The organism is Hymenobacter swuensis DY53 (assembly GCF_000576555.1).
GTDB lineage: Bacteria > Bacteroidota > Bacteroidia > Cytophagales > Hymenobacteraceae > Hymenobacter > Hymenobacter swuensis.
The window spans coordinates 3,099,541-3,214,883 of the sequence record NZ_CP007145.1; the positions used below are offsets into that span (position 1 = coordinate 3,099,541).

At 60.0% G+C, this 115,343-nt stretch carries 85 protein-coding genes and 1 tRNA gene (2 of these 86 only partly in view); 44 read left to right on the forward strand and 42 right to left on the reverse strand.

The annotated features are described in order from the left end of the window. The 4 genes from gldG to HSW_RS14635 form a co-directional block, all read right to left on the reverse strand. Nucleotides 1–91, reverse strand: partial view of a gliding motility-associated ABC transporter substrate-binding protein GldG gene (gene gldG, locus HSW_RS14620; RefSeq protein WP_052346478.1) — the start only. Its footprint begins 1,646 nt before the window's first position; the window shows 91 of its 1,737 coding nt (coding positions 1–91); it begins with the start codon at nt 89–91; the stop codon falls past the left edge of the window. A gap of 111 nt (nt 92–202) precedes the next feature. Further along, entirely contained in the window at nt 203–928 is a 726-nt protein-coding gene (gene gldF, locus HSW_RS14625) for a gliding motility-associated ABC transporter permease subunit GldF (RefSeq protein WP_044002530.1), read from the reverse strand. Between the two features lie 126 nt (nt 929–1,054). Beyond that, nucleotides 1,055–1,963, reverse strand: a complete 909-nt coding sequence (gene gldA / locus HSW_RS14630) for a gliding motility-associated ABC transporter ATP-binding subunit GldA (protein WP_044002531.1) — start codon at nt 1,961–1,963, stop codon at nt 1,055–1,057. A gap of 163 nt (nt 1,964–2,126) precedes the next feature. Continuing rightward, nucleotides 2,127–2,819, reverse strand: a complete 693-nt coding sequence (locus HSW_RS14635; RefSeq protein ID WP_044002532.1) for an SDR family oxidoreductase — start codon at nt 2,817–2,819, stop codon at nt 2,127–2,129. A gap of 13 nt (nt 2,820–2,832) precedes the next feature. Here HSW_RS14635 and HSW_RS14640 point away from each other — a divergent pair, with 13 nt between their 5' ends. Next, complete coding sequence (locus HSW_RS14640; RefSeq protein WP_044002533.1) at nt 2,833–3,606, forward strand: head GIN domain-containing protein; 774 nt, start codon at nt 2,833–2,835, stop codon at nt 3,604–3,606. A gap of 90 nt (nt 3,607–3,696) precedes the next feature. Here the strand turns inward: HSW_RS14640 and HSW_RS14645 are convergent, their stop codons facing one another. Then, nucleotides 3,697–4,407, reverse strand: coding sequence for an SDR family oxidoreductase (locus HSW_RS14645; protein ID WP_044002534.1), 711 nt, complete (start codon nt 4,405–4,407; stop codon nt 3,697–3,699). 116 nt (nt 4,408–4,523) lie between these two features. On the opposite strand from HSW_RS14645, the gene HSW_RS14650 reads away from it, so the two are divergent. Both HSW_RS14650 and HSW_RS14655 read left to right on the forward strand, forming a co-directional pair. Further along, nucleotides 4,524–5,255, forward strand: a complete 732-nt coding sequence (locus HSW_RS14650) for an MlaE family ABC transporter permease (protein WP_044002535.1) — start codon at nt 4,524–4,526, stop codon at nt 5,253–5,255. Between the two features lie 86 nt (nt 5,256–5,341). After that, nucleotides 5,342–6,151 carry an ABC transporter ATP-binding protein gene (locus HSW_RS14655; RefSeq protein WP_052346479.1) on the forward strand — a complete coding sequence of 270 codons (810 nt, stop codon included), beginning with the start codon at nt 5,342–5,344 and terminating at the stop codon, nt 6,149–6,151. 80 nt (nt 6,152–6,231) lie between these two features. Here HSW_RS14655 and HSW_RS14660 read toward each other — a convergent pair whose 3' ends face one another. The 4 genes from HSW_RS14660 to HSW_RS14675 form a co-directional block, all read right to left on the reverse strand. Further along, complete coding sequence (locus HSW_RS14660) at nt 6,232–6,786, reverse strand: YfiT family bacillithiol transferase (protein WP_044002536.1); 555 nt, start codon at nt 6,784–6,786, stop codon at nt 6,232–6,234. A gap of 250 nt (nt 6,787–7,036) precedes the next feature. After that, entirely contained in the window at nt 7,037–7,663 is a 627-nt protein-coding gene (locus HSW_RS14665) for a bifunctional nuclease family protein (RefSeq protein ID WP_044002537.1), read from the reverse strand. Between the two features lie 99 nt (nt 7,664–7,762). Further along, nucleotides 7,763–8,740 (reverse strand): electron transfer flavoprotein subunit alpha/FixB family protein, encoded by a 978-nt coding sequence (locus HSW_RS14670; protein WP_044002538.1) that lies wholly within the window; start codon nt 8,738–8,740, stop codon nt 7,763–7,765. 114 nt (nt 8,741–8,854) lie between these two features. Next, nucleotides 8,855–9,595, reverse strand: a complete 741-nt coding sequence (locus tag HSW_RS14675) for an electron transfer flavoprotein subunit beta/FixA family protein (protein ID WP_044002539.1) — start codon at nt 9,593–9,595, stop codon at nt 8,855–8,857. 74 nt (nt 9,596–9,669) lie between these two features. Here HSW_RS14675 and HSW_RS14680 point away from each other — a divergent pair, with 74 nt between their 5' ends. From HSW_RS14680 to HSW_RS14710, 7 genes are all read left to right on the forward strand, one after another. Further along, a complete protein-coding gene (locus HSW_RS14680) occupies nt 9,670–10,011 on the forward strand; it encodes a hypothetical protein (protein ID WP_044002540.1) in 342 nt (113 codons plus the stop codon). A 227-nt stretch (nt 10,012–10,238) separates the two neighbouring features. After that, the gene (locus HSW_RS14685) at nt 10,239–10,916 is read left to right on the forward strand and encodes a response regulator (protein ID WP_044002541.1); all 678 of its coding nucleotides are present in this window, start codon (nt 10,239–10,241) and stop codon (nt 10,914–10,916) included. 152 nt (nt 10,917–11,068) lie between these two features. Then, on the forward strand, nt 11,069–12,448 hold the full coding sequence (locus HSW_RS14690; protein ID WP_081768424.1) for a sensor histidine kinase: 1,380 nt from the start codon (nt 11,069–11,071) through the stop codon (nt 12,446–12,448). 124 nt (nt 12,449–12,572) lie between these two features. Continuing rightward, complete coding sequence (locus HSW_RS14695) at nt 12,573–13,664, forward strand: efflux RND transporter periplasmic adaptor subunit (protein ID WP_044002542.1); 1,092 nt, start codon at nt 12,573–12,575, stop codon at nt 13,662–13,664. A 235-nt stretch (nt 13,665–13,899) separates the two neighbouring features. Then, nucleotides 13,900–15,183, forward strand: coding sequence for a TolC family protein (locus HSW_RS14700; protein WP_044002543.1), 1,284 nt, complete (start codon nt 13,900–13,902; stop codon nt 15,181–15,183). Between the two features lie 53 nt (nt 15,184–15,236). Then, a complete protein-coding gene (locus tag HSW_RS14705) occupies nt 15,237–16,340 on the forward strand; it encodes an efflux RND transporter periplasmic adaptor subunit (RefSeq protein ID WP_044002544.1) in 1,104 nt (367 codons plus the stop codon). Nucleotides 16,341–16,543: 203 nt separating this feature from the next. After that, on the forward strand, nt 16,544–19,705 hold the full coding sequence (locus tag HSW_RS14710; RefSeq protein WP_044002545.1) for an efflux RND transporter permease subunit: 3,162 nt from the start codon (nt 16,544–16,546) through the stop codon (nt 19,703–19,705). A 213-nt stretch (nt 19,706–19,918) separates the two neighbouring features. On the opposite strand, the gene HSW_RS14715 is transcribed toward HSW_RS14710, so the two are convergent. Further along, nucleotides 19,919–20,794 (reverse strand): alpha/beta hydrolase, encoded by an 876-nt coding sequence (locus HSW_RS14715; protein ID WP_044002546.1) that lies wholly within the window; start codon nt 20,792–20,794, stop codon nt 19,919–19,921. Nucleotides 20,795–20,958: 164 nt separating this feature from the next. Here HSW_RS14715 and HSW_RS14720 point away from each other — a divergent pair, with 164 nt between their 5' ends. The 3 genes from HSW_RS14720 to HSW_RS14730 all read left to right on the forward strand — a co-directional run bounded on the left by HSW_RS14720 (nt 20,959) and on the right by HSW_RS14730 (nt 25,490). After that, entirely contained in the window at nt 20,959–21,852 is an 894-nt protein-coding gene (locus tag HSW_RS14720) for a DUF5996 family protein (RefSeq protein ID WP_044002547.1), read from the forward strand. A gap of 128 nt (nt 21,853–21,980) precedes the next feature. Continuing rightward, nucleotides 21,981–24,452, forward strand: coding sequence for a M1 family metallopeptidase (locus HSW_RS14725; RefSeq protein ID WP_044002548.1), 2,472 nt, complete (start codon nt 21,981–21,983; stop codon nt 24,450–24,452). Nucleotides 24,453–24,641: 189 nt separating this feature from the next. Further along, complete coding sequence (locus tag HSW_RS14730) at nt 24,642–25,490, forward strand: transporter (RefSeq protein ID WP_044002549.1); 849 nt, start codon at nt 24,642–24,644, stop codon at nt 25,488–25,490. 47 nt (nt 25,491–25,537) lie between these two features. Here the strand turns inward: HSW_RS14730 and HSW_RS14735 are convergent, their stop codons facing one another. Further along, nucleotides 25,538–26,506: a formylglycine-generating enzyme family protein gene (locus tag HSW_RS14735; RefSeq protein WP_044002550.1), complete on the reverse strand. Its 969-nt coding sequence runs from the start codon at nt 26,504–26,506 to the stop codon at nt 25,538–25,540. Between the two features lie 173 nt (nt 26,507–26,679). Here HSW_RS14735 and HSW_RS14740 point away from each other — a divergent pair, with 173 nt between their 5' ends. Beyond that, nucleotides 26,680–27,108 carry an EamA family transporter gene (locus HSW_RS14740; protein WP_044002551.1) on the forward strand — a complete coding sequence of 143 codons (429 nt, stop codon included), beginning with the start codon at nt 26,680–26,682 and terminating at the stop codon, nt 27,106–27,108. 66 nt (nt 27,109–27,174) lie between these two features. On the opposite strand, the gene HSW_RS14745 is transcribed toward HSW_RS14740, so the two are convergent. Next, nucleotides 27,175–28,119: an NAD(P)-dependent alcohol dehydrogenase gene (locus HSW_RS14745; RefSeq protein WP_044002552.1), complete on the reverse strand. Its 945-nt coding sequence runs from the start codon at nt 28,117–28,119 to the stop codon at nt 27,175–27,177. Between the two features lie 169 nt (nt 28,120–28,288). Between HSW_RS14745 and HSW_RS14750 the strand changes: the two genes are divergently transcribed. Together HSW_RS14750 and HSW_RS24570 are read left to right on the forward strand one after the other, a co-directional pair. Continuing rightward, nucleotides 28,289–28,825 (forward strand): glycine-rich domain-containing protein, encoded by a 537-nt coding sequence (locus HSW_RS14750; RefSeq protein WP_071883210.1) that lies wholly within the window; start codon nt 28,289–28,291, stop codon nt 28,823–28,825. Beyond that, nucleotides 28,779–29,618, forward strand: a complete 840-nt coding sequence (locus HSW_RS24570; protein ID WP_044002553.1) for a hypothetical protein — start codon at nt 28,779–28,781, stop codon at nt 29,616–29,618. The genes HSW_RS14750 and HSW_RS24570 overlap by 47 nt, the downstream gene beginning before the upstream one ends. A 172-nt stretch (nt 29,619–29,790) precedes the next feature. Here the strand turns inward: HSW_RS24570 and HSW_RS14760 are convergent, their stop codons facing one another. From HSW_RS14760 to HSW_RS14775, 4 genes are all read right to left on the reverse strand, one after another. Next, the gene (locus tag HSW_RS14760) at nt 29,791–30,555 is read right to left on the reverse strand and encodes a carbonic anhydrase (RefSeq protein WP_231501298.1); all 765 of its coding nucleotides are present in this window, start codon (nt 30,553–30,555) and stop codon (nt 29,791–29,793) included. Between the two features lie 116 nt (nt 30,556–30,671). Beyond that, nucleotides 30,672–32,279, reverse strand: a complete 1,608-nt coding sequence (locus HSW_RS14765) for a SulP family inorganic anion transporter (RefSeq protein WP_081768427.1) — start codon at nt 32,277–32,279, stop codon at nt 30,672–30,674. Nucleotides 32,280–32,547: 268 nt separating this feature from the next. Beyond that, entirely contained in the window at nt 32,548–33,954 is a 1,407-nt protein-coding gene (locus HSW_RS14770; RefSeq protein WP_044002554.1) for a sensor histidine kinase, read from the reverse strand. 141 nt (nt 33,955–34,095) lie between these two features. Continuing rightward, complete coding sequence (locus HSW_RS14775) at nt 34,096–34,773, reverse strand: response regulator transcription factor (RefSeq protein ID WP_044002555.1); 678 nt, start codon at nt 34,771–34,773, stop codon at nt 34,096–34,098. A gap of 270 nt (nt 34,774–35,043) precedes the next feature. On the opposite strand from HSW_RS14775, the gene HSW_RS14780 reads away from it, so the two are divergent. The 14 genes from HSW_RS14780 (at nt 35,044) to HSW_RS14845 (ending at nt 55,971) form a co-directional block, all read left to right on the forward strand. After that, the gene (locus HSW_RS14780) at nt 35,044–35,832 is read left to right on the forward strand and encodes a polysaccharide biosynthesis/export family protein (RefSeq protein ID WP_044002556.1); all 789 of its coding nucleotides are present in this window, start codon (nt 35,044–35,046) and stop codon (nt 35,830–35,832) included. Between the two features lie 59 nt (nt 35,833–35,891). After that, nucleotides 35,892–38,285: a polysaccharide biosynthesis tyrosine autokinase gene (locus tag HSW_RS14785; RefSeq protein WP_071883118.1), complete on the forward strand. Its 2,394-nt coding sequence runs from the start codon at nt 35,892–35,894 to the stop codon at nt 38,283–38,285. A 111-nt stretch (nt 38,286–38,396) separates the two neighbouring features. Further along, complete coding sequence (locus HSW_RS14790) at nt 38,397–40,022, forward strand: lipopolysaccharide biosynthesis protein (RefSeq protein ID WP_044002558.1); 1,626 nt, start codon at nt 38,397–38,399, stop codon at nt 40,020–40,022. A 2-nt stretch (nt 40,023–40,024) separates the two neighbouring features. Then, a complete protein-coding gene (locus HSW_RS14795) occupies nt 40,025–41,182 on the forward strand; it encodes a glycosyltransferase family 4 protein (protein ID WP_044002559.1) in 1,158 nt (385 codons plus the stop codon). Further along, a complete protein-coding gene (locus HSW_RS14800) occupies nt 41,179–42,498 on the forward strand; it encodes an O-antigen ligase family protein (protein ID WP_052346480.1) in 1,320 nt (439 codons plus the stop codon). The genes HSW_RS14795 and HSW_RS14800 overlap by 4 nt, the downstream gene beginning before the upstream one ends. Beyond that, nucleotides 42,482–43,510, forward strand: a complete 1,029-nt coding sequence (locus tag HSW_RS14805; RefSeq protein ID WP_071883119.1) for a hypothetical protein — start codon at nt 42,482–42,484, stop codon at nt 43,508–43,510. The genes HSW_RS14800 and HSW_RS14805 overlap by 17 nt, the downstream gene beginning before the upstream one ends. Then, nucleotides 43,507–44,820: a glycosyltransferase family 4 protein gene (locus HSW_RS14810; protein WP_052346481.1), complete on the forward strand. Its 1,314-nt coding sequence runs from the start codon at nt 43,507–43,509 to the stop codon at nt 44,818–44,820. Before HSW_RS14805 ends, HSW_RS14810 begins: the two co-directional genes overlap by 4 nt. A 61-nt stretch (nt 44,821–44,881) precedes the next feature. Continuing rightward, the gene (locus HSW_RS14815; protein ID WP_044002560.1) at nt 44,882–45,721 is read left to right on the forward strand and encodes a glycosyltransferase family 2 protein; all 840 of its coding nucleotides are present in this window, start codon (nt 44,882–44,884) and stop codon (nt 45,719–45,721) included. Between the two features lie 30 nt (nt 45,722–45,751). Next, nucleotides 45,752–46,957 (forward strand): hypothetical protein, encoded by a 1,206-nt coding sequence (locus HSW_RS14820; RefSeq protein WP_052346482.1) that lies wholly within the window; start codon nt 45,752–45,754, stop codon nt 46,955–46,957. 637 nt (nt 46,958–47,594) lie between these two features. After that, complete coding sequence (locus tag HSW_RS14825; protein WP_044002561.1) at nt 47,595–50,234, forward strand: Ig-like domain-containing protein; 2,640 nt, start codon at nt 47,595–47,597, stop codon at nt 50,232–50,234. A 243-nt stretch (nt 50,235–50,477) separates the two neighbouring features. Continuing rightward, nucleotides 50,478–51,590, forward strand: coding sequence for a GDP-mannose 4,6-dehydratase (gene gmd / locus HSW_RS14830; protein WP_044002562.1), 1,113 nt, complete (start codon nt 50,478–50,480; stop codon nt 51,588–51,590). Between the two features lie 136 nt (nt 51,591–51,726). Next, on the forward strand, nt 51,727–52,683 hold the full coding sequence (locus tag HSW_RS14835) for a GDP-L-fucose synthase family protein (protein WP_044002563.1): 957 nt from the start codon (nt 51,727–51,729) through the stop codon (nt 52,681–52,683). Nucleotides 52,684–52,718: 35 nt separating this feature from the next. Next, nucleotides 52,719–53,954 carry a glycosyltransferase family 61 protein gene (locus tag HSW_RS14840; RefSeq protein ID WP_044002564.1) on the forward strand — a complete coding sequence of 412 codons (1,236 nt, stop codon included), beginning with the start codon at nt 52,719–52,721 and terminating at the stop codon, nt 53,952–53,954. Between the two features lie 52 nt (nt 53,955–54,006). Next, nucleotides 54,007–55,971, forward strand: coding sequence for a glycosyltransferase family 2 protein (locus tag HSW_RS14845; RefSeq protein ID WP_044002565.1), 1,965 nt, complete (start codon nt 54,007–54,009; stop codon nt 55,969–55,971). Between the two features lie 70 nt (nt 55,972–56,041). Here HSW_RS14845 and HSW_RS14850 read toward each other — a convergent pair whose 3' ends face one another. The 12 genes from HSW_RS14850 to HSW_RS23560 all read right to left on the reverse strand — a co-directional run bounded on the left by HSW_RS14850 (nt 56,042) and on the right by HSW_RS23560 (nt 69,097). Continuing rightward, entirely contained in the window at nt 56,042–57,418 is a 1,377-nt protein-coding gene (locus tag HSW_RS14850) for a glutamate-1-semialdehyde 2,1-aminomutase (RefSeq protein WP_071883120.1), read from the reverse strand. 80 nt (nt 57,419–57,498) lie between these two features. After that, a complete protein-coding gene (locus HSW_RS14855) occupies nt 57,499–58,827 on the reverse strand; it encodes a DUF4910 domain-containing protein (RefSeq protein WP_052346483.1) in 1,329 nt (442 codons plus the stop codon). A gap of 180 nt (nt 58,828–59,007) precedes the next feature. Then, nucleotides 59,008–59,649 (reverse strand): PIG-L deacetylase family protein, encoded by a 642-nt coding sequence (locus HSW_RS14860; RefSeq protein ID WP_044002566.1) that lies wholly within the window; start codon nt 59,647–59,649, stop codon nt 59,008–59,010. Then, complete coding sequence (locus HSW_RS14865; RefSeq protein ID WP_044002567.1) at nt 59,643–60,482, reverse strand: sugar phosphate nucleotidyltransferase; 840 nt, start codon at nt 60,480–60,482, stop codon at nt 59,643–59,645. Before HSW_RS14865 ends, HSW_RS14860 begins: the two co-directional genes overlap by 7 nt. A 51-nt stretch (nt 60,483–60,533) precedes the next feature. Continuing rightward, on the reverse strand, nt 60,534–61,877 hold the full coding sequence (locus tag HSW_RS14870) for a class I SAM-dependent methyltransferase (protein WP_081768428.1): 1,344 nt from the start codon (nt 61,875–61,877) through the stop codon (nt 60,534–60,536). 59 nt (nt 61,878–61,936) lie between these two features. Then, on the reverse strand, nt 61,937–63,277 hold the full coding sequence (locus HSW_RS14875) for an NAD(P)H-dependent oxidoreductase (protein WP_044002568.1): 1,341 nt from the start codon (nt 63,275–63,277) through the stop codon (nt 61,937–61,939). Between the two features lie 146 nt (nt 63,278–63,423). After that, entirely contained in the window at nt 63,424–63,972 is a 549-nt protein-coding gene (rfbC, locus tag HSW_RS14880) for a dTDP-4-dehydrorhamnose 3,5-epimerase (protein WP_044002569.1), read from the reverse strand. Between the two features lie 57 nt (nt 63,973–64,029). Continuing rightward, complete coding sequence (locus HSW_RS14885) at nt 64,030–65,124, reverse strand: NAD-dependent epimerase/dehydratase family protein (RefSeq protein ID WP_052346484.1); 1,095 nt, start codon at nt 65,122–65,124, stop codon at nt 64,030–64,032. A 106-nt stretch (nt 65,125–65,230) separates the two neighbouring features. Next, nucleotides 65,231–66,124 (reverse strand): glucose-1-phosphate cytidylyltransferase, encoded by an 894-nt coding sequence (rfbF, locus tag HSW_RS14890; RefSeq protein ID WP_081768429.1) that lies wholly within the window; start codon nt 66,122–66,124, stop codon nt 65,231–65,233. Nucleotides 66,125–66,391: 267 nt separating this feature from the next. Continuing rightward, entirely contained in the window at nt 66,392–67,177 is a 786-nt protein-coding gene (locus HSW_RS14895) for a WecB/TagA/CpsF family glycosyltransferase (protein WP_044002570.1), read from the reverse strand. A 121-nt stretch (nt 67,178–67,298) separates the two neighbouring features. Then, nucleotides 67,299–68,702 carry an undecaprenyl-phosphate glucose phosphotransferase gene (locus HSW_RS14900; protein WP_044002571.1) on the reverse strand — a complete coding sequence of 468 codons (1,404 nt, stop codon included), beginning with the start codon at nt 68,700–68,702 and terminating at the stop codon, nt 67,299–67,301. A 251-nt stretch (nt 68,703–68,953) separates the two neighbouring features. Beyond that, nucleotides 68,954–69,097 carry a hypothetical protein gene (locus HSW_RS23560; RefSeq protein WP_081768430.1) on the reverse strand — a complete coding sequence of 48 codons (144 nt, stop codon included), beginning with the start codon at nt 69,095–69,097 and terminating at the stop codon, nt 68,954–68,956. Between the two features lie 508 nt (nt 69,098–69,605). On the opposite strand from HSW_RS23560, the gene HSW_RS14905 reads away from it, so the two are divergent. Beyond that, nucleotides 69,606–70,031, forward strand: a complete 426-nt coding sequence (locus HSW_RS14905; RefSeq protein ID WP_044002572.1) for a Fur family transcriptional regulator — start codon at nt 69,606–69,608, stop codon at nt 70,029–70,031. Between the two features lie 84 nt (nt 70,032–70,115). Here HSW_RS14905 and HSW_RS14910 read toward each other — a convergent pair whose 3' ends face one another. From HSW_RS14910 to HSW_RS14940, 7 genes are all read right to left on the reverse strand, one after another. Continuing rightward, entirely contained in the window at nt 70,116–71,633 is a 1,518-nt protein-coding gene (locus HSW_RS14910; RefSeq protein WP_044002573.1) for a glycoside hydrolase family 32 protein, read from the reverse strand. A 147-nt stretch (nt 71,634–71,780) separates the two neighbouring features. Next, nucleotides 71,781–72,671: a carbohydrate kinase family protein gene (locus HSW_RS14915; protein WP_044002574.1), complete on the reverse strand. Its 891-nt coding sequence runs from the start codon at nt 72,669–72,671 to the stop codon at nt 71,781–71,783. A gap of 123 nt (nt 72,672–72,794) precedes the next feature. Next, nucleotides 72,795–74,126, reverse strand: a complete 1,332-nt coding sequence (locus tag HSW_RS14920) for a sugar porter family MFS transporter (protein ID WP_044004840.1) — start codon at nt 74,124–74,126, stop codon at nt 72,795–72,797. 94 nt (nt 74,127–74,220) lie between these two features. Further along, entirely contained in the window at nt 74,221–75,942 is a 1,722-nt protein-coding gene (locus tag HSW_RS14925) for a RagB/SusD family nutrient uptake outer membrane protein (protein WP_044002575.1), read from the reverse strand. Between the two features lie 96 nt (nt 75,943–76,038). Further along, nucleotides 76,039–79,197, reverse strand: coding sequence for a SusC/RagA family TonB-linked outer membrane protein (locus HSW_RS14930; RefSeq protein WP_044002576.1), 3,159 nt, complete (start codon nt 79,195–79,197; stop codon nt 76,039–76,041). A 472-nt stretch (nt 79,198–79,669) separates the two neighbouring features. Continuing rightward, nucleotides 79,670–82,390, reverse strand: a complete 2,721-nt coding sequence (locus HSW_RS14935) for a substrate-binding domain-containing protein (RefSeq protein ID WP_052346485.1) — start codon at nt 82,388–82,390, stop codon at nt 79,670–79,672. A gap of 203 nt (nt 82,391–82,593) precedes the next feature. After that, a tRNA-Lys gene (locus HSW_RS14940) sits at nt 82,594–82,669 on the reverse strand. Nucleotides 82,670–82,942: 273 nt separating this feature from the next. Here HSW_RS14940 and HSW_RS14945 point away from each other — a divergent pair. Next, nucleotides 82,943–83,467, forward strand: a complete 525-nt coding sequence (locus HSW_RS14945) for a hypothetical protein (protein WP_155832993.1) — start codon at nt 82,943–82,945, stop codon at nt 83,465–83,467. On the opposite strand, the gene HSW_RS14950 is transcribed toward HSW_RS14945, so the two are convergent. Then, nucleotides 83,431–84,438, reverse strand: a complete 1,008-nt coding sequence (locus tag HSW_RS14950; protein WP_052346486.1) for an AraC family transcriptional regulator — start codon at nt 84,436–84,438, stop codon at nt 83,431–83,433. The genes HSW_RS14945 and HSW_RS14950 overlap by 37 nt on opposite strands. Nucleotides 84,439–84,732: 294 nt before the next feature. On the opposite strand from HSW_RS14950, the gene pckA reads away from it, so the two are divergent. Beyond that, a complete protein-coding gene (pckA, locus tag HSW_RS14955; RefSeq protein ID WP_044002579.1) occupies nt 84,733–86,340 on the forward strand; it encodes a phosphoenolpyruvate carboxykinase (ATP) in 1,608 nt (535 codons plus the stop codon). A 74-nt stretch (nt 86,341–86,414) separates the two neighbouring features. Here the strand turns inward: pckA and HSW_RS14960 are convergent, their stop codons facing one another. The 3 genes from HSW_RS14960 to HSW_RS14970 form a co-directional block, all read right to left on the reverse strand. After that, nucleotides 86,415–87,167, reverse strand: coding sequence for a TerC family protein (locus HSW_RS14960; protein ID WP_044002580.1), 753 nt, complete (start codon nt 87,165–87,167; stop codon nt 86,415–86,417). Nucleotides 87,168–87,379: 212 nt separating this feature from the next. Continuing rightward, nucleotides 87,380–90,934, reverse strand: a complete 3,555-nt coding sequence (locus HSW_RS25100; protein WP_052346487.1) for a M36 family metallopeptidase — start codon at nt 90,932–90,934, stop codon at nt 87,380–87,382. A 377-nt stretch (nt 90,935–91,311) separates the two neighbouring features. Then, nucleotides 91,312–92,118, reverse strand: a complete 807-nt coding sequence (locus HSW_RS14970; protein ID WP_044002581.1) for an SDR family oxidoreductase — start codon at nt 92,116–92,118, stop codon at nt 91,312–91,314. Nucleotides 92,119–92,330: 212 nt separating this feature from the next. On the opposite strand from HSW_RS14970, the gene HSW_RS14975 reads away from it, so the two are divergent. From HSW_RS14975 to HSW_RS15000, 7 genes are all read left to right on the forward strand, one after another. Then, nucleotides 92,331–94,577 carry a GEVED domain-containing protein gene (locus tag HSW_RS14975; RefSeq protein WP_044002582.1) on the forward strand — a complete coding sequence of 749 codons (2,247 nt, stop codon included), beginning with the start codon at nt 92,331–92,333 and terminating at the stop codon, nt 94,575–94,577. 81 nt (nt 94,578–94,658) lie between these two features. Beyond that, entirely contained in the window at nt 94,659–99,266 is a 4,608-nt protein-coding gene (locus HSW_RS24810) for a T9SS type B sorting domain-containing protein (protein ID WP_081768431.1), read from the forward strand. A gap of 78 nt (nt 99,267–99,344) precedes the next feature. Then, a complete protein-coding gene (locus HSW_RS14985; protein WP_044002584.1) occupies nt 99,345–101,681 on the forward strand; it encodes an erythromycin esterase family protein in 2,337 nt (778 codons plus the stop codon). Between the two features lie 113 nt (nt 101,682–101,794). After that, nucleotides 101,795–103,204, forward strand: a complete 1,410-nt coding sequence (gene rlmD, locus HSW_RS14990) for a 23S rRNA (uracil(1939)-C(5))-methyltransferase RlmD (RefSeq protein ID WP_044002585.1) — start codon at nt 101,795–101,797, stop codon at nt 103,202–103,204. A 12-nt stretch (nt 103,205–103,216) separates the two neighbouring features. Beyond that, nucleotides 103,217–103,570 carry a hypothetical protein gene (locus HSW_RS14995; RefSeq protein ID WP_044002586.1) on the forward strand — a complete coding sequence of 118 codons (354 nt, stop codon included), beginning with the start codon at nt 103,217–103,219 and terminating at the stop codon, nt 103,568–103,570. A gap of 19 nt (nt 103,571–103,589) precedes the next feature. Beyond that, a complete protein-coding gene (locus HSW_RS24315) occupies nt 103,590–103,727 on the forward strand; it encodes a hypothetical protein (protein WP_197031883.1) in 138 nt (45 codons plus the stop codon). 405 nt (nt 103,728–104,132) lie between these two features. Continuing rightward, nucleotides 104,133–104,507, forward strand: a complete 375-nt coding sequence (locus HSW_RS15000; RefSeq protein WP_044002587.1) for a hypothetical protein — start codon at nt 104,133–104,135, stop codon at nt 104,505–104,507. A 168-nt stretch (nt 104,508–104,675) separates the two neighbouring features. Here HSW_RS15000 and thiL read toward each other — a convergent pair whose 3' ends face one another. Beyond that, nucleotides 104,676–105,698, reverse strand: a complete 1,023-nt coding sequence (gene thiL / locus HSW_RS15005; RefSeq protein WP_044004843.1) for a thiamine-phosphate kinase — start codon at nt 105,696–105,698, stop codon at nt 104,676–104,678. Nucleotides 105,699–105,912: 214 nt separating this feature from the next. After that, a complete protein-coding gene (locus HSW_RS15010; protein ID WP_044002588.1) occupies nt 105,913–106,989 on the reverse strand; it encodes a T9SS type A sorting domain-containing protein in 1,077 nt (358 codons plus the stop codon). Nucleotides 106,990–107,253: 264 nt separating this feature from the next. Here HSW_RS15010 and HSW_RS15015 point away from each other — a divergent pair, with 264 nt between their 5' ends. Then, the gene (locus HSW_RS15015) at nt 107,254–107,841 is read left to right on the forward strand and encodes a hypothetical protein (protein WP_155832995.1); all 588 of its coding nucleotides are present in this window, start codon (nt 107,254–107,256) and stop codon (nt 107,839–107,841) included. 13 nt (nt 107,842–107,854) lie between these two features. Here the strand turns inward: HSW_RS15015 and HSW_RS15020 are convergent, their stop codons facing one another. Further along, on the reverse strand, nt 107,855–108,871 hold the full coding sequence (locus HSW_RS15020) for a LacI family DNA-binding transcriptional regulator (protein WP_044002590.1): 1,017 nt from the start codon (nt 108,869–108,871) through the stop codon (nt 107,855–107,857). 396 nt (nt 108,872–109,267) lie between these two features. Here HSW_RS15020 and HSW_RS15025 point away from each other — a divergent pair, with 396 nt between their 5' ends. The 3 genes from HSW_RS15025 to HSW_RS15035 all read left to right on the forward strand — a co-directional run. Beyond that, complete coding sequence (locus tag HSW_RS15025; RefSeq protein ID WP_081768433.1) at nt 109,268–112,480, forward strand: SusC/RagA family TonB-linked outer membrane protein; 3,213 nt, start codon at nt 109,268–109,270, stop codon at nt 112,478–112,480. Between the two features lie 120 nt (nt 112,481–112,600). Continuing rightward, nucleotides 112,601–114,121: a RagB/SusD family nutrient uptake outer membrane protein gene (locus HSW_RS15030; protein WP_052346489.1), complete on the forward strand. Its 1,521-nt coding sequence runs from the start codon at nt 112,601–112,603 to the stop codon at nt 114,119–114,121. 116 nt (nt 114,122–114,237) lie between these two features. After that, a protein-coding gene (locus tag HSW_RS15035) for a glycoside hydrolase family 2 protein (RefSeq protein ID WP_197031884.1) crosses the window boundary here: on the forward strand, nt 114,238–115,343 show its 5' portion. Its footprint extends 772 nt past the window's final position; the window shows 1,106 of its 1,878 coding nt (coding positions 1–1,106); the start codon lies at nt 114,238–114,240; its stop codon lies off the right edge, out of view.

The following is a 115,343-nucleotide window of genomic DNA, read 5'->3' on the forward strand; positions in this document are numbered from 1 at the left end:
CCCCGAAGCGCGTCAGGTCGCGTTTTTTAGCTGATGCCGAATTAGCTGTTAGCTGATGGCTGTTAGCTGATGGCTGTTGTTCTGTACTCACTTGTGAATGTCTTTTTATGTCAGGTCGGCCCCCAAATCTGGTTACCAACCACTCACTTTCTGTTAAGAAAAGCTAACAGTTAATAGCCGTTAGCCAACAGCTCAAAAACCCTTACCAGTTACGGCTTTGCAGCACCAGGCGCGTGGCCAGCAGGCAGCCGACAATCAGGCTCAAGAAGTACAGCAGGTCGCGGGAGTCGATGAGGCCTTTGGCCAAGTCGCGGTAGTGGGCGGCAATGCCCAACTGCCCGATATAGTAGGCCAGGCCGCCATCAAACACTGAAGCCAGCGAATCGAAGCCGGAGTACACCAGAAAGCACCCCACCACGGCCGCCAAAAAGGCCACAATCTGGTCCCGCGTCAGGGCTGAGGCCAGCACCCCGATGGCGGCAAACACGGCTGCCAGCAGCGCCAGCCCCAGGTAGGAGCCCACCGTCGCGGCCGAATCGATGTTGCCGGCAGGGTTGCCCAGCTGGTACACCGAGTAGTAGTAGAGCAGCGTGGGCACCAGGGCCAGCAACGCCAGCAGCAGGCAGGCCAGATACTTGCCCCCGATAATCTGGCCGTCGGTGAGCGGGCGGGTGAGCAACAACTCCATGGTCCCGGCCTTCTTTTCCTCGGCAAATGTGCGCATGGTGAGGCCCGGAATCAGGAACAGGAAAATCCAGGGGGCAATGTTGAACAGCGTCTGCAAATCGGCAAACCCGTAGTCGAGCACCGAGCTATCCGGAAACACCCACACGAACAGGCCGGTAGCCACCAGAAACACCCCCAGCACCACGTAGGCCACGGGCGAGTTCAGGAAGCTGTTGAATTCTTTGCGAAGTATTGCGAGCATGTAGGCAACCGTGGTAGTTGATTTAATACAACTGTCATCCTGAGCGGAGCGAAGGACCTTTTCACGAGTGAGAAAGTTATTCCAACGTGAGAAGGTCCTTCGCTCCGCTCAGGATGACAGGATTTTTCATTTGGTCAGTTCCTGGAACACCTGCTCCAAGCTCTGTTCTTCCTGGCGCAGGCCCAGCAGCACCCAGCCTTGGGCGGCGGCCAGGCGCGAAATGGCCCCGCGCTGGTCGGCGCCGGCGCGGGCCCGGATGCGGTAGGTGTGGCCGGTTTCGGCCTCCACAGCCAGCACGCCCGGCAACGCCCGCAGCGGGGCCACGTCAATGGCCTGCTCGAACTCGGCACGGATGATGGTTTCGCCGGCGGCGCGGGCACCTAGCTCCGAAACGGGGGAGTCGGCCACGAGGCGGCCCCGGTTGATGATGACGGCCCGGCTGCACAAGGCTTCCACCTCGGGCAGAATATGGGTGCTGAAGATGACCGTTTTATCCTGGCCCAGTTCCCGGATCAGGCTGCGAATTTCGCCGATCTGGTTCGGGTCGAGGCCGGTGGTGGGCTCGTCGAGGATGAGCACGCCGGGGTCGTGAATGAGGGCCTGGGCCAGCCCCACGCGCTGGCGGTAGCCTTTCGAGAGGGCCCCGATCTGCTTGTTCTGCTCACGCCCCAGCCCCACCCGGTCCACCAACTGGCGCACCCGCTGGCGCAGCGCGCTGCCGCCCAGCCCGTGCACCGAACCGATAAATTCGAGGTACTCGTGCACGTACATATCCAGGTACAGCGGGTTATGCTCGGGCAGGTAGCCCACCCGGCGACGCACCTCCAGCGGAGCCGTCTGCACGTCGAAGCCATCCACCACCACCGTACCGGCCGAGGGCGGCAAGTAGCCAGTGGCAATTTTCATGGTGGTGGACTTACCGGCCCCGTTCGGCCCCAGAAACCCCAGGATTTCGCCCTTCCCTACCGAGAAGCTGATGTTATCCACGGCAGTCTGCGGACCGAAGGTTTTCGTAAGATTCTGGACTTCTACCATGTAGGTATTATAATCTGGTTCTTTCAGCCCGTCATTCCGAGCTTGCCGAGGAATCTCGCGTGCTGAGGTTGGGATAATAACTTATACGTCAGCACGCGAGATTCCTCGGCTCCGTTGCACTACGCTCGGAATGACGTTCTACTGGCTGTCATCAGCCGACAACTCATTTCACCTGCGTCGGGCGCATTTGCAGTTCCGAAATCATAACGGTCTGCGGGGCTTCCAGGGCGTGTACAATGGCGGCGGCAATGTCTTCGGGCTGCATTTTATGCGGGTCGGGCTCCTGGCCAGGCTCCTTCCCGCCGAAGTTGGTTTCCACCGAGCCGGGCATTACGCAGGTCACGCGCACGCCTTGCGGACGTACTTCCTTGAACAGCGCATCGGAGAAACCGCGCACGGCGTACTTGGTGGCGCAGTAGCCGGCCAGATTGGCCGTGCCTGCCGTACCGGCCAAAGACGCCACGTTGATGATGTGGCCCAACTGCTGCCGCTTCATGGCCGGCAGTACGGCGCGGGTGCAGTAGAACAGGCCGTGTACGTTGGTGTCGAACATTTCGTGCCACTGCTCCGACGAAAACCCATCAATGGGGCCGAAATTGCCGAGGCCGGCGTTATTTACCAGCACGTGAACTTCCTTGTCCAACGCCTTTTCGGTGGCCTGATACGCCTTCTGCACCTCGGCTTCCTGCCGGATATCACACTCGATGAAGTGAAAGCGCGGATGCTGGAAGTCGGCGGGTGCGGTGCGACCCCAGCCGGCTACCTGCATGCCGCGGGCCAGCAGCAGTTCCACGGTGGCTCGCCCGATGCCTTTGCTGACGCCTGTGATAATGGCTACCTTGCCGCTGAGGTCCATAGGTCCGGTGTATATGGTGTGGTCAGAATTGAAGGTGCAAGTTAGCTGCTCCCGGTGGCTTTTACGCGGCGCGGCCGGCCTGGGTCTGCTGGGGCTGCTGCCGGGCTGCAGCAAGGAAAACGAGGCCGGCTGCTTCACCAGCACCGGCAACATCGTTACGGAACGCCGCAGCCTCCCTCCTTTTCAGGTCCTGACGGCCTACGATAACGTGCAGGTAACACTGGTGCAGGACGCGGAATCTTACGCCGAAGTGCGGGCCGGCAAAAATCTCCAGGACGATATCCGGCTGGAAGTACAAGACGACCAGCTTATTATCCGCAATACCAGCCGCTGTAACTGGGTGCGCCGCTACGATACGCCCCGCGAAGTCACGCTACACGTCCCGCACCTCACCAGTATCTTTCTGCGCGGGCAGGCCGATATCCGCACCGATAGGCTGTTTGAGCAGGATACTATTTTCGCGCACCTTATCGGTTCCGGCGACTTTCACCTGGCCTTAAACAGCCAGTATGTAGGCCTGAGCCAATACGAGTTGGGCGACATCTACCTCAGCGGCACCACCCAGGAACTGCACCACACACTGGGCGGTAGCGGCAGCCTGTACGCCTCTGATTTCTCCTTGCAGGACGTGTACCTGCAAACTAACGCCAGCAGCAGCGGCAATGCCCGTCTGCGTGTGGGCCAACTGTTGGCTGGTACCCACGCCGGCATCGGCACCGTGTTTTACGCTCTGCAGCCGCGGCTCGAAATGAAGGTTACGGGGAAGGGGAAATTGGTGGTGGAGTAATGGGTTTTTCGCGCAGGGTCTCGCAGTGTTTGAACGGCCACTGCGAAACCCTGCGCCTCCCACCCGCGCACCATTGCGGGAAAACACCGCCTAAATATCGCCCAACTGCGGCCGGATCAGCAGCTCCTCTATCACGGCCTGCGGCGAGAGGGAAAACGACCCGAAAATGGTATCGGCCACGTCCTCGGCCCGGATGAACCGCTCGGCGGGCAGGTCCACTCCTTCCCAACTGGCCGTGAGGGTGGCCCCTGGCAGCACGGCCGTTACCCGGATGCCGGCGTCTTTCAGCTCCTCGCGCAGGTTACGGGTAAAGCCCAGCAGCGCGTGCTTGGCAATGCCGTAGGAACCGCCGTTGGGGTATGCTGTAATGCTGGCCGTGGAGCATATGTTGAAGATGTAGCCGCTGCGCTGCACCAGCAACCCCGGCAGCAGGGCCTGAGTCACGTCGTAGGCACTCAGCAAATTCACATCCAGCATCTGCCGCAGTTGGGTACCATCCAACGGCTCGTCCTGCAGCCGCCCCGGAATGAAGGAGCCCGCATTATTGATAAGCACCTCCACCGGCCCCAGGCCGCGCACGAACTCCGTAAACAAAACCGTTTCCGCGCGCTTGCTTAGGTCAGCAACGAAGGTGTGCAGTATGGCCCCTGCAACCTGCTCCGTGGCAGCCGCTTGCAAAGCCTGCAGGTCGGCGGCGGAGCGGGCACAGGTAGCTACCGGATAGCCCGCCCGCAGAAAGCGCATCACCAGGGCCCGTCCGATTCCTTTGGTGCCGCCTGTAACAACGATATTTTTTTGCATTCCTTTGATTCCTGAAGCGGTTTTTACGTAAGCACAGCGGCACTACCCTTTCGGGTTGATTCGCTGGTTCTACTGAGGCCGCAAGTTTCCGCTTTTCCTTCTGTTTTCTGCTTTTTATGGTCAAATCATTCGGTGAATTTCTGCTCTTTATTCAGAGCATGCTCACGCGGAAAGAGCGCCTGGCGGTGTTATGGCAGCGCACCATGGATGAGTGCGTAACCATTGGCATCAACTCCATCTTCATTGTTGCCATCGTATCGGCCTTTATTGGGGCGGTAACCTGCGTTCAGATTGCGTACAACCTCACCAACCCGCTCATTCCTAAAAGCACCATCGGGTACATGGTGCGCGAAATGACCATTCTGGAGCTGGCCCCTACTATTACCAGCATCGTACTGGCGGGCAAAGTGGGCTCCAGCATTGCGGGCGGCCTGGGCACCATGCGCATCACCGAGCAGGTATCGGCCCTGGAGGTAATGGGTATTAATTCGGCATCCTACCTGGTATTACCGCGCATTCTGGCTTCCATGCTGATGTTTCCGCTACTGGTAATCCTGGCCATGGCCCTGTCTATCATCGGCGGCTACCTGGCCGGCTCCCTCACCGGGGCCTTGTCGGCGCAGGAGTACATTGAGGGCATTCGCACCGATTTCATTCCCTACAACATCGTTTTTGCCCTCATCAAATCGGTGGTTTTCGCCTTCTTGGTATCGGCCATTTCCTCGTTCAAGGGCTTCTTCACGCAGGGTGGAGCTTTGGAAGTTGGTAACGCCAGCACTACGGCCGTCAACAACTCCATTATTGCTATTCTGGTAGCCGATTTCGCCCTGGCTGCTCTCCTTCTCTAAACTCAAGCAGCTGCAACAAAGGAGCCGGAAGTACAAAACAAGCTTCCTTTTGCACTTTTGCCTTCCAGCTTCCAGCTTCTACTTTCATGATTGAAGTTCATAACGTCCAGAAGTCCTTCGACGGCAACCAAGTGCTGAAAGGCATTAACTGCACGTTTGAAACCGGTAAGTGCAATTTGCTGCTGGGCGGCTCGGGCACGGGCAAATCGGTACTGTTGCAATGTATTGTGGGCCTGATGCAGCCCGACCTGGGCAGCATCACTTTTGATGGCACCATGTTCAGCAACAACAAGGTGCAGATCCGACAGGAAATCCGGCGCAAAATTGGTATGCTTTTCCAGGGCTCGGCCCTGTTCGACTCCATGACGGTGTACGAAAACGTGGAGTTTCCTCTCAAAATGCTCACCCCGGAGATGTCGCGCCAAGAACGCCGCGACCGGGTAGAATTCTGCCTGAAACGAGTGGGACTGGAAAATGCCGGCACCAAGATGCCTTCCGAAATTTCGGGCGGCATGAAGAAGCGGGTAGGTATTGCCCGGGCCATTGCTCCTAACTGTACCTATCTGTTCTGCGACGAGCCCAACTCTGGCCTTGACCCACTGACCAGCATCAAAATCGACGAGCTAATCCACGAAATCACCCATGAATACGGCATTACCACCGTGGTAGTGACCCACGATATGAACTCCGTCATCGAAATCGGGGACCATATCATCTTCCTTTACAAGGGCCAGAAGCTCTGGGACGGCAACAAGGACGAAATTCTCAATGCCCAGGTGCCCGAACTCAAGGAATTCATCTTTAGTAGCAGCCTTGTACGCGCTGCCAAGAAAGTGGACGATGAAACCGAAGGTGGCCTTGCCGCTGCTACTACCGACGAAGCCATTAATATTTAAATCACAGCGCTGCCATAACAAGTCAACGATTCTGAGCGGGGTGTTGACTTGTTATGGCAGTTCTGTGATTTGCCGATGTGCTATCGGCGCCACCCTTCGCGGTGTATCAGGTTCGCAATGTGGGCCAGATGGTGCCGGCCGTGCCAGGAGTACAGTACCAGCACTTGGTCCAGGGTAGATGTGCGTTTCGATTCAGGGTGGTAGAACGTGCGCTGCCACTGCTCTTCGGTGAGGTTGCGCAACAGGCGTACCCACCGGATATGCAACGCCTCCAGCAGCGCCAGCGACACGGCAGGCGGTGTGGCCGCCACGTCAGGGAGTTCAGCCCAGGCCGCTTCATCGTAGGGCCGGATAGTAGGATTATCCTCCGTCAGGGCCAGCCGGAAGCGGGTATAGGCGTTCAGGTGCGAATCGGGCAGATGGTGAATAACCTGGCGCACTGTCCAGCCATTGGGTCGGTATGAGGTATCGAGTTGCTCAGGCGTGAGGCCGGCTACAGCAGCTCGTATCTGGTCGGGCAGCGTAGCCAGGTGCGCCAGATACGCCGTGCGCGCGCCCCTGTCCAGCGGCTCATCGGGCAACACCGGTTGGCCGATAGGATAGCGCAAATCAGACGCAGCAGAACTAGTTTCCATGAGGAGAATATGGCAGTGATTGAGGACAGAAAGGTACGCCGTTAACCCGGAACTGTGGTGCGTTAAAGCAAATGCGAAACCCGTCCGTTCGTCATTGCAAGCCACGCCAGTAATTCTATTCCTCTCAAAAGAGGAAAACTTGAAAAACGAAAAGCCCCTGACATCCGAATGGTGTCAGGGGCTTTTAAACAGGTTTGCGTTGGGAGTTTCGTGAAGCAAAAATTGCCTCAGCTCCGATTTGCACTGACAGTTATCCGTTGCGCTTGTTTAGTTCGTCGCGGATTTTAGCGGCTTTCTCGTAATCCTCGCGCTCCAGGGCCTGAGCCAGCATTTTAGTTAGCTCATCCAGTGAAACCTGGCCGCTGGGCTCCTTGGGCTCGGCGGGCGACGGCACGGGCCGGTCGCCGGAATCGTCATCCTCGTCGTCGTCATCATCCTCGTCCGCGTCTTCCGCGTTTTCATCCAGGTCGGAGAGGATGATGCCGGCTTCGCTCAGTACGCTTTCCACCGTGAAGATGGGCACCCCAAACCGTAGGCCAATGGCAATGGCATCCGAAGGCCGCGAATCCAGTTCGAAGGTGGTGGCTCCGTCGGAGCACACAATTTTAGAATAGAACACTCCCTCCTTCAAATCCGAAATCAGCACTTCCAGCACGGCTACGTGCAACTGCTCAGCAAAGGATTTGAACAAATCGTGCGTGAGTGGTCGGTTCGGGCTGATTTTTTCTATCTGAATGGCAATGCTCTGCGCCTCAAACATGCCGATGATAATCGGCAGACGCCGGTTGCCGGTCTTCTCGCCCAGAATAAGGGCAAAGGAACCCGACTGCGACTGGCTGGACGAGAGGCCCAGGATTTCGAGCGGTATTTTTTTCACTAGGGTCTAGGTGAATGTGCTACGGTGAAGGTTGTGAAAAATGTACATACTATGGGTAACCGGGTACGGGTTTCCCACAGTATGCACATCTAAGAAACCTTAATTCAGCTCTTTTACCGCCTGAGTCAACTTGGGCAACACATCAAATACGTCGCCTACAATGCCGTAGTCGGCCGCTTTGAAGAAAGGAGCCTCGGGGTCTTTGTTAATGACCACGATTACCTTGCTCGAGTTCACGCCGGCCAGGTGCTGAATGGCCCCTGAAATACCGCAGGCAATGTACAGGTTCGGCGACACGGTGATGCCGGTCTGACCTACGTGCTCGTGGTGAGGGCGCCAGTCGACGTCCGATACGGGCTTGGAGCAGGCCGTTGCCGCACCCAGCGCCTTCGCCAGATCCTCGATGAGGTTCCAGTTCTCCGGGCCTTTCATGCCCCGGCCACCCGACACTACTTTGTCGGCCTCAGGCAGCAGAATGCCCCCGGCCTGATCCTGCATCACCACCTGCTTGGGCGCATCAGCAAAGTCGGCGTCCGAAAGCTGAGCCGAGAAGGCCTCTACCTGAGCGGTTTTGCCAGCCTCATGCAGGGCTTCGATGGAGTTCTTTTTAACAGCAATGATTTTCCGGTCACCGTCCAGCTTCACGTCAGCAAAGGCTTTGCCCGAGAAGGCACCGCGCTTCACCGTGAACGAGCCGCCATCGGTTTTGGGCAGCTCTACCACGTTGGTGGCAATGCTGGCCTGCAGCCGGATCGACAGGCGCGAACCAACTGAAGCACCAATATTGGAGTTAGCCAACACGATGATTTTGGCGTCTTCCTTCTGGGCAGCGGCGGCAATCAACTTGGTGTAGGCACCGTTCACGAAATCCTTGAGGCGGGGCTCAGCGTCGTGCAGCACCTTGGTGATACCCTGCTCGCCCAACTTGGCCAAGTTGGCTTCGGTGGCTTCACCCACCGCTACGGCCGTAGCGGTGGTACCCAGCATCTGGGCCACCTGGCTGCCGTAAGAAGCTACTTCCAGCGAGGATTTCTTCACCTCGCCGCCGTCACATTCAACAACTACTAGTACAGACATTTTTCTTCGAGAACTTAGATAGTGAGAACTTAGAGCTTAGTTTGAACTAGAGGCGGGCAGCTTGGCTACTTAAATGCAGCTAAGCTCTGGGCTCTAATCCCTAAGCTCTCCCAACTAGATAACCTTGGCTTCGTTGCGAAGCAGGCGAATCAGGTCGCCGGCGCTTTCGGCCGGGATGAGCTTCACGCCCTGCTTCTGGGGGGGCAGCGCGAAGGCAGCTACCTCGGTGCGGGCCGCGTCGGCGGTGGGCTCCACCACTTTCAGGGGCTTGGTGCGGGCCGTCATGATACCGCGCATGTTGGGGATGCGGGGCTCGCACATGGGCTGCTGGCACGATGCCACGAATGGGGCATTCACCTCCACGATTTCCTTGCCGCCTTCGATTTCGCGCTCCAGCGTTGCGGTGTTGCCGCTCATATCCAGCTTCATGGCCGGGGCCACCGTCGGGATGCCGAGCAGTTCGCCCACCATGCCGTGCACCTGGAAGCCGTTGTAGTCGATGCTTTCCTTACCCATCAGAATCACGTCGTAACCGCCGTCCTTGGCGATGCTGGCAATTTGCTGAGCCACGAAGAAGGCATCCTTCGGGTGGGCGTTTACGCGGATGGCGTCATCGGCCCCGATGGCCAGTGCCTTGCGGATGTTGGGCTCGGTATCGGCCTCACCTACGTTGAGGACGGTGACAGTGCCGCCGCCCTGGGCCTCTTTCAGTTCGATGGCGCGAGTGAGTGCATACTCATCCCAGGGGTTTATTACGAACTGCACACCAGCCCTGTTAAACTCCTTGTTATCAGGAGTGAACGTGATTTTGGTGGTCGTGTCGGGTACGTTGCTGATGCAAACGAGAAACTTCATCTACGGCTGCTTATATGGAAGATACTAGGAGAAAGTGTCAAATTTGGGGCGAAGATACTCAAAACTACCGCCCCATGGAAACCGCACCGAGCCGCCTGCAACAACTCCTGGCCTTTTACCAGGATGATCCTACCGACGCGTTTACCATCTACGCGCTGGCCACCGAATACCGCGTTACGGAGCCGGAACGGGCCATGACGTATTACCAGAAACTGCTCGATGAGCATCCGGATTACGTGGGTACGTACTACCACGCCGGCAAGATGCTGCAACAGCTGGAAAAGCCCGAAGAAGCTGAAAAAGTTTACCGCAAAGGGCTCAGCGTTGCCCGCAAAGCGGGCCAGCTGCACGCTGCCAGCGAAATCCAGCAAGCCATGAACCAGCTGCTGGGCCTGGATTACGAGGATGAAGACTAGGGTGAATGGTTGAACGGGTGGACTGTTGAATGGCTGAATGGAAAAATCTGTCATCCTGAGCATGTCGCGCATCAAGCGAGGAAGAAGGACCTTACTACGTTTGCCTGGGTCAGCGTACTCTCGGTTCTGCCACCAAATGTTCTGCTGTTATAAGGTCCTTCGCTGCACTCAGGATGACAGTCCAACCATTCAACAGTTCGCCCATTCACCCATTCAACCATTTCCCCATGAAAATTCTGCTGGTTGAAGATGAGCCCAAGGTTTCGGCCTTTATCAAACGGGGGCTGGAGGAGGAAGGATTTGAGGTGGAGGTGGCCTATGATGGCCGCTTCGGGCGGCAGTTGGCCCTCTTCCACTCCTATGAGCTGATTATTCTGGACGTGATTCTGCCCTACTTCAGCGGGCTGGAAGTGCTGGAGGCCATCCGGGCGCAGGATCAGCAGACGCCGGTACTCATGCTCACGGCCTTAGGCACCAATCAGGACAAGCTGCACGGCTTTGGCAGCGGGACCGATGATTATCTGGTTAAGCCCTTCGATTTTTCGGAACTGGTGGCCAGGGTGCGCGCCCTCACCCGCCGCCGCGGGCAACAGGCCAAAAGTGCCGTGTTGCAGTTCGAGGACCTGACCCTGGACTCAGCAGCCAAAACTGTGACGCGGGCCGGGCAGCCCCTCAAGCTCACGGCTCGCGAGTTTGGGCTGCTGGAGTTATTACTGCGTCACTCCGGCCGCGTGCTCAGTCGCGCCGAGCTGGCCGCCGACGTGTGGGAAGACTCCTTCGACGCCGGCTCCAACGTGGTGGACGTGTACGTGAACTACCTGCGCAACAAAGTCGACAAGCCCTTCCCCCGCAAGCTCATCCATACAGTTGTGGGTATGGGCTACGTGCTGCGGGCTCAAGAGTAACATGAAGCAAGATGCAGGCATGGACTAACACTACTAAAACGTCATGCTGAGCTTGCCGAAGCATCTCTCCCGCTTCGCTGGACGCTGGATTACCACTGCAACAAAGCGGTAGAGATGCTTCGTTGCACTCTGCATAACGTTCTGGCACTAGCTTGCTCCTTCACAACTTCACCACCCGCCCCATGACTATCCGCAACCGATTGACGTGGCTATTTCTGGGAGTAGTGGCCGTGCTGCTGTTGGCGGTAATGACTACCATCTACATCCTGCAGGCCGATTATACCAACGAGGAGTTCCACCAGCGCCTGCGCGACCGGGCCGAGGTGACGGGCTACGTGTTTCTGGAGCAAGACGAGCTGCGGGCTGAGGCGTTTCGGGAGTTTCAGCGCCGCTACCTACGCACCCTCACTGGTGAGGTCCTGCAGATTTACGACGACCAACTGCAGCCTCGCTTCATTGAGCAGGACACCCGCGTGGCCATTTCCGACCACATCCTGACGCGGATTCTGACCGAGAAGGAAGTGTATTTCACGCTCAGTGGTCGGCAGGCCATTGGGCTGTTTTACACCGATAACCAGGGACAGTTCATTATTGTGGCCGCCGCCCAGAACCATTCCGGCGCGGCCCGGCTGGAACACCTAGTTATGATTCTGGCGGGCATTTTCGTGGTGAGTTTGGTGGTGATATACGTGGCCGGCCGGGTATTTGCCGGCAAGGCCCTAGCGCCCATTGCTGCCGTTAATGACCAAGTAGACCGCATTACCACCCAGGATTTGCACCTGCGGGTAAATGAAGGCGTCAGTCACGAGCAGGACGAAATAACGCGCTTGGCCCGCACTTTCAACCGCATGCTGGAACGGCTGGAAGACGGGTTCGAAACTCAGCGCACCTTCGTCAGCAATGCCTCCCATGAACTCCGCACGCCGCTTACGGCCACCATTGGCGAGTTGCAAGTGCTACTGAACCGGGAGCGGGACCCGGCCGCATACCGGGAAGGGGTAGCGTCGGTGCTGCACGAGTTACAACAGCTCAAGCTATTGATTAACAACCTACTGGACCTAACCCAAACCACTTTTGACAACACCGAGGATATTCGGCTGGACGAGTTGCTGTGGGAGGTGCGGGAAGCCCTGGCACCCGACCAGCGCCAGCGCGTGCACATCACGCTGGGCACCTTACCTGAGGAAGCCGAGCAGCTGGAAATCAAAGGCAACCGCCAGCTGCTGAGCCGGGCGTTGGTGAACTTGCTCGACAACGCGCTGAAATATTCGCCTGAAAACCAGCCGGTGGAGGTGCAGTTCAATTACCAGCATGGGCGGCGGCAGATTCGGGTGCAGGACCAAGGCATCGGCATTGGGGAGAAGGAGTTACCCCAGATTTTCCAGCCGTTTTTCCGGGCCGATAATGCCCGCGCCGTTACGGGACACGGTGTGGGGTTGCCGCTGGCCCGCAAAATCATTCAGCTGCACGGCGGCGAGTTGCGCGTTAGCTCCAAACTAGGCGCGGGTACTCTGGCTGAAGTGGTGTTTTAGCGGCTGTCAGGCGGGCTTTTCAGGCAGAAATTCATAGAAACTTCATTTTCTAATCGGTTTCTAATCTACCTCTAACCCGTGGCTAATACCGAGGGCGTAAGCTTGCAACTTACCAGTTACGCCCATGAACCGCCTATTCCATTTCTCCTCCCGTTTGCTGCTGCCTACTAGCCTGTGCCTGAGCGGCTGCACCGAAGAAACCACCGAGCCCCTACCCCGCCCCGACACCCAGCAGCTACCCGCCGCCACCGTGGCCGCCCTGCAAACCGATAGCGTGCAGCTGGCCCCTATTCAAACGGAATTGCGCCTAGAAGGCCGCATAAGCCCCAACGCCGACCGCCTAACGCCCGTGTACGCCCTGGCTGGCGGGGTGGTGGAGCAAGCCCCCGTAGCCCTCGGCGACGTGGTAACGGCGGGGCAGCCGCTGGCCGTGTTGCGTAGCGCTCAGATGGTAAGCTTGGCCCAGCAACGCACCGAAGCCACCGTGAACCTAGGCACGGCCCGCGTGCAACTGGAAGCCGTAAGCGAGATGCACGCCGACGGCATGTCCTCCGACCAGGACCTGAGTTTGGCCCGCGCCGCCCTGCAAAAAGCCCAAGCCGAGCTAACCCGCCTCCGCAAGCAAACCGACGTGTACGGCACCGCCCCCGACCACTACACCCTGCGCGCGCCCCAGGCCGGTACCGTCATTGAAAAACATCTGACTGAAGGCCAGCAGTTCGACCCTGGCCAGGTGGGCAGCTTGTTTACGGTGGCCAACCTGGACGAAGTATGGGTACTGGCCGATGTGTTTCAGTCGGATATTGAGAAGGTGAAGGCGGGCCTACCGGTGGAAGTGCACACCCTAAGCTACCCCGACCGGCAATTTGCGGGCCGCGTGGACAAGGTGTTCAACATGCTGGACCCGGAACGGAAAACCCTCCAGGTTCGGGTGCGGCTCGCCAACCCCGACCACCTGCTTAAGCCCGGTATGTTTGCGCGCATCCACCTCACCCAAACCAGCACTACCCAGTTGCCGGCGGTGCCTTCGGCCAGCTTAGTGTTTGCCAATGGCCGCCGCTATGCGCTAGTAGTGAAAAACAACACTGTGGAAACTCGCCCGGTAGCCGTGCAGCACGCCGGCCAGGGCATGAGCTACGTGAGCAGCGGCCTGACGCCCGGCGAGCAGGTAGTAACCCGCAACGCGCTACTGTATTACAAGGAGCTCAATGACTAGCCCGCACGCCTCCCGGCATTGGGTCCGGCACGCCATGAGCACGGCGGAGCGGGAGCTGCTAAAGCCGTCCTCAGCGGCAATTTCTTTGCCTATTGACAGCGTTAGAAAGGCGCTTTCGATAGAAAGAGCGGCCTTTCTGGAAAAAATATTTCGTTCTAATCCGTTTCTAATTTACCTCTAATTCGCCCCTAATACGGAGGGCGTACTCTTGCATATCTCAACACCGAATCCGGATATGCAACGCCTCCTTTTCCTGCTACCCCTGGCCGTGCTGCTGCACTTCAGTACCCACGCTACGGCCGCGCCGCTCAGCGGCGACACCCTGACGCTCACGCTGCCCCAGGCCGAGCAGCAGTTCGTACAAAACAACTTGCTGCTGCTCGCCCAGCGCTACAACGTGTCGGCGGCGGAAGCCCAGATTTTACAGGCCCGGCTCTGGGACAACCCTACCATTTCCATCGAGCAAAACACCTACAACCCGCAGACGCGCAAGGTGCTCGACGTGACCAAGACCGGCAACTCCATTGTGCAGGTGCAGCAGCTGTTTGCCCTAGCCGGCCGCCGCAAAGCCGCCGCCAACGTGGCCCAGCAGAACGCCTTGGTGGAGCAATTCACCTTCCAGGATTTGCTGCGCACCCTGCGCTACCAGCTCCGCAGCACCTTCTACGACCTGTACTACAAGCAGCAAAGTGTAGGCGTGTACGACAAGGAAGTGGCCAGCTTTCAGCGCACCGTGAGTTTGTACCAAGGCCAGTACGAGAAGGGAAACATTGCCCTGAAAGAGGTGATTCGGCTGAAAGCCTTCCTATTTCAGCTGCGCAACGAGCGGCAGACCCTGCTCAACGACATTGCCGCCGAGCAAGCCGACCTCCGCACCCTGATGCGCGACACCAGCGGCGCCTACTACATGCCCACCGCCGACGGCAACCGCCTCAAGTCCCTCAGCCTAACTGACCGCACCGAAGCACAGCTCATCGACTCAGCGCAGGTGAACCGGGCCGACCTGAAAGCCCGCCAGGCCGCTGTACAGCAGCAAACCCAGAACTTGCGCCTGCAACGTGCCCTGGCCACCCCCGACTTGGCCGTGGGCTACGTGTACGACCGGGCCGGCAACTACATCCAGAACTACAATGCCCTCACGCTGGGCGTGGCCGTGCCCATCTTCAACCGCAACCAGGGCAACATTCGCACCGCGCAAAACCAGATTGAAGTCAGCAAGGTGCAGTTCAGCCAGCAGCAGCTTCAGGTGCAGAACGACGTGCAGGAAGCATGGCGCCTGGCCCGCCAAAACGACCAGCTCTACCAAGGCACCGCCCGCGAAACCTCGGACTTCGACCGGCTCATGAAAGGCATTGATGAGAGCTATGCCAAGCGGAACCTCACCATTGTGGAATTCTTGGATTTCTACGAGAGCTACAAGAACAGCCTCCTGCAGCTCAACAACCTACGCGCCAACCGGGTGCGCGCCTTCGAACAACTCAACTACGCCGTGGGCCGCCCGGTGTTCAACGCCGAATAGTTATGCAGCCTACTTCCCAATCCATCGCAACTCCCCTCAAACGCCCTCTTACCATGACCCGCTTTGTCACTCTGGCCACCTCGTTGGCCCTCCCGCTCGCCCTGGGACTGGTGGGCTGCTCGAAATCCGAAGAAGCCGACGCACCGCAGAAAGTGGAAGCCGGCTTCACCATGTCGGACCAGATGCTGCGGGAGCTGAAGATTGATACCGTGCGCAACGAGCCCGTGCGCGACGAGCTAAGCCTCTCGGGCCAGATTGCCACTGACGGCGACAAAACCGTGAAGGTGTACCCGCTGGTAGGCGGCGTGGTAGAGCAGCTGAGCGTAGAGCTAGGCGACCATGTAACCAAGGGCCAGGTGCTGGCCGTCATCAAGAGCGGCGAAATTGCCGACCTCCAGAACCAGAGCAGCACCGCCGGTACCGACCTCGACATTGCCCGCAAAAACCTCTCGGTGCTGGAAGACCAATACAAAGCTGGCCTAGCCTCGGAGCGTGACGTGAGCCTGGCCCGCCAGGAGCTGCGCAAGGCCCAAAGCAACGTAGGCAAAAGCCGCAAGCAACTCGGCGTGTACGGCGTGTCGGCCGATGGTACTTACACGCTACGGGCGCCCATATCGGGCTTTATCACTGAGAAGAATGTGACCGACCACATGCAGTTCAATGCCGACAACGTAGGTAACCTGTTCACGGTCAGCAACCTGGATGACGTGTGGATTATGGCCAACGTGTTCGAGTCGGACATCAGCAAGGTGAAGGAAGGCTACGCGGCCTATGTCACTACCCTCTCCTACCCCGACAAGCACTTCACTGGCCGCATCGACAAGGTATTCAACGTGCTGGACCCCGACTCCAAGGTGATGAAGGTGCGCGTGAAACTCAACAACCCCGGCTACCTACTCAAGCCCGAAATGTACGCCCAAGTGAAGGTGCTCAACACCGAAAACCAGCAAATGCTGGCCGTACCTGCTCAATGCGTGGTGTTTGACAAGGACCGCAACTTCGTGATGGTGTTTAAGGACCGTCTCCACGTGGAAACCCGCGAAGTCAAAATCGCCAAAACCGTTGGCGACGTGAGCTACGTGCAAACCGGCCTCAAAGACGGCGAGCACATCATCGCCCAAAACCAGCTTTTGGTCTACGACGAGCTGAATGATTAGAGCTAGAAAGCTAGCTCCCCTCCTCAGATGAGGAGGGGTTGGGGGTGGTTGACCGGAGCGTCAGCCCATCTACTAATACTAGTTCTATGAACTACCCAAACGACTATCAACCACCCCCAATCCCTCCTCATCTGAGGAGGGGAGCTAGGCTAGCCTTGTCTTCTTCTAGCTCTAGTTACTGCCTTCTAGCTTTTTGAAAAGCCATGAACAAATTCATCCAAGGCATTATTGCCTTTTCGCTCAAAAACCGGGGTTTCGTGTTCCTGATGACGTTTGTCGTCATTGTGGCCGGGGTGATGAGCTACCGGAACACGCCGATTGAAGCCTTTCCGGACGTCACGAACACCGAAATTACCATCATCACGCAATGGCCCGGTCGCTCGGCCGAGGAGATTGAGAAGTTCGTGACGGCGCCCATCGAAATTGCGCTGAACCCAGTGCAGAAGAAAACTAGCATTCGCAGCACCACCCTGTTTGGGCTGTCGGTGGTGAAGGTGATTTTCGATGATGGCGTGGACGATGCCTTTGCCCGGGTGCAGGTGAACAACCTGCTCAGCCAGGCCGACCTCCCCGAGGGTGCTGACCCCGACGTGCAGCCGCCCTACGGCCCCACCGGCGAGATTTTCCGCTACACCCTCAAGAGCAAGGACAAAACCACCCGCGAGCTGAAAACCCTGCAGGACTGGGTGGTGGAGCGCAACCTGAAAGCCGTGCCCGGCGTGGCCGACGTGAACAGCTTCGGCGGCGAGGTGAAGGACTACGAAATTAGTGTGAACCCCGGCAAGCTCCAGGACCTGGGCCTTACCCCCCTCGACCTTTACAACGCCATCCAGCGCAGCAACATCAACGTGGGCGGCGACGTGATAAACGAGGGCCAGCAGAACTACGTGGTGCGCGGCATCGGCCTGCTCAACAACATCGGCGACATCAACAATACGGTTATCAAGAACGTGAATGGCGCGCCCATTCTGGTGAAGGACGTGGCTATTGTGCACGAGTCGGCGCTGCCGCGGCTGGGCCGGGTGGGCCGCGGCCTGAACGACGACGTGCTGGAAGGCATTGTGGTGATGCGCAAGGGCGAAAACCCCTCTGAGGTCATTGCTCGCCTCAAAGACAAAGTAGCTGACCTTAACGACAAGATTCTGCCCGCCGACGTGAAGATTAAAACCTTCTACGACCGGCAGCAGCTCATCGACTTCTCGACTGAAACCGTGATTCACAACCTGCTGGAAGGCATTGTGCTGGTGACGGTGATTGTGTTCGTGTTTATGGCCGACTGGCGCACCACGGTGGTGGTAAGCGTGATTATCCCGCTGGCTTTGCTGTTTGCCTTCATCTGCTTGCGGCTAAAAGGCATGTCGGCCAACCTACTCAGTATGGGCGCCATCGACTTCGGCATTATCATCGACGGGGCCGTGGTGATGGTGGAAGGGCTCTTTGTGGCCCTCGACCACAAGGCCCACAAAATGGGCATGGAGCGGTTCAACAAAGTCGCCAAGCTGGGCCTCATCAAGAAAACTGGCCGCGATATGGGCAAGGCCATTTTCTTCTCCAAGGCCATCATTATCACCGCGTTGCTACCCATATTTTCCTTCGAGAAAGTGGAAGGCAAGGTGTTCAGCCCGCTGGCCTGGACGCTGGGTTTTGCTCTGCTCGGCGCCCTGATTTTCACCCTCACGCTGGTGCCGGTACTGACTTCGATTCTGCTGAAAAAGAACGTGGTGGAGAAGGATAACTTTTTTGTGCGCGGTATCAACCGGGGCGCCCAGCGGTTCTTTTCCTTCACCTACGCCCGCAAAACTGCCAGCTTGTTGGTTGCCACCGTGGCCGTGGTGCTGGGCATGGGCGCCTTCCACTTCCTGGGTTCCGAGTTCCTTCCCGAGTTGAACGAGGGCTCCATCTACGTGCGGGCCCAGCTGCCGCTGAGCATCAGCCTCGATGAGTCGAACAAGCTCTGCAACGAGATGCGTCGGGTATTCCTGTCGTTCCCCGAGGTAGGCGACGTGGTGAGCCAGACCGGCCGCCCCAACGACGGCACCGACCCCACCGGCTTCTACAACAACGAGTTTCTGGTGCAACTGAAGCACACCCCCGCGGTGGAGGCCGAAATGAAGCACAAGGACAAGCGCGAAGCCCTGATTGAGCACATGAAGGAAAAGCTCAACCGCTTCCCCGGCGTGGATTTCAACTTCTCCCAGCCCATCACCGACAACGTGGAGGAAGCCGCCTCGGGCGTGAAAGGCTCCATTGCGGTGAAGATTTACGGCACCGACCTGAAGCTGATGGAGGAAAAAGCCCGCCAGGTGTACGGCATACTCAAAAAGGTAAAGGGCATCGACGACCTGGGCGTGCTGCGCAACATTGGTCAGCCCGAGCTGCACGTGGACCTGGACGAGCAGCGCATGGCCCAGTACGGCGTGAGCAAAGCCGACGCCAACGCGGTGCTGGAAATGGCCGTGGGCGGCAAGCAGGCCTCGCAGATGTACGAGGGCGAGCGGAAATTTCTCATCCGGGTGCGCTACCAGGAGCAGTTCCGCCAGACACCCGAGGAAATTGCCGCCCTCATGGTACCCACCCAAAACGGCACCACCATTCCCCTCTCCGAAATTGCCACCATCGGCGACGTCAACGGCCCCTCGCTCATCTACCGCGACGATAACCAGCGCTTCGCCGCCGTGAAGTTCAGCATCCGGGGCCGCGACATGGGCAGCACCATCGAGGAGGCCCAGAAAAAGGTAAACGCCGTGGTGAGCCTGCCCAAAGGTTACAGCATGAAATGGACCGGCGACTTCGAAAACCAGCGTCGCGCCACCCAGCGCCTCACGCAGGTAGTGCCGGTATCGTTGGCCCTCATCTTCTTCATCCTGTTTATCCTGTTCGGCAACCTGAAAGATGCCGGGCTGGTGCTCCTGAACGTGCCGTTTGCCATCATCGGCGGCATTGCGGCGTTGCTCATCACGCACACTAACTTCAGCATCTCGGCCGGTATCGGGTTCATTGCCCTGTTCGGTATCTGCATCCAGAACGGGGTGATTCTGATATCGGTATTCAAGCAGAACATGGTGCGCAAACTCAGCCTCGATACCAGCATCCACGAGGGCGTTACCAGCCGCGTCCGCCCCGTCGTCATGACCGCCCTGATGGCGACCATCGGCCTCATGCCCGCCGCCATGAGCACCGGCATCGGCTCCGAAACCTCCAAGCCCCTCGCCATTGTGGTTATCGGCGGCCTCATCACCGGCACCATCCTTACCCTGTTCATCTTCCCGCTGATATTCGAGCGCGCCTACTGCGCCCAACACACCCACTACGGCGACGACCCACAGCTGCACCCCGAGCGGCAACAAGCCGTACTGGCGCATTAGGTTGAAACATAAAACGCCCGGTCATTGACCGGGCGTTTTGCTTGTATAGAACGATGTAGAGACGCAATATTTTTCGTCTCGTCGTTGCTGATGTTGCTTGTCCAGAACCAATCGTTCAACGACGAGACGCAAAATATTGCGTCTCTACACCGTTCAGCAACTGCTCTTGCGCCTACCAAATCAGCACGCGGCAAGACTCGAACTATTGCGTCTCTACTTCACCGCTACCCCACCCTTTTCCAGCACTTGCTGGAAGAACTGCACGTGGTAGGGCAGCGCGTTCTGCCAGTATTCCCAGGTGTGGGCGCCGGGCCGCTCGGTGTAATCGTGGGGGGTGTGGTTGTACACGAGGCGGCGGTGCACTTCGCGGTTGATTTCGATGAGGAAGTCGTCCACGCCGCAGTCGATGATCAGGGGCAGGCCGTTGGTATAAAGTTTATCGGTCATGTTGACCACCGAATTGGCGCTGTATGGGCTGGGCGCGGGTGTTTCGGGGCCGAGGATGGGGTTGAACAGGCTCTGCCGCTGCTGGGCTTCCTGGGGGTTCAGCTTGCGGTTAGTAATGCTCATGTCCAGGGCGCCGCTCATGCTGCCGGCCGCCGCAAACAGCTCCGGGTGCCGCCCTGAGAGGTACAAAGCCCCGTGCCCGCCCATCGACAGACCCGAAATAACTCGGCCTTCTTTGCGCGCTACGGTGCGGTACCGCTGGTCGATGGCCCCGATTACGTCCTTGGTAATGTAGGTTTCAAACTGGCTGCCGGGATTTACCGGCGAGTCGAGGTAGAAGCTGAACGTTTCGCCCTCGGGCATGACGATGATCAGGTTGTACTGGTCGGCGAGGCGGTGGATGAGGGTTTTGTCGGGCGTTTTGCTGCTCCAGTCGGCGAAGTGGCCGTAGGCGCCGTGCAGCAGGTAGAGCACAGGGTAGCGGGACTTCTTGTTCTTGGAGTAGGAGGCCGGCACCGCCACGGCGGCCTTGTAGGTGCGCTGCATGGCGGCACTGGCAATGGCCACGGTATCGACGGTGGCGGCGCGGGCGGCGGGGCCCAGCAGCAGCAGTAGCACCAGTAGGCGTAGGACGTTTTTCATGGAAGGGAAATGGATACAGGGGTACAGACGCGGATTTGTGACGGCTCGTTGCGGATGCCGGCCTGACAGGAGCAAAAGGCCCCGAAATACCAGGGTCCACTCCCCAACGCGCCGGGCCTAAATTGCGTCTTTATCAGCACGTTTCACCTTCTACTCCGCCTACTATGCCTGCTTCCGCTACTTTCTGGCCCGCCCTGCCCCTGGCCGCCTGGGCCGATACCCTCGCCACGCTGCACATGTACTCGCAAGTGGTGGGCAAAATTCGAATGGCCAGCACCCCGCTCGTCAACCACTTCTGGAACGTGCCGCTCTATGTTTCGGCCCGGGGCCTCACCACCTCGGCTATGCCCTACGAAGGCCGCAGCTTCCAGATTGACTTCGACTTCCTCGACCACCAGCTCATCATCCGGTGCAGCGACGGGGCCGAGCAGCGCCTGGCTCTGCAGCCCCGCTCCGTGGCCGCCTTCTACCACGAAGTGCAGCGGATGCTGGCCGAGTTGGGCATCCAAGTAAACATCTGGCCGGTGCCAGTGGAAATCGAAAACCCGATTCCGTTTGCTGAGGACGAGCAACACGCCAGCTACGACCCCGAGGCGGCCCAGCGGTTCTGGCGCGCCCTCACCCTCATTACGCCCGTGCTGGAGCAGTTCCGGGCCGGGTTCATCGGCAAATGCAGCCCGGTGCATTTCTTCTGGGGCTCGTTTGACCTGGCCGTGACGCGCTTTTCCGGCCGCTTGGCCGCGCCGCGCCCCGGTGCCGATGGCATCACCCGCGAAGCCTACTCTCACGAGGTCATTAGCCACGGCTTCTGGCCCGGCGGCAACGGGCAGGAGGCCGCTTTCTACGCCTACACCGCGCCCGCCCCGGCTGGGTTTGCTGAGGCTCCGGTGCAACCCGGCACTGCTTTCTACAGCCAGGAATTAGGTGAGTTTCTGCTGCCCTACGAAGCTGTGCGCGCTGCTCCTGATCCTGCTGCCGTACTGCGCGAGTTTCTGGAAAGCACTTACGCGGCGGGCGCCAATCTGGCCGGCTGGGACCGGCCGTCCCTGGAACGTTAGGCCTTTTTGCCTGCTCCAGGCAACGCTTGCGGGGAACAAACGCGTCTATGAATTATGCTGCCGGACTACCGCATCTGTGCCAAAAAGTTTGCAACTAGCAGCCTGATTTCACTCTCCTCTTCCCTGCTATGACCAAAGCTTTCCTCCTGAGCCTGGGGTTGCTGGCCGCCGCGCCCGCCCTGGCCCAGCAAGCCCCCGCCCGTCCTGATTCCACCGTCCTGCAGCAGTACCGCGAGTCGGCCCGCAAAGTCAACGCCCTGGTACACACCAAACTGGATGTGCGCTTCGATTACGCCAAACGCCAGCTTATCGGCAAGGAATGGGTAACGCTGCAGCCCTTTGCTTACGCCACCGACTCGCTGCGGCTCGATGCCAAAGGCATGGATATCAAATCGGTGACGATGGTGAACGGCACCGACACCAAGACCCTAAAGTACCGCTACAACAACGAGCAGCTCGACATTGACCTGGACCGCCTATATGCCCCCGGTCAGCAGTACACTGTGTATCTGGAGTACGTAGCCAAGCCCGAAGAGTTGAAGGCTAAAGGCAGCGCCGCTATTACCGATGCCAAGGGCCTGTATTTCATCAACCCTGACAGCACCGAGGCCGGCAAACCCCGCCAGATCTGGACCCAGGGCGAGACGGAAAGCTCCTCGGCCTGGTTCCCGACCATTGACCGTACCAACCAGAAAACTACCGCCGAAATCAGCATGACGGTGCCCGCGCGCTACGTCACGCTCAGCAACGGCGCTCTCACGGCCCAGAAGCAAAACCCCGACGGCACCCGCACCGACACTTGGAAGCAGGAGCTGCCCCACGCGCCTTACCTGTTCATGATGGCCGTGGGCGACTTCAAGATTGCCAAGGATACCTGGCGCGGTAAGGAAGTGAGCTATTATCTGGAGCCCAAGTACGCACCCTTCGCCAAGCAGATTTTCGGCAATACGCCCGAAATGCTGGAGTTTTTCTCCCAGCGCCTCGGCGTGGAGTACGCCTGGAACAAGTATGCCCAGGTGGTGGTGCGCGACTACGTGAGCGGAGCCATGGAAAACACCTCGGCCACACTGCACGGGGAGTTTTTGCAGAAGGATGCCCGTGAACTGCTGGATGCCGAGTACGCCAACGGCGAATCGGTCATTGCCCACGAGCTGTTCCACCAGTGGTTTGGCGACTTGGTAACGGCCGAAAGCTGGAGCAACCTGACGGTGAACGAGTCGTTTGCCGACTTCTCGGAAGCCCTCTGGGCCGAGCACAAGTACGGCCAGGACGCCGGTGATGCCCACGCCTACATAAACATGCGCAACTACCTGCGCAGCCCCAAAGACGCCCAGAAGCACCTCGTGCGCTTCCACTACGCCGACAAGGAGGACATGTTTGATCTGGTAAGCTACCAGAAGGGCGGCCAGATTCTGAACATGCTCCGCAGCCACCTCGGCGACGACGTGTTCTTCGGCGGCCTCAAAAAGTACCTGACCGATAACAAGTTCGGCACCGGCGAAGCCCATCAGCTGCGTTTGGCCCTGGAGGCCGTGTCGGGCCAGGATCTGAACTGGTTCTTTAACCAATGGTACTACGGCACCGGCCACCCCGTGGTGACTATTGATTACGCATATGATGCTGCCCGCAAGGAGCAGGCCGTCACCATCAAGCAAACCCAGCCCGGCACCGTTTTCCAGCTGCCGATGGCGGTGGATGTGTACGTGAATGGCAAAGCCCAGCGGCATCAGGTGGTCATGACCCAGGCCACCGAAACCTTCCGCTTCCCGGCTGCCAGCAAGCCTACCTTGGTAAACGTGGATGCCGAAAAGGTGCTGCTGTGGCAGAAAACCGATAACAAGCCTTTCGCCGAATTCGCCTACCAGTTCAAGAACGGCCCGCGCTACGTTGACCGGCGCGAAGCCGTGGCCGCTGCCACCGCCCTGCCCCCTACCGATGCTGCCGCCCGTCAGCTGTTGCTGTCGGCCCTAAACGACAAGCACACCGGCCTGCGCATGGCCGCTTTGGCCGGCCTCAAGCTCGATGATAAAGCCGTGCAGAAAGCCGCCGCGCCGGCTATTCGCAAGCAGTTGGCTCAGGAGAAAAACACCAACGTACAGGCTGCCTTGCTGGGAGCCCTCGGTCGGCTGAAGGATAAGAAGGACGAAAAAATCTTTACTAAATCCCTCGAAAGCCAGTCGTATGTAGTGCAGGGCGCAGCGCTGGAAGGCCTGGCCGCCGTGCAGCCCAAAGCTGCTCTGGCCCGCGCCAAAACCTTGGAGCCCACGGCCAAAGGAGCCGTGGCCAACGCCATTGCCAGCGTGTACGCCGAGCAGGGCGACGCCAGCACCTGGCCCTACGTGCGCAACCGCTTCGATGCGGCCGGACCGCAGGATAAGTTTCAGCTGCTGGAAAGTCTGGTGGGGTACATGACGCGTCTCTCCGATGCAACCGTGCTCAACGAAGGCACGGAGCGCCTGCAGAAACTGGCCGTGCAGTATAAAAAGTACGGCGTGGACGAGCCCATTCTGCAAATGCTGGACAAGGTGAAGCAGAGCAAGCCTGCCGACCAGCAGGCTACCGTACAGGCCGCCATGGACGCCATCAAGAAGGCTGAGTAATTTCCCTGTTTCTTGATTTTATCAAAAAGGCCGGACGCTGTTCCGGCCTTTTTTTGTGGGTGTCATTAGGCCGGCAACAGCCTCTATATGGATGAATTTCAACGATTAACTGGCAACGCAAATACGCGAGCCGGGTTACGCCATCTTCTAAAAATCGAACTTTTATGCGCTGGGTGGCGTCGGAGGGACATGCGTACGACCACTCTGCTGACCGCCGGGGCTTTGCTTCTGGCCGGCCCGGCCCGCACCCTGGCCCAGACCACCGACCCCAACGCCACCAACGGCGAGTCGCCCTTTGTGCGCCTGCTCCGCCCCGACCGGCCCGGGCAGACCGTTACCACCAACATGCTGTATCCCGGCCAGTTTCAGCTGGAAACCGGCCTGACCCGCGCCGAAGCAGGCGGCAGCGTGGGCTACCCCGGGCGTACGGCTTGGGGCAGTACGCTGCGCGTGGGCTTCTTCAACCACATTGAACTGCGCGCCACGCAGCATTACCTGCTGGCTCCGCCCGCCACCCGCCTCACTGATGGCGCCCCAACTCCTTACGCCGGTCCGAATGGGTTTGCGCCGCTTAATGTAGGAGCCAAATTCCTGGCTTCCAGCACGCAGAATGCCCGCTCGCAGGTGGTTGTGCTCTTCGATATGAACCTGCGCAACGGCAACGCCAGCTTCGGAGAGAAGCAGTTTGAGCCCGGTGGGCGTTTGCTGGTTTCGCAACAGTTGGGGCAACGGTTTGGGCTGGAAGGCAACTTTGGCTTCCGGCAGCGCGGTTTCAAGGCCGAAGGCACCAAGCAAGGCCAGTACCTGACGACACTGGCCCTCAACGGCCCGATCGGACCATCCACCCATTTTGGCTTTCTGGCCGAAACCTATGCCACCTGGCAGCGGCAGCAGGGCTGGCGGCCGGGCCTCACCTCAGGCCTATACTACCGCCCCGCGCCCGGCCTGCGCCTCGATGTGACGGCTGGCCACGGCCTCAGTACCAACGCCGGCGGCCTGACCGTAGGAGCAGGCTTGGCCATAAGGCTGGGCAACTAGTGCTTACCTGAGCAATTGGCAATCCGATGACTAGATTGCCAATTGCTTTACTTGCCTGCTTTCTTGGTCATGCGCACACTAGCAATACACCGGAACCCCAGCCAGTTCTGCGGGCCCTGATATGCCTGCCGCGAATCCAGCTTTAGCTCCGTAACGGAAGTTTTGAACGAGCCACCTTTAGCGAGGCCTTTCGTGGCGGTCATTTCGGCTACGTTACCGATGATGTTTTGCAGCCCGAAGCCGTTGGGTGGGCCGATAGTGGTGGACTGCAAAGGGAATTTTTCCTTGACGGGCGCGCAGTAAAACACCTGGTTACTCCCGGCCAGATAGAAGTTTTCCCGTAGGTTATAGGGCAGCTCGTACGCCGTTTCGGTGGCCGGGTGCGCCAGATGCTGCGCATCAAGGCAGGCGACTAGGTCTTCGTACTCCGCTAGTTTCTGGGGCCGGGGCTTACGGATGGAGCGGGTTTGCACCAGCTCAAACGGGCGCGGACCGGGTGGCAGGTTACCTGCAGCTGCCTGCGTCCACTCGGCCTCCGTGGGCAGGCGGTATTCCACCGTTACGTCGTAGTCGCGTAGCTCGGGGTGTTGCTTCCGGAACTCGGCTCCCTGGAAATAGCCTTTGTTTACCATTACACTGCGCCAGTGGCAGTAGGCCCGTGCCTGCTCATACGTAATTCCGGTGGCTGGATGAAAGCGGTACGCCGGAGCCCGAAAGTAGGACTGGGGCGGGGTGGCCTGCTCAGGGTCGGGCACAGGTTGCCAGCCGGTGGAATCCGGCAGTTGCGTCCGGTAAAAGGCCAGCGCCGAGTCGCGGCGGATAAAATGCAGATACTCCAACCAGTGTAGGTTAGCTACTTCGGCCTCATCCATGAACAGGTTTTCAGCTACGCGGGCGGTACCGGGCGGTTCGGGCAAAGCTGGCGTGCCGGCAGCAGGGCGGTTGTTTTGAGCGGCCACGGTAAGCGGCAACGCCAGCAGGAGAAACGTGAGTTGGAGCGGATGTAGCAGCTTCATAAATGTTACTAGCGGAGCAGGCCGGGAGCACCACGCAGACCGGCAGACCGCAAGATATCATCCAGACTGTTGTCATGACTCCGGACAATGTTTTCTGCCTGCTTATCCCTTCTTTTTCAGCTGAATCCAGCCAGAATGCGTATTTCCTGCAACATATTCTTTTCTTCTGATCTATGTGGATTGTCTTTTCGTTGCTGGCAGCTTTGTCAGCAGCTGTAGTAGTGACGCTTTCCAAAATCGGGGTTAAAAACCTTGAATCCAGCGTGGCCTTCGCCATTCAGTCGGTACTGATTGTGACGGTAGCGTGGAGTGTGGTGGCATGGCAGGGCCATCTGGGGCAGGTACAGCAAATTGACCGCCGTACTTGGCTGTTTCTCATTGCAGCCGGCATTATTACCTGCGCCTCTTCGTTGTTCTCCTTTCAGGCCCTGAAACTAGGGCAGGCCTCCCGCACCTCGTCCTTCGACAAGATTTCGCTGGTATTTTCCATCCTGCTGGCCGTATTCTTCCTGAAGGAAAAAATAACCTGGCAAGTAATACTGGGAGCCACTCTAATGGCCGGCGGGGCTGTGCTGATTGCATTTACTAAGCCGGCAGAATAAGGTAAACCAGTGAGGCCGCAACACAACACGGGCAGGTAGCATATGTTGCGTTGCGGCCTTATCTGCTCACACCGTCAGCACAATTTTGCCGGCGGCGCGTCCGGTTTCACTGTAGCGGTGGGCCTCGGCGGTTTCCTGCAAGGGAAACGTTCTATCAATAATTACCCGCACAGTACCCGCTTGCAGCCAAGCCGATATCAGGGCCAGATCAGCGCCCCGCTCTTTGGCGAAAAATACGTGCGACGATTTCGTGGAAAAGGCCGTGGCCAGTTTATCCGTGATGATGGCGGCGGGCTCGGGCGTGGTGGTCACGTAGCGGCCATTGCGGCGCAATGCGTGCTGGCAGGCGGTGTAACTGCTTTTGCCCACGGCATCAAAAATCAGGTCGTAGTGGCTTAGGTCTTTGGTGAAGTCGTGCTCGTGGTGGTCCAGTACTCGGTCGGCCCCCAGACTACGCACCAGTTCAGCATTATCGGGGCCGCACACGCCGGTCACTTCACCGGCACCCAATGCTTTGGCTATCTGCACCGCAAACGTTCCTACGCCTCCCGAAGCTCCGTTAATCAGCACCCGGTCGCCAGATAGTAGCTGGCCATGTTGGTACAGGGCCTGAAATGCCGTGAGGGCGGCCAGTGGCACGGCTCCGGCTTCCTCAAAGGTGAGGTTGGCAGGAATGAAAGCAGCCACCGTTTCAGCCAGCAAGGCACATTCCGCGTTGCCGCCCCCTACGCCGTCGTTGGGCATGCCGTATACCCGGTCACCTATTTTGAAGCGGGTTATATTAGCTCCTACGGCCACTACCTCGCCGGCCACGTCGCGGCCTGGAATCTTAGGGAATTTTTGCCCCGTTATCAGCTTCATATCGCCCTGGCGCACTTTCCAGTCGATTGGGTTGATGCTGCTGGCCCGCACACGCACCAGAATCTGGTCGGCTTTGGGCGTGGGCTTGGGCTGTTCGCCGTAGCGCAGCACGTCGGCAGAGCCGTATTCTTCGAAATAGATGGCGTTCATGGAGAAAGGGAATAGGGAAAAGACTACTAGAAACAGCCGGTGTGGGTCCGAATCAGCCTGATTTTGCCACTGTACGCAACTTGGCTGCTCAGGGCTGCCGGTCAACCTTTCTTCAAGCATTTTGCGTATGTTGGCGCAGGTATTTCTCCCATCTTTAGCCGCGCCCTCCGTGACGCCGACGCTACACCCCGAGTTGTGGGAGAAAATCAGCCGCTTTGAGCTGGATGACCCGGCGGCGGCCCTGTCGTTTACCGACCGGCTGGCTCGTGAAAACGGCTGGTCCCTACCCTTTACCCTCCAAGCAGTAGAGGAGTACAAGCGCTTCATGTTCCTGCTGTGCGTGACGGACCACCCGCTCACGCCCTCCGATGCGGTGGATCAGGTCTGGCATCTACACCTGCTGTACACCCGCTCCTACTGGATCGATTTCTGCCAGTATACGCTGGAGCGGCCCGTTCATCATGGGCCCACGCGCGGCGGCTCGCCAGAGCAGGCCAAGTTCGACGGCTGGTATACCTACACCCTTACGCAGTACGCGGAGGTGTTCGGGCAGGAGCCGCCCGTTGCGGTGTGGCCGTCGCTGGCCATCCGGTTTCGGGCCGCGCGTTTCTGCCGCGTTGATTTACGCACGCATTGGCTGTTACCAAGCTTTCTTTTTTATGGCGTCCGAAGTAGCCTTCGCCTTTCCCCAGGCCCGCCCCACTGAGTTGCTGGCGCTGCTGGCCGATACCACCCCGCCACTACGGCAGCTGCTGCGGCTCACGTTTCTGGATTTGCTGCGCCAGCGGGTATTGCTGCTGGAAGAACGCGCCTCGCAGCCCAATCCGCGCGACCCAGCTACGGTAGTACGCTACGTACAGCCGGGGCCGGCCATGACTGCTTACCAGCCCCGACCTTACGAGGCGCTGCTGCTCCGGCCATTTTTGACGCAGGGTTTCGGGCAGTTGCAGCTACGACATTTTGTCAAAATGGCCTACGAGCAGGCCCTCACCGGCAGCTGGTACGCGGGCATTATCCGGCGGGCCGAGCCGTTGCAGCCGCTTTACCAGGCCGCGTGGTGGCGACGGTGGCTGGATTTACCGCTGCTGACACCTGCCGGAGCCCTCCTGCGCGAACAGGTGCACCAAGAGTTATACCAGCACGACAGCCGCCTTAATCAGCTCGCCCGCCACGATGCGGAAGCGGCCCTGCAACTGGCCGAGGACCTCGGGGGGCTGTTGTTTTTGCTGCCCACATTCCGCTCCCCGGTGGGACATGCACTCGACCAGGAACTGCACCGCGTGCAGCGCGAGCAAACAGTTATAACTGCCGACGGCGGCAGTACCTACGACTCTTGGGAGAACTGCGGCCACCACTTCGACAGTTGCGCCGATGCAGCCGGCGGCGACCACGGCGGCTCCGGCTGCGGGAGTGACTCCGGCTGTGGTGGTGACTCCGGCTGTGGTGGTGACTCCGGCTGTGGTGGTGACTCCGGCTGTGGTGGTTGCGGTGGCGATTAGGCCGCCAGCCACAGTAACCTAATCGCCACCAACAGTTTTACCACCACTTTTTAGCATCAGATACATACTTGCCATAGACGCAAAAAACCGCCCTACCCAATGGATAGGACGGTTCCACACATCGAAAGCGCACTCCCCTCAGACTACGCCCGATGATGCTGGAGCGGCAGGCTTAGCTGGCCTGACGCATGGTTTCTTTGCCTGCTTTTTTGGTTTCCTTTGCCGCTTCGTCCGTCAGCTCGGGTTTGCTGGCGGTGAGGCCGGGCTGCTCCACTTCCTTTTCCAGCACTTTGGCGGCATGCTGCATAGCGTGGGTGCCGTAGATGTGCTCCAGCTCCGCAATCAGGTTGTCCTCTACCTGCAGATCTTTCAGCAGGCCTTCTTTGATATCGTACACCAACCCGTGCAAACGAGGTGGTTTGGCACCTTTGCGGGCGTTCTGAATAATGCTGGTCTTGGCGAGGTTGCGCACCTGCTCAATCACATTTAGCTCTACTAGCCGACGCAGACGGGCATCGTCGTCCTTGATGCGCAGGAACTCCATTTCGTGCATCCGGATGACGTCGCGGATATTGGTCAGCCAGCCATCAATGAGGCCGTACTGCTTGTTGCTGGCCGCTGCTGCCACGCCGCCGCAGCCGTAGTGGCCTACCACCATTATATCCTCTACACCCAGCACTTCCACCGCGTATTGCAGCACCGACAGCAGGTTGTAATCGGTGTGGATAACGAGGTTGGCAATGTTCCGATGCACAAACATTTCGCCAGGCCCGGTACCGGTGATGGCCGAGGCCGGCACCCGCGAATCGGAGCAGCCAATGAACAGGTATCTGGGCTTTTGGCCGTCGGCCAGCCGGTTGAAGAAGTCCGGGTCCTTGGCCCGCTTCTCTTCAACCCACTTGCGGTTATTATCCAGAATTGGTTCGATGCCTGTCATATGGAGTGGATGGGTAAACGGGTGACTTGTTGATTGAGCAAAGGGCTGAATAGCTACGTATCGGAAGCAGAACTATTTGTTAGGCCTTTATCCGTTTGTTCATCCAGCAGTTTGTGCTAATGGCCCAGCACCTGAACCTGCGGAATGGCCCGCAACTCCAGCTGAATCCCGCGTTCCGGGGCCGAGAGGCGGAAGTTCTCAATGGCTTCCAGCACATCGTAATCAATGAACGAGGAGTCGGAGCCGTCAATAAGCACGTTGGTGTCGTTGGGCAGCTCATCCAGTACTTTCACGATGCTGGCCTTGTTGAGAAAGGATACCTGCTCCGATAACTTGAGATGGACGGGTCCCGCCTGCTGCGAGGCTGGTTTACTCAGGAAATACGCCGACTCATAATTGGCCTTCAGAATGTAGAAGATGCCAATGGCCAGACCAACCGTCACGCCTTTCAGCAGGTCAGTGAACAGAATGGCCAGAATAGTGACGATAAACGGCAGGAACTGCTGCCATCCCAAACGCCACTGCGTAACATATAGGGCGGGTTTCGTGAGTTTGTAGCCGACCACCAGCAGCACCGCAGCCAGCGCCGAGTAAGGCACCTGGTTCAAAATGGATTCCAGAAACAAGAGGCTCACCAGCAGCAGCAAGCCGTGGAAGAAGGAAGCCATACGCGTTTGCCCGCCGGCATTGATGTTAGCCGAGCTGCGCACGATAACGGCCGTAATGGGCAAGCCGCCCAGTAAGCCGCTAATGATATTGCCTGCTCCCTGCGCCATTAGCTCCCGGTTGGTAGGCGTAACGCGCTTGTGCGGGTCGAGCTTATCCACTGCTTTTACACTCAGCAAGGATTCCAGCGACGCCACCACGGCAATGGTGAAGGCTACCATCACGAAGCCCGGGTGCTTCAGTGCCGACCAGTCGGGTTTGGAAAAAGCGGCCGTAAAGTCGCGCCAAGAGGTAATATCAGGCAGATTTACTAAGTGCTGGGGTCGGATGCGCAATACCGGAGCAGCTACATCAAGCAGGTTATTAAGTCCGATGGCCAGTAGTACCACAATGAGCGCGCCAGGTATCAGCCGCAGGGACTTTACCCGCTTGACTACCCGCTCTTCCCAGAACAGCAATACGCTCAGGGATACCAGTCCGACCAACGTAGAGCCGGCTCCAATTCCCTGCATAGCCTTTTCAATGGCCGAAAAGGTGTTCTGCCCATCGAACTGCAGAAAGTTCATATCCTCAAAATAGTCGGCATCGGCCCCTATTAAGTGCGGAATCTGCTTGAGAATAAGCGTGAGGCCAATAGCGGCCAGCATTCCCCGGATGACGGACGTAGGAAAGTACAGCCCGATGATACCCGCTTTGAGCACCCCGAGAATCACCTGTATAATACCCGCAATAACCACGGCCGCCAGTACCGCCTCGAAGGACCCCAACGTACTCAGCGAAGCCAGAATGATGCTGGTGAGGCCGGCCGCCGGGCCGCTGGCACTCAACTGCGAGCCGCTCAGCCACGATACTACCACGCCCCCTACAATGCCTGCAATAACGCCAGCCAGCAACGGTGCCCCGGAGGCCAAGGAAATACCCAGGCACAGCGGCAGCGCCACCAAGAAAACAACCAGGCCAGCTGGCAGGTCTTTACTCAGGGACTGCCACGGCGACGACGGTAAACCGGCGGGCCGCTGCATATTCGGTGTTTCGGAAACCCGGGCAACTTTCAACATGGGACGAGGGGAGGCAATAGAGGGCGGAGCAGTCCGGTCGGCCTTTCCAGGCCCATCGGATTAATGCAAGTCTACAGCCAGCTCGTTAAGACCTAATTAAAAGCAAGTTAAAAACAAATTAAAATTTCAATTATTTGATTATCAATCAATTATCCAACATACAGTAATAGGTTACCTGCCTCATGTAAAGTTGAGCGGAGCCAAAAATCGTAACACGCTGACCGGATACAACTTATAGAATATGAAACATCGACTGTGCGTAATGACGTCAGACAATGGCCGTCGGCAGATTCAGGGTTACTGCTGTGCCCCGGCCCAGTTCGCTTTCCACCTTGATTTCACCTTCGTGCAGTTCCATGATTTTGGCGGTGAGGGGCAGCCCGATACCGTGGCCCGGCACGGTTCGTACAGCATCGGCCCGAAAAAAGGGCACGAATACCTGTTGGCGGTCAGCCTCCGTCATGCCCACGCCCCGGTCGCGCACGGTAAGAAGCACATGAGTGCGGGAGGTGGTGAGCGTAGCTACTACCGGAGCCAGACTACCGACTGAGAACTTGCAGGCATTTTCCAGAATATTCAGGAAGGCGGAAAGCAGCAGGGCTTCATTGCCCAGCACCCCAAACGGCACGCGGCGCGGCGCGTCGGGCGTTTCGCTGAAGTCCAGATCAATGCGGCAGGTGGGGTGGCGGCGGTGGACTTCCTCGTGCGCCTGCAGCAACAGTTCATCCAGGCGCACCAGAGTGCGCGGTACCTGCGAGGGGTCGTCGGAGGCGCGGGCAATCTGGAGCAGGCCGTTGGTAAGGTCCTTCAGCAGGCGGGCCGCATCAAGGGTACTTTGCAGCACCCGGCGGTACTCCTGGGAGCTGCGCTCCTGTTGTAACAGAGACACCTCCAGCTGCCCGATGATGGCCGCCAGCGGGGTACGCAGCTCGTGCGAGGCGTCGCGCACGAAGGTGCGCTGCCCCGCAAAGGCCGTCTCTAAGCGGTTGAGCAGGCTGTTGAACCGCTGGGCCAGCAACGACACCTCATCCTGCCCATCGGCCTGCGACAAGCGGCGGTGTAGGTCGGAGGCCGTGATGCTATCCACCTCCTGAATAATGCGTTTCATGGGTTTCAGGGCCTGGCCGGCAAAGAACCACCCGCCAATACCCACTATCACGAAGGAAGCCAGCAGCCCAAACGTGAGCACCGTGGCCAGATCCTGCAGCTTCTGGCGGCTGTCGGCATCTACTGATGAAGCTACCACCACAAAGTCGCCGCGCACGGCGTCGCGGTACAGCAGGCCCACGGTCTGGCGGTAGCTGTCCTCCAGTACCACTTCCCGGCCATCGGTGCGTACCAAGCGCAACAGATCCTGCGGTACGGCTTCGCGGCCAGCCAGCCCTTCCTCAAATACCACTTGGTTGCTGGTGTCGAAGACCCGCACTTCCTCTTCGGGCAGGGTGCGATAAAACTGCCGCAGGTAGCGCCGGTAAGAAGCCCGGCTTTCCTCATCTTCCCGCCGGGTGCCATCGAGGTAGACGTGGGCCACGATGCGGGCCCGGGCAAACAGGCTCTCACTGAATGCCTCCCGCCGCGACTGATAGGTGAAGAAGTAAATCACCGCCGAAAACAGCAGAAGCGTCACAACCAGAATAGCGGCAAACTGCAGCGTCAGGCGGGTGCGGATGGACATTTATGCAAGGTGGTTGAATGTGGAAAATGTGGGAAATGTGAGTAGTGCGGGGTAGCAAGACGCCGGAAACTGCCTGAGCTCATTTCCGCTCAAGCCCTGCCCGCATTTTTCACATTACCTCACATTTTCCACATTACGAAGCTACTCTTCCTTCATCACGTAGCCCATACCCACCAGCGTATGAATGAGCTTAGGAGTGAAGTCTTTGTCGAGTTTTTTGCGTAGGAAGTTGATGTACACATCAATGACGTTGGAGCCTGTATCGAAGGAGGTCTCCCAGACGTGCTCCAGAATATCAACGCGCGACACCACGCGGTTCTGGCTGCGCAGCAGGTACTCCAGCAGGGCAAACTCCCGGGCCGTGAGCTGAATGGTCTGGCCGGCGCGCTGCACCAGCTTCCGGCTGGGGTCAAGAGTGAGGTCGGCCAAGCGCAGGACCGAATTGGCGGAGGGGGAGTCGTGGCGGCGGCGCGTGAGGGCCCGGATGCGGGCCAACAACTCCTGAAACGCAAACGGCTTCACCAGATAATCGTCCGCGCCGGCATCGAGGCCCCGGATTTTATCGTCGGTTTCGCCCAGGGCCGTGAGCATCAGAATGGGTACGCTGGTATCATGGGCGCGCACCTGACGGCACACTTCCAGTCCGCTGAGGCCGGGCAACAGCGTATCCAGAATCAGCAGATCATAGGAATTGGCTTGGGCCAGGCGCAGCCCCAGTACCCCATCGGCGGCCAGATCTACGGTATGATGTTGCTCCGTGAGGCCCTGGTGCAGAAAGGAGGCCACTTTGGGTTCGTCTTCGACCAACAGAATTTTCATGGACAGGCTATACGCGAATGGAAGGCGGAAAGGTAGTACCACCCGGCCGGACACCGGACAAAACAACTTTGCGCCCTCCTGACCGCCCAGAGCCCATTACTTATATCAATACAAAAAAATATCCGAATAATTTAAATAAATCTTGACTTTACGGCTTCAATCCAATACGTTTATGGAAATATTCAATAGAAGTGTTTGGGCATTCAATTACCTCCCTACACTTTTTCTGAGCTCTTTCCGCAGAATCCATTTGCTGCTTTTCTCTCCCCTATGCGCCTCTCCCTCCGCTTCCGTTATCTGCTGGTGTTGCTGCTGCCATTACTGGCCGGGTTGGACAGCTGCGTTTCGCAGCGCAAACTTCCCTACCTGCAGGGCAGCAGCTACAGCACCCGCACCCCGGTAACGGTGGACAACATCCGCCAGCAGTACCGCATTCAGCCCGGTGATGTGCTCAGCATTCGGGTACAGAGCGTGCAGCAGCAGATGAACGACATGTTCAACACCGTGGATGCCCGGGCTGTGTTCAACGGTGACCCCGGCAACCTCTACCTCACCGGCTATTCCGTGGACGAGGCCGGGACCATCAATCTGCCCACGGTGGGCCGCCTGAAGGTACTGGGCCTCACGGTGGAAGAAGCTCAGGCACTGGTCCAGCAGCAGGTGGGCACATATATCAGCAAAGCGAATGTGCTGGTGAAGCTGCTCTCCTTTAAGGTGACGGTGCTGGGCGAGGTGCGCGTGCCGGGCCGCTACTTCGTGTACAACGCGCAATGCACCGTGCTGGAAGGACTGGGCCTGGCCGGCGACCTGACTGAGTTCGGCAACCGCCAGAACGTGAAGCTGATCCGGCAGACCGCCAAAGGCTCGGAGGTAGTGCTGCTCGACCTGACTGATCCGGCCCTGCTTACCTCGCCCTACTTCTACCTGCTGCCCAACGATGCCTTGTACGTGGAGCCGATGAAAGCCCGCACCGACCGGGGCAATGCCGGCAACCTGGCGCTGGTATTCGCCGGCATTTCGGCGGTGGTGCTGGTGCTCAACTACCTGAAAATACTCTGATGCCCGTGGCCTGATTACCACCGAACTTCCCCTCCTCCTACAATTAAACGCCTATCGGAATGGAACAACGCCCCTCTACTCCCGCTGATGACCTTGATCTGCACGAGCTTTTCTTCCGGTTACGCAACCGCTGGCCGTTGTTCCTCGCTTCGTTGCTGCTGGCCGGGCTGGCAGCCTTTTTCTACCTGAAAGTAAAGCAGCCCGTGTACGCTTTCCGCTCCACCATGCTCCTCGGCGACCAGGGCACCGGCTCGAAGCAGGCGCAGGAGCTGCTAAAAATACTGGAAGTCAAGGAAAAAGGATCCAAGATGGAGGATGAAATTGGCTTGCTTACCTCCGCCGACATGGTGCAGCGTGCCCTCAAACGCCTGCCGTTTGAGGCCAGCTACTACGCGGCCCCTACTTCGTGGCTGAACTCCATGAAAGATATTCAGGTGCAGGAGCGGCCGGCCGGCGCGGTACCCTTCCGCCTGATCCCCGACCCCAATGCTCCCCAGCTCACGGGCGTCCGCATTTACGTAGACCCGCTGCCCGACGGCCGGTACCATGTGCAGGCCGATGCCGAAAAAGGCCAGCTCTACAGCCTGCCCACCAGCGAGCTGGTGCGGGAAGTACTGAATCCGCATATCAATGAGATGGTACGGCCCGGCGATACGCTCCGTACGCCTTTGCTTACGGCCGTATTGCAGGCGGAGCCCGGCTACCCGGCCCAGGCTACGCTGGAACGGTACTTTGTGCAGCTGCGCGACCAGGCCAGCCTGACCGGGGAATACCAGCAGCACCTCACCGTGCGCCCCATCGACCGGGAATCCCGCATTGTGGAGCTGGCCAGCAAAGGCAGCGTGCCGCAGAAGGAAATCCAGTTTTTGGATACCCTGATGCGGGTGTACGTGGAAAACGACCTGCGCAACAAGAACGTCACGGGCCAGAAAACGGTAGCGTTCCTGGACAAGGAAATCGGCCATTTGTCAGACTCACTGCGGCGCTCCACGGCCGCGCTCAGCTCCTTCCGGGCTGCCAGGGGCATGGTAGATGCCGGGGCGCAATCGGCCAGCGGCATTCAGCAGCAGGGCGAGCTGGAAATGCTGCGGGCTAAGGTGAGCACCAACCGCAAATATTACCAGAACATGCTCAGCTACCTCCGCTCCCACCAGGGTGCGGGCCAGCTGGCGGCTCCTACCAGTGTGGGCATTGAAGACCCAGTAGTAAACAACCTGATTCTGCAGCTTACTGACCTGAACAGCCAACGGGCAGCCCTGGGCGTGAATGCTTCCCTGGAAAACCCGATGGTTACCATTCTGGAGGAGCGCATCAAAGTAGCCAAGGAAAGCCTGGCCCAGACGCTGCTGAACATGACCCGCGCCGCCGATATTGCCCTCCGCGACCTGGACGGCCAATTAGGCCGGGTGCGCGGCACCATGAGCCAGATGCCCGAAAACGAGCGGCAGCTGGCCACTCTGAAAAGCAAGACCGACTTCAACGACAAAAACTACCAGTTCCTGATTGAGAAGCGGGCCGAAGCTGCCATTGCCCTGGCCACCAATGCCACCGACAAGAAAGTAGTGGATGTAGCGGCCATGAACGGCGACGGACCTACCGCTCCCAAACCCGGCATGGTGGCCCTCATTGCAGTGGTGGCAGGCCTGCTGCTGCCGCTGGGCGTTACGCTGATGATGCACAAGGCCAACCGCCTGATTCAGAGCAAGGAAGACCTGTCGCGCATCACCACCATCCCGATGCTGGGCGTGGTGGCCCACGGCACGAAGCAGGACAAGGAAAACATGCTGCGCGACCCCAAAGGCCCCATTGCCGAGTCGTTCCGCTCCATTCGGGTGAACCTGCAGTACCTCTCGGCGGGGCTGGATAAGAAGGTTATCGGCGTCACATCGTCGGTGCCGGGCGAGGGCAAAACCTTCTGCACCGTGAACCTGGCCTCCGAAATGGCCCTGAGTGGCCGGAAGGTGCTGCTGCTGGAATGTGACCTGCGCCGCCCCACCGTGGCGGGCTACTTCGGGCTGCAGGATGTGTGCGCCGAGCATGGCCTGAGCAGCTACCTGATGGGTTTGAGCACGTTTGAGGAATGCCGCCACTCCTCCATGGTGCGCAACCTGGACGTGCTGTGCTGCGGCCCCATTCCTCAGAACCCCACTGAGCTGCTGGAAAGCCAACGCATGGATGATTTGATGGCCCGTCTGCGCGCGGAGTATGATTATGTGCTCGTCGATACGCCACCCACCGGCTACGTGGCCGAGTTCTTCATGCTGCTGCGCCACCTCGATGCCAACGTATATGTAGTGCGCCAGAACTATACCGACAAGGGCCTGATCAGCCAGATCAACGAGCTGCATCTGGAGCAGAAGGTGAAGCAGATTTACATGATCATCAATGACATGCACTTCACCAAAACCTACGAGTACCGCTACAAGGAAAAAGCCTACACCTACGGCTACTGAGCCGGCTGCTCTTTCTCGCCCCAGTTCCCCGGCCCACCGTTGCCGGGGAGCAAAATTCCCCGCTCTGCCGCACTCCACCTATTCCAGGCACCTTCTATTCCGGATTGCCTCATGGCATCTTCCTCCTCTCCGAACCTGACTACCGCCGCCGTGCACGGCGTGAAATGGACCACGGCCGCCACCATCATCACGGCCGTACTACAGATTGGCTACACGGCCACCATGGCCCGGCTCCTGACGCCGGCGGCCTTCGGGCTGGTGGCGCTGGCGGGCGTGATTCTGCGCTTCGGCTCCTATTTCGCCCAGATGGGCATGGAGCAGGCTATTATTCAGAAAGCCGAATTGACCCGCGCCGACGTGCGGGCGGCCTTCACGTCGTCGGTGGCGCTGGGGGTACTGTTTGCCGGCCTGCTCGTGCTGGCCGCGCCGTTGGCCGCCGGCATTGTGCGGCAGCCCGAAGTGGTGCCGGTAGTACGCGTACTGGCGGTGGGCATCTTCCTGACGGGCCTTAACGCCACGGCCCTGAGCCTGCTACGCCGCCACATGAAGTTCCGGACGCTGGCCCTCATTGAGGTGGCTTCCTACGTTATCAGCTACGGCGCGCTGGGCATCGGGCTGGCGTTCCAGGGTTTCGGGGTCTGGAGCTTGGTGGCCGCCACGCTGGGCCAGGGCCTGCTGCTGACGGTGCTGAGCTACCTGGCCGAGCGCCACGATGTGCGTCTGCTGTTCGACTGGGAAACCTATCGGCCGCTGGTAGCCTACGGCAGCCGCATGTCGGCCATCAGCTTTCTGGAATTCGTGACCGGCTCCCTCGATACGCTGCTCATCGGACGGCTGCTGGGGGCGGCGGCCCTGGGCATTTACAGCCGGGGCTGGATGCTGATTGGCCTGCCGGTATACCTACTGACGACCAGCGTCTCGAAGGTGGTGTTTCCCTCCTTCAGCCAAGTGCAGGCCGACCGGCCCCGGCTGCGGACCGTGTACCTGAGCAGCATCACGCTTATTGCGGCCCTCGTGATTCCCATTTGTGCCGGCGCGGCCGTGGCCGCCTCGGAAATCGTGCGCGTGATGCTGGGCTCCGGCTGGACGGCGGCCGTACCGGTGCTGCAGGTGGTGTGCGCGGCTTTCAGCCTGAGTATGGTGACAATGTTTGCCGGGGTAGTGTGCGATGCTACGGCCACGCTCACGCCCAAGCTCTGGCTGAATCTATTGTACGCGGTGCTGCTCACGGGCCTGTTTTTTGGGCTGAGCCGCTACGGCCTGCTGGGCGTGGCCGCCGCCGTGGTAGCTGGCGAGGTTATCCGCACTATTCTGTATCTGGTGCTGATGCGCCGGGTCCTGGCCGTGACCGTGTCGGAGGTGTTAGGTTCCTACGGGCCGGGGCTGCTGGCGGGTGTGGTCGTGGTGGTGGGCATTGCCGGCGTGCGCCTGCTGCTGCCCCCCGGCACGGTGCCGGCCGCCGTCCTGCTCATCCTGGAAATGCTGGCCGGGGCCTTACTGCTGGCCGCCGGTACGCTGGTGGCCCCGCCGGCCCGCCTACGCCAGGTGCTGCGCCGCCTGCTGAGCCGCCTCCACGACGGCCAGGCCGCACCCGGCCTTCTGGCCCATTTGCTTACAAGTTTCTCGGCCAGGCTGGCCCGCCTCGATGGTGAGAAGTTGCCCGCCGTTCCTACCGCTCCTGTTGCCCGCCGCCCTCAGCCCGCCCTGCTGCCCGATCCTGAAACCGAACTGGTATAACCATGCGTGTTCTCTACGACCATCAGGCGTTTACTCTCCAGGACTTCGGAGGTGTATCCCGCTACCACCACGAGCTGCTCTGCCATGCCAACTGGCAATCGGAGTTGGCAGTGGCCCTAAGCAACAACCTGTACCTACGCGATGGTAAGTACAGCCGTCACCGCACATTTCTGCCCAATTCCTCATTGCCGGCCCGCTGGCGCGTAATTCGGTACTTCAACCAGCGGGCCTCCCGGCAGGCCCTGCGCCGGGGCGAATTCGACGTGTTTCACCCCACGCTGGCCGACGACGACTACTTCCTCGACCTGCTGGCTCCCGAGCAGCCGCTGGTCGTCACGATTCACGACATGATTCCGGCGTTGTTTCCGGAGCACTACCCCGACCGGGACGCCGGCGTGCTCACGCGCATCGTGCAGCGGGCCAGCCGCATCATCACCGTGTCGGAAAACACCCGGGCTGATGTACTGCGGCTGCTGCCGGTAGCCCCCGAGCGGGTACGGGTAGTGTACCACGGCTACGCCGACCGGGAGTATTCCTCGAGCGGTCCGACCCTGGCCTTGCCCGAGCGGTACGTGCTGTTTACGGGCAGTCGGGCACTGTACAAGAATTTCGGCTGCCTAGTAGAAGCCTTGGCCCTGCTGCCGCCGGCTACAGCCCAGGGCCTGCATCTGGTGTGTGCCGGGGGCGGCCCGTTCTCCGCCCCGGAGCGGGAGCTGCTGCACCGCACCGGCTGGGCCGAGCGCGCCCACCAGTTCGGGCCGGTGTCAGATGCGCAGCTTAATCAGCTGTACCGACAGGCCCAAGTGTTTGTGTTCCCCTCCGAGTATGAAGGTTTTGGGCTACCCATTCTGGAAGCCTACGGCCAGCAGTGCCCGGTGCTGCTAAGCGAGGCCTCCTGCTTTCCGGAAATTGCCCGCGAGGCCGCCCTCTACTTCCCGCCCAACCAGCCCGTCGCCCTGGCCGAGCAGCTCGCCCGCTTGCTGACGGATACCCACCTACGCCGCTACTTAGTACGACTGGGCCAGCTGCGCCTGCTTGACTTCACCTGGCAATACACCGCCCGCCGCACCCGGGAAGTGTACGAGGAAGCCTGCCAGGACAACCGGCTGTCGGTTGTCTCAACCCAGGCTACTAGTCCCATTCCAGCCCTGGAGCTATGAGAATCAATTTCCGCTTCCTGCATATTCTGCCCCTGCTGCTGGTACTGGTGACCGACCGGGCCTTTACCGAGTTCCTGGTAAAGGATGAGGATGACCCCATACTGAGCCAGTATGGCTACCTCATTACGGCCCTTTCCCTGGGGCTGATTGTATGGTATTTCCGGTATCTGGGCCCAATAATGCGCCGGTGGCTGCTGGCAACGGTGGTCGTTGTTGGACTGCTGGTTCTGGAATCATATAATGGCTGGGGTACGCCCATGGTGTACCCGCACGTATTTGCCAAACTCACTATCCTACTGCCCATTTTTGCGCTGTTTGCCTACTACCGCTGCCATGCGCTGCCCGTGAGTCTGCTCATGTTCCTGGTGCTGCTGGGGCTCACCGTGAACCTGGCCGTTTACCATCCGGAAGCCCTGAGTTTGTCGGCTTTTCTGGAGAATGAGCGGGGATTTCAGGTGACATCAGCGCTGCTGCTGCTATTGCCGGCCCTGTATTACTTTAACCAGTACCTGACCCGGGGCGGCCTGCTACGGCTAGGCATATTCTTCGTCATTCTGGCCCTGATTGTGTTTCTGCAGCACCGCACCGTGTGGCTAACTACGGCCCTGGCCCTGGTGGTGAATGGGCTGCTGATTGCCTTCCGCCGGGTGGAAGGCATACGGCTGACTGCCAACCGCCTCCTGCCGATTCTGCTGCTGCCGCTGGTGGTGGGTAGCCTGGGCGGCGTTGCCGTGGTGCTCGATAACCCGCAGGTACTGAAGAAGCTGGAAGAAAGCGTGTCGGACATCGAAAACGCCGACAAGCAGGGTACCGGCAGCTGGCGTCTCAAGCAGATTGAAGCCTACCAGCCATTTGTGGAGGAAAATCCGGTGGTGGGCATGCGCCTCGAGGGCTTCGAGTTGCCCATTCAGTTTTACGGCGACGGCGACGCCCCCATCTGGCGCGACCGGACCGGCCACCACTTCCACAGCTTCTACCTCGACCGGCTATTCTACTTCGGCATTCTGGGGTTGCTGCTGGTGGTGTCCGTGCCCATTGGGCTGCTGGTGCGCCGCGTGCGGCAGCCGGTACCGTTCAGCCCCACCACGGCGGCGTTGGTGAGTTTCATCTCCTGCACGCTGCTCTACGGGTTTTCCTACGACTGGCCGCCCTACCTCTACGCCCTGCTGGGCCTTACCCTAGCCGCCGCTTTCCCCCTTCCTTATGTGGCCCCAGTGCCGGCCCGCTCTGCCATCCGGCCGGCGCAATCCGGTGCCCCGGCCGGTCTTCCTTACCCTGCACCTCAAGCTTCTGCCGCGTATGTTGCTCTCCCCTGACGCCTCCGCCCCTCTGCAAACAGCGGTACTGCTACTGATTTTCAACCGTCCCGAAACTACCCGGCGCGTGTTTGAAGCCGTGCGCCGGGCCCGTCCGCCCCGCCTGTACCTGGCCGCCGACGGACCCCGCACCACGCACCCCGACGACCCCGCCCGCTGCGCCGCCGCCCGCGCCATTGTGGCCGATATCGACTGGCCCTGTGAAGTATTTACACTGTTCCGGACCACCAACCTGAACTGCGGCGTCGGCCCGGCGTCGGCCATCGACTGGTTTTTCCGGCAGGAAGAAGAAGGTATCATTCTGGAAGATGACTGCGTACCGACGCCCTCCTTTTTCCGGTTTTGCGAGGAACTACTCGGCCGCTACCGCCACGATACCCGCGTGATGCACATTGGAGGCAACAACTTCAGCCGGGAAGCCCGGGCCGCGCGCCCGGTGGAGGCCGAGTCGTACTATTTTTCCACGCAGGTGAACAGCTGGGGCTGGGCTACCTGGCGGCGAGCCTGGCAGCTGTATGATTTTCACCTCAATCAGTTTCAGCCCCTGCAGGAACAGGGCAAGCTCCGGGGCCTGTACAGTTCGGGGCTGGAAAGTCGCTACCGCCTCAGCAAAATAGCCAGCGTACTGGATCTGCCCGAGCCGCCCGACGTGTGGGACTATCAGTGGCACTTTGCCATTGTGGCCAACTCGGGGCTGTGCGTGGTACCGGCCGTGAATCTGGTGGGCAACATTGGGTTTGGCGACGACAGCACCCACACCCAGGATGCTACCGACGAGTTTGCCAATGTGCCTACCCGTGAGTTGAGCTTCCCGCTGCGCCATCCGGCCCAAGTGCTCCGCGACCAGCGTCGGGACCGGCAACGGTTCCGGGAGTTCTTCTGGGGGCGGGTTTCCGCCAAACTCCGTCGTACCGTCCGCCAGCTGCTGCACCGCGCCCCGGCCCGCCCGACTCCGGCCCGACCTGCGCTGCCGCTGCCTACCGCCTCACGACCTCATACCCAACTCGCATGAACGTTCTGATTTCAGCCTATGCCTGCAACCCGGTTAATGGCGGAGAAGATGGCTTTGGATTCAACTGGACCTGGCAGACCGCCCGGCGCGGTCACCGCGTGTGGTGCATTACCAACCCCGATGGCCGCGCCGGCATCGAGCCGTTTATGGCCGAACATGGTCATGAACTGAGCCCCAATCAGCTACAGTTTCTGTTTGTGGCCGTACCAGCCTGGGTGCAGTTTCTGCACCGCTGGCAGTTTGGCGTGTACCTGCACTATATGGTGTGGCAGTACCTGGCCTGGAAAGAAGCCCGCCGCCTGAGCCAGACCGTAGAGTTCGACTACGTGCACCACGCCACCTACGGTAGCCTGCAGATGGGCTCCTGGATGTGGCGCCTGGGCAAGCCGCTCATCTTTGGGCCGGTGGGCGGGGCGCAGCGGGCCCCGGAGGCCTTCCGGGCCTTCATTCCCGATTGGTTTAAGTCGGAAACCATGCGCAACGCTATTGGCTGGCTGCTGATGACCTTCGACCCCAACGTGCGCCAGACGCTCCGCCACGCTACCGTGGTACTGGCCACTAATTCCGAAACCGCCGACCTGGCCCGCCGGCTGGGGGCGCGGCGGGTAGAGCTATTTCTGGATTCGGGCCTGCCGGAGTCCTTTTTTCCGGCGGTGTTTCCGGAGCGTGAGGTCTCCCCTACCCTGCGCCTGCTGTGGCTGGGCCGGCTGTTTCCTCGCAAAGCATTGCAACTGGCCCTCGATGCGCTGAGCCGGGTGGACCGGCGGATTCCCTTTCACCTCACCATCATCGGGGCCGGACCGCTCGGCCCGCAGATTCCGGGCTGGATTGCCCGCTACGGCCTTGAAGGCCGCGTCACCTGGCGCGGGGCCGTCTCGTGGCCGGAAGTGCGCACGGCCTTTCTCACCCACGATGCCTTTCTGTTCGGTAGCCTGCGCGACTCCTTCGCCTCGCAGTTTCTCGAAGCCATGGCCACCGGCCTGCCCATCATTACCCTCGACCACCAGGGCGCCCACGACTTTATTCCGGCCGCCGCCGGTCTGAAAGTGCCGGTCACGACGCCCGTAGTTACCGCCCATGCGCTGGCCCGGGCGGTGGAATACTTCTACCATCACCCGCTGGAACGCCGGGCCGCCGGCCAGGCCGGCTACGAATTCGCCCTTACCCAGACCTGGACCGCCCGGGCAGCCCGCCTGCAATCCTTGGTCATCCCCTTGCTCCAGCAGTCAGCAGCGCACCGTATGGCAGCGCCCCTTGAAGACGAGGACGAAAACGCCACGGCCGGCTCCCCCCAGCTGGCCCGGGCCTGATTAGGGCGGCCAGCTGTAGTTTTTGTCACTCTCCTTTCCGGTCTACTTTCTCCTTGTTCGTATGTTGTATATTGTCATCCCGGTTTTCAACCGCAAAGACTTCACCCGAGCCTGCCTCGACTCCTTGCGGCAGCAGACTACCACGGCGTTTCGGGTAGTGGTGGTAGACGATGGCTCTACCGACGGTACCGGCCAGATGCTATGCCAGGACTTTCCGGAGGTACTCCTGGAAGAAGGCGACGGCAACCTGTTCTGGACGGCGGGGGTGAACCTGGGTATCCGCCGGGCGCTGGCAGAAGGAGCCACCCAGGTCATGACCCTCAACAACGATGTGCTGACGGCCCCCGACTTTGTGGCCCAGATGCAGGCCGTAGCTGCCCAACACCCCACGGCCGTGCTGGGGGCGCTGGAGCTGGATGTCAGCACCGGACAGCCCGTGTACGGCGGCGAAACCCTGGACTGGCGCACCAACACCCGCCGCGACCTGCTGGAAACCCTGCCCCCGGAGCAGCGGCGGGGTCTGCACCCGGTCACCTACCTGCCGGGCCGGGGCCTGCTGATTCCGCGCCGGGTGCTGGAAACCATCGGGCTGTTTGATGAGAAGCGCCTGCCCCATTACCTCGCCGACTTCGATTACACCAGTGTAGCCCGCCGCCACGGCTTCCCGGTGTACTGCAACTACGACGCCCGCCTCAGCACCTACCCCGAGGAAAGCGGCCAGGAAATAACTCGCCGCCAGCGTAGTCTGCGCGGCTATTATCAGCACCTGTTCGGCATCCGGGGTGGCGGCAACCTGCGCAACTTCACCCATTTCAGCCTCAAAAACTGCCCCCGGCCTTATCTGCCCTACTTTCTGCTGAATGGCTACGCCCGCCGGCTGGTCGGCTACTTCCTTCACTAACCAGCCCCTACGGCTTTTTCCTTCCTGCTCATGCCCAGTTTTTCACTTCTGCAGCTTCTGAGTGTACTGGGCATTTTGGTAAGCGGAGTTGGCTGTACGCTGAATTCCGGCCAGAACGGGGCACTGGTTATCCGGCACGGAGGCACCTACTCCGGCCACTACGAAAGCACCGACCCGGACCAGCCCTGCATCCGCATTGCCACCACCGAGCCAGTGGTGCTGGACGGCTGCGAGCTGCGGGGTCCCGGCCGCTTAATTGACGCCACCAACGGCGGGGCCCGCCTCACGGTGCGCAACTGCCGGGGCCGGGGCCTGCTGCCAGCTGTCGACAACCGAGCCCGGGGCCGCTTTCTGGAAATCAACGACGGCGTAAGCCTGCTGGCCGAAAACAACTACCTGGAACACACGGCAGGCCTGTTGGTGTACCGCTGGCAGGGTGATGGTACGCCGCAGCAAACCATTGTGGTACGCTTCAACCAAGCCCGCAACATTGATGGACGTTTCCGTAACGGCAGCGGCGCGAAAGTCAGCTTTCTGCAGCTCAATGAAGTGCATGGCCTGACCGGTATTGACATCAGCTGGAATCAGGTTATCAATGAGCCTAACCAGAGCATGGTGGAGGATAATATCAATCTGCATAACTCCTCCGGCACGCCCGGCCGGCCGTTACGGGTGCACCATAACTACATTCAGGGAGCCTATCCGGTACCGGCTACTGCTCCCCGATTCACCGGCTCGGGCATCACCACCGATGGTGATGCCGCCTCGGCCCTCACCACTACCGCCTATGTGGAGGCCTACGAAAACTCCATCGTGAGCACCTGTAACGCGGCCATGAACATTGCGGCGGGGCATCACAACTACTATCACCATAACCGCATCATGCACAGCGGCCTGCTGCCCGATGGCACCCGCCTGCCGGCCAGCTATGCCGGCATGTCCATTTTCAATGCTTACAAAAAACCTACCGCGGTATTCTTTGCCAACCGGATAACCGATAATACCGTCGGTTACGTCAGTTGGGGGCGCCAAAGTCCGTTTCCTGACCGCCACGACCTGAGTACCGATGCCTGCCCGGCCTGTACTGGCACGCAACACCTGCCTAATCCTGTTTTGTGGGCGCAGGAAACCCGGGAGTTGGCCAACTGGCAGAATCATCTGCTGGCCCAGGGGTTTCGGGTGGGGCCACGCCAAACGGCCAAAGCAGCTGTAGCCACTTACAGCAACCCACAGTAACTAATTGACTACCAATACGTGTAAATTTTTGACCTTGGGTAAAACCCTAAAAAAGGCTCGTCACTAGTTGACGAGCCTTTTTTTTATTCAGACGTATATCTCTTATTATAATAATACAATTTCATTTTCTTTCGAATGCCCTTGCATATTCAATCTATTTTATACATTTGCAATGAACCTCAGGTATCAATCTAGCACTTTAACAAGTTACAGATTGAGCTGGTTTTCTCAGAAACAGTCCATACACGCCAGTTTGCGGAATTTGGATTGCATCTAAAAGAGAACCGAACGTTCAGCGGGTTATGCTTAACCCCTGGTGGCTGCAGATGGGATTGTGCGGAAGGATAAACAGGATTACCACAGCATTTAAGCACCTTTTCAGGTAAGCGGGTATACGTCGGAACAGAGCGACGCCACAGTGGCCAAGCGCAGCATCAGGTGCCGGATGCTGCTTCTCAGGCCCGATACACCGCTTTACCGGAAGGCAACGCAGGCGGGTTTCACCAATAGCATAAAAATCATTCGGCCACTTGGAACGAATTGTCTTTGGGAAGTAGTTTAACAAACATTCCTATATAGTTTTTTTCTTTTAAAGGCTCACAGAATGCAAAAAGGCCTCGGATCAAATTTTTCCCTGATGACTCAACCCAACCGCTCTGGTGCTCGCCTCCTGTCGTTATCGGCGGCAGTATTTTCCCTTCTGAATCTGCTGCCCTCTTCAACGCAGGCACAAGGTCAGTTTCCTACCAACATCACATACGCGGCTCCCATCACCATCACCCAAGGAGGAACGTACACGGGCAACTTTCGCAGTACTGACTCGAACACGCCCTGTATCCGCATTCAGACTACCCAGCCCGTTACCATTACTGGCTGCACCCTGGTTGGTGCCGGCGACCTGATTGACGCCAAAAACGGCGGCTCGACGCTGGTGATTACTAACAATAAAGGCTACGGCACGCAGCAGAGCGTGGATAACCGCCGCCACGGCCGCTTTCTGGAGGTCAACTCCGGCCGCTCGGTCCGGGTGGAAAACAACTACTTCGAGCATACTTCCGGTATTGCGGCTTACCAGTGGGGCGGCGACGGTTCGGCCTCGCAAACCCTGACGGTACGCTTCAACCAGGCCAAAAATATTGACGGCCGCTACCGCAACGGCGGGGGCCAGTACGTGCAGTTCTGCGGCCTGAATCAGGTGCGCAACGTGGGTAACATGGAAATTGCCTGGAACCAGGTGGTGAACGAGCCCAACAATAGCCTGGTGGAAGACAACATTAACTTCTACAACTCCGGCGGCGTGCAGCAGAGCCCGGCCCGGGTGCACGATAACTACGTGCAAGGTGCCTACCCCTACCCCGCCAACGGCAACACCTTTACGGGAACGGGCATGACTACCGACGGTGACGGCTCCTCGCCGACGACCACGGCCGCCTTCATCGAGGCGTATAACAACCAGTTCATTTCGACCTGCAACGCGGCCATGAACATTGCCGCTGGCCACGATATTTATTTCCATGATAACCGCATGGTAACCAGCGCGCTGATGCCCAATGGCACACCGCTGAATGCCACGTACGCGGCCACGGCTATCTTCAATGCCTACCAGCAGCCCGGCAACGTTTTCTATAACAACCGCACGGTAAACAATACCATCGGGTTTGTAAAGAACGGGTACAATGTGCCCTTCGCTAACCGCCACGACCTAAGCTCGGGGGCCTGCGCTACCTGCACCGGCACCAACCACCTGCCCAACCCCATTACCTTGCAGACGGAGCAGAACGAGCTGACACTGTGGCAGCAAAAGCTGCAGCAGAACGGCATTACGCTGGGCTCGGGTGGTACCAACTCGGGTGGCACTACTACGCCCGCCCCGGCCCCGACGCCTACCCCCGCTCCGACCCCGGCACCAGCTCCCGTTGACCCCGCTAACGCCGTCTTCGTACGAGCCATTAACGTGAACGGCGCCGCTGCTACCATTGATGGTAAGAGTTGGGAAGCTGGCAGCAGTGCTGCGGGCGTCCAGATCAACGGTACTACCTTCGCCAACCAGGGTGTAACCCTGAGCCCCGCCACCGATGCGGCCCGCGCTACCATGATTCGCTCCTCGGCGTACAGCACTGCGCTGTCGGCCAACGTGAGCGTGAGCAACGGCACCTACCTGGTGTATGCCTACGTATGGGAAGACAACAATGCCACTACTTACAGCTTGGCCCTCGAAGGCCAGACGGTGCAGAGCAACTATAATAGCGGCGCGGCCGGCACCTGGCGTCGTCTGGGTCCGTTCACGGCCAACGTAACCGATGGCACTATCAGCCTGACCACTTCGGGCGGTGATGCGAACCTGTCGGGCATTGAAATCTGGCGGGCTGGCACTGCGGCCCCTCAGAACCAGGCTCCCACGGTAAGCCTAGCTGCTGCCAGCTCCTCGGTAACGGTGAACTCGGCCCTGGCCCTGACGGCCACCGCCGCCGACGCCGATGGCTCGGTAGCCAAGGTGGAGTTCTTCAACGGCACCACCAAGCTGGGTGAAGATACCTCGGCCCCCTACCAGCTAAGCTGGACGCCTACCACCGCCGGCACCGTTTCGCTCACGGCCAAAGCCACTGATAATGCCGGAGCTACTACTACCTCTGCCGCCGTTGGTGTAACCGTAAACACGGCCGCAACAGCCACGTTCTACCGCGCCATCAACCTCAATGGCTCAGCCACCACACTGGATGGTAACGCCTGGCAGGGTAGCAATGCAGCAAACTACACCACCAATGGCACCACCTTCGCTAACCAGGGTGTAACGCTGAACCCGGCTACCACTACGGCCCGGGCCCAGATGATCCGCTCGTCGGTGTACAGCCGCAACCTAACCTTCACAATGACCAGCGTCCCGAATGGCTCGTACGACGTGTATGCCTACATCTGGGAAGACAACGCAGCCCAGACGGTGAGCATCCGGATAAACGGCCAGGCAGCCCTGACCAACTACAATACCGGCGGTGCCGGCTCCTGGAAGAAGATTGGCCCGTACGCGGTAACCGTTACCAACGGCACCATTCAGCTGGTAGGCAGCGGCGGCGACCTGAACCTCTCGGGGGTGGAAGTATGGAGCAAAGGCAGCACCGCCTTCCAGCCACTGAACCCCTTCCAACCGGCTCCTGCCACTATGGCTGCCGTACTGAGCCCAACCTGGGGTGATGCTTCGGCGGCAGCAGTGGTGCGGCCGGACCTGGTTGCCACGCTGGTACCGGTTTCGCGCCAGCGCGTGGCCCCTCGCCTGAGCTAACCCGTTAGCTGCCAGCCCTCGGCAGTAACTGAAAGCCCAATAAAAGCCAGACTCCTTACGGAGTCTGGCTTTTTGTGTTTGCGGCAAATGTCTGAACAGGATATATTTTACTTATTCAAGTTTAAAAATAAATATTTCAGTAAAATGTATTGGATATATAATTTATAATACAATAATTTGTCGTAAAAGTTCTACGCGCAACTTTGCGCCGATGCTGCTGTCTCACTTTCTATTCGCACCTCTATGAAGCGCGCACTCATTACGGGCATCACGGGCCAGGATGGCTCTTACCTCGCCGAACTACTTCTGAGCAAGGGCTACGAAGTCCACGGCATCAAGCGCCGCTCGTCCATGTTCAACACCGAGCGGATTGACCACCTGTACCAGGACCCCCACGAGCGAAACGTGCGCTTCAAGCTGCACTACGGCGACCTGACGGACTCCACCAACCTGATCCGGATTGTGCAGGAAGTACAGCCCGATGAGATTTACAACCTCGGGGCCATGTCGCACGTGAAGGTGAGCTTCGACACGCCCGAGTACACGGCCGACGTGGATGGTGTGGGCACCTTGCGCCTACTGGAGGCGGTGCGCATTCTGGGCCTCACCCACAAAACGCGCATCTACCAGGCCAGCACCTCCGAGCTATACGGACTGGTGCAGGAAGTGCCCCAGCGCGAAACCACACCCTTCTACCCCCGCTCGCCGTACGCCGTGGCCAAGCTGTACGGCTTCTGGATTACGGTTAACTACCGCGAGGCCTACGGCATGTATGCCTGCAACGGCATCCTGTTCAACCACGAAAGCCCCCAGCGCGGCGAAACCTTCGTCACGCGCAAAATCACCCGGGCCGCCACCCGCATTGCCCTGGGCCTGCAGGATAAGCTGTATCTGGGCAACTTGGATGCCAAGCGCGACTGGGGCCACGCCAAAGACTACGTGGAAGCCATGTGGCGCATGCTCCAGCAGGAGCAGCCCCGCGACTACGTGGTGGCCACCGGCGTAACAACCACCGTACGCGAGTTTGTGCGCCTAGCATTTGCTGAGCTGGGCATTGAGGTAGGCTTCAACGGCAATGGGGTGCAGGAAACCGGCTTCGTGGTGGCCTGCCATCACCCCGATTTTCAGCTGGCCGTGGGCCAAGAAGTGGTGGCGGTGGATAAGGCGTATTTCCGCCCTACGGAGGTGGAACTGCTCATCGGCGACCCCACGCGGGCCAAAACCGAGCTGGGCTGGGAGCCCCAATACGACCTGCCGGCCCTGGTGCAGGACATGGTGCAGGCCGACCTGCGCCTATTCCGCCGCGACGCCGTGCTGCTGGAAGCCGGCCACCAGATCATGTACCACGACGAGTAAGCGGTGAAATGGTGAGGTGGTGAATTGGTGAGTTTGACGGGCTGTCTGTGCAAATGGCACAAACAGACCCAATAAGACCGCCAGAACATCAAACTCACCATCTCACCACCTCACCATTTCACTTATTCTCTCCCTCATGGAACACAACGCCAAACTATACGTGGCCGGCCACCGGGGCATGGTGGGCGCGGCCCTGGTGCGCCGCCTCAAGGCGGCGGGCTACCACAACCTCGTCACGCGCACGTCCCAGGAGTTGGACCTGCGTGACCAAGCCGCCGTGGAGGATTTCTTCGCGCTGGAAAACCCTGATTACGTATTGCTGGCCGCCGCCAAGGTAGGTGGTATTCAGGCCAACAACGTGTACCGGGCTGATTTTTTGTACGACAACCTCATGATTCAGAGCAACGTGCTGCGCGAAAGCCAACGGCACGGCGTGCGCAAGCTGCTGTTTCTGGGCTCCTCCTGCATTTACCCCAAACTGGCCCCGCAGCCCATCAAGGAAGAATACCTGCTGACCGGCCTACTGGAACCCACCAACGAGCCTTACGCCATTGCCAAAATTGCCGGTCTCAAACTCTGCGAAGCCTACCGCAGTCAGTACGGCTGCAACTTCATCTCGGCCATGCCCACCAACCTCTACGGCCCCGGCGACAACTACGACCTGCAGAACTCCCATGTGTTGCCGGCCCTGTTGCGCAAGTTTTCGGAGGCTGTTACGCTGGGACTGCCCCGGGTGCCGGTGTGGGGCACGGGCACGCCGCGCCGCGAGTTTCTGCACGTAGATGACCTGGCCGATGCCTGCCTGCACCTGCTGCTGCACTACAACGGAGCCGAACCTGTCAACATCGGCACCGGCCGCGACATCAGCATTCAGGAGTTGGCCGACTTGGTGGCCGAACTGACGGGCTACGCGGGCGAAATCCTGTTCGACTTCTCCAAGCCCGACGGCACGCCCCGTAAGCTCTTGGATGTAAGCAAACTGCACAAGCTGGGCTGGCAGCACTCCATTGGGCTGCGCGAGGGCATCACGGCCGTGCTGCAGTCGGCCGACTGGCAGCGGGCTACCCAGCTTCCCGAACCCCAATTCGCTTGAATGACCTGATTTTTACCCATCCAGCCCCGGTTACTATGCACGATGTACTTCTGCGGGCCCAGCGCAAAGCGGGCCGGCTGCTCCGCGAGTGGGTCCCGTATAACAGCCACTACCGGCCCGCCGGGGTGCATGCCAGCAGCCGGGCATTAGCGGCGCAGCCAGGCAGCGGTGCCGCCTATTTCGGCGTAGTGCCCGGCTACATTTCCCACTTGGCTATTCCTACTGATTTCTACCAGCATGCCACGGTGTACCAAGGGTTACACGGCAAACCCAACCGCCAGGAAAAGGTACCGCCGGCCTTTGTGGTAGAGCTGCTGGATGGCCGGGTATACGCCGACAATTTCAACAGCGTAGCCATACTAGCGGCCGATGGCAAACTGGTAGGCGACGTCTCGTTTCAGTACAATGGGCAGCAGTGGAACATCACCCCGCCCCAGGAAAACAACATCTTTCAGCAGCTTTACTTTCAGGAGCCACTGGATGTACCCGGCACGGTGTGCAGCCTGCTTTCGGGCGGTGGCGCGGCCAGTGGCAATTACTACCACTGGCTGATTGACTCGCTGCCCCGCCTGCATCTGGTGCAGGCGGCCGGCCTGCTGGATGCCGTGGATTTTTTCCTAGTGTATGACAAATCGAAACGATTTGTGCAGGATACGATGCAGGCGTTGGGCATCGGCCCCGAGCGGCTGCTGGATGTAACCGAGCGGCAGCATGTGCGGGCCCGCTCCCTGCTGGCGACTTCCAGCGTACGGGGCAACCTTACGCACACTCCCAACTGGGCCTGCGACTTCCTGCGCAGTATTCTGCTCCCAGCGCCCATAGTAGCCCGGCAGTTCAGCCCCTACATCTACATCAGCCGCCGTGACGCACCGGGCCGCCATATTCTTAATGAGACGGCGGTAGAGGCGCTGTTACAGGAATTCGGGTTTGAAAGCCACGTGCTGACGCCTTACTCCCAGGACGAGAAAACCGCGTTGTTTGCCCAGGCCCGCATTATCGTTTCCTCGGTGGGGGCCGGGCTGGCCAATATTGTGGTAAGTCCGGTCGGGGCGCAGCTCATTGAGCTGTTTCCCACCAGCTTTGTAGTAGCGGATTACTTGGAAGTCACTTCCCGGCTGGGCATCGGCCACCACTATCTGGTGTGCGAAACTCCCAATGCCAGCACATCACGGGCGGGGGCGCAGCGCGACGACCTGCTGGTGGATCTGGATGCCCTTCGGGCTTTACTGAAAACGGCCATCAAGCGCCAGCCGCAGCCCCTGCTGGCTTAGGTTTCCCTTCGCACGGAGTGTTGTTTCTATCTCCTGTCATTTCCTTCTGCCTATGCCTTCCGTTCTGCTTTCTGTGGTTACCTGGAACAGTGCCGATTCCATTGAGGCGTGCCTGCGCTCCGTGCTGATCCAGTCTTACCCCGATTTTGAGGTCTGGGTGGTTGATAACAATTCGCACGACGATACCTGTGCCCGGGTAGCTGCCCTGGCCGCCACCGATACCCGCGTGCAGTTGCACACGCTGCCCCGCAACACGGGTTTCTGCGGGGGCCACAACTACTCGCTCGACCGTACTGCTACCGAGCTGGTGCTGCTGGTAAACCCCGACGTGGAGATGGAACCCGATTACCTAGCCCGCGCCGTAGCCGCCATTGATCAGGATGAGCAGATTGGCACCGTGTGCGGCCTTCTGGTTCAAAGCCACGACGCCGATCCGCGCATCGACAGTGCCGGCATGACAGCCCTCCCCGATGGCCGCTTCAGCCTGCGGCTGCACGGACAGCACCTGAGCGAAGTCGGCCCGCTGGCGGCCACCTACGTGGATGGAGCCGATGGGGCACTGCCGCTGTTTCGGCGGCAGTTTATTGATGACTTACGGGTGCAGGGGGAGTTTTTTGACTCCCGTTTTTTCGCGCATAAAGAGGACTGGGATATTGCTTGGCGGGGCCGCCTGTACGGGTGGCGCACTCTGTTTGAGCCCGCCTGCCGGGCACTGCATCCGCGCCAGTTTCTGCCAGCCAATCTGCGCCTGCGCCGCCGCCTGAGCGGAGCCATCAAGACCGACGCCGTGAAAAACCAGTGGCTGCTGCTGCTGAAAAATACCACTACTAGTCAGATTCCCCGGTTGGTTATGCGGGCCCTGCCCCGCCAGCTGGGCATCCTGGGCTACTCTTTGCTGGCGGAGCGGGCTTCCCTGAATGCTGTTGGTTACCTGTGGCGTAACTGGCGTGACGTATTAGTGAGCCGGCAGCTGGTGCAAGAGCGCGCCCGCCGTGGCTGGACTCCGGCACCAGCTGCCTCCCCACCTCCGAAGAAGCCGCTCCTAAGCATCTGCATTCCCTCCTACCACCGCCCCGAGTTGCTGGCACGGGCCCTGCGGTCGGTGGGCCCGTTGCCGCCCGAGGTTGAACTGCTGGTATCGGACAACTCCACGGCCAATGACTTCTGTGGCCGGATGACGTACCACGTCCTGCGGGAGCAGCCCAACGCCTGCTGGCACTACTACCGCAACCCGCCCGGCGGCAACGCTACCACTAACTGGCAGGCCTGCGTGGCCCGGGCCAGGGGCCGTTATATTCTCATGCTGCACGATGACGACTACCTGCTGCCCGGCGGCCTGACCGCTATTCTGCGGGTGTTGCACCAGTGCCGGGAGCAGCAGCACGCCGTGCTGTTCGGGGTAAGCATTGTGGATGCCCACCGCCACGAGCTGCAGCGCCAATTGCCCGCCCGCTCCCGCTGGCTGGCTCCCGATAAGGCTGTGGAGGCGCTACTCACCAACTCCTCCCTGGTTCGGGTTCCTGCCCTGGTGGTCAGCAAGGAGGCCTACCTGCAAGCCGGCGGCCCCGACCCTAGCCAAGAAGACACCGATGATACTGACCTGTGGCTGCGCATTTTTTCTCGCACCGGCCTGCAGCTGGAGCCTGCCTGCACCGCCGCCTACACTGTGCATGAAGGAGCCCTAACCACTACCATGTTTCAGGAGCAGAGCATTGGGTTACTGCTACGCATTTTTCAGAAGGCCCGTGCGCAGCAGCTTCTCCCCGAACCCCGCCTGCGCCGGGCGGCGGCTAGTTTCTTTCACCAGTTTGTGCTGGCCGGCGCGTACCGGGCCCTCCGCAGCCACGACGCGGCCGGGGCCCGCCGGGTGCTGCGGCTGCTGGAATTGCCCGAGCTGCGCCAGTTTTCGGTGCCGCTGCGGTGGCTGCCAGTCCGGCTGGGCCTTGGGCTGGCCGCCCGCTTCCGCTGGACGCCTCCCGCTTATGATGGGGCCTCTTGGCTCCGGCCCTCTGTGTAGGTGTCACCTTCCCATTTAAAAAAGCCTGTTCCGGTTTCGGAACAGGCTTTTTTGGCTGGTTGCAGCCTGGTTAGTTATAGCGCCGGTACACCACTTTCAGCGGCCGGCCTTCCAGGTAGTTCTCCACGCCTTCATCCAGTGCCCGGCGGTAGATGCCCAGCACTTCGTGCAGGCTGTCCACGGTCTGGTCAATGATTTCGTCGGTCATGGAATAGTTGGTGATGAAGGACGGGCAGAGAATACCTCGGCGGGTGGTTTCCTGCAGAAACAACGCCCGCAAAGCCTGGGAGGGCTGCCCGGCCGCGTCGCGGGTGGCGTAGGTGAGGCAGCAGGGGCGGCCCATAAGCTGCACGTAGGGCTGCAGACCGTGGCTGCTGATGCTCTGGTTGAAGCCTAGGGCCAGCCGCTCGCCCAGCGCGTACAGGTGCTCCACCACGGGCTCCTGCCGGTACACCTGCATCACGGCGCGGGCGGCGGCCAGGGCGTGGGTTTCGGCCCCGTAGGTGGTCGAGAGCAGGAATACCCGCTCGTGCTCGTGCTCCAGGCCGCCCCGCTCCATCAGCTCGCGGCGGCCGGCCAGCGCAGCCAGGCTGAAGCCGTTGGCCAGCGCCTTGCCAAAGGTGGATAAATCGGGTTGGATGCCGTGGCAGTGCTGGGCACCCTGGTTGTGCCACCGAAAACCGGTGATAATTTCATCAAAGATGAGCACCACGCCCTCCCGGCGGCACAGGGCCTGCACGCCGGCCAGATAGCCGGGCAGCGGCGGCTGGTCTTTTTCCACCTCCATAATCACGCAGGCCACCTGGCCGGGATGGGCCGCCAGCAGATTTTCCAGGCCCGGCAGGTCGTTGTAGCGGAAATGCAGACTGAGGCGACGAATGGCTTCCGGAATGCCCGCCTGCAACGGCGTGGTACCCATAAACCAGTCATCGACGGAGAAAAACGGGTGGTCCTGACACACGGCTACCAGGTCGTGGCCGGTGTAGGCCCGGGCCAGCTTGATGGCGGCGCTGGTAACGTCGGAGCCGTTTTTGGCGAATTTCACCATGTCGCCGGCGCGGGTGAAGTCTAGGAAGTCCTCGGCGGTTTCCAGCTCCAGCAAAGCGGGCCGGCCGAAGTTGGCGCCCAGCTCCAGCTGCCGCTGGGCGGCCTGCACCACCGGCGCGTATGCGTGGCCCAGCGTCACGGACCGCAGCCCCGCCCCAAATTCCACAAACTGGTTGCCGTCCACGTCCCAGACGTGCGCACCCTGGCCCCGCACAATGTAGGGGGCCATAAACTCCGGAAACTGGTCGTCGCCCTTGGCGTAGGTGTGCGCGCCGCCCGGAATCACGCGGTTAAACCGGCTTTTGAGCAGATTGGAGCGGGAAAAACTGCGGGGGTGCTGCCCAAAAGACCCGGCCGGAACCGGCGGCGCAACGGGAGCGAAAGTGGAGTAGTCGAGCATAGGAGTAGGCCCGGGAAACGAGCCGTTGCGGTGCCTGGCCAGCATGGAAGCCGTGGCGGGCACCCGATAGGCGGATAACGTCAGGTAAGCGGTTGCAGCAGCCCTGCGCCTTCCAGCGCCAGCGCCGCGCGGTGCAGCAAGGGCAGCGGCAGCGCGGCTTGTTCGGCCACGTCGAGCAACGTGTGGGTACCATCCGACAGGCTCAGAAGCCAGAGCAGCGCCATGTTCCAGTCGGCTCCCTCCTGCCCGCCCCCGATGCCTTTGTACACCCCCCGGCGGCCCAGCTGCGGCTCGCCGTAGGGGCTCAGGTTGCGGTAGGTGCGGTTGTGCTCCAGGGTAGTGCAGATGTTCAGCACCAGTTCCAGGCTTTCGGTCAGCTGCTCGGGCCGGACAAACTCCAGGTTATCGGAGGAGGTGTGGTACTCAGGAAACTCCCCGAACGGCGTGCGCGAGAGGCAGCCCACTGGCAGGTTAAAGCCCGGGGAGCAATACTGCCGCTCGTCGTAGCCATACGGCAGCCAGGGCCGCACGGCGTGCGGTACGCCAGCGGCGCGCAGCACCAGGGCCGCGGCGCGGTCTATTTCGGCGGCGCCCCGACGGCTTTGCTTGTAGGTGAAGCCGCCGGGGCCGCCCAGCAGCGTGAGCACCAGCCCATGCCGGATCAGGCCTACAGTGTCGCGGTGGCGGCTCAACCACACAATCGAGCCAATAGTACCCGGCCCGAACACAAACCGGTAGGTGTAGCGGCGCGGCTGCCGGGCCAGCTCGCGGGCCAGAAATACGGCCACCACCAACCCCGAAAGGTTGTCGTTGGCCAGCGAAGGGTGGCAGCAGTGGCAGGAAAGCAGTATTTCCTCCTCCGAAGCCCCGGGCAGCACCAGCTCGCCGTAGGTCAGGTGGCCCTGCTCGTCGAGAGTGCTATCGATGCAGACTTCGTAGTAGTCGTCCCGGAGCTGCTCGCGCTGCCGGTGGCTCAGGCAGAACCCCCAATTGGGCTGGTAGTAGCTGGTACGGTACGGAATCAGGTCGGGCTGCTCGGGCAGGGAAAACAGGTGGTCGTCCAGTTCCTGGCGCGAAAACCAGCCGTGCACCGGCGTGCTGTATTGCAGGATGTGCAGATTATGCTGCCGGAAATCAATCACCCGCTCCCCGGCCGCGTTTTTCACCCAGGCGTCGCGGATGTTCCACTCGGCCGGCACCGTCCAGTCGAGGGCGGGGGTGCCGCTGGGCACCTCGTGTACGCGCAGGGCGGGCAGGTATTCGCGCAGGATGGCCAGCGTCTGGCGCACCCCGTCGCCGGTGATGCTGCGGCAAATCGGGAACAGCCGCTCCAGCAGCGCGTGCATAGCCGCCCCCGGCGTGGGGGCGGCATCGGGAGCTACAAAAGTGAGGGGAGCGGCCGGTTGCATAAGAGGAGAATAAGAAAACGCGGCGCTAGTCGCGCCGAAGTTGGTACGCCACGGGAAGTAGCGTAGTAGCGCGAACTTTGTAGTTCACGCCCCCGCGCCGTTGTAACGGTCCAGACGGCGCGGGGACGCGAACTACAAAGTTCGCGCTACTCCCTGCTGCGCTTTGCCCTGGCTGGGGCCTTAGCCCAGCAGCAGCTTGCGCAGGTGAAAGGCTTCGGCGTAGCGGGTGCCGCTCTGGATGCCGCGCAGCCGGGGGAGCGCCCGGAAGGTTTCGTCGTCGTACCAGTGCTTGCCGGACTGGCTCGAAAACCCCTCGCGCAGCAGCTGCAGCTTGGCGTCGAGCACGGCGGCGGGCAGCTCCACGAAGGCGGCGGGGTTGCCCAGGTCACCGTCGTACTTGGGTATCTCGTATTCCAGAATCAGGTGGCTGCGAAACGTGTTCCAGGTCAGCTCCGACACCAGCCGGTGGTCCTGGTGCAAATCGTGCTGGTAGTGGGTCAGAATCAGGTTGGGCTCAAAGGCTTTCAGGTGCTCAAACTCCTGCTTGATGGCGGCGCGCTCGGCCAGCAAGGAGCCATCGGCGAAGTGGTGCACCCGGATGGTGACGGCTCCGGCCGGGGCGGCGGCCAGAAACAGCCGGGCGCTGGCTTCGGCCTCTTGGGCGCGCTCCTCGGTGGCGGCCCATACCACCCAGTGCACGGCCGCTACCCGCCCCTGCTGCAGCCAGTGCAGCAAGGTGCCGCCGGCCCCAATCTCAATATCGTCGCAGTGCGCGCCCAGGCACAGCAGCCGCAACGGCGTAGTCGGACTCAGGTTTAGCATGCCGGGGTGGCGGTCAGGGCTTCCGTTCGGCGACGCAGGTACTGTACCGGCGCGGCCGTGGTGCGCCACACCTCCCAGGGTGCGTTGCCCCGGGCACTGAGCTCATCCAGCTGCTGCTTGTCCTTGAACGTATCCATGGCGGCCCAGAAGCCGGCGTGGCGGTGGGCCATCAGCCGGCCTTCCTGAATGATGCGCTGAAAGGGCTGCTCAACCAGTTCCTCGCCTTCGCCGAGGTAGTCGAATATCTCGGGACGGAACACGAAGTAGCCCGCGTTGATCCAGAGGCCCGACTTGGCAATGGGGCTGATGTACTGCACCTGGTTTTCCTCGCCTAGGGCCACCACGTGGAAGCTGTGCGGCGGCTGGTAGGCCATAAAGCTGCCCACAGCATCGGAGGCCGCAAAATCGGCTACCTGCTGGTTCAGGTCCAGGTCGGTGAGGCCGTCGGCATAGTTGGCTAAGAACATTGCCTCGCCTTCCAGAAACGGCTGCACCGCCCGCAGGCGCTGGCCTACGTTGCTGTGCAAACCAGTATCCACAAAGGTGATGTTCCAGTCGTCGATATCGGAGCTAAGCAGCTTCACCTGCTGCCCACCCTTGGAAAACACGAAGTCGTTGGACAGGCATTCGTTGTAGTCCATGAAATACTGCTTCACCGAGTCGGCCTTGTAGCCCAGGCACAGGATGAAGTCCTTGTGGCCGAAATGCGCGTAGTAGCGCATGATGTGCCAGAGCATGGGCCGGTAACCCAGCGGCACCATGGGCTTCGGTGTATTCTCAGAAAACTCCCGCAGGCGCATGCCCTGCCCGCCACAGAATAGAACTACTTTCATGGTATAGGGAGGAAAAGAGTGGGAAAAACCGGCTTACTGGTTCAGAAAGTTCTATTCGTACACCTGCACCTCGGGAATGGGCACCACGAAGCGGCCGCCCCAGTCACGGATATCCTGCATCTGCTCCATAATTTCCTCACGCAGGTTCCAGGGCAGAATCAGCACGTAATCGGGCCGGGTCTGGCGAATACGGTCGGGGTGGCAGATGGGAATGCGCGTGCCGGGCAGGAAGTTGCCTTGCTTGTGCGGGCTTACATCCACGGTATACTCCATAAAATCGGTGCGGATACCGCAGTAGTTGAGCAGCGTGTTGCCTTTGCCCGGCGCGCCGTACCCAACTACCGTTTTACCTTCGCGCCGGGCCTCGATCAGGAATTCGAGCAGCTTGCGCTTGGTTTCCTTGGCCTTCTCCTCGAAATCGGCGTAATAGGCCAGGTCCGTAATACCGGCTTCCAGCTCCTGCTCCCGCAGGGCCCGCACCCGGCGGGTTACGGGGTGCGTCGTATCGGCGGTGTGGCGGGCGAAGATGCGCAGTGAGCCACCGTGGGTGGGCAGTTCCTCCACATCAAACAAGGTGAGGCCGTGATGGGCAAAAATGCGCTCCACAGTATAAAACGACAGGTAGCTGAAATGCTCGTGGTAAATGGTATCGAACTGGTTGCCTTCCATGAGCCGCAACAGATGCGGGAACTCCATGGTGATAACGCCGCTCGGCTTCAGCAGAATCTGCATCCCGGCCACAAAGTCGTTGATGTTGGGAACGTGAGCCAGCACGTTATTTCCCAGCAGTAAATCAGCCTGCCCGCTAAGCTCGGCCACGTAGCGGGCCGTGTCGCGCCCGAAAAAGCGGACCAGCGTGTTGATGCCTTTCGCCTGAGCGTGGCCGGCTACGTTGGCAGCCGGTTCAATGCCCAGCACCGGAATTTCCTTCTCCACAAAATACTGAAGCAGATAGCCGTCGTTGGAAGCTACTTCTACCACCAGACTATTCTTGGTGAGGCCGAAACGCTCCGTGGCCATATCGGTATAGCGGCGGGCATGGCGCAGCCAGGAGGCCGAGTAGGAGGAGAAGTAGGCGTAATCGTTCTGGAAGATTTCCTCGGAAGTCACAAACTCATCCAGCTGTACCAGGAAGCAGTCACGGCACACGCGGGCGTGCAACGGGTAAAAGGCTTCGGCCCGGTTGAAGGCGTGGGGCCGCACATGGTCCTGGCACAGCGGCGAGGTGCCCAGGTTCACAAACGTGAAATCGAGCGGAGCCCCGCAGAACCGGCACGGACTAGCCGGCGGCTCCACTGGGGCGGAGCGCAGATTTTCCGGGTTGGTCAGCAGAACAGCACGCACATTGGCAACAGCTAATGCGACAGTGGGCGAGAACGAGGATATCTGTTCCATAGCCTTTTGTAGAGGAGAGAGGGAGTGAAATGGCAGCGGTTTAGCCCGTCCGGAACCGGCTATACTATCGACCGGGCAACGGTTTGGCTGTAGGGCGCAACGGTCAGCCGGAAATACTCTTCCTGCTCGCGGCGCAGTTGGTCAATCAGCCGGCCTTCCGGGAGCAGTACGTCATCGTAGGTGAGTACCTGGTCCTTGGGCACATCGTGGCGCAGAATACAGCCCTCGGCCACGCCAATGGGCAGCAGGTTTTCGCGGCGGGTCACGTCGGCGTTTTCGGCCAACCCGTACGTGTGGTAGTGCCCGATGCCATCGAGTACCTGCCCGGCGAAGAGCGGCACTTTGGCGGCCGTTATGACTTCCACGCACATGGGGCCGGCCGGAGCCAGAGCCGCATCCTGAAACAGCACGGCCCGCGCCACGGTAGTCGGCGTTTCGAAATGGCACAGGTGGTAGGGGGTATAGAAACAGTACAACGGCCCGGGGCCCAGCTTATACAGCTTCAGGTAGTGCTGCTGTACAAGGTCATCAATGGTACCCAGCACAAATACGCCGGGGCCGGGCTCGGCCCCTACCACGTAATCCACAATGCCGGGGCCACCATTGAGCAACAGCTCGTGCGGGTACCAGTCGGCGGCCTTGGTGACGGGCGTGCCAGGCTCCACGGTAGGTCCCAGCATGCCCCGGCGCGCCACCTGCATACCCAGCGCGTTGGCCACTACGGCCTGCTCGAAGCTGATTTTGCTGCCATCGGCAAAGCTGGTAACCATGCTCGGGTTCTGGCCCCACTGGCGAGCAAAGCCTTCCTGAGTGGTAGGGTTGCGGTACGGGTCGTGCAGGCCTTTGATGTTGCCGCACAGTACCGGCGTAACGCCCAGTCCCTTCACGAAGCGGGCCAGGTTCAGAGTCACGCCCGGCTGGTCGCCGTCGGACACGGTGTACACCACTCCGGCCCGGTCGGCGTACACTTTCAGAATTGGTCCCACGGTACCATCCAGCTCGGCATTAAGCAGAATGATGTGCTTGCCGTGCCGAATGGCTTCCAGCACCACCCGGGCTCCGTGCTCCACGGCCCCGGTCACCTCAATGATGGCCTCAATACCGGCGGCGCGGCTCAGCAGCAGGGCATCATCGGTAATAGCGGGGCGCCCCTGCTCCAGGCAGGCTTCCAACTGGGCCACGGAGCCTACTTCCACCACATCCGTAACGCCGGCTTCGGCATAAATGGCGCGGGCTTTTTCGGGGGTGCGGTTGGCAATGGCCACCAGTTCCATACCGGGTACGTAGCGGCAAATCTGACGGGCTACTCCCCGGGCCATGAAGCCCGCGCCCACCATAGCCACCCGAATCGGGCGGCCTTCGCGCTGGCGCTGTTGTAAAGCAGTATCAATGATGAGCATCTTGCAAGGAGTAACTGAGTGAAAGAGTAACTGAGTAAGGGATTGACTGAGTGAAAAACGGCTGATTAGCAGCGCACTTGCCTGAAAGCCACGCATACTGTGCGCGCGGTCCAGGCAAATACTCCGGTACTCAGCTTACTCCGTTACTATACCGGCTCGGGTACCCGCAGGTAGAAGTCGGGGTGATGCTGGTCCTTCTCTGAAATGAGCAGGGGCTCAAAGGGCCACTGAATCCCGATGGCCGGATCGTTCCAGCGCAGCCCCCGCTCATGGCCGGGCGCATACTTAGCCGATACCTGGTAGCACACATCCGTATTATCCTGCAGCGTGAGGAAGCCGTGGGCGAAGCGGCCGGGCACAAACAGCATCCGGAACGAGTCGGCGGTCAGCTCTACGCCCAGCCACTGCCCGTACGTGGGCGACTCTTCCCGTAGGTCCACAATCACATCGAGAATGGAGCCGCGGGTGCAGCGCACCAGCTTGGTTTCCTCGTGGGGCGAGAGTTGAAAGTGCATGCCGCGCAGTGTGCCCCGGTGCGGATTGGAGGAGACATTGGCCTGCAGGGGCGGCATGAGAATGCCGTGCGCGGCAAACTCGTCTTCGCACCAGGAACGGGCAAAAAAGCCGCGCTCATCAGCCATACGGTCGACGTCGATGATGAAAGCGCCGGGCAGCTCGGTTTCGGTGAAAATCATGGATAGTGGCGGTTAAGGTTGATAGAACGGTGGGGACAGGTCAGGGAGAAGAGAAAGTCAGGCCCCAACGGGCACCGGCACCCCCAGCGGCCGGGCGCTAACGGTGCGTACCCAGCTCAGGTCGTCGCCCAGCTCGTGCGTATCGCGCAGGCTGGTGAGTACCCGCAGGCGCATCAGCTCCGACGACCGGAAGGCGGCATCCCGGAAGTTCATGCGCAGCAGACCGTCACGCAGTTCGACAATGGCATCGGTGAGGGTGCGGCGGGGCTGGTGAGCCGGGGCCAGCTCCTGGTACAGGCTAAAATCGACGCGGTAGGAACGTTTATCCGGCGGCGCATCGGTGTTGAGGCTCACGCGGGTGCCGGGCAGGGCGTCGGCTACAGCGTAGGCCAGGTCGCGCACCTGGTAGTTCCATTGGTCGGAACCAGTGTTTACGGCCAGGAAAGTGCCACCCACTTCGGCCGGGCGGCCAATGGCCCACTCGATAGCACGGGCCATATCCTGCACATGAATGAGGGGCCGCCAGGGCGTACCGTCGCTCAGAATGCTGATTTCGCCGGCGGCCACGGCTCCGGCCACAAAGTCATTTACCACCAGGTCCAGCCGCAGCCGGTCACTCCAGCCGCAGGCCGTGGCAAAGCGCAGGCAGGTTACCAGAAAGTTCTCATCGGCCAGCGGGCGCAGGTCCTGCTCACTCAGCACTTTAGAGCGGGCGTAGGCCGTAAGGGGGTTCAGCTGCGAGCTTTCGGTTTTGGCCCCTTCGCCCCCGGCTCCGTACATGCTGCACGAAGAGGCAAATATAAAACTGCTCACGCCGGCGGCTTTGGCCTGGCGAGCCAGTTCAATATTGGCGCGATAGTTTACGTCCAGGGTGGCTTCCTCGTAGGTCTGGCCCATGGGGTCGTTGCTGATGGCAGCCAGGCTCACCACGGCATCAATGCCCTCCAACAAACCGGCCGGCAGGTAGCGTACGTCCCCGAAGATCTGGCGGTCCAGCCGCGACTCGGGCAGCCGCTGCGCGCCGGTCAGGCAATGTGCAAAGTAGCCCATGTCGTAGCCGATGAGTTCAGCCTGCGGAAACTGCTGGCGCAGGTGGCGCACCACGCCGGGCCCCACGTAGCCCATATTACCCGTAATTAGAATGCGTTGCATACAGTGAAATGGTGAAGTGATGAAATGGTGAGTTTGATGTTCGGTAGTGACTTAGCGCAGTTTGATCCGACAAAACGGCAAACTCACCACTTCACAAGTTCACCGTTCAGTCGGCAGGCATGATGGTGGGGGCGGCTACGCGCTCCGTGGGCGGGGCCACCAGCGGGGAGGCCAGGATTTCGGCCAGCACGGGGTCAGGCTCAATGGGTTCGGGGGCGTTATCCCACACTTTCCATTTGGCCCTGCCCTGTTGCCACATTTCTTCCAGCATGTTTTTGTCGCGCAGGGTATCCATGGGCTGCCAGAAACCGGTATGCCGGAACGCGGCTAAGTGGCCTTCGGCGGCCAGGCGCTCCAGCGGCGCCTTTTCCCACACGGTATCGTCATCTGCAATGTAGTCGAGCACTTCCGGCTCCAGCACGAAGAAGCCCCCGTTGATCCAGGGCGTTTCGCCGCCTTCGGGCTTTTCGGTGAAGCTACCTACCATGTTGCTGGTATCGGCGAGGTTGAAGACGCCGAAGCGGCCGGGTTGGCGCACGGCCGTGAGCGTGGCCAGCGCGCCCTGCTGCCGGTGGTAGCGCACAGCCGCCCGAATATCCACGTCCCCTACCCCGTCGCCGTAGGTCAGGCAGAACGGCTCGCCGGGCGTCAGGTAGTCGCGCACCCGGCGCAAACGGCCGCCGGTCATGGTTTCCTGGCCGGTATCTACCAGCGTCACGGTCCAGGGCTCGGCGTGGTTCCGGTGAATCTGCATTTCGTTACGGTCCATACGGAACGTTACATCGGAGTTGTGCAGAAAATAGTCGGAAAAGTACTGCTTGATCATGTGACCCTTGTAGCCGCAGCACACCACAAAATCCCGGATGCCATGATGGGCATAGATTTTCATAATGTGCCATAGAATAGGCTTACCGCCTACTTCTACCATGGGTTTGGGCCGTACGCCGCTTTCCTCGCTGATGCGGGTGCCGTAGCCACCTGCCAGAATCACTGCTTTCATAGGGGTCAGGGTTGGGGAAAGACTATACCAAAGAGAGAAGTCCGTGAGAAGAGCCCCAGGCAGCTTTTACGCTCCTATCTGGTTGGGCGAAAGTTTCAGAAATATAGAGTTTATTATAATCTTGTCAATATTTTTTATTACTATTTTTTAAAATATTTAAACATAAGATTATAATTATCCTGTTACATTTTACACATACAGCCACCGCCCATCACAGATGGGAGGACAGATTAAACAGCAGGCGGTGGGTTGGGAAGCGTGGTACCGCTAAGCGGTGGCACGGGGCGCGGGCCGGCCGACCAGCTGGGCGGCAGCCCGGCGGGTCAGCAGGTACAGAAAGCGGGAATTAGTAATCAGGTAGCGCCGCCACAACCGGCGCGGCTCCAGCCACAGGCGGTAGGCCCATTCCAGCCACAACCGCCGAGCCCAAGCGGGCAGGCGGTTTTCCAGGCCGGCATACACCGGAAACGCCTGGCCCACGCCCAGCATACAGGCCCGGATCTGGCCGCGGTGGGCAGCCATCCACCGCTCCTGCCGGGGGCAGCCCAGGGCTACGAACAGCAAATCGGGGTCGGCGGCGTTGATGGCGGCTACTTCGGCGGCATCCTCGGCGGGCGTGAGTGGGCGAAACGGCGGCGAGCAGGTACCCGCAACGCGCAGGGTGGGCAGTTCGCGCCGGGCCCGGGCTACCATGGCCTGCAATACGTCTTCGGTGGTACCATAAAAGTACACCGACTGCCCGCTGGCGGCGGCGGCTTCTAGCAAAGCGGGCAACAAATCCATACCTGCTACCCGGGGCTGCGGAGCCGCATGCCCGGAGTTCAGCCACTGTACTGCAGCCGCTACCGGGCTGCCATCAGGGGCTACCAGTGCGGCCTCTTTCAGGATCTGCCGGAAACCGGCATCCTGCTGCGCCTCCACCACCATATGCACGTTGGCAAAGCAGACGTAGGCCGAAGTACGCATAGCCCCCAGCTTCAGAATAGCCGCCACGAACTCCGCCGGCGACCCAGTCGAAATCCACGAATCCAGAACGGGCAGCTTGGGCAGCATGGGTGAAATGGTGAGGTGGTGAATCTGTGAAGTAGCGAGGTGATAAGGTGGTGAGTTTGCTGGTACGAACTGCGCGCATTAGAACGACAACTCACCATTTTACAAATTCACCACCTCACCGCTAATAGGCGTTTTTCTCGCCGCGTACCATATTCCAGACGGTGAGGAAGATGATTTTCATATCCAGCCCAAACGACCAGTTCTCCACGTACTTCAGGTCATATTCTACCCGCTTTTCCATGGTGCCGGCCTCCCGGGTTTCGCCCCGGAAGCCGTTCACCTGCGCGTAGCCCGTAATGCCGGGCGTCACAGCATGGCGCATCTGGTAGGTGCGGATGTGCTTGCTGTATTCTTCCAGTTGCGAAATCATATTGGGCCGGGGGCCTACTACGGACATGTGGCCCAATAGCACGTTAAAGAACTGGGGAAGTTCATCAAGGTTGTACTTGCGCAGGTACTGCCCCACGCGGGTGATGCGGGCGTCGCCTTTGGTGGCCTGCAGCTCGTTCTGGCCGTGGTTGATGCGCATGGTACGCAGTTTGAAGCATGGGAACAGCTGGTTACGCTTGCCGGGGCGCATCTGCCGGAAGAATACCGGGCCCGGCGAATCCAGCTTGATCAGGGCGGCCAGCACCGTGAGGACCACCGGAAAAATCAGAAGAATAACCGCCAGGGAAAAGATGATATCAAACACCCGCTTTACAGCCAGGTTGGCCCGGATACCCAGCGGCTCATGCCGGATGGTGAGAATAGGCAGATGGTCGTAGAAGTAAACGTTCACGTCTTTGCGGACGGTACCGCGAAAATCAGGTACGATACGAAAGGAAAGGAAATGGTCGTCGGCGAAGCGGGACAGGTCTTCGATGAGCTGCCGCCGGTCGAGGGGCATGGCGAAGTAGATTTCATCCACCTGCTCGTGCAGGCAATAGTTCTTTAGCTCGGCCAGACGGCCGCGGACCAACGGGCGCAGCTCGGCGGGCAGCGTGTGGGGCGTATCGGTGAAGAAACCCATAAACTGGTTGGCAATCGGGTCGTGCGACTCCAGAAAGCGGTACAGCTCCTGACCGCTGGGGCCACTGCCCAGAATCACGAAACGGCTGTGGGGCCGGGCCAGATGACGGTGGTAAGTGCGGTACAGAAACGTCATCAGGAACCGCCCCGCCACCACGGCCGTCACCGAGAAGGCGTACACAGCAAACAGATACCGGGCAGGCGGCCAGTAAAGCTCCAGCAGCAGAATGGTAAGCAGTACCACTCCGGCATGCAGCACGAAGGTGCGTATGAGGTAAAGCAGCTTTTCGGGGTAGGTAATCAGCCGGTCAGTACGGTAGATATTGGCGAACTGCCCCGAGAGAATCCACCAGAGCAGCGCAAAAATGACGTAGAAAAAGGGATAGTAGCCCCCAAAATGCCAGTCACCCAGCTGTTGGAAGCCGGCCAGCCGGAAAGCCCCGAAAATGAGCAGCACATCGGCCAGCGGCAGAATGATGCGGGAAGTATCAGTGTAGTGCCGGTAACGTTCCATGTGGCAGGGAGTGAGATGTGCGCAGGAAACTCAGACAGAACGGGTGGGGACAGATCAGAGCGTAGCAACTTTCGTCTCCACAAAGGAAGCATTATTTATGTTTTAAACAATAATTTATATGACTATTTAAAATATAAATTCTAAAATAAATTAAAAAGATTCTGTTTTAAATTCAGCAATTGGACACCAAAACCCCGCTCTTTTAGCACAGAAAGCGGGTTTTGCAGCTATACTCAGCCATGCGCAGCTGCCTACTTCCAGCGGCTGAAAAACTGATCGAACTGCTCCCGGTGTCCGTAGCTGACGGGGATGGTCACGTTCTGGATAGGCAGCTTGCCACGCATAACGGCCGTAATGTGGTGGAGCTCCACGATGAAGGAGCGGTGGGTGCGCATGAACTGTGAGAAAGTGATAAACCTGCACCCTTTCGATTACGACTTACGACGCCAATGTACCAGTGACATATACTTACCCCAATCTTACTAGGCAAACGAAGCTCGGATGCTTCACGGCAAGGCGCTACTCACCCGGCCTAATGATGTCACCGCTATTGCCCGCCTCTCACGCGCAATGAAACACAGGCTTAGCATTATAGTATAAAAAGCTGCTGAGAAAATCGGACAGCAAGCCTACTGCTTCGGTCAAAATGAATAACCGGCTAATATCCTGAAAATCAATTACCATAGCTATTATTCACTATAATTCAACCCGATACACTAACGTTTTAACGAGCTTTTATGTAGTTTCGCCTTGCCGATTGGTTACAGGTGTGTGTCTGTCGGCAAGAGCTGCACCTATTGCAATACAAAGGCCCCGACTGACGAGTCGGGGCCTTTTTTATGGTGTTGCCGCCTTCACTAGGGCGTTATCCGGCCGGCGTATTCCGCGTATCTTTGTCTTTCTATGGCAAGCCCCGACCGTATTTCCCAGACACTTACCCACCACAAACTGCGCCACACGCCGGTGCGGCGGGCAGTATTACAGGTGCTGTCCAGCTCTCCGTTTGCGCTTTCGGGCCATGAAGTAGAACAGCAGATTAGCAGTGAGGTGGATCGGATTACCCTCTACCGCACCTTAAAAACCTTTGAGGAAAGCGGCCTGATTCACCGCGTTATTGATACCAGCGATACGGTACGCTATGCGGCCTGCTCCATTGAGTGTAGTGTGCAGGCCCACTTTGATAACCACGTACACTTTAAGTGCACTAACTGCCAGCATATTTACTGCCTTAACCAGGTAGCCATTCCGGCTGTGGCACTGCCCCCTGGTTTCGAGGCTGATACGCGCGACTACCTGTTGGCGGGCGTGTGCCGGGAGTGCAAGGAGTAGCGGGCCCGTTACAGGATGGGTTAGCTGAGAAGAACAGCCGCCCCGAGTTGGTAACCGACTCGGGGCGGCTGTTCTTCTCAACTGTTATTTGCCTTTCAGACGGGCACACGTAAGCGTTTCCACTGTGAGGCCGGCAGGGGCGCGCAGGTGGAGCGTGGTCAGGGGCTGCCGGGGAAAGAAGATGTCCGTGAGGGTAGTCAGGCCGCCATCGGCAAACACTTCCACCGAGGCCGCATCGAAGAGCAGCGTGAGGTCGGCGGCGGGCCCGGTAGCCAGGCGTGGTCCAAGAGCCCGGCCGGCAAACTTCGGGCTGAAGCTGTTGTCGCCTACTTTGCTCCGGTCGATATAATACTCGTTTTTAGCCTTATCGAAGCCGATTACCAGCTCCTCTCCCTGGGCGTTACCCAATACCAGCTGGAATTCCTGGAGCTGTTGGGTACTCATCTTCAGCTGAAACTGCGGGCCGGGATTCTGTAGCTTGCCAGCCAGACTCAGCTCGTTTTTCACCGTGAGGTTAGTGAGCTTTTGGGCAGGCTGGGCCAGCTTGGCTAGTTCCGGAGCCAGCGTAGAGGTCAGGTAGATTTCCGGGCCTACCTGCCGCAGGGCCAGGTCGCGCGGGGCCGTCATGGCACTGCGCCAGGGCGAGGTGGGCACTTGGTTGGCATACTCCCAGTTGCTCATCCAGCCCAGGAAGATTTTGCGGACACCGGTATTAGCCCAGGTTACGCCGGCATAGTTGTCCTTGCCCCAGTCTATCCATTTCTTGGTGGTAGTGGTGGGCGTGAAGGTTTTGCCATCAAACTGCCCCACGAAATACTGCGTGGCCGAGCCACCGTTGGGGCCGCCGGGGTTGATGCTCACCAGCAACACCCAGTAAGTTTTGCCGCCCAGCGTGAGCGGGAATAAATCGGGGCATTCCCATACGCCGCCGTGGGCACCCAGCTTCTCACCAAACTCGCTGAGCTTGGTCCAGGTTTTCAGGTTGGGCGAGCCGTAAAACGTAATACGGTCCTTGGTGGCCAGCGTCATTACCCATTGCTTAGCCACTGGGTTCCAGCTTACTTTTGGGTCGCGAAAGTCTTGGATGCCGGGGTTGGGCAGTACGGGGTTGGCGGTATATTTCGTCCAGGTTTTGCCCTCGTCGAGGCTGTACGCCAGGCCCTGGTACTGGTGCTTGTTGGTATTTTTCTTCTCCTCGTCGGGGTTGTGGTAGGTGAAGATGGCCACCAGGGCATTTTTACCGAAGCCGGCGGTGTTGTTGGCATCCAGCACGGCCGAGCCGGAGAAAATCATGCCCAGCTTATCCGGAAACAGGGCAATGGCCTGCTCCTGCCAGCTCACTAGGTCGCGGCTGGTGGCGTGGCCCCAGTGCATCGGGCCCCACTCCATACCTTCGGGGTAGTGCTGGAAAAACAGGTGGTAAGTACCGTTCACATACACCATGCCGTTGGGGTCGTTCATCCAGTGAGCAGCGGGCGTGAAATGGTAGCTGGGGCGGTACTGGGGCGTAGCGGGCGGCACCAGCTTGGCCGGCTGGGTTTGCGCCGGGGCCAGTTGGGTTCCGAAGGCCAGTGCCAGCGCGAGCAGGAAGGATTTTTTCATATCGGTGGGTGGGAAAGAACAGAAACAACGTCAGTCGGGGGCGCAGCCGAAGCATCCCGCACACCATCGGCGGGCGGCTGGGGCAGTATCAGCACGCGAGATTCCGCGCGGGGCTCGGCATGACGTTCTAGAAACAATAAAAGTGCCTTACACCGCCTGGACGGCCAGCAACTGCCGCACATCGGCTTCCGTGAAGGCTGGCGTGGCACCCTGGTGGGTGGCCACCAACGCCCCGGTGGCGCAGGCGAACCGCAGGGCCTCGCCGGGCTCCTGGCCCGCCTGCCAACCTTTGAGCAGCGCCGCCAGAAACGCGTCGCCGCTGCCGATGGTGTCGCGCACTGATACCGGCACGCCGGGGGCGCGATAAAGGCGGCCGTTGGTCCAGAGCAAAGCACCCTCAGCCCCGCAGGTGACGCACACGGCGGCCAGCTCGAACCGTTCGGCCAACCACTGCATGGCGGCCTCCCGGTTGGTTTCGGGCGTAAACCAGGCCATGATTTCGGCCAGCTCGTGGTGGTTCATCTTGACTAAATCGGCCTTTTCGAGCAGGTATTTCACCACCTCTTTCGTGTAGTGCGGGGGGCGCATGTTCACGTCGAACACCTTGAAGCGGGCGTGTTCCAGCAACCGATACAACGTTTCGCGGGTGCCGGCCTGGCGAGCGGCCAAAGAGCCAAACACAAACACGTCGGCCTGGGCCACCAGCTGCTCCAGGGCCGGCTCGTACTGGATGTAGTCCCAGGCCACAGGCTGCACAATTTTGTAGGTCACCTCGTTGGCATCGTCCACGTTGGCTTTCACCACGCCGGTGAGGTGAGTTTTGCCCTGCTGCACGAAGTCGGCACTAAGGCCCTTGGAAGCCACGAAAGCCGTCAACTCCTGGCCCAGCTCGTCGTCGCCCACGCGACTGATGAGCTCCACGGGCAGGCCCAGCTGGTGCAGGTGTACGGCCACGTTGAAGGGCGCGCCGCCGGGCTGCTTGCCGGTGGGCAGCACGTCCCAGAGAATTTCGCCAAAGCAGACTATTGTCTTAGACATGAGAAGTAAGAGCTTAGAACGTAGAGGATAGAACTTAGAAGAACGAAAACCGGAGCGTGACAGTAACTTTCAATCTTGTATCGACCCTGTCTAGGCTCTTGCTTCTATTTTCTAACTTCTGATTTAGTGCATAACCAGCGTTTTGTCCATCTGCTCCAGGCTGGTGCCTTTGGTTTCGGGCATCAGGCGCCACACAAACAGCAGCTGCAGCACCATCATGGCGCAGAAAAAAGCGAAGGTGTGGCCGCCGCCGAGCTTTTCGGCCAAAGGCGGGAAGGCAAAGGCAATAGCGGCGGCCATGACCCAGTGCGTGCTGGACCCCAGCGCCTGCCCCTTGGCCCGCACCGTGTTGGGGAAGATTTCGGAGATGAATACCCAGATAACGGCGCCCTGCGAGAAGGCGAAAAAAGCAATGTACACGAACAACAGCCCCGGCACCAGCATGCCCCCGAAGGCCTGGAAGTTCTCCGAGTAAAACGCCCACGACACCAGCGCCAGCGTTATAATCAGCCCGAAGGAGCCGATGAGCATGAGCTTACGGCGGCCAAACTGGTCGATAACCTGGCGGGCCAGCAGCGTGAAGATGAAGTTCACCAGCCCCAGCCCCGCCGACGAGAGCAAGGCCGAGCTTTTACCTAGGCCCGTCATTTCGAAAATGCGCGGGGCGTAATAAATAATGGCGTTGATGCCCGACACCTGGTTGAACACCGCAAACAGCACCGCCAGCACCACGGGCGTACGGTACTGCGGGGCCAGCAGAGAGGTGCCGCCGGCTTCATCGGCGGCGTTGGTGGTCAGGATGTCAGTGGTGAGCTGGTCGGCGGTGGCGGGGTCTACGCGGCTGAGCACGGCGCGACCTTCTCCCACCCGGCCCCGGCCAATCAGCCAGCGGGGGCTTTCGGGCACACGGAACAGAAGCAGGAAAAACGCCAGGGCCGGCACCGCCTGCACGCCCAGCATCCAGCGCCAGTCGTTTTCCCCCACGCCCGTGAGCAGGTAGTTGGAGAGGTAGGCGGCCAGAATCCCGAACACGATGTTGAACTGAAACATGGCTACCATTTTGCCGCGCTGGGCGGCCGGGGCCACTTCCGAAATGTACAGCGGGGCCGTCACCGACGAGGCTCCTACCCCCAGGCCACCTAGAAACCGGAACGCCATAAACAACACCCAGTTGGAGGTAACGGCCGCCCCCAGTGCCGATACGAAGTACAGCACCGCAATCCAGATGAGGGTTTGCCGCCGCCCGAGCCGGTCCGACGGAATGCCGCCGAACATGGCCCCGAATACGGTGCCAATCAGGGCCACGGCAATGGTGAAGCCATGCTCCAGGGCATCGAGGCCCCAGAGCTGCTGAATGGCTTTTTCGGCCCCGGATATCACGGCCGTGTCGAAGCCGAACAGAAAGCCGCCCAGCGCCACGACGAGAGACCAAAAGAATACGTTGTTATTTTTCACGGCTTTAGGCAAAAGGAGAAAAGTCGATAATCATGCTGCAAAGCGGTAGTCCGGTAGCGCGTTGCAGCACGCCACCGGACCTTCACTTACCCTGTTACCAGCCGGGGTTCTGCTTGTACAGGCCTTTGCTGAAGTTGATTTGGTTCAGCGGAATCGGCAGGTACTCGTCGCGGCCGACGGTGAAGCGGGCGGTTTGCAGGTACTGGCGCTTGGTTTTCTCCTTATCGAAGTAGGTGTTCAGGTACGGCCCGGCAATGCCCCAGCGCACCAAATCAAAGAAACGGTAGCCTTCCATGGCAAACTCCAGCCGCCGCTCGAAGCGCAGGGCCTCGCGGGCGTATTGCTGCGTCCATTGGCCGCTCTGGTACTGCCCGATACGGTAGTTGGAGGTGTTGGTGCCGGCCGTGGTTTTGAGGCGGGCGGTGCTGTTGGCGGCCCGCTGCCGGATCTGGTTGATGAGGGGCAGCGCCTCGCCTTGCCGGCCCAGCTCAATCAGGGCTTCGGCTTTCCAGAGCAGCACATCGGCGTAGCGGATGAGGGCCCAGTTCTTGGAAGAACCCATGAACGGCGGCGTTTTCTGGAAGCTGGGGTCCGAGGGCAACACCGTTTCCTTCATCGACATATACACGCCGTAGGTGTTCTGGTCGCGCAGCCAGGACGTGTCGAAAATAAACGGCGGCGAGTATTTGTAGGGGTGCGAAGGAATGGCCACCGTGTGGTCGAGGCGCGGGTCCACGGTGTTGGTTTGGAAGTCCTGGGGCGTGGTTAGGTCGGCGTTGTTGAAGGTGGTAAACAGCGGCAGACCCTGGGCATCGGTCCGGAAGGAGTTCACCAGGTTCTGGCTGGGCTGGTGGAAGCCGCAGCAGCCGTAGTCGGGGTTCATGGGGTAGGCCAGCTCGTTGCCGCGCTGCACCCGGCCCTTGGGCGTGCCGTCGTTGCGCGAAAACTGAATGGCAAATACCGACTCCACCCCGTTGTCGCCGATGGTCAGGAAGTTGGTGGCAAAATCCGGGTGCAGGGAGTATTTACCCGAGCTGATAACGGCATTGGCCAGGGTAACTACTTCCTGCAGCTTGGCCTGGTCGATGGTGGTTACGGCGTGGGTTTCGCTCTGCCCGTAAGCTTGGTACAGCAGGGTTTTGGCCAGGTAGGCTTGGGCCGCCGACTTGGTGGCGCGCCCGATTTCGGGCTGGGTGTCGGGCAGGTTGGCAGCGGCGAACCGGAAGTCATCGGCAATTTTCGTCCACAGCTCGTCGTTGCTCAGCGCCACGTTCGATACCTCGCCGTACTTGTCGGTGGGCACACTCTGGTCGATGTAGGGCACGCGCTTGAACAGCTCCTTCAGCAGGAAGTAATAGTGCCCGCGCAGGAAGCGCATTTCGCCCTGGCGCACGGCCTTGGTGGGCATGGCAGCGGCATCCACCGCGTCCAGCCGGCGCAGCGCATCGTTGCAGCGCGACACCCCGATGTAAATCAGAAACCACAGCTCGTCGGTGTTGCCCACGTCCACGCGGTTGAACGAGAAGGTTTCGTAGAAGTGGAACGCGTCCACGTCGGCCGTGCCGTTGCCGCCCTTGTAGGCGTCGCCGCCGCGCACGTTGCCGTAGGGCCACATGCTGGTGTAGGGGGCGCGGTACACGTCGTTGCCGAGCTGGGAATACGCGGCAATAACCTGTTTTTCGATGTTGGCCGGCGTGTTCAGCTGGTCGTCGCTGAGGGCCCCGATGGGGGCCACGTCCAGGAACTTACTATCGTTGCAGCCGGTGGCCGACGCCAGCAGGCCCAGGGCCAGTATGGTGGGTTTGAGGAATTTCATGGGAAGGTGGGAAGTAGAGCGTAGAACTGAGATGATAGAGCTTAGAATCAGGCCATAAGAGTCTTAATTCTAAATTCTCATTTCTAGGCTCTTATCTTAAAAAGTCACGTTGAGGCCAGTGGAGAAAATGCGGGGAACCGGGTACTGGTAGTTGGTTACCTCGGGGTCGGGGCCGGTGAATTCCTTGCTCTTGATGGTGAAGAGGTTCTGGCCCTGCACGTACACCCGCACGCCCTGGAGCTTCAGCTTCGTGGTGAAGCCTTCCGGCAGGGAGTAGCCTACCTGCACGTTACGCAGCTTCAGGTATGAGGCGTTTTCGATGAAATAAGTGGAAGCCCGGCCCTCGTTATTGGTGTTGATGAGCGTGGCGGCCGGAATACTGGAGCCGGCGTTGGTGGGCGTCCAGGCATCGAGCAGGCGCTGGCCCCAGTTCTCACCCGTCGCCAGGGACGCGAAATCGGTGCGGAATTTGGAGTTGTTGAAGGCCTCCAGGCCCTGCACGCCCTGCAAGAACACCTGCACATCGAAGCCCTTGAAGCCCGCGCCCAGGTTCAGGCCGTAGTTGAAATCGGGCACGCCTTCCGTAATCCAGGTCTGGTCGAAGTTGTCCACCTTGCCGTCGTTGTTCAGGTCCTTGTAGCGGATGCGGCCGGGGGCGGCGCCAATCTGGGTGGGGCCTTCGTTTACCTCGCCGGTGTTCTGGTAGAGGCCATCGGCCACGTAGCCGAACACCGCGTTGATGGAGTGGCCCAGGCGCGTTATGTCCTGGCCGTTGCCACCGTAGGCGTTGATAACTTCAGCGGGCAGGTAGGTGAGCTTGTTGCGGTAGCTGGCCAGGTTGCCGGAGATATTGTAGCTGATGCCATTTTCTAGCTTATTCTGGTAGCCGAGCAAAAATTCCCAGCCCTTGTTCTCGATGGAGGCCCCGTTCACAAACTGGTCGCCGCCCTCCCCTACTACCGCCAGAAACGGCAGATTCACGAGGATATCCTTGCTGTTTTTCACGAAGTAATCCACCGAGCCCGACAGCCGATTCTCCAGGAAACCGAAGTCCACGCCCACGTTGGTTTGGGTGGTGGTTTCCCACTTCAGGGCGGGGTTGGGGCGCTGGAAGCGGCGGTAGCCCGAAGGCAAGCTGGTGTCGTTACCGTAGATGTCGTAGGCCGTGCCCCGGTCGTATTCGAAGTTGGGGTCAATGGTGCCCAGCAACGACTGGTACAAACCCAGAGACGCAAAGTTGGCAATGTCCTGGTTGCCGGTCTGGCCCCAGCCGGCCCGCAGCTTCAGGTCGGAAAAGAACCCGGCCTTGTCCTTCACGAAGGTTTCCTCGCTTAAACGCCAGCCTGCCGACAGTGCCGGGAACACCCCAAAGCGGTTATCGGCCCCGAAGCGGGAGGAACCGTCGCGGCGCAGGGTGGCCGACAGCAGGTACCGGTCGGCAAAGCTGTAGTTGATCTTACCGAAGTACGAGGCGAGCCGGTAGGCCGTGGCCCCGCCGCCGTTGTCTTTATTGGCCGCGCCGCCATCGAGGTAGGCGTAGTCGGGGTCTTCGGAGGCGAAGTTGGTGCGCGAGGCGTAGCTGCTCTCGTCGTAGTAGCTGATACGCTCGGCCCCGGCCAGCACGCCTAGCTGGTGCTTACCGCCCAGCAGCACGTCGTAGTTCAGCGTGTTCTGCCACACCCAGTTGCCCCAGAACCGCTCGTTGTTGGTCACGCGGTTGTTCTGCTCGGAAAGGAAACCCGCCTTATAGGTCTTGTAGATCTGACGAAACTTGTAGATGCTGTAATCAATGCCGAAGCTGCTGCGCAGGTGCAGGCCCTTCAGGATTTCGGCGTCGGCAAACAGGTTACCGAAGGCGCGGCCGGTGTTGGAGCGATTCTGCTGGTTGTTGGTGAGCAGGCGCAGGGGGTTGTCCCGGTCGCTCATGCCGGCCACGGGGCCGCCCCAGCCCACACCGTCCACGGTGCGCACCGGCACGATGGAGGGCAGCTGCGTAGTCCGGTCGCGCACCAGGTTCAGGTCGAACTCGGCCCGCTGCGACTTCACGATGGTCAGGTTTTCGCCCACCTTCAGCTTGCCGCCCAGGAAGTTGTAGTCGGAGTTCAGGCGGGCCGTCATCCGGTCGAAGCCAGTGTACTTGAGGGTGCCGGAGTTGTCGTAGTAGTTCAGCGAGAACAAAGCCCCGCCCCGCTCACTGCCGCTGCTCACGTTCAGGTTGTAGCTCTGAATGAGAGCGTTCTGCTGGGTTTCCTTGGCCCAGTCGGTATCGGCGGCCCGCATCGTGCGGTCGGCATCAATGAATTCCGGCGTGCTCACCCCGTTCAGGATGAGGTTGCCAGCCGCGTCGCGCGAGGTCTGGAAGTTGTAGTACGGCAGGCTGGGCACTTTGCCATCGTTGATGGCGGCCCGGGCGTACACCGTGCCGTAGTCCTGGGTATTGAGCATCCGCAGGTTCGGGCCCGGCGTCTGCACGCTGAAAAACGTGGAGAAATCAACCCGGGTAGCCCCCTTCTTGGCCTTCTTGGTGGTGATGATAATCACGCCGTTGCCGGCCCGGGAGCCGTAGATGCTGGCCGCCGAGGCATCCTTGAGCACCTGAATGCTCTCGATGTCGTTCTGGTTGATCTGGTTGATGCCTTCCTTGGTCGGGATGCCGTCGATGACGTACAGCGGGTCGTTGTTGCCCAGCGTGCCGAAGCCCCGGATGCGCACGGTGGCCGCGCTGCCCGGCGCGCCGTCGGTGGTAATCTGCACGCCCGGCACGCGGCCCTGCAGGTTGCGCGTCACGTCGTTGGAGGCCATGTCCCGGATTTCCTCGGTCTTCACCACGGCCACCGCGCCGGTCAGGTCGGCCTTGCGCTGAGTCTGGTAGCCGGTCACGACCACCTCGTCCAGGGCCGCCGCATCGGGAGCCAGCGTTACGCTGATGGCCGCGCCGCTCACTGCCACTTCCTGCGACTTATACCCCACGAAGGAGAACAGCAACGTGGTTACATTATCGGGAACGGAGAGCGTAAAATTGCCGTCGTTGTCGGTGGAGGTACCGATGGCCGTGCCCTTGGCTACCACCGTTACGCCGGGCATGCCGGCGCCTTTTTCATCCACCACGCGGCCCGATACTTTCACGTCGGCAGTGGTGGCGGTGGTACGGGTTTCGGCCGGAGCAGCAGTAGCCGGCGTAGCGGCTGTGGCCGTAAGAGAGGCCAATAGCGTCAGGCCAGCTGCCGGACGCAGGAGGGGGTACCTGTCTTTCATGGGGAGTGGGAATTTGGAAAGGTGTGGGATTCTGCTAGTGCATCGGCGCAGTCCGGGGAACTGCTACCGACCCAAGTCAGGCGGCCGGTAGGTATTTACTCACCTACCTTTCGAAACCAGACTGCTAACTATTATCCGCTGGCTGTCTGCCTGACTTGCTGCCCAAATGTCACCTTACTCCCCACTTTCCCCTTCTCCTATTCGCTCAAAGTATTTAGCTATTGATCCACAGCCAAATATTACTTCAACAATTTTATTTACAGAATTTTACATTAAACACTCAACTTATTATTGCAACCTGACTTTCAGTTTTGATACCTGACTTCCAAAATCTGACGCTCCACCAACCCGCACATACAGCATGGAGAGACGCGACACTTCGCGTCTCTCCGTTGAAGGGCAACCATTGAATGGTAACGTTGTATGGTGCGGCCGACGAGACGCGAGGTGGCGCGTCTCTACATGCTCCACATTACGCCGTGGTGTGCAGCGCCCGGAACTCGGAGGGCGACACCTGGTAGCGCGCTTTGAAGCTGGTGGAGAAGTACGAGGGCGAGGAGAAGCCCAGCTGGTAGGCCACCTCGGCAATGGTCAGCTCATCGGAGAGCAGGAGCTGACGGGCCTTAGTAAGACGGATGCCCTGGATGAAATCCGTAACGCCGGTACCCAGCACGGCCTTCACTTTGCGGTAGAGCTGCACCCGCGAAATGCCCAGGCTGCGGGCCACGTCTTCCACGTTCAGCTCGGAACGCGAAAGGTTCGCTTCCACAATGGCGGTGAGGTCGGCCAGGAATTTCTGGTCCACGCGCTGCGGGGCCACCGTGGCGGTACTCACCGACAGCTCCCGGCGGAAATGCTCCCGCTGCTTCTCCCGGTTACTGAGCAGTGTGCGGATGCTTTCCAGCAAAAACGTGGGGTTGAAGGGCTTGGTCAGGTATAGGTCGGCACCGGCCTGCACGCCTTCCACCTGCTGCTCCGAAGCGCCCCGGGCCGTAAGCAGCACCACCGGAATGTGGGAGGTGCGCCAGTCGCTTTTCAGCCGGGCCACCACTTCCAGGCCGCTCAGCTCGGGCAGCATCACGTCGCAGATAATCAGGTCGGGGATGCTGTCGGCGGCCAGCTCCAGGCCTCGGGCCCCATCAAACGCCGCACTAACCTGAAAATGGGGCCGCAGCTTCTGCACCAGAAAGGCGTTGACTTCGGGATTGTCCTCAATGACGAGGACCAGGGCTTCGCTCCCGCTCACGGCCGCCTCGGGCTCGGGGCGCAGGGCTGGCAGCAAGTCCTCTTCCACCGAGAAGCCCAGGTTGACGGGAGCCACGGCTTCCATCGATTTCAGCTCCTGGGGCAGCTCCAGCGGCAGCGTTACCACAAACGTGCTGCCCCGGCCGGGCTGACTGGTGAACGAGAGCGTACCCTGGTGCAGCCGGGTGAGGCCCAGAGCCAAGGCCAACCCCATGCCCGAGCCCTTCGCCACCGACTGCTGCCCCTGGTAAAACCACTCGAAAATGTGGGCCCGGTCCTGCTCCGAAATACCCCGGCCGGTGTCCTCCACGCTCACGCGCACGGCGTTTTCAGCGGGCACGCGCTGCATACTCACGGTAATCTGGCCACCTTCTGGTGTGAATTTGAGGGCGTTGCTGAGCAGGTTAAAGAACACCTTATCCAGCACGTTAGCATCGAACCAGAGCGGCAGGGCCGGCTCGGCGGGCAGAAACCGGAGCCGGATACCCTGCTGCCGGGCCGGCCGCTCAAACACGTCCATGATTTCGCGCACAAAGGCCACCAGGTTGCCTTCGGTAGCGCGCACCGGCATCTTGCCCACGTCAATCTTGCGAAAATCCATGAGCTGATTGACCAATTGCAGCAGCCGCTGGGCGTTGCGGCGCACCAGGCCCAGGTCGTGGCGCTGGGCGGCGGGCAGGTTCGGGCCGCTGGTGAGCATTTCCTCCACCGGCCCCAGAATGAGAGTGAGCGGGGTGCGCAGCTCGTGGCTGAAGTTGGTGAAGAAGCGCAGCTTGGCCTCCGTTTCCACCCGGGCCTGCTCGGCAAAATCCTGGATCTGGTTGCGCTGCGCCCTGATTTCCTCATTCTGCAAAGCCAGCCGCCGGGTAATGCGCCGGTTGGCCCGGAAGGCCCGCCACACCAGCACGCCCAGCCCGGCCGCCCCCAGTAGGGCCGCCGCCAGCACGTAGAGCACCGTCTGCTGACTGGCATAGGTGGCCCGCTGCTGCTGCAGTAGCCGCTGCTGCCGCTGGATATCCTGCTGCTGACTGCTGAGCTTTTCGGTTTGCAGCTTCATCGTCAGCACGTTGGTGGAGTCGATAACCATCGTACTGAGCGGGTTTTCCTTCTCGAAGGACTGGTGCTGCAGAATGCGCATGGCCGTGCGGATGGCCTCCTCCCCGCCCGGCGAATACAGCAGCGTGGAGTTGATGATACCATCCTGCACCAGCTGAATGCCGCCGTGCGGCCCCGGCAGGCCATCTACGCCCACTATGCGCACCTGCCGCTCCCGCTTCAGCTGCTTGCACACTTGGTAGGCTCCCAGCGCCAGCCGGTCGTTATGGGCAAAAATGAGGTCGACTTCGGGGTGCTGCCGTAGCACGGCGGGCAGCCGTGCCAATACCGAGGGCCGCTCCCAGTTGCTGTTCACCCGGGCCACCAGCTGCATCCCCGGATACCCGGCCAGGGCCTGGGCGAAGCCCCGGTGCCGGTCAGTGGCGGGACTGGAGCCGGGCGCACCCAGCACTTCCAGCACTTGCCCCCGTTCCCCCAGCAGGCCGGCGGCGTAGCGGGCAGCCGTCTGGCCCACCTCCACATTGTTGCCGCCCACGTAGGCCGTGTAGAGTTTGGAGGTCGTGCGCCGGTCCAGAATCACCACCGGAATGCCCCGGTTGTACGCCTCCTCCACAATGGGCGTCACCGGCTCGGTTTCGTTGGCCGATACAATCAGCAGGTCGATGCCTTCCTTGAGGAACTCCCGGATCTGCTGCTCCTGCAGGGCCGAGCTGTACCGCGCATCCTTCATGCGGAAGCGCACTTCAGGGTGAAAGCTCAGCTCCTTCTGCATGCCCGCCAGCATGGCCTGCCGCCAGGCGTCGCCGTTGGTGCACTGCGAGAAACCGATGGTATACTGCCGCTTCGGCGCGGCCCGCGTGCAGCCCGCCAGCCCGCCAACGCCTGCATACACACTGCAACACAACCAGAAACGAACCAAGAAGCGGATAATCATCCTTCGAAACTACATTTTCCATTCCAACAAGTCCGCAACGCCGCCTTTTTTCCCCTAAACGAGTTAGGTTCCCGTTCTTTTCCTCTCTCAATTATCCTTTCGGCTAAAGCAGTTGCACAGGGGTAAAACGAAAAAAGCCCTGCCGCATGCGACAAGGCTTTTGGTGATCCCGCTGGGATTCGAACCCAGGACCCATACATTAAAAGTGTATTGCTCTACCAGCTGAGCTACAGAATCAGTTTCTTTGTAACCAGTGGGCGTTTCCCGCTGATTGTGGCACAAAAGTAGAGGGCCAAACTTAACCGTGCAACTGTTTTGCTGAAAAAAGCGCACCTTTTTTTTCTGTTTCCGGCGGTATTTTTCCAATCCGTTCAGGCACAAAAAGTTACTCCTGCACTCCAGAAAGCCGATTCCCTGTTTCAGGCTGGTCAGGTAGAGCAATCTTATCCGCTGTACCGCCAAGCCCGCGAGCAGGTGGGCGGCGCGCAGTCAATTCGGCAGCTATTACGCATGGCATATGTTCAGGAGGGGCTCGGCCATTACCCGGCAGCCCTCTATTACCTGAGTGTAGCGCAGGCGTGGCAGCCCCAGTACAGCACATGGCGCAAAATGGTGGCGGTAGCACAGGAGCATCGCCTCACGGGCTACCCCGATACGTGGCGGCAAAACCTGGCCATTACCATTCAACGCTATTATTACCGTTTGCTGCAGGCGCTGCTGCTGCTGGCCGTGGTTGTTGGCATCTTGTTGCTATTGCGTCGGCGCACTGCTGATCGGGCCTGGTGGGCCACGTACGCGGTATACTTGCTATTAGTCGGACTGTTTCTGAACCTGCTGGCCCCCGGCCGGGTAGGGCTGGTAGCCCGGCCCCGCGTCCCGCTCATGGCCGGCCCCAGCGCCGGCTCGGCGTGGCTGACTACTGCCGCCGCCGGTGACCGGTTTGAAGTGCGGGGCCAGCAGGATATCTGGTTCCGGGTGCAGTGGCAGGGCCGCGACGCCTACATCCGCCGCCCCGATTTGCTGCTGGTAGAATAGCGGCCGGTCGACCCAGGGGTTTTGCCGGGAGCGGGGCCATCCGGTTCCGGCACTTCCACTTCGGGGCGAGCAGCGGCGGGGTAGGTTTCGTCGCGGTAGGCGCGGGCACGGTAGGCCACGGGCGAGAGGCCAGTATGCTTGCGGAAGAAACGGGTGAAGTAGCCGGAATCGGCAAACTGCAGGGTATAGGCAATTTCTGAAATCGAGGAGGACGTGTAGACCAAATGGTTGTGGGCCCGCCGGATGGTGTTGGCATTCACGATTTCCAGGGCCGATTTACCCTTTACGGCCTGGCAGATGCGGTTCAGGTGCACAGGCGTAATGTTCAGTTCACGGGCATACTCCGAAATCTTCTTCTCGAACGGCGCGGCCCGCGCCACGCTTTTCTGAAATTCATGGAAGTAGTGCAGGTTGCGGTTGGAGCTGCCGTCGGCCTTGTTCTGCTGGTGCTTGAGCAAACGGAATAGCTTCACGAACAATAGTTTGAAATAGGCATTGAGTGCCAGCTGCCGCTCCGGCAGCTGGGAGTGCATTTCAGCATGAATCAGCCGCTCCAGGGCCAGCAGCTCGGCAAAGCTTTCCTCATCGGTAAACTCGGTGAGCACATACAGGCTGTTGAGCTCAATCAGGATAGAAGGACTCACCTGCAGAATCGTGTCTAGCAGGGCTTCCGCAATAGTCAAGGAACGGCCCTTTACCTGGGGGCTGAACGTGAAGCCGTGCACCGTATTGGCCGGAATCAGCACCACACAGGGCGTCTGCAGCTCCTCCGAGTCAGCACCCGCATCCAGAGAAGCCTGACCGGCTTCCAGGAAAAACAGCTGGTAGAGGTTGCCGTGCACGTGCGGCTTGAGGCCCCAGTTAGTGGCCCGGTTACGGGGTGCAATTAGTTGACTGTAGACGTAGGTGTGGGATACCTGCGCTTTGTCGTCGCCATACAGGCCGTTATAATGAGCAATATCCTTAGGCATACGTGCGGTAAACAGGTGACAGTGTCAACTTAACAGTTTTAACAAGTAACGACACTCAAAAATGTTTGTTTTGTCCTGGTAATATACCGAAACATCTCATTCGATTCGGTGCAGCGGCGTTAGTTTTGTATAGCAATTCAGTAGCTCTTTTCCTGCTACCGCCTCCTCAGCTGACTATTGCTCGGTTGCGGTATCACAAGGAGCATGTTTTGTTTGTCCGCATTGCGGTGGGCAGCCACCCGGCCCTCGCAACGCGGATTCCTGCCTCATTTCCCACATTTTCCTCCCACTTCTATGGAAGCCCTCCATTCCCGCCTGACTTCGCTGGGGCTGACGCCCACCACCCCGGTGCACCTGAACCTGACTCCCACCGAACTAGTGGAGCACGCCCTGCGCCGCCAGGAAGGCACGCTCACTGACACCGGTGCCCTCATGGCAGATACCGGCACCTTCACCGGCCGTTCCCCTAAGGACCGCTTCATCGTGCAGGACGCCCTCACCCAGGACGCCGTTTGGTGGGGCGACATTAACATCCCGTTTCCCCAGGACAAGTTTGAGCAGCTTCAGGCCAAGATGATGGCCTACCTCCAGAACAAGGAGTTGTTCGTGCGTGAAGCCTACGCCGGGGCGAACCCCGCCTACCAGCTGAAGCTGCGCGTGGTGAACGAGCTGGCATGGCACAACCTGTTCTGCTACAACATGTTCCTGCGCCCCGCCGAAGGAGCCGACACCAGCTGGGCCGCTGACTTCACCATCCTCTGCGCCCCCGGCTTCGAGGCCGACCCGGCCGTGGATGGTACCCGCCAGAAGAACTTCGCCATTCTCAACTTCTCACAGAAAACCCTGCTCATCGGTGGCACGGGCTACGCCGGCGAGATGAAAAAGGGCATTTTTGGTGTCCTCAACTTCCTGCTGCCCCACCAGCACCACACGCTGCCCATGCACTGTTCAGCCAACGTGGGGCAGGATGGAGACACGGCCATCTTCTTTGGCCTGTCGGGCACGGGCAAAACCACCCTCTCGGCCGATCCGGCGCGCGGCCTCATCGGCGACGATGAGCACGGCTGGACGCCCAATGAGGGCATTTTCAACTTCGAGGGCGGCTGCTACGCCAAGGTAATTGACCTGAGCCGCGAGAAGGAGCCCCAGATCTGGGACGCCATCCGCCCCGGGGCCATTGTGGAGAACACGCGCTTCGTGCCCGGCACCACCACGGTAGATTACGCCAATAAATCGGTAACGGAAAACACCCGCACGGCCTACCCGATCAACTTCATTGACAATGCCGTGGAGCCCTCGGTGGGTGCCGCCCCCAAGAACATCTTCTTCCTGACGGCCGATGCGTTTGGGGTATTGCCCCCCATCAGCAAGCTGGACAAGAGCCACGCCATGTACCACTTCATGAGCGGCTACACGGCCAAGGTGGCAGGCACGGAAATGGGCATCACAGAGCCCCAGACCACGTTTTCAGCCTGCTTTGGAGCCGTGTTCCTGCCCCTGCACCCCACCAAGTACGCCGAGATGCTGGGCCGCAAGATGGAGGAAAACGAAGTGAACGTGTGGCTGGTCAACACCGGCTGGACGGGCGGCTCCTACGGCACCGGCTCGCGCATGAAGCTGGCCTACACCCGCGCCATGATTACGGCCGCCCTCAACGGGGAATTGAACGACGTGGCCTTCACCGAGCATCCCATCTTCGGCGTGCAGGTACCGGCCACGGTGCCCGGCGTGCCCACTGACATTCTGAACCCGCGCACCACCTGGGCCGACCAGGAAGCCTACGACCGCACAGCCGCCGACCTAGCCGAGAAGTTCGTGATAAACTTCCGCAAGTATGCCGATTTCGCCAACGAGGACATCCTGGCCGGCGCACCCAAAATAGCCGTGACAGCCGAAGTTTAAGATTGTAATACCTGAATAGAAAAGGCCGGCCTTCCGTAGCGGAAAGCCGGCCTTTTGCGCGTTTTAGCGGTTTATCAGCGTGCCACGCGCTGCCGCAGCCACGAGGTGAACAACGGCACTGCAAACACAGCTACCGTGAGGACAGTGAGGCCGGCTTCGGCCATTTCGCTGCTGAGGAAATGACTAAAGGGGTGCGCCGGGAAGTAGTGCTCAAACAGGGAAAGCAGCAGTTTCAGGCCCAGTAGCGCAATCACCACAAAAGCGGCTGTTTCCAGAAATGGATACCGGCCCATCAGCAGCACGAAAGCCTGCGCCACCAGCCGCATGGCCAGAATACCGATGAACACGCCGGTACAAATCAGAATCAGGTTATCGGTGAAGGCTACCACGGCAAACACGTTGTCGATGGAGAAGGCTAAGTCCATCAGCTCGATGAGGGCCACCGTAGCCCAGAACTGCCCGAAAAGCCCCAGCGTGTGGCGGTATACCCAACTCTGCTGCTTATCGACGCCCTCCTCCTCGGGGGCGTTTTTGTCGCGGAAGTGGTCGGCCGCGAGGTAGAGCAGGTACAGGCCGCCCAGGGGTTTCAGAAACCAGATTTCGACCAGATACGAGGCAAACAGAATGCAGATTCCCCGAAATACATAGGCCCCGATGATACCATAGCGAAGAGCTTTTTTGCGCTGTTCCTTGGGCAGGTCGCCCACCATGGTAGCCAGTACGGCCGCGTTATCCACGGAAAGCAGGCTTTCGATGATGATGAGGTTGCCGACCACCGCCAGGGCCGCTAGCGGATTATCGAGGATTTGTTGGAGGTGTTGATTCATACCAGAGAAAAAAGGGCGCGTGGCAGCTTCCCGCTACCACGGCGGCCGCGCGGCTTGTACGCCACCGGGCCGCCCGAAGATATACTTTATCGGTGGGTCGGGGTTGGGCTGACTGGCTCCGAAATACGCCAGCAAGATGAAGCGAAGCACAAAAAAAGGCTCCTCCTGCGAAGGAAGAGCCTTTTTTGAGTTATCAGACAATCTGGGGCGGACTACTCCCGCACCACGCGCAGGACCATCCGTTGCCCGTTCGGGAACTGAGCCTGCACCAGATACAGGCCGGCCGGCAGAGCAGCCGTCTGGGGCCAGGTGATGGTGGTGGTACCGGCCGCTACAGTGTTCAGTTGCTGCCGGTGCAGCAAACGACCGGTAGCATCGGTGAGCACCAGCACAAGGCCGGGCTGGGCGACGGGCGACGAGAGAACCAGCCGCACGCCTTCGGCTCCGAAGGGAGTTGGTACGGCTGACATCAACAGGCCGTTTTTAGCTTGCTGGGCGCTGAGCGGACCGGCGGGCGTCAGGAAAATAGGAGTCTGATACGAGCCAGCCAGGGCGTTTGCATTGGTAAACAGTTGTACCTGCTGAATACCACCACAACCGTTTATCACCTGAATGTCATCTACATACCAGCCCTCATAAGCCGTTCCCTCATCTGACTGGGCCTGGAAACGTAGCCGAATAGTCTGGCCGCTGAAAGACGACAGATTGAGCGTAGTGCGAATGAACGCCGCCGAGCCGGTTTCCGTGGACGAGATACCCGAGAAACAGGGCTTATTTGGCGAAGCCGTAGAGGCATCGAACACGGAATTGTAGCCGTTCTGGAGGAAGTATGGGGCCGCGTCGATCCAGGTGGCCCCGTTATCAGTGGAAATAGCCACCATGCCGCCATCATACGAGGGCTCCGTGTTGTAGTAATGGTAGAACGACAGCAGGGAGAAGCCTACTGGCGTGAATGCCGCCGAAGTAAGCGTGGCATCAGAAGGGGTAATGGGCTCAACAGCCTTCCAGGAAGTGGAGCCGCTATACGCCCGGGCGGTGCTGGGTGCCCAGCTGCTGCTACCGGTCAGTACGGCCGGCGTGAAGCCTCCCACGGTGTTGGTTTCGCGGTTGTCATTCACTACCGTAGTCGTGTTGCAGCCTTTACCGGCCGCCGTTACGGCCTGAATCTGGAACGTGCGCGTCTGGCCGGGCGTGAAAGCCAGGTTGGCAAACGTGACGGTATTGTTGCTCCCCAACGTACCGCTGCTGGTGCTGCTTACGTAGCTCAGATCAGCCGGCAGTTGCGCCTTGATAGAGTAAGGAGCCTGCTGGGCCTGACACTCGCAGGTAGCTGAGATATTGATGGCAAGCTGGTTACCTGTCAGCAGCTCGGTGTTTTTGCTCAGGCGTACGCCGGGCAGGTCAAAGGCAGCCGTTTGATCGGTGGCGCTGGTGGAAAGTCCCTGAACAGCGCTGGCGCCCATACCTCGACGGGCAAATGCACTCCAGATCAGACAGTGGTACCGACCATTGTACAATAGGGAGTCGGCGGCCAGAATAGCATCACGTGAATCGAGGAAACCCGGCTGGCAGGGCTGCAGCTTCATGCCCTGCATCACCAGCTGGAGCGCAATGGCGTTGCCGCCGGTGCTGGTACCGGTGTATAGGTTCGGCTCGATCCGGCCCTGCTGCTGGATCAGGGCCCAGGTCATATCCCACAGCGCAGCGCACCATACCTCGCCAATGGCGTGCGACTCGGGGCTGGTAGCAACGTTGCTGTAAGTAAGCGGATTGATGCTCAAACTGGTAGAGTACGGGTACCGACGAATGCCGCCGCCTGCAGGTGCTTGCCCGGAGGCGTACGTGCCCACAGCCCGGCTCGTGGGGCCATCGGTTAGCTGGGCAGTTTGCCAGTTGGTGGTCAGCATCAGGGCCAGATAATCACTCCAGCCTTCGCCGCCCTGCTCGGCATTGCCGAGGCAACTGGCGTTGGCGGGGCCGCCCGTGAGGCGGTTCGACACACCGTGGCCGTACTCGTGCACCACAATGCCGTTGTCAAAATCACCATCCAGCTGCGGCGCGGGCAGACTGATGGTAAGGCTTACAGTGGCGCCATTGGTCAGCTGGGTGGCCAGCAGGTTACCGTCGGTGGTAGAAACCATGACGGCCGGAATAGTTATGGCGTTGTTGGTGCCGCCCATAGCTACTGGGGCACCAGCATTATTCACCATAATAACGGCCCGGGCTCCGGCGTTCTGCGCGTTCAACACCTTATCGGTGTAATTGCAGGTGCCCCGGTAAATGAGGGCTATTTTACCGGTGAGCGTGGTAGATGAAGGGGAAGTACACGCCAGATGGGAAGCCGGGTTGCCGGGGTCGTTATAGAACACCAAGTCGCCGGTTACGGGGCCGGTGCTGACAAGCTTGTTGCTGGTGCTGAAGGCACTTTCCACGGTGGTGTAGCTGCCGGCCACGGGGGCGGGGGCTGTTACCGTCAGGTTGCGGCTGGCGGGCGCGCTCCACAGAAACATCTGCATCCGGCCCGACGCTCCGTCGGGCGGGGTGCTGAAGTTGGCGTTGTTGACGCCGTTGCCATCCTGCGCTTCGGCCCGCACATGGTCCTGCCCGGTGCCACCGCGCCCGATGTTATCCGTCTGGAAGTTGCCGGCCGGTTCAGTAAATCCATACTGGTACAGGACATCGTGCACGATGTTGTTCCAGTAGAACAGGTTTACGGTAGCTGCCCGGCGGTTTTTACCCAGCTGCGGACTGAACGCAAAATCGGGCACGTAGTCGAACACCAGGGAGCTGGCGGAGGCGCCGGTGGAGGCCGCGAACCGGCCGGGAGCATTCGTTTTCAGGCTATCATCGTAGGCCCACACGTTGTTGCCGCGCGTATCGGCAAAATCGGTGCTGCCGTTGAAGTGCCAGCCGTGCGTGGTGGCGTTGTTGCCGCCCCCTGCTTTCAGCCACGGCGACGACTCAGTTTGCAGTCGGCTACTACCCGGGCTTTCCTGCGGATAGGGTATTACATAGTAAGTAGCCGGGGTAACGGCCGCAATTCCTACCGTACCGATAGGCTGCCAAGCGGCGGGGCGGGCGGCACTAGCGGTGGCTGCTGCCGGAGCCTTACGGGCCACTGTCTCATGTACCGTCCAGTTATCCTGATCCAGTACCTGTCCCGTGGCCGCATCTACCCGGATGTTGAGCCAGTCGGAGGAATCCAGCAGGTCTACGTTTACGTTCCAGGCCAGATGCAGCTTCTGGGCGTTATCATACACCCACACCAGACTGGCGACAATGTCGCGGCGGGCTACCCCAGCGGCGGCAAACGTCTGCCGCTGGTCGGGGCCGGTGCGGGCACTGGTGGCCGTGGGGCTGCTCAGGCGGGCGGCAGCCAGCGGGGCCAACGCCCGGTTGACGGCCGTAGCCGCTTCCAGAGCCGGTGTCGCCGAAAGCCCGGTGAACTGGCGGCCCGGGACAAATGTGCCGGCGTGGTGCCTGAACTGCTGGTTTTTGAAGGCCAGGGTCAGCACCCGATTGTACACCGGAATGCCCTTGTGCAGCTGCTGCACATACACGTAGGTGAGGCCGGTGGCCGCATCGGTGTGGGAGCTGGACACGCGCATATCGGCGGCAGTTATATTGCCGCCGGCCCATTGCTGCCGGCTCTGCCAGGCTTGCTCCGTGCCGGCCGGAGCCGCGCTGGTTTGCGCGTGAACCGGGGAGGCACAGGCTAACGCCAAAAGCCCCGCTGCCAGCCAGTTGGAGGAGTAGAGTTGTGTCAAGTAGTTAGGATTTGGTTGTGGAATTGATCAGGAAATGTAGGCCCTGCTTATCCGAAGGGCCAGCCAAAGCATTCGTAACCGGCCGCTGCACCCGTAAAGGCAGCACAAATTGACCGGGAAGCTCAGCAAGTTAAGCCACCTTTTGTCATTATGGCAGAATATAAACGCTTTTTCTGCTTCTATTCCACAGCCCGGCTTTTGTAAGCCGACAAGTCTATACTACAGGGCTTCTTTCTTTGAAAAAACCACATTATTCATTCCGCCGCCGGGCACCTCCATTACTTGCTTATCATTAGGAAGAGCTGCCGGGCAATGCACTGGAATGCAAAGCCCGGCAGCTCTTTTGGCTACCTTTTATCGGGGAATCTGCAGCTGGTTTACAGCACGAAATCCGGCTCCTCTTTTCGAAAGTGATTCAGCACCAGCTTATCGGCCAGCCCCGGCAGCCATTTATTGAGGAAGACGGTGAGCTTGCCCGTGCTGGTAAGCACCAGGTCGCGGCGCCGCTCGCGCACGGCCGCTACCAGGTAGCCAGCCACTTCCTCGCTGCTCATCATCTTCTGCTCGTCCCGCGGCGACTCGCCCTGTCGGGAGCCGTCGGCGGCTAAGGCTACGTTGCGGATGTTGGAAGCCGTGAAGCCAGGGCAGGCCAATAATACATGTACTCCCTGAGGCAATAGCTCGGTGCGCAGGGCCTCCAGAAAGCCGTGCATGGCAAATTTGGAAGCCGAGTACCCCGTACGCCCCGGCAGCCCTCGATAGCCCGCAATACTGCTGATGCCCACAATAGAGCCTTTGACTTGCGTGATGTGCGGCAACGCAAATTTGGTGGCGTACACCGTCCCGAAGAAGTTGGTTTGCATCAGCTGCCGGATAACGTCTAGGTCGGCGTCGCGGAAGAGGGCGCGCATACTGATGCCGGCGTTGTTGATGAGCACATCAAGGCGGCCAAAAGCGGCCACAGTTTCGCGTACGGCCCGCTCCGAGTCGGCCTCCACTCCTACATCGGCGCGTATAGTAAGGTGCTGGATGTCCAGACGGACCAGTTCTTCGGCGGTGCTTTGGAGCCGGGTTTCGTCGCGGCCGGTAATGGCCACGCGGGCCCCGGCCTGCCCGAAGGCCAGGGCCGTAGCCCGACCAATGCCGGAAGTGCCGCCCGTGATGAGGACTACTTTATCTTTCATGAGGGAAGAAGGCGTGAGAAAACCGCAGTAAAAGGCGGGCAAAACTACGGGTATTTTTGGCAGCCCATCGGCGTACAGCCGCAATTTGCCGATTTGGTGGCGGCCGGTTCCTCCCCTGTTTCTATATTGAATTCACCGCCGGGAAAATTGTATTTTGTTCCGGATTGCGGTTACCTTCGACCTTTCCCCCCCCGCCTTTTACGTCCTTATCTATGACGCAACCCTTACGTACTATTTTGGGTGGCAAGGTGCGCTATGCCGCTGGTTTACTGGCCCTGGCTTTACCCCTGTTTCCACTGGTGGCGCAGGCCCAGAATTGCCCGCCAGCTGCTAGTGGCTGTACGCCCGGCAGTGCTCCCACGGCCAATATTCCGTTCGGCATGGGCATTCTGAACGTTACGCTGGGCACTATCAACAACACAACGCCGGGCATCCAGGACGGCTATAAAGATTACTCCTGCACGCTGGGGGCGGCTACGCTCATCATTGGGGCCGATGTTCCCATCAGTATCCGGACCAATACCAACGCCGATGAGAACGTGCGGGTGTGGGCCGATTTGAACAATGACGGTACCTTCAGCCCGACGTCGGAACTCTTGTTCAGCAGCAATACCAAACGCACCCACACCGGCACGGTGCGGCTGCCCAGCGGCACGGTAACGGGCGTGCGGCTGCGGCTGCGCGTAGCCGCCGACTACGTAAACGCTACCCTGCCTTCTCCCTGCTCCACGCCGCAGTACTCTCAGACGGAAGATTACGCGGTTATTGCCTCAGCCAGCACCCAGGCCCCGGTGACGGATTTCGTGGCCGACCAGACGCGTACCTGCTCGGGCACCGTGCAGTTCACTGACCAGAGCCAGAACGGGCCGACTTCCTGGCGCTGGGATTTCGGCGACGGCACCACCAGCATGTTGGCCAGCCCCAGCCACCAGTACACTACGGCCGGCACCTTCACCGTGGCCCTTACCACCAGCAACAGCGTGGGGAGCAATACCCGAACCCGCGCCTCGTATATAACTTACGATAACGTGGTGCCGGTGGCTGCTACCTGCGCCCCGGCCACGGCGGCATTCTGCTGTGGCTACGGCATCACGCAGTTTACCCTGGGCACCCTCACCCAGATTTCGGCCAATGGTCAGGCAGGTTACGAGGATTTCACCTGCAACGGCAAGGTGGAGGTAACCGTTGGCAACCGGTATACGCTGCGCCTGACGACCAGCCCCGGCAACCCGCAGGACACACGGGTGTGGCTGGACCTGAACAACGACGGGACCTTCGGCAGCGGGGAGCAGATTTTTCAGGCATTGAACACGAGCAATCCAACCGGCACGTTGCTGGTGCCGGCCACGGCGGTACTCAACCAGCCTTTGCGCCTGCGGGTCGTTTCCGATTACGTGGGTTCCTCCTTCACGGCCTGCGACGGTATTCAGTACGGCCAGGCGGAGGATTATACCGTAACGGTGCGCGCCAACACCAGCCCGCCCACCGCCGACTTCACCTCCAACTACACTGCCGGCTCCTGCCAGGCTGCCATTCAGTTCACGGATATCAGCCAGAATGCGCCTAACGGCTGGCTCTGGACGTTTGGCGACGGCTCTACCAGTACCCTGCAGAACCCCAGCCACACCTACGCCAACACCGGTTCGTACACCGTGAGCCTGAGGGCGACCAATGCCTTCGGCACCACCACTATTACGCGCACCGACTACGTGGTGGTAACGGTGCCCTGCGTGCAGTACTGTACCGCCCTTGGCGACAATGCGGCTTTCTGGATAACCAATGTGAGTCTGGCTACTCCGCAGGCTACCCCGTTCAGCAACGCCTCCGGTGCCAATACCAACGGCTATGGCAACTATGCCGGCCAGATCATGACGCTGCGCCAGGGCCAGTCGTCTACGCTTACTGTGACTGCCAACGCGAATTTTCAGCGCGTAACCACGGTCTGGGTAGACTGGAACCGGGACGGGTTCTTTGCTACTTCTGAGTTGGTTTCCAATCAGATCAGCACCAACCCCGCTACCATTACGGTGCCGGTACCGGCCCTGCAAAGCGTAGTGGGCTTCACCCGCATGCGCATCATTGCCCGCCTCAACAACAACTCGGCCTACGCCTGCACGGGCACTACTGCGCAGCCCAACACGGAAATTGAGGACTACAGCGTGCAGGTGGTATCCGCTACGGCCACGCAGGAGGCCAAATCCTTGCCGGCCCTGACGGTTTTCCCCAACCCGACCACCGACGGGCAGCTGCACCTGCGCCTCGCCGATGCCCGAGCGGCTGATACCTACTCTGTGGAGGTGGAGAATACGCTGGGGGCCTGCGTGTACCGGGGCCAGCTGCGCCTGGGCACGGCCGCCGATGCCAGCCTCGACCTAAGCGGACTGCCCCGGGGCCTGTATGTGCTGCGCCTGTGGGGCAGCCACGGCCAGAGTGCCATTCGCCGCGTGCTGCGCGACTAGCGCAGGCCAACGTTTTTCCTCCTCAACAGCCGGCCGCTCAGGCAGCCTCCCTCTCTTTACTTCTTATCCTGATTCTGGCGTATGCGCACACTTTTACTGCGTACCTGTTTGCTGGTGCTTATCTACCTGCTGGCGGGAATCCGGCCGGCGGCGGCTACTCACTTGCTGGGCGGCGAAATGAACTACAAGTACCTGGATGCCAATGGGCCGGCCGGGGCCCAATACCGGTATCAGGTAACAGTCCTCGTTTACCTGAACAAGGAAGCTGGCTCGGCGGCTCCCGATGGCCGGCCCAGTGTGGACATTGCGTTCTACAACAAGTCGCAGGGCGGGGCCCGGATTTTAACCATGACGGTGCCGCGTACCAGTTTTGCCGAAATCACGCCGCCTTCTCCCGGGGGCTGCACGCTGCCCGGCAGTCAGCCGCCCCGCGTGACGCTGGCCAAGTACGTGACCATCGTGAACCTGCCGCTGTCGTTTGATGGCTACTACGCCGTGTACACCGACATTGCCCGCAACGTGGACGTCACCAACCTGCAGAACCCCGGCAACACCAACATGACGCTGTACACGGACATGGCCCCGCCCCTGATTCCGAATACGTCGCCCGTTTTTTCGGATACCGCCGTGGCCGTTATCTGCACCGGAGACACCAGTATCATCATCAATAATGCCTACGATGCCGACGGTGACCGGCTGATTTATTCCTTTGGCACCCCTTACCAGGGCAACTCGCCGTTCGGTGGCTTCGCGCCGCCGCCCCAGTTGGTTACGTACGCCAATGGATACAGCGTAACCCAGCCTTTTGGGCCGGGCGTCGGCAGTTTCGCTTCGCTGAATGCCAGCACCGGCCTGAGTCGTTACGCGGCTCCTATTCAGGGCAAGTTTGCGGTAGCGGTAGACGTGAAGGAATACCGCACCATTAACGGGCGTGAAGTGCTGGTGGGCAGCACCCGGCGCGACGTGCAGCTGGTAGCCCGGCAGTGCCAGCCCAACCAGGCGCCGGTATTTACGCCGCCCTCGGTAGTGGTCAAGGATTTCACGGTGGAGGAAGGCCGGCCTATTACATTCAACGTCACCTCCACTGACCCCGAAGGCAAGTCGTTGACGATGAAAGTAAACAGTCCGCTTTTGGATGGCACCGGCCCGTTTGATTTCAGTGTAAACGGCAACCAAGGCGTGGTACCGTCGGGCAGCCCGACGGGCAGCGTAAATATCACGGGGACGGGCAGTGTGACAGGCAGCTTTCAGTTGAACTCCCGCTGCGGCAACGCCCGTGCTACACCCTACGATGTGGTGGTTACCGTGAGCGACAATACCTGCGGCAGCAAAAGTATTTCGGAGATTTTCCGGATTACCATTACCCGCGCCGCCGGCCCCAACCGCATTCTGGGTGACTCTGTCATCTGTGACCGGGCGCAACCCCGCACGTACGCGGCCGCCGGGCCGGCTCCCGCCTCCTACCGCTGGACGGTGCGCGGCGGCACTATTCAGGGTACAGCTACTGCCGGTACGGTGCAGGTGCTGTGGGGCACGGCAGGCACCGGTACACTTACCCTGCGCGGCGTTTCCAGCCTAGGCTGTCCTACTGATTCGATAGTTCGCAACGTAGACATCCGTACCGGTACCCTGAGCGTAAGCTCCGATGTGAGCATCTGCGTGGGTGCCTCGGCCACCCTCACGGCCAGCGGAGGCCAGACGTACACCTGGACCAGCAGCACCGGCCAGACATTTACAGGAGCCAGCATCACGGTAGCCCCTACCCAGACCACCACCTATACCGTACTGACAACGGATGGCGTCTGCACGCTTACCCGGCAGGTAACGGTAACCGTAAACCCACTGGCTACGGCCAATGCGGGCAGCAACCGGGCCGTATGCTCCGGGGAAACGACAGTGCTGGGTTCGGCCACCCTAACTGGCTACACGTACCGGTGGAGCCCAGCCACCGGCCTGAGCAACAGCACCGCTGCTCAACCGGTTTTCAGCCTGGTGAATTTGACCGGCGCGGCTCAGACGTTTACCTACACTGTTACGGCTACCACAGCCCAGGGCTGCACAAACAACAGCACCGTAACCATTACGCTGAATCCGGCCGCCGTGACCGACGCCGGCCCCGACCGGGCCACTTGCTCCGGCATTCCGGTAACGCTGGGAACAGCTGCCATTACCGGTCAGACCTACCAGTGGAGCCCCAACACCGGCCTGAGCAGCAGCACGGCCGCTCAGCCCGTTCTCACCCTCCCAAATACCAGTAACGCGGCCCAGCTGGTCAGCTACGTGGTAACGGCTACCACGGCACAGGGCTGTGTGAGTCGGGATACGGTGCGCATTACCATTAATCCGGCGGCGGTAGCCAGTGCGGGCAGCAGCCGGGCCGTATGCTCGGGGGAAGCCATTACGCTGGGCTCGGCCGCCCTCACTGGCTACACCTACCAGTGGAGCCCAGCTACCGGCCTGAGCAGCAGCACCGCTGCCCAACCGGTTTTCAGTTTAGTGAATTTGACCGGCGCGGCCCAGACGTTTACCTACACCCTTACGGCCACCACGGCCCAGGGCTGCACCAATACCAGCACCGTCACCGTTACGCTGAACCCGGCCGCCGTGGCCAATGCCGGCCCCGATGTAGCGTTGTGTGACGGGAAACAGGTGACTATCGGCACCACAGCCCTCGTGGGCTACACGTACCAGTGGAGCCCGGCCGTCAACCTGAGCAGCAGCAACGCCGCCCGCCCGGTTTTCACGGCCCGTAATGTCACTCAGTCGCCGATTACGCTGACCTACGTGGTGACGGCCACTACCAGCCTGGGCTGTGCCTCCCGCGACACAGTACGCCTCACCGTGAACCCACGGCCGCTGCCCGACAGCATCCAGGGCTCCGTATCGGTATGCCCCACGGTGCAGGGCGTGGCCTACAGCATCCGCAACCCGCGCAACACGGCGTACCAGTGGCAGGTAACGGGCGGTACCATTGCCAGCGGCCAGGGTACTCCCAGCATTACCGTCAACTGGGGCGGGGCCACGGCGGCGGCGTCCGTAAAGGCGTTCCAGCTGAACACCTTCGGCTGCTCATCGGATACTGTTACGCTGCCCGTGCGCGTGAATCAGCAGCTGGCTACGCAGCGGCCTACCGGCCCGGTGCAGGTATGCATCAACGCCGGCCCGTTTACCTACCAGACGCAGTATACCAACGGCTCCGTATATGCCTGGCAGCTTGTGGGAGGCACGCAGGTGAGCACCAACCAAGCCTCCGTACAAGTGAACTGGACGCGTACCGGCCTCGTGAAGCTGGTGGTAACCGAATCGAGCAACCCGGCCGGCGGCATCTGCCGGGGCACCAGTGACACGCTGTACGTAAACGTGCTGCCCGCGCCAGCCACCAACCTGGCTATCAGTGGGCCGAGCCGCGTGTGTGCCGGCTCCGGCAACCTCACGTTTGCCCTGCCCGGCGCAGCCAACTCCACTTACGCCTTCACCTTCAACGGCACCACCGTCACGGGTACCGGCAACACGCTTACGCTGCCCGTACCGGCCGCCAGCGCCACGCCCTACACCGTTACCATCCGCGAAACCAACGCCAGCGGCTGCGTGGGTCAGCCCTACACCAAAACCTTCCTGGTAGTACCGCCGCTGGCCATTACCGGCCCAGCCAGCTACTGCCCCGAGTCGCGCACCGGTCTCAGCTTCTCCACTGCGGCCCTCACGGGTGGCCAATATCAGTGGACGCTTACGGGCGGCACCATTACCAGCGGCCAGGGCAGCGGCACCGTGACTATTGATGTACCGGCCGGCACCACCAACGCCGTGCTGAGCGTGACAGAAACCACCAGCCAGAGTTGCGCCGCCACGTTCACCATTCGCCCCGACAACGCGTCCGTGGCCCTGAACACCGCCTCCGTGGATGCCGCTGCCAGTGACCGAAGCATTACCCTGGCACTGCAGATTCCCAACAACACAGGCAATACCAACCGCGTGCAGATTCTGCGACGCGACGCGGGCAGCACTGGGGCCTACACCACGGTGGGCAATGTGGCCAATACGGCTACCACTTTCACCGATAACGCGGTGGATGCCGACAGCAAGGCCTACCAGTATCAGATCAACCTGACCAACGCCTGCGGTACTGTGCTCAGTAGCCAGCAGCATACCACCATCCTCACCAAAGCCACCGCCACCCAAAGCACCGGCGGCCGTAACGTGGGCAACGTAATGGTCAACTGGTCGGCTTATCAAGGGTTCCCAGTGAAGGAATACCGCGTAAGCCGGGTAGCCGACAACGGCACCGCCGAGCTAGTTGCTACCGTGGCAGCTTCCGCCCTGAGCCTGGAACTACCCAGCAGCACGGCCGGCTTCAACCAGTGTTTCCGGGTGCAGGCTGTCAGCACTGATGCCGTGGCGCGTACGTCGGCCTCCAACGATGCCTGCGTGGCCTTCGAGAACAAGCTGGGCTTCTACAACATCATCACCCCGAACGGCGACGGGAAGAACGACGTGCTGGTGATTGATAACGTGGCCCTTTACCCGCGCAACACGCTCACCATCTTCTCGCGCTGGGGCAAGCAGGTGTACGAAACCCGCAACTACCGCAACGACTTCGGCGGCCAGGAGCAGGGCGCAGGCATGTACTACTACCTGTTCAAGCTCGAGGACGGCACCAGCTACAAAGGCTGGTTTGAAATTGCCCGCTAAGGCGTATTGGTTCGTGGAAAAGCGTCGTTCAGTTCTAAGCTGAACGACGCTTTTGTGTATACTCCAGGCATTTTCCATATGCGGCTATTCTATCTGATTACCCTCCTGGCGTTTCCTGCGTTGGCTCGTGCCCAGGCCCGCCTCAACCTCAATTTTGAGCCGGCCGCCAACCGCCAGCAGCCCCTGCTGCTGTGGCACACCCGCCTCGCTCCTGATCTGCTGGTTCGCCTTGATACGCTCCTGCCTGCCGCCCACGGCCGGGGCAGTCTGCTGCTCGACGCCAGTCGGGCCGAGGAACCGGTGGGCGGGGCCGTGTACACGCTCATCACCCCCATCGACTCCCTACGCGGCCAGACGGTGACCATCAGCGCCCAGCTGCGCACCTCCGATTTTCAGGGCAAAGCCTTCCTTTACGCCTACGCTCAGTCGGGCACTGCGGACGGCAACCTGGCCGGCAACGACGACTTCAACACCCCGCCGGCTCCCGTTACCAGCAACTGGCAGCGCGTACAGATCCGGCTGCCCGTGCCCGCTGCCGCCACCCAGCTGCTGGTGGGTCTGCGCCTACTGGGCCAAGGCCGCGTCTGGCTTGATGATGTTCGGGTGGAATCTGGTAGCGGGCAGCGGCTGTATGCTGATGCCCTGCTGCCCGGCACCGAGCCGCTGCTGCTGACGGCCGTCGCCCGCAAAGCCAACCTGGATTTTGAACGCCCGCTGCCTCCCCTGCCCGACCCGCGCTACCGTGCCACTCCCGATTCCGTGACACCGGCCCAGCACGGCCACCGCAGTCTGCGGCTGCAGGCCGTGGCCGGGACGCCAACGGCTTACCTCGGTCAGGTACCGCTCGATTCCATGATGCGCGGTAAAACGCTGGTTGTGCAAGGGTATGTGCGACGCAGCTCAGCTACAGGCCCAGCCCCCGGCTTTGTGGCCACGCTGCTGGCTGAGAAAACGCGGGGCACCACCCGGCAGGCCGCTCGGACCTTGCTGCCGGAGTTGCCCCTGAACCTGCCTGCCGCCCCCGGCCCCGACTGGCTTCCTTTCGAGGTTGCGCTACCCATCACCCACAACGTCTTTTTCACTCACCTCACGCTGGGCCTGCGGCTCCCGGGGCCGGCACCCGTGTGGGTGGACAACCTGCGCCTGCTGGTAGATGGCCGCCCCTACGTCCCACCCGCCGACCCGACCAGTGCCGCCCTGCCCACCCCGGCCGAGCTGGCCTGGCTGAAGAAAGCCGCTCGCCCCCTACGGACGCTGCTGCCCGACGGCGGCGACTTTACCGACCTGGCTCCGTTTGGCTCTCTAGTAGGCACCAGCCAGGTTATCGGGTTGGGCGAGGTTGGGTACGGGTCGCGCGAAACGGCCCAGATTCGCCACCGGCTGCTGCGCTACCTCATCGAAACCAAAGGCGTGCGCACCCTGGCGCTGGAAACCGATCTGACCGCCTGTCTTGCTCTCAATAACTACCTGCGCACCGGCCAGGGCAACCTGCCGCAACTACTGCAGCGGCTGGGTTCCTACAATTCGGCCCAGACCCTGGCCCTGATGCAGTGGCTGCGCACTTATAATGAGCGGGCCGATACCAAGGTGCAGGTGTGGGACGTGCTGAGCGGCCAGCCAGCCGAGGCCATTGCCTGGCTGCGCGAACGGCTCCCGAAACGAACCGGCACCTTATCCAGTCAACTCACCCTGCTTGAGAAGCAGCTGCGCGAATTGCCCGCTGCTGAGCTTCGCCTCAACCCGTTCACTCAACCCGGTCCGCCTGATGCCCGCCTGCTGGCCGTGCGTGCTACCCTGCGCGAGTTGCGCGCGGCCCTCGATGAGAACAGCCGCCTCTCCGCCCGCTCCGACCTGCTGCTGACCGAAGTAGCTTTGCAGCGGCAGCTGTTTCAGGTGCTGGAGCAATATGTTACCCTGCAAACCCTCGACCCGGAGCTGACTCCGGCTTACCAGGCCGCTGCCATAGCCGAAAACACGTACTGGGTACACAGTCAGCCCGAAGGGGGACGGTTGGTAATCCTGGCCCACAACAACGTACTGGCCACTACCGGGGGCACCGGCCAGCGGCTGCGCGCCGCCTATGGCCCCGGATATCTGGCCGTGGGGCAGTTGCTGGGCGCGGGGAGCCTTCGCACCAATGACGCCGCCGCCGGCCCGTTTCGCAGTGCTCCGGTAGCTGCTCCCGAACCCGGCAGCTACGAGTATTACTTCCGGGCCGCCGGGTTGAAACCCGCCTTGCTGCCGCTGCGCCCGGTGCCGCTCACGCCCGCCACCCAGTGGCTTTACCAGAACCTGCTGCTGCGCGACGTCGGCCACACTCCTCTCCCGAACTCCTTCCTGCGCCATGACCTGCGCCGGGAATTCGACGCCGTGCTGTTCCTGCCTGTCACCACCCCTCTCCAACCGATACCCTGACTTTCAGGGCTTTTAAAACACCTCCCAATCTTCCGCCATGACCTCCCAGTTACCGTTTACAAAATCCGATTAATCCGTCGAATCCGCTTCAATCAGTGAGTATCTTTGCCCTTGTGAGGAAATCAGTTAAAAACATCCCGGCGGAACTGCTCCGCGAAGTCGAAATCACCGACATGGTGGCCGAGGGCAAGTGCCTGGTGCGCCGCGAGAACCTGGTCATCTTTGTCACGCAAGTGGCCCCCGGCGACGTGGTGGACCTGCGCGTGACCAAGGCCAAAAAGAACTTTCTGGAAGCCGTGCCCACGCACTTCCACAAGTACTCCGAGCTGCGCGTGCAGCCGTTCTGCGAGCATTTCGGCACCTGCGGCGGCTGCAAGTGGCAGCACCTGGGCTACGAAACCCAGCTCAAGTTCAAGCACCAGCAGGTGGCCGACACGCTGCAGCGCATCGGCAAAGTGGCCCTACCAGAAATCCTGCCGATTCAGCCTTCCCCCGACCAGACCTACTACCGCAACAAGCTGGAGTACACCTTCAGCCACAACGGCTGGCTCACCAACGAGCAGATTGCCAGTGGCCACAACTACGAGCGGCGCGTGCTGGGCTTCCACACCCCCGGCCGCTTCGACAAGATTCTCGACATCAACCACTGCTGGCTGCAGCCCGACCCCAGCAACCAGATCCGGCTGGCCGTGCGCGACTATGCCCTGGAGCACGACCTGCCCTTCAACAACCTCGTGACCCAGGAGGGCTTCCTGCGCAACCTCATCATCCGGACGGCCAACACCGGCGACCTGATGGTGATTTTGCAGTGCTACTACGCCCACGACGCGCTGGTGCCGCTGCTGGACTACCTGCACGAGCGGTTCCCGCAAATCACCTCCCTTAACTACGTGCTCAACGACAAGGGCAACGAAACCTTCCACGATCTGGAAGTGGTGTGCTACAAAGGCGAGCCGCACATTCACGAGGAAATGGAAGGCCTGCGCTTCCGCGTCGGCCCGAAATCCTTCTACCAGACCAACTCCGACGGCGCCTTCAACCTCTACAAAATCACCCGCGACTTCGCCCAGCTCACCGGCACGGAGCTGGTGTATGACCTCTATACCGGGGCCGGCACCATCGCCAACTTTGTGGCCCGGCAGGCCAAGCACGTTGTGGGCGTGGAATATGTGGAATCGGCCGTGAAGGACGCCTACATCAACTCCGAAATCAACGGCACCACCAACACCGAGTTCTACGCCGGCGACATGAAGGACGTGCTCAACGCCGAGTTCATTCAGAAGCACGGCCGCCCCGACGTGGTCATCACCGACCCACCCCGCGCCGGCATGCACCCCGACGTAGTGGCCCGCCTCCTCGAAATGCGCGCCCCCCGCATCGTCTACGTCAGCTGCAACCCCGGCACCCAGGCCCGCGACCTGGAGCTACTGGACGAAGCGTATAAAGTGGTGAAAGTGCAGCCCGTAGACATGTTCCCCCACACCCACCACGTGGAGAATGTGGTGCTGCTGGAGTTGCGGTAAGATTCAAACGCTATGCTGACCCACGAGAAGCTGGATTTTTATGCGCGCTATAGGGGCACTTGGGACAACTGGCATCGTGGTATGTATTTCCTGCAGGCAGCAGAGCCTAACCTATTGGAGGATGACGAGTGGATATCGATTCACAACAGCGTACACAACTTGTATCTCATTGACAACGGGCTGGCAGCAAAATCATATATAACCGAGCTTGAGGCCAACGTATCGGCCCTTTGCGAGGACTCCACAGTTGTGCAAAAGATGCGAGAACTAGTCCCTTACCAATATGGTCTCTGGGACCAAAAAATCTCACCGGAACAATCTTTGCCGAAACGATTTGTTGACTGGGTATTTCGTCTGTTTGCCTAATACCTTCAGCCTGCTAAATATGGACTACACCAACGCCCCCGAACTGAACGGCAAATACCTCGGTACCATCACCAAGGACTTTACAGAGTTGCAGCCCATAGATATGTTCCCACACACCCACCATGTGGAGAATGTGGTGTTACTGGAGTTGCGGTAATATTATGAAAAGTTATACCCTAGCTTCTACACTCGCATTATTGTTGGGCTGGGGTACAGCTATGCTTTTTCATGTATTTTATTCATTGATAACTGGCGGCAATTTGGAGAGTGCTGATACTACCGTTGTGGCATTTTGTTCGTTCGTTTTCATGATGCTGGCCAATGGGCTCTTTGTGCAATGGCCAGAGAAATACATAAGTCGGTATTGTCGTTCACATACCCAAACCACCTTCTTGTTTGCCTCAGTGGCTTATGCACTAGTAACATTCATTGTGCTAATTGGCTGGCTTTTTCTGAGCACTGATTTCTGGATAGTATATATAGACGCAGCTATCATCGGTTTAGGATACGGCTTTTGCTTTCCACGTTTCTGGAAGCATTCCTTTCCCCATAAAACTTCATCATGGATTACACCAACGACCCCGAACTGAACGGCAAATACCTCGGCACCATCACCAAGGACTTTGCTACCGTTTCCGATACGCTGAGCGAGGCTTCCTCGCAGATCCGCAAGCGGGATATTTCCAAGTATCCCATCTTCGTGTTTGCCCGCCAGGAGGTGCCGCTGGGTGGCCTGCTCATCAACGCCGACGAGCTGAACCTGGAGTGGCACGTATTCGCCAGCTACCTGGAGCTGTTCGTGCAACAGGGCATCGTGGGCCAGGACGGCATCGAAGCCTTCCAAAGCACCTACCGCGACGCCGACGAGTACTGCTGCCTCTTCGTGCTCGACGAGGAGTTCACCAACTTCGTCTACATCCCTTACCCGGAGGATTAGCTGTCATTGCGAGCCGGAGGCGAAACAATCCTTCCTTTTCAGAGTGACAAGCCTTGAGAAATGAAAAGCCCCTGACGCCAGAGCTAGGCATCAGGGGCTTTTCAGTATGTCAAAAATACGCGCCCAGAAAAGGAAGGATTGCTTCGCGCTGCTCGCAATGACAGGGGGCTACTCGAAGTGGTTGAACCCCTGGGCCCGCAGCGGGATGGGCTGACCAGCTTTGGTAATGAGGTTTGCGCCTTCGCTCTTGTCCACCATGTGGCCGATGATGGTGATGTCGGGGTGGTTCTTGATTTTGTCGTGGTCTGACAGGGGCACCGTGAACAGCAGCTCGTAGTCCTCGCCGCCGTTGAGCATGCACATGATGGGGTCGAGGTTGAACTCCTCGGCCACTTCCAGCGTGGGGTTGGCAATGGGCAGGTTCTCCGTGAACACGCGGGCCCCGGTGCCGCTGGCGGCGCACAGGTGCAGCACCTCGGAGGCCAGCCCGTCGGAAATGTCAATCATGCTGGTGGGCACCACACCCAGGTCGCGCAGCTCGTGCACCACGTCCATGCGTGCCTCAGGGCGCAGTTGGCGCTGCAGCACGTAGGGGTATTTGCCGAGCTCGGGCTGGGTTTCGGGGTCGGCCTGCCAGGCTTGCTTTTCGCGCTCCAGCACCTGCAGGCCCAGGTAGGCCCCGCCCAGGTCGCCGGTTACGCAGAGCAGGTCGTTGGGGCCGGCGCCGCTGCGGCGCACGGCTTTGCCGGCTTCAGCCAGGCCGAGGGCCGTGATGCCGATGGTCAGGCCCGAGCGGCTGCCGGTGGTGTCGCCGCCCACTACGTCCACGTTGTAGGCTTCGCAGGCCAGCCGAATACCTTCGTAGAGTTCCTCCACGGCTTCTACCGAGAAGCGCGAGGGCACGCTTAGGGCCACCACAATCTGGGTGGGCAACGCGTTCATGGCCGCCACGTCCGATACGTTCACGGCCACGGCTTTGTAGCCCAGGTGCTTGAGGGGGCAGAACGTGAGGTCGAAATGCACGCCTTCCACCAGCAGGTCGGTGCTGATGACTACTTCCTGCCCGGCCGGGGGCGCGAGGATAGCCGCATCGTCGCCGATGCCGAGGATGGTGCTGGGCTGCTGCAACTGCACGGTTTCCTGAATCCGGCGAATCAACCCGAACTCGCCTACTTTATCCAAAGGGGTCATATACTCAGAGGTTATGCTGATATGGCTGCGGGCACGGCGGAGGCTGAGGGCACCCACTCAAATCCGGAGCGCAAAGGTACAACGCCAAGCGGGTAAGCAGGTTTTCGGACTTGCTATAACGCAATAAAGAGGCTGCCCCACGCAGGAACAGCCTCTTTACCTATACAATCAGCAAGCAGCAGCGCAACCGGAAAGGCCAGCGCCGGGCAGCAGATTACTTTACCATTAGCTCTTTGTAGACTTTCAGCTGGCCATCCTGCGAAACGAACTGCACGAAGTACAGGCCGGGCGTGAGGCGCGAAACGTCCAGTTTCACGGTTTCCTCACTCAGGCCACGCGGCTGGGCCGTGATGGACTGACCCAGGCTGTTCATCACCACGATAGAGCCCACTTTAGCCCCTTTGATTTCCACGAAAGCCTGACCGCTGGCCGGGTTCGGGAATACGCTGATGGCGGCGTTGAACTTTGCCAGGGTTTTCAGGGGGGCGTAGGAGCCGTATGGACCGGTGTAGTCGTTGTGCTCACCCAGGCGGGAATAGCTCTGGGCAGCGGGGTCCTGCACACCGCCGGGGAAGGCCGTGGAATACGATTCCCACTCAGTGGAAATGTTGTAGCCGGTACGGGCAGTGGGCGTACCACCCTGCGGCTGCGGATTTACCTTGGTACCGGCCGAAACCGTAGCGCGACGGATCAGCGACTGGTTGGCCGAGGTAACCAGCACCTTGTTCGCGTCTTCTGCCGACCAGGAAGTGCCCGGATCCTGACCAATCACCCCGAAGATATCTACCAGAATAGGCGTGCCCTGGCCGGCGTTAGCGCCCGTCCAGCGTACGAGCGCCATAGCGTCGTTGCCGCTGAAGTAGGCAGCACCACCTTGCACAATCACCGAGTTGGTAGCGGCCGGAGCCGTGGCATACGGCGCGCACAGCTGGTCTACCACGTTCAGAATCTGGGGCAAGGTAACTTCACCGCAGGCATACACGAAGGCATCGGCGGTATTCAGTGTGTTGGCTCCCGAAGTACGCTTCAGCCCTTCCTCCTGGAACACGGCAGTAGCGCCGTTGGAGTAGCGGCGGATGGAATACGGGTTCAGATTTACGGCGTTGGTAGTCGGGTTAAATACTTCAATGGCCCGCTCGCTACCGGTAGAGGGCGTGGTGCCGCCGTAGGTAACCCCGCTCTGGTGAGCTCCCTCGTCGTATTCGGAGAAAAATAGCTCGGTGCCCTGGGCCAGGGAAGCCGTGGCAGTGGCCAGCAACAGGCCCAGTGTCAGTAAGTAATTCTTTTTCATGCGCGAGAATGATGAAGGTGTGGATGAAGCGGCCACAAAGATAAGGCAATTGCGGCGGCCTCCGGTCATACGACACCTGGAAAAAACCAGATGCGGCAGCCGGGCTACTACGGCTTACTCCTTGTTTATCTGCTATATACCTTTTGGCTTTTATAGAAACCTGCGTTGTGCGCCGGGTTTTCAGCCGAAGAACTTTACCTGGGTTGATTGTTTTTCGGAAAATTTTCGTTGGCTTGCTACTTCATTCTGCCCCTTCTGTTTCATATGATGCGCCTCGCTTCTCTGCTGTTGGTTCTGACCACTTTCCTCACGACCATCGGCTGCAACCGCACCCCCAAACCCATTGACCCCGCCTCGGCCCAAGCCGTGAAGGTGCAGTTGGATATTCTGCAGGACAGTGTGGAAGCCCGCTGGAGCGAAATGGTAGCTTCCGACAACGCCAAGCTGCACGATACCCGCCAACTGCTGCGGGAGCTGACAACCCAGCCCGGTACCAACCGCCAGCAGCTGGCCCAGCTGCAATACGCCAACGACCGGCTGCCCCGCCGCCGCTATACCCAGCAGTCGATGGCGGAATCGGAGCGGATTGACGCTTATGATGCAGCCCAGGACTCCTTGCTGCGCGCGGTATATACTTTGCTGCCGGCTGGCCAGGAACCGACGGCGGCCATCAAAACCCTCACCGACCAGATTCAGGTGGCCGATGGCGAGCTGATCAGCTTTCGGGTGCGCTACGACCAGGCCGCGACCCGCTTCAACAATTACATCCAGGTGCATACTGCCGAGTTGGAGCAGTTGGGCAGCAAATACGCCAACCTGAAGCCCCTGCCGCTGTTCACGCTCCAGAAATAACCCTATTACTCGATTACTCGCGGGCGGTAGACTTGCGGGCAAACAGCTCCGACTTGAGGGTCAGACTTTGGCTGGGCAGAATGGGTTTTTTCTTTTCAATGGCGCGCAGCAGAATCCGGGCGGCTTCCTTGCCTATTTCGTAAGCCGGCTGTGTGATGGTGGTAAGAGCGGGGGCCAACAAAGAAGCCACGCCCAGGTTGGAAAAGCCGATGATTTTGATAGTCTCCGGAATGGCCCGCCCCAGGTTGTGGCAGGCCTGGTAGCTGCTGATGGCCAGCCGCTCGACGGAGGCAAAAATACCGTCTATTTCGGGGCGGCTACGCAGCAGATTGGTAATCAGTTCCGTGTTCTGCTCGTCATCCCCGTAGCCGGTCAGCACCAGGGTTTCATCGAACGGCAGGCCGTTTTCCTGCAACGCGGCCTGGTAGCCCTGCATGCGCATGCGCCCGATGGAAAGGTTGCCCGAAAGCAGCAGGTGCGCAATGTGGCGGCAGCCGGCATCCAGCAGGTGTTTGGTGGCCAGGTAGCCGCTTTCGTAGTCGTTGGTGGTCACATTGGCCGTACTCAGCGCGTCGCACACCCGGTCAAAAAACACAATGGCGGGCTTGCTGGCATACAGCTTCTGCAAATGCCCGAAATCCTGGCTGCCACTGGCTACCGACATCAGCAGCCCATCTACCCGGCCGCCGGTGAGGTACTGCGTAATGTCCACTTCTCGCTCATAATCGTCGTGGGTGAGGTAAATGAGGACGTGGTAGCCGTTCTGGCGGGCCACTTCCTCGATGCCGTTGATGGCCAGGGAAAAGAAGTGGTTGTTAACCTCTGGAATAACGACGCCGATGGTTTTGCTGATGTTGCGGCGCAGGCTGCTGGCGTAGGCGTTGGGCTGGTAGCCCAGCTCATCGGCCAGGGCCTTCACCCGCTCTTTGGTCTGCGCCGATACTTCATGACTATCCTGCAGGGCCCGCGAAACCGTGGCAATAGACAGGTTCAGCTCCTGCGCAAGTCGCTTTAAATTTACTGGGGGCATTGAGACGCTGTAACGAAGCCGAAGATAGGTGAAAGGGCAAAAACCGCAGGTTCGCCTGGGCTAAAGCTACGGGTTTTTGCCTTACGCCCGTACAGCCAAAAACGGCCTGTTCATTTCCAGAACGGCGTTTTATCTCTATCGACAACCAAGAGTAATTACCCACTTACCAGTGCGCAAAAACGCACACCTATGCAAACGTTTACGTAGATAAACCGGCTGCGCTGGGCTTCAACCAGCGGGAATAGTCATGTACTTAGCAGAGCGAAAACTACCCGTGGAGTACAGCGCGGCCTGCTTGCCGGACCGGGCAGTTTTCGCGGTAGGCAGCCCGGTTCCAACCCGCTTGCCACCGCGCCCCTTCGGTTCCGCCTTTGTCACACCCCAATTCCCACACGCATGACCCGTTCTTTACCTTTTTCCCAGCGCTGGACTGCCGCTCCGCTGGTGTTGCTGCCCCTGCTCGGCCCGACCCTAAGCGGCCCGTTACAGGCCGCGCCGGTAGCCAGCCGCCCGGCCATTGCCGCCGATATTACCATCAAAGGCCGCGTACTGGATGAGAAGGGCGCGCCGCTGCCGGGCGTGAACGTGGTGGTGCGGGGTACCAGCAATGGCACCCAGACTGACCCCGACGGTCGTTTTACCCTCAAGGCCCCCGATGATGCGACGCTGGTGTTCAGCTTTATTGGCTATCTGCCCCAGGAAGTGGCTGTAGGGGGCCGCGACGCGGTAAACGTAACGCTCCAGCCCGATAACAAAACGCTGAGCGAGGTAGTGGTAGTGGGGTACGGCGTGCAGGAGAAAAAGCTCTTGGCTACTTCTATTTCCTCCATTCAGGCCAAGGATGTGGAGCTGATTCCGGTGGCTTCGCCCTCGGAGGCTCTGGTGGGCCTGGTGGCCGGTGCCCAGATTACCGAGCCCTCCGGGGAACCGGGCCAGGGGGCCGTTATCCGTATTCGGGGGCTGGGCTCCATTACGGCCGGCAACAACCCGCTGTACGTGGTGGATGGCTACCCGCTCAACAACCCCGACAGCTACTACCAGATTCCGCCCGGTGATATTCAGTCGGTGCAGATTCTGAAGGACGCGGCGGCGGCGGCTATTTACGGTTCGCGCGGCGGCAACGGCATCGTCATTGTCACCACCAAACGCGGCCGCGCCGATGGCAAGACCCGCTTCAACTTCTCAGCTAATACTGGTGTCATTCAGGTAGCCAAGAAGATGGATCTGATGAACCGAGACGAGTTTGTGGACTACCTGCGGGAGTCTTACACCAACGGGGCCCGCACCCTCTCGCCGGAGCTGACAACGTACCTCAACTCGCCGGGCGGCCTGCCTGATACCGACTGGCAGGATGAGATATTTCGCACCGGTACGCAGCAGCAGTACCAGCTGTCGGCCTCGGGCGGCACCGATAAAGGCCGTTTTTACATCTCGGGAGGCTACTTCAAGCAAACGGGCACTCTGAAAGGCTCGGGCTTCGAGCGTTTCTCGCTGCGTGCCAACTATGATGCGCAGCTGAGTAACAAGCTGAAGCTGGGCCTGAGCCTGGCGCCCAATTTCACCCGCACCGATGTGGTACCTACTTCGGGCAGCTTCAACGGCGGCAACATCTCGGGGGGCGGCCCGAGCGGCGAAACCGGCACCATCACGGCCGCCCTGATTATGCCGCCCATTGTGCCTACCCGCCTGGCCAACGGCGACTACGCCGGCCTGCGCAATGGCACCAACAACGGCATCACTAATCCCGGCGACCTGCTGAGTCCTTTGGCCGCGCTGGATCTGTACCAGGACCGCTCCAACGTGGTGCGCGCCCTGGGTTCTTCGTTCCTGGATTTTGAGGTCATCAAGGGCCTGAATCTGCGTACCAACTTCGGGGCTGAGCTGATTAACTCGCGGCGCGGGATTTATGTGCCGGCCACACTGGGTACGGCTGGCAACCAGGCCGCCAACCTCTCCAATCCTATCCTGAACAACATTGACGCGCGCCGCATCAACGGCACCAACATGAACTGGGTGTGGGAAAATACGGCGACCTACAACCGCACCCTCGGCACCGACCATAACGTGACCCTGCTGGCAGGCTATGCCGCGCAATACAATAACTTCGAGGGCAACACAGTGCTGGGCCAGACGGGCACCTACACCAACACGAATATCGACTACCCGACTGCTGCCGGCCAGGTGTTCGGGAGTGGCCTGAGCAACAACGAAAACGCGCTGACCTCAATATTTGGCCGCTTCGACTACTCGTTTAAGGAACGTTACATTCTGACGGCAGCCCTGCGCCGCGACGGTAGCTCCCGCTTCGGGCCCGACAATCGCTACGCCACGTTCCCCTCGCTGGCGTTGGCCTGGCGCGTGGCGGAGGAGAGCTTCATCAAGCAGTTTCCAACCATCAGTGAGTTGAAGCTGCGCGCCTCCTACGGCGTCACCGGCAACAACAACATCGGCGACTACAACTACCAGAGCTACCAGGAGGCGGCCAACTATGTGCTGGGTACCGGCAACGGAGCCCGCGTGTACGGCTTCTCGCCTAACGGCGTGGCCCTGCGCAATCTGGGCTGGGAAACCAATACGCAGTTTGACGCAGGCTTCGACCTGGGCCTGTTTCGGGACCGGATTTACTTGACAGCGGCCGCTTATCAGCGCAACACCACCGACCTGCTGCTGAACCGCAACATCCCCGCCATTCTGGGCTTCTCGTCGCGGGCCCTGGCCAACGTGGGCGAGGTGCGCAACCGGGGCCTGGAGTTCCAGCTGAACACGGCCAACATGGTGGATGGTAATTTCACCTGGAGTTCCTCGGCCAACCTGACCCTGAACCGCAACGAAGTGCTGTCCCTGGCTGGTGCTAATGAGCAGATTACCTTCGACGCCGTATTTGGCTACACCAGTTCCATTCGGGTGGTGCCGGGCCAGCCGCTGGGCGTGTTCTACGGTTACCAGCAGGAAGGCATCTACCGCGACCAAGCCGATATTGACAGCAGTCCGAAGTGGACGGCCAGCAATACGGTGGTGAAGCCCGGCGACTTCAAGTTCAAGGACATCAACGGCGACGGCACCATCAATACCCAGGATATTGGCGTTATCGGCAACCCCTTCCCCAGCTTCACCTACGGCCTGCAGAACAACTTCGGATACAAGGCCTTCTCGCTGAGCGTTATCCTGCAAGGCTCCCAGGGCAATGATGTACTGTACGGCGGCGACCGGTACACCTTCAACGCACCCGGCGGCACCAACGCCCGCGCTGAGCTGACCAACCGTTGGCGCAGCCCCGACAACCCCGGCGACGGCAAAACGCCGCTGGCTACCACCGCTGCCTCTCTGCGCACCCAGTTCAACTCCTACTTCATCCACGATGCCTCGTTCCTGCGGGTGCGCAACGTGACGTTGCGCTATAACCTGCCAACGGACTGGGCTAACAAAGCCCGGCTGCAAAGCGCCAGCCTCTACACCAGCATCCAGAACCTGTACACATTCACGAAGTACATCGGGTACAATCCGGAGGCCAACAACTTCGGCAACACCACTAACCCCACTTACGGCGTCGACCAGGGTTCCTACCCCATGAACCGTACCCTTACGCTGGGCGTGCAGCTGGGCTTTTAATTTTTGGTTTTCGGCTCTTGGTTCGTGGTTTTTGGCTTGCTGATTTTATGCTCCCGACGACTTGGTTCGTCTGCCGCCAGCAACCAGAAACCAGCACCTACAAACCATCCTCTTCCCACCATGACTTTCGACTACAAACACATATTTACCGGGGCCAGCGTAGCGGCGCTGCTGGGCCTTGCTACCCTAGTCACCACCTCGTGCAGCAAAGACTTCATTGACCTGAACGACCCCACCCGCCTGCCCACCACGGAAGGCTACTCCGACTCGCTGAGCATCCAGAACGGAGTAACAGCGGCGTATGCCTCTTTGCAGGATCTGTATGGCAAGTCGTCGGCTAACAACCGAGGCATCTTCGTCTTCGGCGAAATTCCCTCCGACAACAGCTTCACGGTGGTTTCGGGGGAGCGGCTCAACGAGTTCAACGACTTCACCCTGGTCAGTGACAATCCGCGCGTGCAGAGCCAGTGGCTGATGACCTACCGCACCATTGCCCGCTGCAACATTATCCTAGGCCGGGCCGGGGCCATTAAGCTCACCGACGCCACCCGCAACCGCTACTTTGCTGAGGTACGCTTCATCCGGGCGCTGGCCTACTTCAACGCGGTGCGCATCTGGGGTGACGTGCCGCTGGTAACCCGCGAAATTGCCTCTATTGCCGAAGCCTACGAGTTTGGCCGCACCCCGGCCGCGCAGGTGTACACCCAGATTGAAGAAGACCTGGCCTTCGCGGAAGCCAACCTACCCGTTGCGCAAACGGGGGTGAACCTGGGCCGCGCCACGAAAGGGGCCGCGCAGGGCCTGTTGGGTAGGGTACTGCTGACCCAGAAAAAATACGCCGATGCCGCCACCAAGCTGCGCCAGGTTATCGATGCCAACACCTATACCCTGCAAGCTGCGTACGCCAACATCTTCGCCACCAGTAACGAGATGAACAGTGAAATCCTGTTTGCCGTGCGCTACACCAAAGGTGCTTTGGGGTTGGGCAGTGCGTTTACCACCTGGTTTATGCCCGCCTATACCACGGCCCAGACCACGGCTCTGATCGGAGCCTCGTTTACCGGCCAGCAGTTCAACACCGTGGATACGGACCTGGTCAACACCTTTGTGGCCAGCGGCACCACCGATGTGCGGGCCGCCACCTCCTACACGCTGCCCATCAACCCCACGGCAACCAGCACCTACTATACCAAGAAGTACATCGATACGCCTACTACCTCTACCGATGCTGAAAACGACTGGATTGTACTGCGCTATGCCGATGTGCTGCTGATGTATGCGGAGGCCGTGAATGAAGCCACCGGCCCGACCGCGCAGGCCCTGGATGCTGTGAACCGCGTGATTCGCCGCTCCCGCAACCTGCCCGTAGCCACCGCCAACTCCACCGTGGACCTGCCGACCAGTACCACCCGCGAAACACTGCGTACCCGCCTAGAGCTGGAGCGGCGTCTGGAGTTGAGCTTTGAGGGCCACCGTTGGTTTGACCTGGTACGCACCGACCGCGCCATTCCGGTGATGAATGCTTTCTTCACCCGCACCAACAGCACCACCCGCATCGACCAGAACGACCTGCTGTTTCCGATTCCGATTCAGGAAATCCAGACCAACCCCATCCTGACCCAGAATCCGGGCTATAACTAGCGGTGAGATGGTGAACTGATGAGATGGTGGGTTGATGTCAGAACGGCGCTGTTCGCGCAGCTCGAATGTCAACTCACTAAGTCGCCAAATCACTAAGTCACTAAACCCCACTCTCTATGACTTCACGAAACCTGATGAACGCGCTGACGGCTGCGGTTCTGCTGCTGGCGGGCACGTTCAGCAGCCGGCCGCTGCGGGCCCAATCCACCCTGATTCAGAACATGCCAGGCCGTACCGTGCTGAGTTTGAACGGCAGCTGGAATTACATCATCGACCCCTACGAAAACGGCTTCTACGACTACCGCCGCGAGGCCTTCGACCAATCGAAAACCGGCAAGGGCGGCTACTACGACAACGCCAAGCCGAGCAGCAAGCAGGAAACCGAGCTGATTGAGTACGACTTCGATAAGTCGCAGGCCATGCAGATTCCGGGCGACTGGAACTCGCAGCGGCCGGAGCTGCTCTACTACGAGGGCACCATTTGGTACAAGAAAAACTTCAACCTGATGCCCAAGCCCGGCAAACGGTACTTCCTGTACTTCGGGGCTATTAACTACGAGTCGCACATCTACCTGAACGGCAAGAAGCTGGGCATGCACAAGGGCGGCTTCACCCCGATTCAGTACGACATCACCGACCAGCTTGCCAGCACCGGCGAGAACTTCGTGGTGGTGAAGGCCGACAACACGCGCCGCCCCAACGAGGTGCCCACCATCAACACCGACTGGTGGAACTACGGCGGCATCACGCGCGACGTATTCATTGCCGAAACGCCCGACACCTACATCACCGACTACAAAGTACAGCTGGCCAAAAACGACCCGAACACGCTGGCCGGCTACGTGCAGCTGGCCGGCACCGGCAAAGCCAGCCAATCGGTGACGCTGAACATCAACGAAGCGGGCATCAAACAAACCGTGAAAACCGACGGTGAGGGCCGCGCCACGTTCAGCTTGCCGGCCAAGAAGCTGGCCCGCTGGTCGCCGCAGAGTCCCAAGCTATACGCCGTGAGTTTGACGAGCGGCTTGGACGTGGTGCAGGACCGCATCGGCTTCCGCACGATTCAAACCAAAGGCGCGGATATTCTGCTCAACGGCAAGAGCATCTACATGCGCGGCATCAGCATGCACGACGAAAACCCGCTGATTCCGGGCCGGGCTCGGGGCGAAGGCGACTTGCGCATGCTACTGACCTGGGCCAAGGAGCTGGGCTGCAACTACGT

What these genes read in the sequence shown, in the direction of transcription:
- pckA (WP_044002579.1), top strand. Translation starts at nt 84,733, where the DNA reads ATGGAAGCCCTCCATTCCCGCCTGACTTCGCTGGGGCTGACGCCCACC.
- HSW_RS14735 (WP_044002550.1), bottom strand. Translation starts at nt 26,506, where the DNA reads ATGAAGCTGCTACATCCGCTCCAACTCACGTTTCTCCTGCTGGCGTTG.
- HSW_RS14655 (WP_052346479.1), top strand. Translation starts at nt 5,342, where the DNA reads ATGATTGAAGTTCATAACGTCCAGAAGTCCTTCGACGGCAACCAAGTG.
- HSW_RS24810 (WP_081768431.1), top strand. Translation starts at nt 94,659, where the DNA reads ATGCGCACACTTTTACTGCGTACCTGTTTGCTGGTGCTTATCTACCTG.
- HSW_RS14730 (WP_044002549.1), top strand. Translation starts at nt 24,642, where the DNA reads ATGCGTACGACCACTCTGCTGACCGCCGGGGCTTTGCTTCTGGCCGGC.
- HSW_RS24315 (WP_197031883.1), top strand. Translation starts at nt 103,590, where the DNA reads ATGGACTACACCAACGCCCCCGAACTGAACGGCAAATACCTCGGTACC.
- HSW_RS14925 (WP_044002575.1), bottom strand. Translation starts at nt 75,942, where the DNA reads ATGAAATTCCTCAAACCCACCATACTGGCCCTGGGCCTGCTGGCGTCG.
- thiL (WP_044004843.1), bottom strand. Translation starts at nt 105,698, where the DNA reads ATGACCCCTTTGGATAAAGTAGGCGAGTTCGGGTTGATTCGCCGGATT.
- HSW_RS14675 (WP_044002539.1), bottom strand. Translation starts at nt 9,595, where the DNA reads ATGAAGTTTCTCGTTTGCATCAGCAACGTACCCGACACGACCACCAAA.
- HSW_RS14985 (WP_044002584.1), top strand. Translation starts at nt 99,345, where the DNA reads ATGCGGCTATTCTATCTGATTACCCTCCTGGCGTTTCCTGCGTTGGCT.
- HSW_RS14870 (WP_081768428.1), bottom strand. Translation starts at nt 61,877, where the DNA reads ATGGAACAGATATCCTCGTTCTCGCCCACTGTCGCATTAGCTGTTGCC.
- HSW_RS14670 (WP_044002538.1), bottom strand. Translation starts at nt 8,740, where the DNA reads ATGTCTGTACTAGTAGTTGTTGAATGTGACGGCGGCGAGGTGAAGAAA.
- HSW_RS14960 (WP_044002580.1), bottom strand. Translation starts at nt 87,167, where the DNA reads ATGAATCAACACCTCCAACAAATCCTCGATAATCCGCTAGCGGCCCTG.
- HSW_RS14685 (WP_044002541.1), top strand. Translation starts at nt 10,239, where the DNA reads ATGAAAATTCTGCTGGTTGAAGATGAGCCCAAGGTTTCGGCCTTTATC.
- HSW_RS14905 (WP_044002572.1), top strand. Translation starts at nt 69,606, where the DNA reads ATGGCAAGCCCCGACCGTATTTCCCAGACACTTACCCACCACAAACTG.
- HSW_RS14660 (WP_044002536.1), bottom strand. Translation starts at nt 6,786, where the DNA reads ATGGAAACTAGTTCTGCTGCGTCTGATTTGCGCTATCCTATCGGCCAA.
- HSW_RS14815 (WP_044002560.1), top strand. Translation starts at nt 44,882, where the DNA reads ATGTTGTATATTGTCATCCCGGTTTTCAACCGCAAAGACTTCACCCGA.
- HSW_RS14635 (WP_044002532.1), bottom strand. Translation starts at nt 2,819, where the DNA reads ATGGACCTCAGCGGCAAGGTAGCCATTATCACAGGCGTCAGCAAAGGC.
- gldA (WP_044002531.1), bottom strand. Translation starts at nt 1,963, where the DNA reads ATGGTAGAAGTCCAGAATCTTACGAAAACCTTCGGTCCGCAGACTGCC.
- HSW_RS14780 (WP_044002556.1), top strand. Translation starts at nt 35,044, where the DNA reads ATGCGCCTCTCCCTCCGCTTCCGTTATCTGCTGGTGTTGCTGCTGCCA.
- HSW_RS14930 (WP_044002576.1), bottom strand. Translation starts at nt 79,197, where the DNA reads ATGAAAGACAGGTACCCCCTCCTGCGTCCGGCAGCTGGCCTGACGCTA.
- HSW_RS14785 (WP_071883118.1), top strand. Translation starts at nt 35,892, where the DNA reads ATGGAACAACGCCCCTCTACTCCCGCTGATGACCTTGATCTGCACGAG.
- HSW_RS14845 (WP_044002565.1), top strand. Translation starts at nt 54,007, where the DNA reads ATGCCTTCCGTTCTGCTTTCTGTGGTTACCTGGAACAGTGCCGATTCC.
- HSW_RS14695 (WP_044002542.1), top strand. Translation starts at nt 12,573, where the DNA reads ATGAACCGCCTATTCCATTTCTCCTCCCGTTTGCTGCTGCCTACTAGC.
- HSW_RS14710 (WP_044002545.1), top strand. Translation starts at nt 16,544, where the DNA reads ATGAACAAATTCATCCAAGGCATTATTGCCTTTTCGCTCAAAAACCGG.
- HSW_RS14840 (WP_044002564.1), top strand. Translation starts at nt 52,719, where the DNA reads ATGCACGATGTACTTCTGCGGGCCCAGCGCAAAGCGGGCCGGCTGCTC.
- gmd (WP_044002562.1), top strand. Translation starts at nt 50,478, where the DNA reads ATGAAGCGCGCACTCATTACGGGCATCACGGGCCAGGATGGCTCTTAC.
- HSW_RS14725 (WP_044002548.1), top strand. Translation starts at nt 21,981, where the DNA reads ATGACCAAAGCTTTCCTCCTGAGCCTGGGGTTGCTGGCCGCCGCGCCC.
- HSW_RS14745 (WP_044002552.1), bottom strand. Translation starts at nt 28,119, where the DNA reads ATGAACGCCATCTATTTCGAAGAATACGGCTCTGCCGACGTGCTGCGC.
- HSW_RS14825 (WP_044002561.1), top strand. Translation starts at nt 47,595, where the DNA reads ATGACTCAACCCAACCGCTCTGGTGCTCGCCTCCTGTCGTTATCGGCG.
- HSW_RS14765 (WP_081768427.1), bottom strand. Translation starts at nt 32,279, where the DNA reads ATGTTGAAAGTTGCCCGGGTTTCCGAAACACCGAATATGCAGCGGCCC.
- HSW_RS14865 (WP_044002567.1), bottom strand. Translation starts at nt 60,482, where the DNA reads ATGAAAGTAGTTCTATTCTGTGGCGGGCAGGGCATGCGCCTGCGGGAG.
- HSW_RS14910 (WP_044002573.1), bottom strand. Translation starts at nt 71,633, where the DNA reads ATGAAAAAATCCTTCCTGCTCGCGCTGGCACTGGCCTTCGGAACCCAA.
- HSW_RS14800 (WP_052346480.1), top strand. Translation starts at nt 41,179, where the DNA reads ATGAGAATCAATTTCCGCTTCCTGCATATTCTGCCCCTGCTGCTGGTA.
- HSW_RS14720 (WP_044002547.1), top strand. Translation starts at nt 20,959, where the DNA reads ATGCCTGCTTCCGCTACTTTCTGGCCCGCCCTGCCCCTGGCCGCCTGG.
- HSW_RS15010 (WP_044002588.1), bottom strand. Translation starts at nt 106,989, where the DNA reads ATGAAAAAGAATTACTTACTGACACTGGGCCTGTTGCTGGCCACTGCC.
- HSW_RS14760 (WP_231501298.1), bottom strand. Translation starts at nt 30,555, where the DNA reads ATGACAGGCATCGAACCAATTCTGGATAATAACCGCAAGTGGGTTGAA.
- HSW_RS15025 (WP_081768433.1), top strand. Translation starts at nt 109,268, where the DNA reads ATGACCCGTTCTTTACCTTTTTCCCAGCGCTGGACTGCCGCTCCGCTG.
- HSW_RS14860 (WP_044002566.1), bottom strand. Translation starts at nt 59,649, where the DNA reads ATGCTAAACCTGAGTCCGACTACGCCGTTGCGGCTGCTGTGCCTGGGC.
- HSW_RS14680 (WP_044002540.1), top strand. Translation starts at nt 9,670, where the DNA reads ATGGAAACCGCACCGAGCCGCCTGCAACAACTCCTGGCCTTTTACCAG.
- HSW_RS14945 (WP_155832993.1), top strand. Translation starts at nt 82,943, where the DNA reads ATGGCATATGTTCAGGAGGGGCTCGGCCATTACCCGGCAGCCCTCTAT.
- HSW_RS23560 (WP_081768430.1), bottom strand. Translation starts at nt 69,097, where the DNA reads ATGCGCACCCACCGCTCCTTCATCGTGGAGCTCCACCACATTACGGCC.
- HSW_RS14640 (WP_044002533.1), top strand. Translation starts at nt 2,833, where the DNA reads ATGGTGTGGTCAGAATTGAAGGTGCAAGTTAGCTGCTCCCGGTGGCTT.
- HSW_RS14995 (WP_044002586.1), top strand. Translation starts at nt 103,217, where the DNA reads ATGCTGACCCACGAGAAGCTGGATTTTTATGCGCGCTATAGGGGCACT.
- HSW_RS14700 (WP_044002543.1), top strand. Translation starts at nt 13,900, where the DNA reads ATGCAACGCCTCCTTTTCCTGCTACCCCTGGCCGTGCTGCTGCACTTC.
- HSW_RS14820 (WP_052346482.1), top strand. Translation starts at nt 45,752, where the DNA reads ATGCCCAGTTTTTCACTTCTGCAGCTTCTGAGTGTACTGGGCATTTTG.
- HSW_RS14950 (WP_052346486.1), bottom strand. Translation starts at nt 84,438, where the DNA reads ATGCCTAAGGATATTGCTCATTATAACGGCCTGTATGGCGACGACAAA.
- rfbC (WP_044002569.1), bottom strand. Translation starts at nt 63,972, where the DNA reads ATGATTTTCACCGAAACCGAGCTGCCCGGCGCTTTCATCATCGACGTC.
- HSW_RS14705 (WP_044002544.1), top strand. Translation starts at nt 15,237, where the DNA reads ATGACCCGCTTTGTCACTCTGGCCACCTCGTTGGCCCTCCCGCTCGCC.
- HSW_RS14650 (WP_044002535.1), top strand. Translation starts at nt 4,524, where the DNA reads ATGGTCAAATCATTCGGTGAATTTCTGCTCTTTATTCAGAGCATGCTC.
- HSW_RS15015 (WP_155832995.1), top strand. Translation starts at nt 107,254, where the DNA reads ATGATGCGCCTCGCTTCTCTGCTGTTGGTTCTGACCACTTTCCTCACG.
- HSW_RS14915 (WP_044002574.1), bottom strand. Translation starts at nt 72,671, where the DNA reads ATGTCTAAGACAATAGTCTGCTTTGGCGAAATTCTCTGGGACGTGCTG.
- HSW_RS14740 (WP_044002551.1), top strand. Translation starts at nt 26,680, where the DNA reads ATGTGGATTGTCTTTTCGTTGCTGGCAGCTTTGTCAGCAGCTGTAGTA.
- HSW_RS14770 (WP_044002554.1), bottom strand. Translation starts at nt 33,954, where the DNA reads ATGTCCATCCGCACCCGCCTGACGCTGCAGTTTGCCGCTATTCTGGTT.
- rfbF (WP_081768429.1), bottom strand. Translation starts at nt 66,124, where the DNA reads ATGAAAGCAGTGATTCTGGCAGGTGGCTACGGCACCCGCATCAGCGAG.
- HSW_RS24570 (WP_044002553.1), top strand. Translation starts at nt 28,779, where the DNA reads ATGGCGTCCGAAGTAGCCTTCGCCTTTCCCCAGGCCCGCCCCACTGAG.
- HSW_RS14970 (WP_044002581.1), bottom strand. Translation starts at nt 92,118, where the DNA reads ATGAAAGATAAAGTAGTCCTCATCACGGGCGGCACTTCCGGCATTGGT.
- HSW_RS14645 (WP_044002534.1), bottom strand. Translation starts at nt 4,407, where the DNA reads ATGCAAAAAAATATCGTTGTTACAGGCGGCACCAAAGGAATCGGACGG.
- HSW_RS14875 (WP_044002568.1), bottom strand. Translation starts at nt 63,277, where the DNA reads ATGCTCATCATTGATACTGCTTTACAACAGCGCCAGCGCGAAGGCCGC.
- gldF (WP_044002530.1), bottom strand. Translation starts at nt 928, where the DNA reads ATGCTCGCAATACTTCGCAAAGAATTCAACAGCTTCCTGAACTCGCCC.
- HSW_RS14900 (WP_044002571.1), bottom strand. Translation starts at nt 68,702, where the DNA reads ATGGAACGTTACCGGCACTACACTGATACTTCCCGCATCATTCTGCCG.
- HSW_RS14810 (WP_052346481.1), top strand. Translation starts at nt 43,507, where the DNA reads ATGAACGTTCTGATTTCAGCCTATGCCTGCAACCCGGTTAATGGCGGA.
- HSW_RS14795 (WP_044002559.1), top strand. Translation starts at nt 40,025, where the DNA reads ATGCGTGTTCTCTACGACCATCAGGCGTTTACTCTCCAGGACTTCGGA.
- HSW_RS15020 (WP_044002590.1), bottom strand. Translation starts at nt 108,871, where the DNA reads ATGCCCCCAGTAAATTTAAAGCGACTTGCGCAGGAGCTGAACCTGTCT.
- HSW_RS14775 (WP_044002555.1), bottom strand. Translation starts at nt 34,773, where the DNA reads ATGAAAATTCTGTTGGTCGAAGACGAACCCAAAGTGGCCTCCTTTCTG.
- HSW_RS15030 (WP_052346489.1), top strand. Translation starts at nt 112,601, where the DNA reads ATGACTTTCGACTACAAACACATATTTACCGGGGCCAGCGTAGCGGCG.
- HSW_RS14855 (WP_052346483.1), bottom strand. Translation starts at nt 58,827, where the DNA reads ATGCAACCGGCCGCTCCCCTCACTTTTGTAGCTCCCGATGCCGCCCCC.
- HSW_RS14885 (WP_052346484.1), bottom strand. Translation starts at nt 65,124, where the DNA reads ATGCAACGCATTCTAATTACGGGTAATATGGGCTACGTGGGGCCCGGC.
- HSW_RS14835 (WP_044002563.1), top strand. Translation starts at nt 51,727, where the DNA reads ATGGAACACAACGCCAAACTATACGTGGCCGGCCACCGGGGCATGGTG.
- HSW_RS14850 (WP_071883120.1), bottom strand. Translation starts at nt 57,418, where the DNA reads ATGCTCGACTACTCCACTTTCGCTCCCGTTGCGCCGCCGGTTCCGGCC.
- HSW_RS14790 (WP_044002558.1), top strand. Translation starts at nt 38,397, where the DNA reads ATGGCATCTTCCTCCTCTCCGAACCTGACTACCGCCGCCGTGCACGGC.
- HSW_RS14805 (WP_071883119.1), top strand. Translation starts at nt 42,482, where the DNA reads ATGTTGCTCTCCCCTGACGCCTCCGCCCCTCTGCAAACAGCGGTACTG.
- HSW_RS14715 (WP_044002546.1), bottom strand. Translation starts at nt 20,794, where the DNA reads ATGAAAAACGTCCTACGCCTACTGGTGCTACTGCTGCTGCTGGGCCCC.
- HSW_RS15000 (WP_044002587.1), top strand. Translation starts at nt 104,133, where the DNA reads ATGGATTACACCAACGACCCCGAACTGAACGGCAAATACCTCGGCACC.
- HSW_RS14975 (WP_044002582.1), top strand. Translation starts at nt 92,331, where the DNA reads ATGACGCAACCCTTACGTACTATTTTGGGTGGCAAGGTGCGCTATGCC.
- HSW_RS14895 (WP_044002570.1), bottom strand. Translation starts at nt 67,177, where the DNA reads ATGCTGCCCAAGCTGCCCGTTCTGGATTCGTGGATTTCGACTGGGTCG.